76 protein-coding genes, 3 tRNA genes and 1 pseudogene (1 of these 80 cut by a window edge) are annotated in these 85,764 nt (G+C 73.4%); 46 read left to right on the top strand and 34 right to left on the bottom strand.

Features of this window, described 5'->3' with window-relative positions; all coding sequences use genetic code 11:
- A pseudogene (locus ACFYZY_RS17890) lies at positions 1-85 on the bottom strand (IS5/IS1182 family transposase); the annotation flags it as partial.
- A gap of 185 nt (positions 86-270) precedes the next feature.
- Between ACFYZY_RS17890 and ACFYZY_RS17885 the strand changes: the two are divergent.
- The 10 genes from ACFYZY_RS17885 to era all read left to right on the top strand — a co-directional run bounded on the left by ACFYZY_RS17885 (position 271) and on the right by era (position 8,687).
- A complete protein-coding gene (locus tag ACFYZY_RS17885) occupies positions 271-630 on the top strand; it encodes a histidine triad nucleotide-binding protein (RefSeq protein ID WP_388694775.1) in 360 nt (119 codons plus the stop codon).
- 3 nt (positions 631-633) lie between these two features.
- Positions 634-1,539: a ribonuclease Z gene (locus ACFYZY_RS17880; protein ID WP_388694773.1), complete on the top strand. Its 906-nt coding sequence runs from the start codon at positions 634-636 to the stop codon at positions 1,537-1,539.
- 2 nt (positions 1,540-1,541) lie between these two features.
- Positions 1,542-2,549 (top strand): adenosine deaminase, encoded by a 1,008-nt coding sequence (locus ACFYZY_RS17875; RefSeq protein WP_388694797.1) that lies wholly within the window; start codon positions 1,542-1,544, stop codon positions 2,547-2,549.
- A gap of 219 nt (positions 2,550-2,768) precedes the next feature.
- A complete protein-coding gene (locus tag ACFYZY_RS17870; protein WP_388694772.1) occupies positions 2,769-3,887 on the top strand; it encodes a carbohydrate kinase family protein in 1,119 nt (372 codons plus the stop codon).
- 121 nt (positions 3,888-4,008) lie between these two features.
- A complete protein-coding gene (locus ACFYZY_RS17865; RefSeq protein ID WP_388694769.1) occupies positions 4,009-5,055 on the top strand; it encodes a PhoH family protein in 1,047 nt (348 codons plus the stop codon).
- Positions 5,056-5,084: 29 nt separating this feature from the next.
- Complete coding sequence (ybeY, locus tag ACFYZY_RS17860; protein WP_388694767.1) at positions 5,085-5,582, top strand: rRNA maturation RNase YbeY; 498 nt, start codon at positions 5,085-5,087, stop codon at positions 5,580-5,582.
- Positions 5,583-5,587: 5 nt separating this feature from the next.
- A complete protein-coding gene (locus ACFYZY_RS17855; RefSeq protein ID WP_388694764.1) occupies positions 5,588-6,892 on the top strand; it encodes a hemolysin family protein in 1,305 nt (434 codons plus the stop codon).
- Positions 6,889-7,242 carry an MmcQ/YjbR family DNA-binding protein gene (locus ACFYZY_RS17850; RefSeq protein ID WP_388694762.1) on the top strand — a complete coding sequence of 118 codons (354 nt, stop codon included), beginning with the start codon at positions 6,889-6,891 and terminating at the stop codon, positions 7,240-7,242. The genes ACFYZY_RS17855 and ACFYZY_RS17850 overlap by 4 nt, the downstream gene beginning before the upstream one ends.
- A 71-nt stretch (positions 7,243-7,313) precedes the next feature.
- Entirely contained in the window at positions 7,314-7,676 is a 363-nt protein-coding gene (locus tag ACFYZY_RS17845; protein WP_388694760.1) for a cytidine deaminase, read from the top strand.
- Positions 7,677-7,736: 60 nt separating this feature from the next.
- Complete coding sequence (era, locus tag ACFYZY_RS17840; RefSeq protein WP_388694758.1) at positions 7,737-8,687, top strand: GTPase Era; 951 nt, start codon at positions 7,737-7,739, stop codon at positions 8,685-8,687.
- An 83-nt stretch (positions 8,688-8,770) separates the two neighbouring features.
- Here era and ACFYZY_RS17835 read toward each other — a convergent pair whose 3' ends face one another.
- The 3 genes from ACFYZY_RS17835 to ACFYZY_RS17825 form a co-directional block, all read right to left on the bottom strand.
- Positions 8,771-9,943: a teichoic acid biosynthesis protein C gene (locus tag ACFYZY_RS17835; protein WP_388694756.1), complete on the bottom strand. Its 1,173-nt coding sequence runs from the start codon at positions 9,941-9,943 to the stop codon at positions 8,771-8,773.
- Between the two features lie 108 nt (positions 9,944-10,051).
- Positions 10,052-10,324, bottom strand: a complete 273-nt coding sequence (locus ACFYZY_RS17830) for a protealysin inhibitor emfourin (RefSeq protein WP_388694753.1) — start codon at positions 10,322-10,324, stop codon at positions 10,052-10,054.
- Positions 10,325-10,343: 19 nt separating this feature from the next.
- Complete coding sequence (locus ACFYZY_RS17825; RefSeq protein ID WP_388694750.1) at positions 10,344-11,396, bottom strand: M4 family metallopeptidase; 1,053 nt, start codon at positions 11,394-11,396, stop codon at positions 10,344-10,346.
- Between the two features lie 291 nt (positions 11,397-11,687).
- On the opposite strand from ACFYZY_RS17825, the gene leuA reads away from it, so the two are divergent.
- Together leuA and ACFYZY_RS17815 are read left to right on the top strand one after the other, a co-directional pair.
- A complete protein-coding gene (gene leuA / locus ACFYZY_RS17820) occupies positions 11,688-13,460 on the top strand; it encodes a 2-isopropylmalate synthase (RefSeq protein WP_388694749.1) in 1,773 nt (590 codons plus the stop codon).
- A gap of 300 nt (positions 13,461-13,760) precedes the next feature.
- Complete coding sequence (locus tag ACFYZY_RS17815; protein ID WP_388694747.1) at positions 13,761-14,453, top strand: TerB family tellurite resistance protein; 693 nt, start codon at positions 13,761-13,763, stop codon at positions 14,451-14,453.
- Positions 14,454-14,523: 70 nt separating this feature from the next.
- Here the strand turns inward: ACFYZY_RS17815 and ACFYZY_RS17810 are convergent, their stop codons facing one another.
- Positions 14,524-15,894, bottom strand: coding sequence for an FAD-dependent oxidoreductase (locus ACFYZY_RS17810; protein WP_388694744.1), 1,371 nt, complete (start codon positions 15,892-15,894; stop codon positions 14,524-14,526).
- A 923-nt stretch (positions 15,895-16,817) separates the two neighbouring features.
- Between ACFYZY_RS17810 and ACFYZY_RS17805 the strand changes: the two genes are divergently transcribed.
- The 3 genes from ACFYZY_RS17805 to ACFYZY_RS17795 all read left to right on the top strand — a co-directional run bounded on the left by ACFYZY_RS17805 (position 16,818) and on the right by ACFYZY_RS17795 (position 18,757).
- The gene (locus tag ACFYZY_RS17805; protein WP_388694743.1) at positions 16,818-17,033 is read left to right on the top strand and encodes a hypothetical protein; all 216 of its coding nucleotides are present in this window, start codon (positions 16,818-16,820) and stop codon (positions 17,031-17,033) included.
- A 130-nt stretch (positions 17,034-17,163) separates the two neighbouring features.
- Complete coding sequence (recO, locus tag ACFYZY_RS17800) at positions 17,164-17,913, top strand: DNA repair protein RecO (protein WP_388694740.1); 750 nt, start codon at positions 17,164-17,166, stop codon at positions 17,911-17,913.
- 19 nt (positions 17,914-17,932) lie between these two features.
- Positions 17,933-18,757: an isoprenyl transferase gene (locus tag ACFYZY_RS17795; RefSeq protein WP_388694794.1), complete on the top strand. Its 825-nt coding sequence runs from the start codon at positions 17,933-17,935 to the stop codon at positions 18,755-18,757.
- Positions 18,758-18,833: 76 nt separating this feature from the next.
- On the opposite strand, the gene ACFYZY_RS17790 is transcribed toward ACFYZY_RS17795, so the two are convergent.
- From ACFYZY_RS17790 to ACFYZY_RS17775, 4 genes are all read right to left on the bottom strand, one after another.
- Positions 18,834-19,244, bottom strand: coding sequence for a Fur family transcriptional regulator (locus ACFYZY_RS17790; protein WP_388694738.1), 411 nt, complete (start codon positions 19,242-19,244; stop codon positions 18,834-18,836).
- 74 nt (positions 19,245-19,318) lie between these two features.
- Positions 19,319-20,212, bottom strand: a complete 894-nt coding sequence (locus tag ACFYZY_RS17785; RefSeq protein WP_388694735.1) for a metal ABC transporter permease — start codon at positions 20,210-20,212, stop codon at positions 19,319-19,321.
- A 2-nt stretch (positions 20,213-20,214) separates the two neighbouring features.
- The gene (locus ACFYZY_RS17780; RefSeq protein WP_388694733.1) at positions 20,215-20,988 is read right to left on the bottom strand and encodes a metal ABC transporter ATP-binding protein; all 774 of its coding nucleotides are present in this window, start codon (positions 20,986-20,988) and stop codon (positions 20,215-20,217) included.
- Between the two features lie 26 nt (positions 20,989-21,014).
- Complete coding sequence (locus ACFYZY_RS17775; protein WP_388694730.1) at positions 21,015-21,998, bottom strand: metal ABC transporter substrate-binding protein; 984 nt, start codon at positions 21,996-21,998, stop codon at positions 21,015-21,017.
- A 176-nt stretch (positions 21,999-22,174) separates the two neighbouring features.
- Between ACFYZY_RS17775 and ACFYZY_RS17770 the strand changes: the two genes are divergently transcribed.
- On the top strand, positions 22,175-23,557 hold the full coding sequence (locus ACFYZY_RS17770; RefSeq protein WP_388694729.1) for a glycine--tRNA ligase: 1,383 nt from the start codon (positions 22,175-22,177) through the stop codon (positions 23,555-23,557).
- A gap of 76 nt (positions 23,558-23,633) precedes the next feature.
- Here the strand turns inward: ACFYZY_RS17770 and ACFYZY_RS17765 are convergent, their stop codons facing one another.
- Complete coding sequence (locus ACFYZY_RS17765) at positions 23,634-24,377, bottom strand: VC0807 family protein (protein WP_388694728.1); 744 nt, start codon at positions 24,375-24,377, stop codon at positions 23,634-23,636.
- Between the two features lie 564 nt (positions 24,378-24,941).
- Between ACFYZY_RS17765 and ACFYZY_RS17760 the strand changes: the two genes are divergently transcribed.
- The 4 genes from ACFYZY_RS17760 (at position 24,942) to ACFYZY_RS17745 (ending at position 31,157) form a co-directional block, all read left to right on the top strand.
- The gene (locus ACFYZY_RS17760; protein ID WP_388694727.1) at positions 24,942-25,166 is read left to right on the top strand and encodes a DUF6243 family protein; all 225 of its coding nucleotides are present in this window, start codon (positions 24,942-24,944) and stop codon (positions 25,164-25,166) included.
- A gap of 197 nt (positions 25,167-25,363) precedes the next feature.
- Positions 25,364-26,500, top strand: a complete 1,137-nt coding sequence (dusB, locus tag ACFYZY_RS17755; RefSeq protein ID WP_388694726.1) for a tRNA dihydrouridine synthase DusB — start codon at positions 25,364-25,366, stop codon at positions 26,498-26,500.
- A gap of 356 nt (positions 26,501-26,856) precedes the next feature.
- Positions 26,857-29,568: a pyruvate, phosphate dikinase gene (gene ppdK, locus ACFYZY_RS17750; RefSeq protein ID WP_388694724.1), complete on the top strand. Its 2,712-nt coding sequence runs from the start codon at positions 26,857-26,859 to the stop codon at positions 29,566-29,568.
- 563 nt (positions 29,569-30,131) lie between these two features.
- Entirely contained in the window at positions 30,132-31,157 is a 1,026-nt protein-coding gene (locus ACFYZY_RS17745) for a helix-turn-helix domain-containing protein (protein ID WP_388694721.1), read from the top strand.
- Here ACFYZY_RS17745 and ACFYZY_RS17740 read toward each other — a convergent pair.
- A complete protein-coding gene (locus ACFYZY_RS17740; protein WP_388694718.1) occupies positions 31,127-32,281 on the bottom strand; it encodes an alkaline phosphatase PhoX in 1,155 nt (384 codons plus the stop codon). The genes ACFYZY_RS17745 and ACFYZY_RS17740 overlap by 31 nt on opposite strands.
- A 399-nt stretch (positions 32,282-32,680) precedes the next feature.
- On the opposite strand from ACFYZY_RS17740, the gene ACFYZY_RS17735 reads away from it, so the two are divergent.
- The gene (locus ACFYZY_RS17735) at positions 32,681-33,130 is read left to right on the top strand and encodes a group III truncated hemoglobin (protein ID WP_388694716.1); all 450 of its coding nucleotides are present in this window, start codon (positions 32,681-32,683) and stop codon (positions 33,128-33,130) included.
- Positions 33,131-33,261: 131 nt separating this feature from the next.
- Entirely contained in the window at positions 33,262-33,675 is a 414-nt protein-coding gene (locus tag ACFYZY_RS17730; protein WP_388694714.1) for a VOC family protein, read from the top strand.
- A gap of 118 nt (positions 33,676-33,793) precedes the next feature.
- Here ACFYZY_RS17730 and nirD read toward each other — a convergent pair whose 3' ends face one another.
- From nirD to ACFYZY_RS17715, 3 genes are read right to left on the bottom strand one after another with little or no spacing between them, the layout of a single operon-like run.
- A complete protein-coding gene (gene nirD, locus ACFYZY_RS17725; protein ID WP_388694713.1) occupies positions 33,794-34,135 on the bottom strand; it encodes a nitrite reductase small subunit NirD in 342 nt (113 codons plus the stop codon).
- Entirely contained in the window at positions 34,132-36,690 is a 2,559-nt protein-coding gene (gene nirB, locus ACFYZY_RS17720) for a nitrite reductase large subunit NirB (protein WP_388694710.1), read from the bottom strand. The genes nirD and nirB overlap by 4 nt, the downstream gene beginning before the upstream one ends.
- Positions 36,680-37,999 (bottom strand): NAD(P)/FAD-dependent oxidoreductase, encoded by a 1,320-nt coding sequence (locus ACFYZY_RS17715; protein ID WP_388694708.1) that lies wholly within the window; start codon positions 37,997-37,999, stop codon positions 36,680-36,682. The genes nirB and ACFYZY_RS17715 overlap by 11 nt, the downstream gene beginning before the upstream one ends.
- A 589-nt stretch (positions 38,000-38,588) precedes the next feature.
- Here ACFYZY_RS17715 and ACFYZY_RS17710 point away from each other — a divergent pair.
- The 3 genes from ACFYZY_RS17710 to ACFYZY_RS17700 are packed head-to-tail and all read left to right on the top strand — an operon-like array spanning position 38,589 to position 40,977.
- Positions 38,589-39,905, top strand: coding sequence for a ferric reductase-like transmembrane domain-containing protein (locus tag ACFYZY_RS17710; RefSeq protein WP_388694792.1), 1,317 nt, complete (start codon positions 38,589-38,591; stop codon positions 39,903-39,905).
- A complete protein-coding gene (locus tag ACFYZY_RS17705) occupies positions 39,898-40,155 on the top strand; it encodes a hypothetical protein (protein WP_388694705.1) in 258 nt (85 codons plus the stop codon). The genes ACFYZY_RS17710 and ACFYZY_RS17705 overlap by 8 nt, the downstream gene beginning before the upstream one ends.
- Before the next feature lie 36 nt (positions 40,156-40,191).
- Positions 40,192-40,977 carry a sulfite exporter TauE/SafE family protein gene (locus ACFYZY_RS17700; RefSeq protein ID WP_388694703.1) on the top strand — a complete coding sequence of 262 codons (786 nt, stop codon included), beginning with the start codon at positions 40,192-40,194 and terminating at the stop codon, positions 40,975-40,977.
- Positions 40,978-40,992: 15 nt separating this feature from the next.
- Here the strand turns inward: ACFYZY_RS17700 and ACFYZY_RS17695 are convergent, their stop codons facing one another.
- The 3 genes from ACFYZY_RS17695 to ACFYZY_RS17685 form a co-directional block, all read right to left on the bottom strand.
- Positions 40,993-41,610 carry a class F sortase gene (locus tag ACFYZY_RS17695; protein WP_388694700.1) on the bottom strand — a complete coding sequence of 206 codons (618 nt, stop codon included), beginning with the start codon at positions 41,608-41,610 and terminating at the stop codon, positions 40,993-40,995.
- A 118-nt stretch (positions 41,611-41,728) separates the two neighbouring features.
- The gene (locus ACFYZY_RS17690) at positions 41,729-42,259 is read right to left on the bottom strand and encodes a hypothetical protein (protein WP_388694698.1); all 531 of its coding nucleotides are present in this window, start codon (positions 42,257-42,259) and stop codon (positions 41,729-41,731) included.
- A 253-nt stretch (positions 42,260-42,512) separates the two neighbouring features.
- Positions 42,513-43,301, bottom strand: a complete 789-nt coding sequence (locus ACFYZY_RS17685) for an aminotransferase class IV (RefSeq protein WP_388694695.1) — start codon at positions 43,299-43,301, stop codon at positions 42,513-42,515.
- 92 nt (positions 43,302-43,393) lie between these two features.
- Here ACFYZY_RS17685 and ACFYZY_RS17680 point away from each other — a divergent pair, with 92 nt between their 5' ends.
- Together ACFYZY_RS17680 and cutA are read left to right on the top strand one after the other, a co-directional pair.
- Positions 43,394-44,035, top strand: a complete 642-nt coding sequence (locus tag ACFYZY_RS17680; RefSeq protein ID WP_388694693.1) for an NADPH-dependent FMN reductase — start codon at positions 43,394-43,396, stop codon at positions 44,033-44,035.
- A 149-nt stretch (positions 44,036-44,184) separates the two neighbouring features.
- Complete coding sequence (gene cutA / locus ACFYZY_RS17675; protein WP_388694691.1) at positions 44,185-44,520, top strand: divalent-cation tolerance protein CutA; 336 nt, start codon at positions 44,185-44,187, stop codon at positions 44,518-44,520.
- A gap of 103 nt (positions 44,521-44,623) precedes the next feature.
- Here cutA and ACFYZY_RS17670 read toward each other — a convergent pair whose 3' ends face one another.
- The 3 genes from ACFYZY_RS17670 to ACFYZY_RS17660 all read right to left on the bottom strand — a co-directional run bounded on the left by ACFYZY_RS17670 (position 44,624) and on the right by ACFYZY_RS17660 (position 48,324).
- The gene (locus ACFYZY_RS17670; protein WP_388694688.1) at positions 44,624-46,705 is read right to left on the bottom strand and encodes a molybdopterin oxidoreductase family protein; all 2,082 of its coding nucleotides are present in this window, start codon (positions 46,703-46,705) and stop codon (positions 44,624-44,626) included.
- A 178-nt stretch (positions 46,706-46,883) separates the two neighbouring features.
- On the bottom strand, positions 46,884-47,570 hold the full coding sequence (locus tag ACFYZY_RS17665) for a vancomycin high temperature exclusion protein (protein ID WP_388694685.1): 687 nt from the start codon (positions 47,568-47,570) through the stop codon (positions 46,884-46,886).
- 31 nt (positions 47,571-47,601) lie between these two features.
- A complete protein-coding gene (locus tag ACFYZY_RS17660) occupies positions 47,602-48,324 on the bottom strand; it encodes an aquaporin (protein ID WP_388694683.1) in 723 nt (240 codons plus the stop codon).
- Positions 48,325-48,473: 149 nt separating this feature from the next.
- Between ACFYZY_RS17660 and ACFYZY_RS17655 the strand changes: the two genes are divergently transcribed.
- From ACFYZY_RS17655 to ACFYZY_RS17630, 6 genes are all read left to right on the top strand, one after another.
- The gene (locus tag ACFYZY_RS17655) at positions 48,474-49,118 is read left to right on the top strand and encodes a hypothetical protein (RefSeq protein WP_388694790.1); all 645 of its coding nucleotides are present in this window, start codon (positions 48,474-48,476) and stop codon (positions 49,116-49,118) included.
- Positions 49,119-49,368: 250 nt separating this feature from the next.
- Positions 49,369-50,187, top strand: coding sequence for a sirohydrochlorin chelatase (locus ACFYZY_RS17650; protein WP_388694682.1), 819 nt, complete (start codon positions 49,369-49,371; stop codon positions 50,185-50,187).
- Between the two features lie 35 nt (positions 50,188-50,222).
- A complete protein-coding gene (locus tag ACFYZY_RS17645; RefSeq protein WP_388694680.1) occupies positions 50,223-51,608 on the top strand; it encodes a deoxyguanosinetriphosphate triphosphohydrolase in 1,386 nt (461 codons plus the stop codon).
- Positions 51,609-51,738: 130 nt separating this feature from the next.
- Positions 51,739-52,998: an NAD(P)/FAD-dependent oxidoreductase gene (locus ACFYZY_RS17640; protein ID WP_388694678.1), complete on the top strand. Its 1,260-nt coding sequence runs from the start codon at positions 51,739-51,741 to the stop codon at positions 52,996-52,998.
- 69 nt (positions 52,999-53,067) lie between these two features.
- Complete coding sequence (gene dnaG / locus ACFYZY_RS17635) at positions 53,068-54,954, top strand: DNA primase (RefSeq protein ID WP_388694676.1); 1,887 nt, start codon at positions 53,068-53,070, stop codon at positions 54,952-54,954.
- A 113-nt stretch (positions 54,955-55,067) separates the two neighbouring features.
- Positions 55,068-56,156, top strand: coding sequence for an RNA polymerase sigma factor (locus ACFYZY_RS17630; RefSeq protein ID WP_388694673.1), 1,089 nt, complete (start codon positions 55,068-55,070; stop codon positions 56,154-56,156).
- A 74-nt stretch (positions 56,157-56,230) separates the two neighbouring features.
- Here ACFYZY_RS17630 and ACFYZY_RS17625 read toward each other — a convergent pair whose 3' ends face one another.
- From ACFYZY_RS17625 to ACFYZY_RS17610, 4 genes are all read right to left on the bottom strand, one after another.
- The gene (locus ACFYZY_RS17625; protein WP_388694670.1) at positions 56,231-58,159 is read right to left on the bottom strand and encodes an ABC transporter ATP-binding protein; all 1,929 of its coding nucleotides are present in this window, start codon (positions 58,157-58,159) and stop codon (positions 56,231-56,233) included.
- Positions 58,159-59,892: an ABC transporter ATP-binding protein gene (locus ACFYZY_RS17620; RefSeq protein WP_388694666.1), complete on the bottom strand. Its 1,734-nt coding sequence runs from the start codon at positions 59,890-59,892 to the stop codon at positions 58,159-58,161. Before ACFYZY_RS17620 ends, ACFYZY_RS17625 begins: the two co-directional genes overlap by 1 nt.
- A 145-nt stretch (positions 59,893-60,037) precedes the next feature.
- Entirely contained in the window at positions 60,038-61,477 is a 1,440-nt protein-coding gene (locus tag ACFYZY_RS17615; RefSeq protein WP_388694663.1) for an FGGY family carbohydrate kinase, read from the bottom strand.
- 28 nt (positions 61,478-61,505) lie between these two features.
- The gene (locus ACFYZY_RS17610) at positions 61,506-61,817 is read right to left on the bottom strand and encodes a YtxH domain-containing protein (RefSeq protein WP_388694660.1); all 312 of its coding nucleotides are present in this window, start codon (positions 61,815-61,817) and stop codon (positions 61,506-61,508) included.
- Positions 61,818-61,998: 181 nt separating this feature from the next.
- Between ACFYZY_RS17610 and ACFYZY_RS17605 the strand changes: the two genes are divergently transcribed.
- The 3 genes from ACFYZY_RS17605 to ACFYZY_RS17595 all read left to right on the top strand — a co-directional run bounded on the left by ACFYZY_RS17605 (position 61,999) and on the right by ACFYZY_RS17595 (position 62,392).
- A tRNA-Asn gene (locus ACFYZY_RS17605) sits at positions 61,999-62,071 on the top strand.
- Between the two features lie 5 nt (positions 62,072-62,076).
- Positions 62,077-62,149: transfer RNA gene (locus tag ACFYZY_RS17600), tRNA-Asn, on the top strand.
- A gap of 166 nt (positions 62,150-62,315) precedes the next feature.
- Positions 62,316-62,392, top strand: a tRNA-Ile gene (locus ACFYZY_RS17595).
- Positions 62,393-62,728: 336 nt separating this feature from the next.
- Here ACFYZY_RS17595 and ACFYZY_RS17590 read toward each other — a convergent pair.
- Positions 62,729-63,145, bottom strand: a complete 417-nt coding sequence (locus ACFYZY_RS17590) for an organic hydroperoxide resistance protein (protein ID WP_388694657.1) — start codon at positions 63,143-63,145, stop codon at positions 62,729-62,731.
- Between the two features lie 106 nt (positions 63,146-63,251).
- On the opposite strand from ACFYZY_RS17590, the gene ACFYZY_RS17585 reads away from it, so the two are divergent.
- Positions 63,252-63,761, top strand: a complete 510-nt coding sequence (locus ACFYZY_RS17585; protein ID WP_388694655.1) for a MarR family winged helix-turn-helix transcriptional regulator — start codon at positions 63,252-63,254, stop codon at positions 63,759-63,761.
- A gap of 54 nt (positions 63,762-63,815) precedes the next feature.
- On the opposite strand, the gene ACFYZY_RS17580 is transcribed toward ACFYZY_RS17585, so the two are convergent.
- Positions 63,816-65,399 carry a prenyltransferase/squalene oxidase repeat-containing protein gene (locus ACFYZY_RS17580; protein ID WP_388694653.1) on the bottom strand — a complete coding sequence of 528 codons (1,584 nt, stop codon included), beginning with the start codon at positions 65,397-65,399 and terminating at the stop codon, positions 63,816-63,818.
- Between the two features lie 834 nt (positions 65,400-66,233).
- Here ACFYZY_RS17580 and ACFYZY_RS17575 point away from each other — a divergent pair.
- Both ACFYZY_RS17575 and ACFYZY_RS17570 read left to right on the top strand, forming a co-directional pair.
- Positions 66,234-66,686, top strand: coding sequence for a GNAT family N-acetyltransferase (locus ACFYZY_RS17575; RefSeq protein ID WP_388694651.1), 453 nt, complete (start codon positions 66,234-66,236; stop codon positions 66,684-66,686).
- The gene (locus tag ACFYZY_RS17570; RefSeq protein ID WP_388694649.1) at positions 66,683-67,945 is read left to right on the top strand and encodes an MFS transporter; all 1,263 of its coding nucleotides are present in this window, start codon (positions 66,683-66,685) and stop codon (positions 67,943-67,945) included. The genes ACFYZY_RS17575 and ACFYZY_RS17570 overlap by 4 nt, the downstream gene beginning before the upstream one ends.
- A 46-nt stretch (positions 67,946-67,991) precedes the next feature.
- Here the strand turns inward: ACFYZY_RS17570 and ACFYZY_RS17565 are convergent, their stop codons facing one another.
- The 3 genes from ACFYZY_RS17565 to ACFYZY_RS17555 all read right to left on the bottom strand — a co-directional run bounded on the left by ACFYZY_RS17565 (position 67,992) and on the right by ACFYZY_RS17555 (position 72,356).
- Entirely contained in the window at positions 67,992-69,473 is a 1,482-nt protein-coding gene (locus ACFYZY_RS17565) for an acyl-CoA synthetase (protein WP_388694646.1), read from the bottom strand.
- Positions 69,474-69,605: 132 nt separating this feature from the next.
- The gene (locus tag ACFYZY_RS17560) at positions 69,606-71,108 is read right to left on the bottom strand and encodes a GAF domain-containing protein (protein ID WP_388694644.1); all 1,503 of its coding nucleotides are present in this window, start codon (positions 71,106-71,108) and stop codon (positions 69,606-69,608) included.
- A gap of 168 nt (positions 71,109-71,276) precedes the next feature.
- Entirely contained in the window at positions 71,277-72,356 is a 1,080-nt protein-coding gene (locus ACFYZY_RS17555) for a rod shape-determining protein (protein ID WP_388694642.1), read from the bottom strand.
- A 513-nt stretch (positions 72,357-72,869) separates the two neighbouring features.
- Here ACFYZY_RS17555 and ACFYZY_RS17550 point away from each other — a divergent pair.
- Positions 72,870-73,718, top strand: a complete 849-nt coding sequence (locus tag ACFYZY_RS17550; RefSeq protein ID WP_388694639.1) for a hypothetical protein — start codon at positions 72,870-72,872, stop codon at positions 73,716-73,718.
- 39 nt (positions 73,719-73,757) lie between these two features.
- Here ACFYZY_RS17550 and ACFYZY_RS17545 read toward each other — a convergent pair whose 3' ends face one another.
- Positions 73,758-74,192, bottom strand: coding sequence for a MarR family winged helix-turn-helix transcriptional regulator (locus ACFYZY_RS17545; RefSeq protein WP_388694636.1), 435 nt, complete (start codon positions 74,190-74,192; stop codon positions 73,758-73,760).
- Positions 74,193-74,294: 102 nt separating this feature from the next.
- Between ACFYZY_RS17545 and ACFYZY_RS17540 the strand changes: the two genes are divergently transcribed.
- The 3 genes from ACFYZY_RS17540 (at position 74,295) to ACFYZY_RS17530 (ending at position 76,812) form a co-directional block, all read left to right on the top strand.
- Positions 74,295-75,308, top strand: coding sequence for an NADP-dependent oxidoreductase (locus tag ACFYZY_RS17540; RefSeq protein WP_388694634.1), 1,014 nt, complete (start codon positions 74,295-74,297; stop codon positions 75,306-75,308).
- Between the two features lie 81 nt (positions 75,309-75,389).
- On the top strand, positions 75,390-75,812 hold the full coding sequence (locus ACFYZY_RS17535) for an organic hydroperoxide resistance protein (RefSeq protein WP_388694632.1): 423 nt from the start codon (positions 75,390-75,392) through the stop codon (positions 75,810-75,812).
- Positions 75,813-75,996: 184 nt separating this feature from the next.
- On the top strand, positions 75,997-76,812 hold the full coding sequence (locus ACFYZY_RS17530; protein WP_388694630.1) for an EI24 domain-containing protein: 816 nt from the start codon (positions 75,997-75,999) through the stop codon (positions 76,810-76,812).
- Positions 76,813-76,982: 170 nt separating this feature from the next.
- Here ACFYZY_RS17530 and ACFYZY_RS17525 read toward each other — a convergent pair whose 3' ends face one another.
- Positions 76,983-77,957: a LysR family transcriptional regulator gene (locus ACFYZY_RS17525; RefSeq protein ID WP_388694629.1), complete on the bottom strand. Its 975-nt coding sequence runs from the start codon at positions 77,955-77,957 to the stop codon at positions 76,983-76,985.
- A 135-nt stretch (positions 77,958-78,092) separates the two neighbouring features.
- Between ACFYZY_RS17525 and ACFYZY_RS17520 the strand changes: the two genes are divergently transcribed.
- Positions 78,093-80,285 carry a M4 family metallopeptidase gene (locus tag ACFYZY_RS17520; RefSeq protein WP_388694627.1) on the top strand — a complete coding sequence of 731 codons (2,193 nt, stop codon included), beginning with the start codon at positions 78,093-78,095 and terminating at the stop codon, positions 80,283-80,285.
- A gap of 90 nt (positions 80,286-80,375) precedes the next feature.
- On the opposite strand, the gene ACFYZY_RS17515 is transcribed toward ACFYZY_RS17520, so the two are convergent.
- Both ACFYZY_RS17515 and ACFYZY_RS17510 read right to left on the bottom strand, forming a co-directional pair.
- Positions 80,376-81,089: a carbon-nitrogen hydrolase family protein gene (locus tag ACFYZY_RS17515; RefSeq protein WP_388694624.1), complete on the bottom strand. Its 714-nt coding sequence runs from the start codon at positions 81,087-81,089 to the stop codon at positions 80,376-80,378.
- Between the two features lie 42 nt (positions 81,090-81,131).
- The gene (locus ACFYZY_RS17510) at positions 81,132-81,707 is read right to left on the bottom strand and encodes a TetR/AcrR family transcriptional regulator (protein ID WP_388694622.1); all 576 of its coding nucleotides are present in this window, start codon (positions 81,705-81,707) and stop codon (positions 81,132-81,134) included.
- Positions 81,708-81,862: 155 nt separating this feature from the next.
- Between ACFYZY_RS17510 and ACFYZY_RS17505 the strand changes: the two genes are divergently transcribed.
- Complete coding sequence (locus ACFYZY_RS17505) at positions 81,863-84,301, top strand: glycoside hydrolase family 3 protein (RefSeq protein WP_388694619.1); 2,439 nt, start codon at positions 81,863-81,865, stop codon at positions 84,299-84,301.
- Positions 84,302-84,360: 59 nt separating this feature from the next.
- Here the strand turns inward: ACFYZY_RS17505 and ACFYZY_RS17500 are convergent, their stop codons facing one another.
- Positions 84,361-85,254 (bottom strand): SGNH/GDSL hydrolase family protein, encoded by an 894-nt coding sequence (locus ACFYZY_RS17500; RefSeq protein ID WP_388694616.1) that lies wholly within the window; start codon positions 85,252-85,254, stop codon positions 84,361-84,363.
- A gap of 258 nt (positions 85,255-85,512) precedes the next feature.
- Between ACFYZY_RS17500 and ACFYZY_RS17495 the strand changes: the two genes are divergently transcribed.
- Positions 85,513-85,764, top strand: the 5' portion of a protein-coding gene (locus ACFYZY_RS17495) for a DUF3145 domain-containing protein (RefSeq protein ID WP_388694613.1). The gene runs 243 nt beyond the window's last position; only the first 252 of its 495 coding nucleotides appear in the window; it begins with the start codon at positions 85,513-85,515; its stop codon lies beyond the right edge, outside the window.

Here is an 85,764-nt window from a genome sequence, read left to right as displayed (position 1 = left end):
CCCTCAGCAGCCGCTCGAACTGCCGCATCCGCAGACCCGTGAACGTCTCCACCCACAACGGCTCAGCCCTCAACACCCCACGCATACAAGGAAAATGCCCGCCTCAAAGCCTTCTGCAACACGCTTTAGCCGGTCTTCCGGAACGCACGGGCCGCTGGAGCCGGCCTGCCTTCCGGAACCCTCCGGAAGGCAGGCCGGGAGAACGGGCCCGTCAGTGGCGGCCGATAGCATGCGCGTGTACTGACCGACGGAGGCGAGGAGGCCCGGACCATGGCCGGAGAGCCGCAGAGCGACTGCCTGTTCTGCAAGATCGTGGCGGGGGAGGTGCCCGCGACGATCGTCCGCGAGACGGAGACGACCGTCGCGTTCCGCGACATCAACCCGCAGGCGCCCACCCACGTCCTGGTGATCCCGCGCCTCCACTACCCGGACGCCGCCTCCCTCGCCGCCGCCGAACCGGCCGTCGCCGCCGACCTGCTGCGCGAGGCCGGAGAGGTCGCCGCCCAGGAGAAGACCGACGACAGCGGCTACCGGATCGTCCTCAACACCGGCGCGGGCGCGGGACAGACCGTCTTCCACACCCACGCGCACGTCCTCGGCGGCCGCGGCCTCACCTGGCCCCCCGGATAAGCCGTGTCCGTACGCGAACTGGTCGTCCTCGGGACCGCCAGCCAGGTCCCGACCCGGCACCGCAACCACAACGGCTACCTGCTGCGCTGGGACGGCCGGGGCATCATGTTCGACCCCGGCGAGGGCACCCAGCGCCAGATGCTGCGGGCCGGGGTCGCCGCGCACGACCTCGACCGGATCTGCGTCACGCACTTCCACGGAGACCACTCGCTCGGCCTGGCCGGGGTGATCCAGCGGATCAACCTCGACCAGGTCCCGCACCCCGTCACCGCCCACTACCCGGCGAGCGGACAGCACTTCTTCGAGCGGCTGCGGTACGCCACGGCCTACCGCGAGACCGCGCGGCTGGTCGAGGCGCCCGTCACCGCCGACGGGCCGCTCGCCGTCACCGACGCCTACACCCTGGAGGCGCGCCGGCTCTCGCACCCCGTCGAGTCGTACGGCTACCGCCTCACCGAGCCCGACGGGCGCCGCCTGCTGCCGGAGAAGCTGGCCGCCCGCGGCATCGCGGGCCCCGACGTGGGACGGCTCCAGCGCGAAGGGGTCCTGGACGGCGTCGCCCTGGACGAGGTCAGCGAGGTCCGGCGCGGGCAGCGCTTCGCCTTCGTCATGGACACCCGCCTCTGCGACGGCGCCCACGCCCTCGCGGAGGGCGCCGACATGCTCGTCATCGAGTCCACCTTCCTCGACGAGGACGTCCGCCTCGCCACCGACCACGGCCACCTGACGGCCGGACAGGCCGCCGCGGTCGCCCGGGACGCGGGCGTGCGGCACCTCGTCCTCACCCACTTCTCGCAGCGTTACCACGACCCCGCCGCGTTCGAACGACAGGCGCGGGAGGCCGGGTTCGACGGCGAGCTGAGCATCGCCCGGGACCTCATGCGGGTCCCCGTACCGAAACGAACGTGACCATGCCCCTCCCCACCGGCCTCCCCAAGGCCGAACTGCACCTCCACATCGAGGGCACCCTCGAACCCGAACTGGCCTTCGCGCTCGCCGCGCGCAACGGCGTCACCCTGCCGTACGCGGACACCGACGCCCTGCGCGCGGCGTACCGGTTCGACGACCTCCAGTCCTTCCTGGACCTGTACTACGGCCTGATGGCGGTCCTGCGCACCGCGGAGGACTTCACCGAACTCGCCGACGCCTACCTGGAGCGGGCCGCCGCCCAGGGCGTCCGGCACGCCGAGATCTTCTTCGACCCGCAGGCGCACACCGCCCGGGGCGTCCCGATCGGCACCGTGATCGAGGGCCTGACGGCCTCCCTCGACCGGGCCGAGGAACGGTACGGGATCTCCACCCGGCTCATCATGTGCTTCCTGCGCGACGAGTCCGCCGAGTCGGCCCTCGCCACCCTGGAGGCCGCCAAGCCGTACCTCGGCCGGATCACCGGCGTCGGCCTCGACTCGGCCGAGGCCGGCCACCCGCCGGCCACGTTCCGCGAGGTGTACGAGGAGGCCGCCCGGCTCGGTCTGCGCCGCGTCGCCCACGCGGGCGAGGAGGGCCCGGCGGCCTACGTCCGCGAAGCCCTGGACGTCCTCGGCGTGGAGCGGATCGACCACGGCCTGCGCTGCATGGAGGACCCGGACCTGGTCGCCCGGCTGGCCCGCGAGCGGATCCCGCTCACCCTCTGTCCCCTCTCGAACGTCCGGCTCCGCGTCGTCGGCACCCTCGCCGACCACCCGCTCCGCGCGATGATGGCGGCGGGCCTGCTCGTGACCGTCAACTCCGACGACCCTGCGTACTTCGGCGGCTACGTCGGCGACAACTTCACCGGCGTCCGCGACGCCCTCGGCCTCACCGAGGACCAGCTCCGGGAACTCGCCCGCAACTCCTTCCGGGCGTCGTTCCTGGAGGACGACGAGGAGCGGCGGGCGCGGTACCTGGCCGAGGTGGAGGCGTACGAGTTCGGCGGGTAGCGGCCGGGAGGGCGCCGCCGCGCGGGACGCCGCTCCCCGCCCCACCGCGACCGAGCCGGGAGGGCGGCGCCCACCGGCCCCGGGCGTGGTCCCGGCCGCTCGCGGCCCGGAGGGAAGCCGTTTCCGGGTGCGGGGCGCGCCCTCCTCCGCGCACCCCGCCCGCCGCCGTCCCCCGTCGGGCACACTGGGCTGATCCGCACCACGACCGGGGAGCCCGCCGTGACCACACCCAGGGGAGAGCAGCCGCGACACGACGCCGGGGTCGACCCGCTGGAGCGCCTGCGCGAGCCCACCGATCCCGCCTGCGACGTCTTCCTGACCGGCACGGTCTTCCTCGACATCGTCTTCACCGGCCTCGACAGCGCCCCCGTCCGCGGCACCGAGTCCTGGGCCCGCGGCATGGGCTCCAGCCCCGGTGGCGTCGCCAACATGGCCACCGCCCTCGCCCGCCTCGGCCTGCGCACCTCCCTCGCCGCCGCCTTCGGCGACGACCACTACGGCGAGTACTGCTGGGACGCCCTGGAACAGGGGGAGGGCATCGACCTCTCCCTCTCCCGCACGGTCCCCGGCTGGCACTCCCCGGTCACCGTCTCGATGGCCTACGAGGGCGAGCGCACGATGGTCTCCCACGGCCACGAGGCCCCGCCGACGGACGACACCCCGCCCGCCTGCCCGCCGCACGCCCGCGCCGCCGTCGCCTCCCTCGTCCCCGGCCGCCCCGAGGAGTGGGTCGCCCGGGCCGCCCGCGACGGCGCCAAGGTCTTCGCCGACGTCGGCTGGGACGACACCGGCCGCTGGGACCTGGCGGAACTCCCCGACCTGGAGCACTGCGAGGCGTTCCTCCCCAACGCCGCCGAGGCGATGCGCTACACCCGCACCGACTGCCCCCGGGCCGCCGCCCACGCCCTCGCCGACAAGGTCCGTCACGCCGTGGTCACCCTCGGTTCCGAGGGCGCCTACGCCGTCGACGGCGCCACCGGCGAGACCGCCGAGGTCCCCGCCATCCAGGTCTCCGCCCTCGACCCGACCGGCGCCGGGGACGTCTTCGTCGCCGGGTTCGTCACCGGCACCCTCGCCGACTGGCCCCTCGCCGACCGGCTCGCCTTCGCCGGCCTCACCGCCGCCCTCTCCGTCCAGGAGTTCGGCGGCTCCCTCTCCGCCCCCACCTGGGAGGAGATCGCCGCCTGGTGGCAGCGCGTCCAGGGCGACGCCCGGCAGGACCCCGAGGCACTGCGCGACCGCTACGCCTTCCTGGAACGGCTCCTGCCCGCCCCCGCCCGCCCCTGGCCGCTGCGCCGGGCGGTCCCGACGATCGGTTTCCGCGCCGCGGGGGCGTGAGCGGCCGCTCCGTAAACCGCTTCGGCCTTGTCGCCGGCACGTCGTAGGCTTGGTGGCCCAGAGGTTGTCGAGCAGCGAGAACCCCGGGACAGGAGGTATGCGCAGGCCCCAGTGCCGGCCCATGACCCAGACACCCACAGCCCACGACGGAGCGTCCCGTGACGAGGGACGCGGACAGGCCCGCGCCCACTTCGCCGTCCCCGCCAAACACCCGATGGTGTCCCTGCTGGGCTCCGGCGACGCCCTGCTCCGCGTCATCGAGCGCTCGTTCCCCGGCACCGACATCCACGTCCGGGGAAACCAGGTCAGCGCGGTCGGCGACGCGGCGGAAGTCGCTCTGATCCAGCGCCTGTTCGACGAGATGATGCTGGTGCTCCGCACCGGTCAGCCGATGACGGAGGACGCAGTGGAACGCTCGATCGCCATGCTCAGGGCGAGCGGGGACGGAACGGCGGAGGGCGGCGAGGAGACTCCCGCCGAGGTGCTCACCCAGAACATCCTCTCCAGCCGGGGACGCACGATCCGTCCCAAGACGCTCAACCAGAAGCGGTACGTCGACGCCATCGACAAGCACACGATCGTCTTCGGCATCGGCCCCGCCGGTACCGGCAAGACCTATCTCGCCATGGCCAAGGCGGTCCAGGCCCTGCAGTCCAAGCAGGTCAACCGGATCATCCTGACCAGGCCCGCCGTCGAGGCGGGCGAGCGGCTCGGCTTCCTGCCGGGCACGCTCTACGAGAAGATCGACCCGTACCTGCGCCCGCTCTACGACGCCCTGCACGACATGCTCGACCCGGACTCGATCCCCAAGCTCATGGCGAGCGGGACGATCGAGGTCGCGCCTCTGGCGTACATGCGGGGCCGCACCCTCAATGACGCGTTCATCATCCTGGACGAGGCCCAGAACACGAACCCCGAGCAGATGAAGATGTTCCTCACCCGCCTCGGCTTCGACTCGAAGATCGTCATCACCGGTGACATCACCCAGGTCGACCTGCCGAACGGGACGAAGAGCGGTCTGCGACAGGTCCGCGACATCCTGGACGGCGTCCGGGACGTCCACTTCTCGACGCTCACGTCGCAGGATGTCGTACGGCACAAGCTCGTCGGCCGTATCGTCGACGCGTACGAGCAGTACGACAGCCGCAACGGCCGCAACGGCCTGTGACGATTTAACGAGAGAAGTCCAGAAGCACCATGTCGATCGACGTCAACAACGAGTCCGGAACCGAGGTCGACGAGCAGGCGATCCTCGACATCGCCCGCTACGCGCTCGCGCGCATGCGCATCCACCCCCTCTCCGAACTCTCGGTGATCGTCGTGGACGCGGAGGCGATGGAGCAGCTCCACATCCAGTGGATGGACCTGCCCGGCCCCACGGACGTCATGTCCTTCCCGATGGACGAGCTGCGTCCGCCGGCGAAGGACGACGCGGAGCCCCCGCAGGGGCTCCTCGGCGACATCGTGCTCTGCCCCGAGGTCGCCACCCAGCAGGGCAAGGACGCGCCGACGCGGCACTCCATGGACGAGGAGCTCCAGCTCCTCACCGTCCACGGGGTGCTGCACCTCCTCGGGTACGACCACGAGGAGCCCGACGAGAAGGCCGAGATGTTCGGCCTCCAGGCGGCGATCGTCGACGGCTGGCGCGCGGAGAAGGGCCTGACCGGCCCGTCCCCGGCGCCGACCGTCTCCTGACCCCGATGGACGTGTCACTGGTCCTCGGGGCGGTCGCCCTGGTCGTCGTGGCCTGGCTCGCCGCCTGCGCCGAGGCCGGCCTCGCCCGCGTCTCCGCCTTCGGTGCCGCCGAGGCCCTGCGGACCGGGCGGCGCGGGGCGGAGAAGCTGGCCCAGGTCGCCTCCGACCCGACCCGCTACCTCAACGTGGCGCTGCTCGTCCGCGTCGCCTGCGAGACGGCGGCCGGCGTCCTCGTCACGTACGCCTGCCTGGAGGCGTTCCCGGAGACCTGGGAGGCCCTCCTCGTCGCCATCGCCGTCATGGTCCTCGTCTCGTACGTGGCCGTCGGGGTGTCGCCGCGCACCATCGGCCGCCAGCACCCGCTGAACACGGCGACCGCCGCCGCGTACGTCCTGCTGCCGCTGGACCGGATCATGGGTCCGATCCCGCAGCTCCTGATCCTCATCGGCAACGCGCTCACCCCCGGCAAGGGCTTCCGCAAGGGCCCCTTCGCCTCCGAGGCCGAGCTGCGGGCCATGGTCGACCTCGCCGAGCGGGAGTCGCTGATCGAGGACGAGGAGCGCCGCATGGTGCACTCCGTCTTCGAGCTGGGCGACACCCTCGTGCGCGAGGTGATGGTGCCCCGCACCGACCTGGTCAGCATCGAGCGCTACAAGACCATCCGGCAGGCCCTCACCCTCGCGCTGCGCTCCGGCTTCTCCCGGATTCCGGTCACCGGCGAGAACGAGGACGACATCGCCGGCATCGTGTACCTGAAGGACCTGGTCCGCCGGACGCACGTCAACCGGGAGTCCGAGGCCGACCCGGTGTCGACCGCGATGCGGCCCGCCACCTTCGTCCCCGACACCAAGAACGCCGGCGACCTGCTGCGCGAGATGCAGCAGGAGCGCAACCACGTCGCCGTCGTCGTCGACGAGTACGGCGGCACGGCGGGCATCGTCACCATCGAGGACATCCTGGAGGAGATCGTCGGCGAGATCACCGACGAGTACGACCGGGAGCTGCCGCCCGTCCAGGACCTCGGCGGGGACCGGTACCGGGTCACCGCCCGCCTCGACATCGGGGACCTCGGCGAGCTCTACGGCCTGGGCCCCGACGAGTACGACGACGAGGACGTGGAGACCGTCGGCGGCCTCCTCGCCAAGGCCCTCGGCCGCGTCCCGATCGCGGGGGCCGAGGCCGTGGTGGAGCTGCCCGACGGGCGGGGACTGCGGCTGACCGCCGAGTCCCCGGCCGGCCGGCGGAACAAGATCGTCACCGTGCTCGTGGAGCCGCTGGAGCCGGCCGGGTCAGAGGAGGAAGCGGCATGACGCCCGAGGAACTGCGCGCCTTCTGCCTGGACTTCGGCGACGCGACGGAGGAGTTCCCGTTCTCCCCGGAGACCTCCGTCTTCAAGGTCGCCGGAAAGGTGTTCGCGCTGTCGGCGCTCGACTCCGAGCCGCTGCGGATCAACCTCAAGTGCGACCCGGACGAGGCGGTACGGCTCCGGGGGGAGCACCCGGCGATCGTCCCGGGCTACCACATGAACAAGCGGCACTGGAACACGGTGACCGTCGGAGAGCTCCCGGCCGGCCTGGTCCGGGAGCTGATCGAGGACTCGTACGACCTCGTCGTCGCCGGCCTGCCGAAGGCGGTACGGCTCCGCCTCGACCGACCCTGAACGGGTCCGGCCCCCGGAAGCGGGGGCCGGGGCCCGCCGGGGACGCGCGGGGCCCGGCCTATGCTCGGTCCATGACACTCAGCAGCGAGCACGGCGACCTCGGCGCCGAGGACCTCAAGATCATCACCCTCGCGCGGAGCGCGCGGGCCCGCAACGGTGTGGCCGAGGGCGCGGCCGTACGCGACGAGACCGGCCGGACCTACGTGGCGGGGACCGTGGCCCTCGACTCGCTCCGGCTGAGCGCGCTGCGCACGGCGGTCGCGATGGCGGTGGCCAGCGGCGCCGAGTCCCTGGAGGCGGCGGCCGTCGTGACGACCGCGGAGACCGCCTCGGACGAGGACCGCGCGGCCGTCCGGGACCTCGGCGGCCCGGAGACTCCCGTGCTGCTGGCGGGTCCGGACGGGCGGCTCCGCCGGGCCGTCACGGCGGGCTGAGACGCGACGCCGGGCACTCCGTACCCACGGAGTGCGTGACGCGGGCGCTCATCGGGGACAATGGCCCCCATGAGCGCTCGCAACCAAGAAACCGAAGCCGTCCACCGGGCCGGCTTCGCCTGCTTCGTCGGCCGCCCCAACGCGGGCAAGTCCACCCTCACGAACGCTCTGGTCGGCCAGAAGGTGGCCATCACCTCGAACCGGCCGCAGACCACCCGGCACACCGTCCGGGGCATCGTGCACCGACCCGAGGCGCAGCTGATCCTGGTCGACACCCCCGGCCTCCACAAGCCGCGCACCCTCCTCGGCGAGCGGCTCAACGACGTCGTGCGCACCACCTGGGCCGAGGTCGACGTGATCGGCTTCTGTCTGCCCGCCGACCAGAAGCTCGGCCCCGGCGACCGGTTCATCGCCAAGGAGCTGGCGGAGATCAGGAAGACCCCCAAGGTCGCGATCATCACCAAGACCGACCTGGTCGACTCCAAGACCCTCGCCGAACAGCTCATCGCCGTCGACCAGCTCGGCAAGGAGCTGGGCTTCGAGTGGCAGCAGATCGTCCCGGTCTCGGCCGTCGGCAACAAGCAGGTCCAGCTCGTCGCGGACCTGCTCATCCCGCTGCTTCCGGAGTCCCCGCCGCTCTACCCTGAGGGCGACCTGACGGACGAGCCCGAGCAGGTCATGGTCGCGGAGCTGATCCGCGAGGCCGCGCTCGAAGGCGTACGGGACGAACTGCCGCACTCCATCGCGGTGGTCGTGGAGGAGATGATCCCCCGCGAGAACCGTCCGGCGGACCGGCCGCTGCTCGACATCCACGCCAACGTGTACATCGAGCGTCCCAGCCAGAAGGGCATCATCATCGGCCCCAAGGGCAGCCGCCTGAAGGAGGTCGGCATGAAGTCCCGCAAGCACATCGAGGCCCTGCTCGGCACCCCGGTCTACCTCGACCTCCACGTGAAGGTCGCCAAGGACTGGCAGCGGGACCCCAAGCAGCTCAGGAAGCTGGGCTTCTAGGAGGAAGACGACGAGGGCCGCGCCCGGGAACCTCCCCGGACGCGGCCCTTTCCCGTGCGGTCACGCGGTCACGACGCCGTGCCTCACGGCTGGATCAGCGAGTCCTTGTAGTAGACCGACGCCGTGCGCCCGCCCGGGGTGTCCCCCGAGGCGAAGCCCACGCAGAGGCGGAACACGTCGGGCTCGGACGCCTTCGGGATCTGGATGGCCAGGCCCTCCGGCTCGCGGAACGGCAGGGTGTAGCCGGCCTTCGAGTGGAAGGTCCGGATGATCTGCCCGGTGTTCAGGTCCACCGAGGTGAGGTGGGTGTTGCCCTCGCCCGGCGGGGAGATGACGATCTTGGGCGTCGACGCGTCGCCGTCGTGGTCCTGCGTGTAGCCGTACGAGTTGCCGTGCAGCATGTACAGGTACTGGCCCGCCACCGCGTACCCCTGGAACGAGGGCTTTCCGTAGCGGTCGCGGTCGATCGAGATCGCGGGCTCGGCGATCTCGGCCAGCGGCGTGCTGAAGTCGCCCGCGCGCGCCGCGGCCAGGTCGAAGATCCGGTAGTGCATCCCGTTGAGGCTGTACCGGACCACCAGGCGGTTGTTCAGCGGGTCGATGCCCGCCGTGTTGTTCACGCTGCCGGGGACGGGGGTGAACTTCTGCAGCGAGGTGCTGGTGGCGTCCAGCGGCGTGCTGGAGCTCGCGAACTTGAAGCGGCAGAGGCGGCGGCCCCGGCTCGTCCCCTCCTTGGTGTCCTGGACGGCGTCGACCTCGGTCCACAGGTAGGTGCTGCTGCCCGAGGGCTCGACGCCGATGCCGACGCCGTGGCCGAAGCCCCGCAGGTACATGTAGCCCGTGATCTTCGCGCTTCCGGCGCCCTCCGCCGTGTCGGCGCCGAGGGTCCACTCGGTGATCGCCAGGTCGCCGTGGAGGTCGCGGACGTCGGCGGAGACCGGCGCGGTCTCGCCCTTGAGCTGGAGGCCGCCGCCGATGAGCTGGGCGAAGTAGAGACGGCGGTTGACGTTGTCGAAGCCGAGGGACTGGATGACCGTCCCCCGGTGCACGGCCTTCTCGCGGAAGTAGGCCGGACCGGTGTTGCCCTCGACCCGGATCAGCTTCGACGGCGGCAGCGCCAGGGCCGTGGCCGCCGTCCCGGCGCCCGTGCCCGCGGCGCTCGCGGTCCCCGCCGCCGTTCCGAGCCCGGCGACGGCCAGGGCGGCGACGCCGCTCAGGGAGAGGAAGTCGCGCCGGTTGAGCTGACTGTCATTCATGTGCGGTTCACTTTCGCGAGATGGACGAGGTCGCGCCATCTTTTCAAGTCATGGCGCGGATCTCGAACACCAGGGCGAAATCAAGAGAAGGGGAAGGGAGTCGTCCGGTTACGCGCCCTCCTTCAGGATCCGTGTGATCAGGGCCCGCTGCTCCTTCGTGACCGCCGGATCGCCGCACCGGACGGTCCGGCCGTCGATCGTGATCTCGTACGAGAAACCGTCCGGGACGCCTCCCCGGTCGCCTTCCCGGCCGTCGCCGCCGGCGAGGACCGCCCCGGCCAGGGCGGTCCACTCCCCGGCGTCGGGCCGGCCGGAGGTGTCCACCTCCGCCGACCGCTCGATGCCCGCGAAACCGCCCGTGCGCCGTACTCGAATCCGCATGGGCCCTGTCTACCCCGGCTCAGTCCGTCGGCACGCCCACCGCCGCCCAGGACTTCAGTACGGCCTGGATCTCCGGCCCCTCGCCGTACCGGTCCTTCGCCGCCTTCGCCGTCGCCGCCGCGAACTCGGCGAAGCGGGTCTCCGGGGTGAGGGTGCCGCCGGTCATCACGTCGTACCAGATCTGTCCGGCCCGCTCCCAGGCGTTGCCGCCCAGCTCGGTCGCCGTCAGGTAGAAGGCGTGGTTGGGGATGCCGGAGTTGATGTGCACCCCGCCGTTGTCGCTGCCCGTGCGGACGTAGTCGTCCATGTGGGCGGGCTGCGGGTCCTTGCCGAGGACGTCGTCGTCGTACGCCGTGCCCGGGGCCTTCATCGAACGCAGCGCCCTGCCCTGCACGTTCGGGTGGAAGAGCCCCTCGCCGACGAGCCAGTCCGCCTGCTCGGCGCTCTGCCCCAGCGTGTACTGCTTCACGAGGGAGCCGAAGACGTCCGAGACGGACTCGTTGAGGGCGCCGGACTGGCTGAAGTACTCCAGGTTCGCCGTGTACTGGGTGAAGCCGTGGGCCAGTTCGTGGCCGATGACGTCCACGGGCAGGGTGAAGTCGAGGAAGATCTCCCCGTCCCCGTCCCCGAACACCATCTGCTCGCCGTTCCAGAAGGCGTTGCCGTAGTTCTCGTCGTAGTGCACGGAGGCGACCAGGGGCAGCCCCGAGCCGTCGATCGAGTCGCGCCCGAAGGCGTTCAGGAAGAGGTCGAAGGTGGCGCCGAGCCCCGCGTAGGCCCGGTTGACGGTCGCGTCGCCCGTCGCCTCCTGGCCCTCGTCGCGGACCTTCCTGCCCGGCAGGTCGGTGCCGTGCCGGCAGTCGTGGACGGTGCGGTGCGGCCGGGCGGCGTCGCGCGGGGCGGCCGTCCGCGCGGTGCCGGGCAGCGGCCGTGCCCGGAACGCGCGGGCCGCGGCGTCCGCCGCCAGGGTGCGGCGGGCGGCGGCGGCGACGGCCTCGTCGGAGGAGCGTGCCAGGTGCTCCAGGAGGTGCGGCGGCACGATCGGACAGAACACGGGTGTGCGGTGAGTCATGACAGCAATGTGGCAGTGCGTGACGGAACTGTCACGAGGAGATACGGGGATTGGCGAAATGGAGTGATCCGTCACTGTTCGAGTTTGACGGCGCGACCGTCCCGCATACTGGAACGAGACGTCCGCCTCCGCGTCCCTGGGCTAAGCTGCGGCACATCATGCGTTTCGGGCTGCTTCTCCTTAGCTGCCGCGGCGAGGGCCTGTAGTCGTAGGCCGACCCCCTCCCCGCGGGACCTGGCGTTGCGTTCGACAGTCGGCCGTCCCGTTGCTGGACCCGAGGAGCCCCGCGCCATGACCCAGTCCCCCTTCGTCGGCCGCCCCACGCCCGTCACCAACGCGACGCACACCCAGAAGCCGTCCGGGATGCCGATCCACAAGTACGGCCGGTACGAGGCGGTGGAGATCCCCGACCGCACCTGGCCCGAGAAGCGGATCACCAAGGCCCCGCGGTGGCTGTCCACCGATCTGCGCGACGGCAACCAGGCACTGATCGACCCGATGTCCCCGGCCCGCAAGCGCGAGATGTTCGATCTGCTCGTACGCATGGGCTACAAGGAGATCGAGGTCGGCTTCCCGTCCTCCGGCGAGACCGACTTCGCGTTCGTGCGCTCCATCATCGAAGAGGGCGCGATCCCGGACGACGTCACCATCTCCGTCCTGACCCAGGCCCGCGAGGACCTGATCGAGCGGACGGTGGAGTCCCTGGTCGGCGCCAGGCGCGCCACCGTCCACCTGTACAACGCCACCGCGCCGACCTTCCGCCGGGTCGTCTTCCGCGGCTCGAAGGAGCAGATCAAGCAGATCGCCGTGGACGGCACGCGGCTGGTGATGGAGTACGCCGAGAAGCTGCTGGGCCCGGAGACCGCCTTCGGCTACCAGTACAGCCCCGAGATCTTCACCGACACCGAGCTGGACTTCGCCCTGGAGGTCTGCGAGGCCGTCTGCGACGTGTGGCAGCCCGGCCCGGACCGCGAGATCATCCTCAACCTGCCCGCCACCGTGGAGCGTTCGACGCCGTCCACGCACGCGGACCGGTTCGAGTGGATGTCCCGGAACCTGACCCGCCGCGCGCACGTCTGCCTCTCCGTCCACCCGCACAACGACCGCGGCACGGCCGTGGCGGCGGCGGAGCTGGCGCTCATGGCGGGCGCCGACCGCGTCGAGGGCTGCCTGTTCGGGCAGGGCGAGCGCACCGGCAACGTCGATCTGGTCACCCTGGGCATGAACCTCTTCAGCCAGGGCGTCGACCCGCAGATCGACTTCTCCCAGATCGACGAGATCCGCCGCACCAGCGAGTACTGCAACCAGATGGAGGTCCACCCGCGCCATCCCTACGCGGGCGACCTGGTCTACACCGCCTTCTCCGGCTCCCACCAGGACGCCATCAAGAAGGGCTTCGACGCCATGGAGGCCGACGCGGCCGCGCGGGGCAAGACCGTGGACGACATCGAGTGGGCCGTCCCGTACCTGCCGATCGACCCGAAGGACGTCGGCCGCTCCTACGAGGCCGTCATCCGGGTCAACTCGCAGTCCGGCAAGGGCGGCATCGCGTACGTCCTGAAGAACGACCACAAGCTGGACCTGCCGCGCCGGATGCAGATCGAGTTCTCGAAGATCATCCAGCAGAAGACCGACACCGAGGGCGGCGAGGTCACGCCGGCCGCGATCTGGTCCGTCTTCCAGGACGAGTACCTGCCCAACCCGGGTGACACCGCGGCTCGTTGGGGTCGCATCCAGCTGCGCTCCGGCCAGACGACGTCCGACACGGACGGCACGGACACGCTGACCGTCGAGGCGGTCGTGGACGGCGTCGACACCGTCCTGACCGGCTCCGGGAACGGCCCGATCTCGGCCTTCTTCGACGCCCTCCAGGCCGTCGGCGTGGACGCCCGGCTGCTGGACTACCAGGAGCACACGATGAGCGAGGGCGCCTCCGCGCAGGCCGCCTCGTACATCGAGTGCGCCATCGACGGCAAGGTCCTGTGGGGCATCGGCATCGACGCCAACACCACCCGCGCCTCCCTGAAGGCGGTCGTCTCGGCGGTCAACCGCGCCGCCCGCTGACCCCGCCCGCCCGGCCGCGGCCCCGTTCCCTCCCGGAGGGCGCGGGGCCGCGGCGCACCCGGTCCGGGCGGTTCCGGGACCACCCCGGAGGGTGATCCCGCGCCGTCCGGCCTCCCGCCGGCCGGGGCGGCCCTCCGGAGGCGGGGGAACACCGCCACCGGCCTTCCGGGGCCCGCCGGGCGGTGACGTGTCTCGGCCATCTCCGGGTGGAAGTGGTTCCGGGGTGCTGACGGCGCGTCGAGGATGTGGTTAACATCACGCCCACGCCGGCAGTGCAGCCGGGCCGTCGAGGAGGTGCGTATGCGGTCTGCCCGGAATTCGCGGGACGGAAAGGCGGGCGTCTGCGGGATCCGCACCTCCTGGAACACCGTGGGGGACGGCGAGTTCTTCTGCGAGGAGTGCGGAGGCGACCGCAACTACCGGCGCCGCACCGGCCGCCGCAGGTTCGCCGTCCTGGGCGTCCCGGTCCTGCCCCGGGGACGCACGGGCCCCGTGGTCGAGTGCGCGGCCTGTCACACGCGCTTCGGTACGGAGGTGCTCGGCCGCCCGACGACCGGCCGCTTCTCCGCGATGCTGCGGGACGGCGTGCACACCGCCGCCCTGGCCGTACTCGTGGCCGGGGGCACCGGATCCCGCGCCACCCTGGAACAGGCCGTCAGCGCCGTGCGGTCCGCCGGCTTCACCGAGTGCACGGCCGTCCAGCTCGTCGACCTCGTGGAGGCCCTGGAGGCGGACACCGGGCGCTTCATGCCCGAGGTGAGCCCCGAGGGCGCGCTCCTCACGATCGAACTCCACGAGGCCCTGGGGCCGCTCGCCCCGCACCTGGAGCCCTCCGGGCGGGAGTCGATCCTGCTCCAGGCCGCCCGGATCGCCCTGGCCGACGGCGCCTACACCCCGGCCGAGACGGAAGTGCTCGGTACCGTCGGCGACGCGCTGGCGCTCGCCCCCGGCGACGTCGCCCGTCTCCTGGCCTCCGCGCGGACCGTTCCGTAGAAGGCCGCGGGAGGCCCGTGAGGGGACACGGCCCCGCGGGGCCCGGGCCCCGCGACCGCAGCCCCGCCCCTTACTGGATCGCGCCGCTGGCGCGCAGCATGTCCTCGCGCTCCACGATCTTCACGCGCTCGCGGCCCTGCGGCTCGCCGAGCGCCTTCTCGGCGGCGTCCAGGGCGTACCAGCCCTCCCACGTCGTGTACGTGACGCCCTTGTCCTCCAGGAAGGACACGACGGCGTCCGTCTCCGGGGCGGACGGGGACAGCAGGCGTCCGTTCGCGAAGTCGTCCAGGAGGTTGGCCACGGTCTCGTTGGCGTCGCCCTTGGTGTGGCCGATGAGGCCGACGGGGCCGCGCCGGATCCAGCCGGTGACGTAAGTGGACGCCAGGTGCTCGCCGTTCTCCTGGAGGACCCGGCCGCCCTCGTCCGGGACGGTGCCGGTGGCGGTGTCCCAGGGGAGCTTGGGCAGCTCGTCGGAGAGGTAGCCGACCGCGCGGTAGACGGCCTGGACGTCCCAGTCGGTGGTCCGCCCGGTCCCCCTGACGTTGCCGGTGCCGTCCAGCTCGGTGCGCTCGGTGCGCAGGCCGACGACCCTGCCGTCCTCGCCGAGGATCTCGACGGGGGACTCGAAGAAGTGCAGGAAGAGCTTGTGCGGGCGGTCGCCGGTGTCGCGGATCGCCCAGTTCTCCAGGGTCTTCGCGACCATGTCGGTCTGCTTGTTCTTGCGCCGGTCCGCGATCGAACCCTCGTCGTAGTCGATGTCCTCGGGGTTGACGACGACCTCGATGGTGGGGGAGTGGTCCAGCTCGCGCAGCTCCATGGGGCTGAACTTGGCCTGCGCCGGGCCGCGGCGGCCGAAGACGTGGATCTCCACGGCCTTGTTGGCCTTGAGGCCGTCGTAGACGTTGGCCGGGATCTCGGTCGGCAGCAGCTCGTCCGCCGTCTTCGCCAGGATGCGGGCGATGTCGAGGGCCACGTTGCCGACGCCGAGGACGGCGACCTTCTCCGCGGAGAGGTCCCAGGTGCGCGGGACGTCCGGGTGGCCGTCGTACCAGGAGGCGAAGTCGGCGGCGCCGAGGGAGCCGTCCAGCTCCACGCCGGGGATCCGCAGCTCGCGGTCGGCCATGGCGCCGGTCGAGAAGACCACGGCGTCGTAGAAGGCGCGCAGGTCGTCCAGGTGGACGTCGGTGCCGTAGTCGACGTTGCCGAAGAGGCGGACCTGCGGCTTGTCGAGGACCTGGTGGAGCGCGGTGATGATGCCCTTGATGCGCGGGTGGTCGGGGGCCACGCCGTAGCGGATGAGGCCGAAGGGGGCCGGCATCCGCTCGAAGATGTCGATCGACACGCCCGGCTCGGCGGCGGCCTCGGACTTCAGCAGCGCATCGGCGGCGTAGATCCCGGCGGGGCCGGCGCCGACGATCGCGACCCGGAGGGGGCGGGGCATGACTGGGTTCCCTTCGCAAGCGACGTGGCGGCGAAGCCGCCGACACTTAGGCCACCCTAAATAACATCCCGGGAAAAGTGGTACCCGGGCCCATTCTATGGACTCATAAGGTGAACTTATGACTTCTCCAAGGGGTGCCCGGGGTACCTGGGGTGGCCTTCCGGGGGTCGCTTCCGGGGCGTCGGCGGGCGTGTGGGATGTCCGTGTCGGTGGGCGTTCGTCCGTGTGTGTGTCGCGCGGGGAGCCGCTCTTGCCCCGTGGTGGTCGGCACGGTTCCGGGGGCGGGTGCGGAGGGGGCGCGGGCCGCCGTTCGCGTCGGCCCGGGGGCGAGGTGCGGAGCGGACGAGGCGAATCGCCGCTCGACGCGCTCCCTCTTTGTTCGAGAATTCCTCCGGTCCGCAAGGAGAGGCGGACCGCTTTTCCACGCTCTGTCACTTTTTTCGAAACGTCGCGCCCGGCGGGATCGCACGGATTCCCGAGACGAACACCCGTCCGGCCGGATCGCCCCGGAGGGGGCCGCGTTCCCCTTCCTCGTTCCTCCGGGAATTCCCCGAAAGCTTCCGGGCGTTCTGCGACCTGCCTCTGGCCATGGGTTAACTCCCTCGCGGTGTCGCGCAGTTGTACGCCCGTGTGCGCGCCGGTTCCACGGACGAGGGGCCGTTCTGGAGAGGCGGAGCCGGAAATGGATTCAGAAAGGCATACGTTGGTGGAGGAAGACACCACGAAGGCGTCCACGAAGACGATCGGAACCGCCCGACAGGCGGTGGAGGAATGGCGCGAGATGCCCGCGAGGGCCGGAATCCCGCTTTTCCACCAGGTTGTGCCGCCGATCGCCCGGGGCCGCTCGTGGAATCGGGATGCCGCACGGCGGAAACGGCCCGGCTCCTCGCCGCCGCCGTACCGCAGAGGGAGGAGAGTCGGTCGTGGCGCTGCCCATCGGGTCGTACGTCGTCGAGATCCGCACCGGACGGGTCGGGAAGGTCATGGGGAACGAGGGGGCCCGCGTCCAGGTCCGCCCGCTGGGCGGCGGGCGCGTGTGGGACGTGGAGCACGAGGGGGTGCGGGAGGCCACCACGGCCGAGCGGCTGAGCGCGGCCACCGCGCACGTCAACGCCCGCAGCCGGGGAGAGGTGCCCTGAGGGGGCCGTACGGCGCCTCCCCGGCCGGAGGTGCCCCCCCGGCCCCGTACGGCGCCGGGCGCCCCCGGTCCGTCCGTACGGCTCCCGGCCCCGGGCCCGGGTGTCCGAGCCGTACGGGAGAATGGACCGCATGAGTCTGTTCCGCGACGACGGCATCGTGCTGCGCACCCAGAAGCTGGGGGAGGCGGACCGCATCATCACCCTCCTCACGCGCGGTCACGGGCGCGTACGCGCCGTCGCGCGGGGCGTGCGGCGCACCAAGTCGAAGTTCGGGGCCCGGCTCGAACCCTTCTCCCACGTCGACGTCCAGTTCTTCGCCCGGGGGAGCGAACTGATCGGGCGCGGCCTGCCGCTCTGCACCCAGAGCGAGACCATCGCCCCCTACGGCGGCGGGATCGTCACCGACTACGCCCGCTACACCGCCGGCACGGCCATGCTGGAGACGGCCGAGCGGTTCACCGACCACGAGGGCGAGCCCGCCGTCCAGCAGTACCTGCTCCTCGTCGGCGGCCTGCGGACCCTCGCCCGGGGCGAGCACGCCCCCCACCTCATCCTGGACGCCTTCCTGCTCCGCTCCCTGGCCGTGAACGGCTACGCGCCGAGCTTCGACGACTGCGCCCGGTGCGGGCTCCCCGGACCGAACCGTTTCTTCTCGGTCGCGGCGGGCGGTGTGGTCTGCGGCGACTGCCGGGTGCCCGGAAGCGTCGTACCCTCTGCGGAGGCCATCGGCCTGCTCAGCGCGCTGCTCACCGGCGACTGGGCGACGGCGGACGCGTGCGAGCCGCGTCACGTCAGGGAGGGCGGCGGACTCGTCTCCGCCTATCTGCACTGGCACCTGGAGCGCGGCCTGCGCTCGCTGCGGTACGTAGAGAAGAGCTAGGAGACCCATCGCCATGGCCATCGCACGACGCGGAATCCTCGGGCGGCAGCGCCGGGAGTACAAGACTCCCGAGCCGCACCCGTCCGGTGCCCACCCGCCGAAGCTTCCGCCCGAGCTGGTGCCGAACCACGTGGCCTGCGTGATGGACGGGAACGGCCGCTGGGCCAAGGAGCGCGGCCTGCCCCGCACCGAGGGGCACAAGGTCGGCGAGGGCGTCGTCCTCGACGTGCTCAAGGGCTGCCTGGAGATGGGCGTCAAGAACCTCTCCCTCTACGCCTTCTCCACCGAGAACTGGAAGCGCTCGCCCGACGAGGTCCGCTTCCTCATGAACTTCAACCGGGACGTCATCCGCCGCCGCCGCGACGAGATGGACGAGCTGGGCATCCGCATCCGCTGGGTCGGCCGCATGCCCAAGATGTGGAAGTCGGTCGTCCAGGAGCTCCAGGTCGCCCAGGAGCAGACCGTGGGCAACGACGCCATGACCCTCTACTTCTGCGTCAACTACGGCGGCCGCGCGGAGATCGCGGACGCGGCGCAGGCCGTCGCCCGGGACGTGGCGGCCGGCAGGCTGGACCCGGCGAAGGTCAACGAGAAGACCTTCCAGAAGTACCTGTACTACCCGGACATGCCGGACGTGGACCTCTTCCTCCGCCCGAGCGGCGAGCAGCGCACGTCCAACTACCTGCTCTGGCAGAGCAGCTACGCCGAGATGGTCTTCCAGGACGTGCTGTGGCCGGACTTCGACCGCCGCGACCTGTGGCGGGCCTGCGTCGAGTACGCCTCGCGCGACCGGCGCTTCGGCGGCGTCGACCCGGCCGACATGGCCGTCCTCGACAAGGCCTGACCGGACGGAACACGCCGAGGGCCCGCGCCGGAACCGTCCGGCGCGGGCCCTCGCGCGCGTCCCGGCGCGCGCCGGGTCACTTCGCGGCGCACTCCGCGCACGTGCCGAAGATCTCCACGGTGTGGGCCACGTTCACGAAGCCGTGCTCCGAGGCGACGGCCTCGGCCCACTGCTCCACCATCGGGCCCTCCACCTCCACGGCCTTGCCGCAGACGCGGCAGACCAGGTGGTGGTGGTGGTCGCCGGTCGAGCAGCGCCGGTAGACCGTCTCGCCGTCGCTGGTGCGCAGCGCGTCGACCTCGCCCGCGTCCGCGAGGGACTGGAGGGTGCGGTAGACGGTGGTGAGGCCGACCGAATCGCCGCGGTGCTTGAGCATGTCGTGCAGCTCCTGAGCGCTGCGGAACTCGTCCACCTCGTTCAGTGCCGCCGACACGGCGGCCCTCTGCTTGGTCGAACGGCCGCGTACGGGGGGTCCTGCCGTCACCACGGGGGCCTCCTTGGATGCTTGTCTGCCCCCGTCATTCTGCCAGTCCCCCGTACGCCCCCGGGGCCGGTCGCGGTTCAGACCCTCACGTCGTCACCGGGCCGCCGGCTCGCCGGGACCGGCGCGTCGCAGGCCGCCGTCCCCGTCTCGGCCGCACGGGCCCGCCGCTTCGCGAGCGGGGTGGCGAGCACCGTGAGCAGGACGAAGACCCCGATCGCGTACAGCACGATCGTCGCGCCGGGCGGGGCCTCCACGTAGTACGTGGTGACCGTGCCCGAGAGGGAGACGACGACCCCGATGAGGACCGCGCCGGCGAACGTCGTCCGGAAGGAGCGGGACAGCTGCTGGGCCGCCGCGACCGGCACCACCATGAGCGCGCTCACCAGGAGCAGGCCCACGACCCGCATGGCGACCGTGACGGTCACCGCGGCCGTGACGGCGATCAGCAGGTTCAGGGCGCGCACCGGCAGACCGGTGACCCGGGCGAACTCCTCGTCCTGGCTGACGGCGAACAGCCGGCGGCGCAGGCCGACCGTGACCAGGACCACGAAGGCGGCCAGGACCGAGATCGCGGTGATGTCCTCGGGCGAGACGGTGGTGAGCGAGCCGAAGAGGTACGAGGTGAGGTTGGCGTTGGAGCCGGTCGGCGAGAGGTTGATCAGGAGGACGCCGCCCGCCATGCCGCCGTAGAAGAGCAGCGCGAGCGCCAGGTCGCCGCGGGTCTTGCCGTACGCCCGGATCAGCTCCATCGCGACCGAGCCCGCGACGGCGACGAGGGTCGCCATCCAGACCGGGCTGGAGTTCAGCAGGAAGCCCAGGCCGACGCCGGTCATGGCGACGTGGCCGATGCCGTCGCCCATCAGGGCCTGGCGGCGCTGGACGAGGTAGACGCCGACGGAGGGGGCGGTGACGCCGACGAGGAGGGCGGCGATCAGCGCCCTCTGCATGAAGGCGGGTTCGAGGAAGTCCATGGTCAGGTCAGCAGTCCCGTGCGGAGCGGCTCGCCGGCCGCGTGCGGATGTACGTGGTCGTGGCCGGGCAGGGCGTGCTGGCCGACGGCCTCGGGCGGCGGGCCGTCGTGGACGACGCAGCCGTCGCGGAGGACGACGGCCCGGTCGATCAGCGGCTCCAGGGGGCCCAGCTCGTGCAGGACGAGGAGGACGGAGGTGCCGTCCGCCACCTGCTCGCGCAGGGTCGTGGCCAGGATCTCCTGGCTGGCGAGGTCCACGCCCGCCATCGGCTCGTCCATGATCAGGAGTTCGGGCCCGGAGGCGAGCGCGCGGGCGATCAGGACCCGCTGGTGCTGGCCCCCGGAGAGGGCGCCCACCGGGTCCCCGGCGCGGTCGGCGAGGCCGACGAGGGCGATGGCCCGCTCGACGGCGGCCCGGTCCTCCCGGGACAGCCGGCCGAACCTGCGGCGGGAGAGCCGGCCCGAGGTGACGACCTCGCGGACGGTCGCGGGGACACCGCTCGCGGCGGTGGTGCGCTGCGGTACGTAGCCGATGCGGGCCCAGTCGCGGAACCGCTTCCGCTCGGTGCCGAACAGCTCGATCGTGCCGCCGGTCAGCGGCACCTGGCCGATGACGGAGCGGACGGCGGTGGACTTGCCGGAGCCGTTGGCGCCGAGCAGGGCGACGACCTCGCCGCGGCGGACGGTGAGGTCGACGCCCCGGAGGACGGGCCGGGCACCGAGGGCGGCCGTGGCGCCGCGGACGGAAATGACGGGTGCGACGGGTTCCTGGGCCATGGGCCGTACCTCCTGCTGTGCGGTGGTCACTTGGCGCCGAGGGCCTTCTTCAGCGCGGCGAGGTTGGAGCGCATGACCTCGAGGTAGTCAGCGCCCCGGGACTTGTCCGTGATTCCCTCCAGCGGGTCGAGCACGTCGGTCTTCAGACCGGTGTCGCCGGCGAGGGTCTTCGCGGTCCTGTCGCTCGCGAGGGTCTCGAAGAAGACGGTGGAGACCTTGTCCCTGGCCGCGACGGACTGGAGCTCCTTGATGCGGGCGGGGCTCGGCTCGGAGTCGGGGTCGACGCCGGAGATGCCCTCCTGCTCCAGGTGGTACCGCTCGGCGAGGTAGCCGAAGGCGGAGTGGGTGGTGATGAAGGTGCGGGTGGCGGTGTTCTTCAGGCCCGTCTCGAACTCGGTGTGCAGGCCGTCGAGCTTCTTCACCAGGGCGTCGGTGTTCTTCGCGTAGTCGGCGGCGTGGTCCGGGTCCGCCTTCGCCAGGGCGGCGCCGACGCCCTTGGCGACCTCGGCGTACTTCACGGGGTCGAGCCAGACGTGCGGGTCGGAGTCGGCGCCGGAACCGTGGTCGTGGCCCTCTTCCCCGGCGTGTTCGTCGCCGTGCTCGTGTCCGTGTTCGTGGCCGGCCCCGGTGCCGTGCGCCTCGAGCTTCGTGAGGGTGGCGGCGTCCACCGTGTTCTTGGCGTCGGCCTGGGCGATGGCGTCGTCGACGGCGGGCTGGATGCCCTTGAGGTAGAGGATGACGTCGGCCTTGCCGAGCGCGCCGATCTGCTTCGGCTTCAGCTCCAGGTCGTGGGGCTCGACGCCGGGCTTGGTGAGCGTGTCGACGGCGACGTGGCCGCCGCCTATCTGCTCGGCCAGGTACTGCAGGGGATAGAACGACGCCACGACGTCCAGCCTGTCGTCGCTCCCCTTCCCGGCGGCGTCCGAGGTACCGCAGGCGGAGAGGGAGACGAGGCCGAGGGCGACGGCTCCGCCGAGGGCGGTGGCGGGTATGAGGCGGCGTACGTTCATGACACTCATTTTCAACAAAGATGGAAACGGTTGTCAATTGCCTTCCGTGTGGTCCGTCCCACGGAGACCCGGGAGGGTCCGCCCGCGCGTGAACGCCGGAACCGATTTGATGCGGGGGGTACGGGCGCCGGTAACCTGTGGCATTCGCACTTCGTCGTCGTAATGAAGAGAGCACCGTGGCCGCCGACAAGATCGACACCATCGTCAGCCTGAGCAAGCGCCGTGGCTTCGTCTATCCCTGCAGCGAGATCTACGGCGGTCAGAAGGCCGCCTGGGACTACGGGCCGCTGGGTGTCGAACTCAAGGAGAACATCAAGCGCCAGTGGTGGCGTTACATGGTCACCGCGCGCGAGGACGTCGTCGGCATCGACTCGTCGGTCATCCTGGCCACCGAGGTCTGGGAGGCGTCCGGTCACGTCGCCACCTTCAGCGACCCGCTGACCGAGTGCACCTCCTGCCACAAGCGCTACCGCGCCGACCACCTGGAAGAGGCGTACGAGGAGAAGCACGGCCGCCTCCCCGAGAACGGCCTGACCGACCTCAACTGCCCGAACTGCGGCAACAAGGGCACCTTCACCGAGCCCAAGCAGTTCTCCGGCCTGCTCTCCACGCACCTGGGCCCGACCCAGGACACCGGCTCGGTCGCCTACCTGCGCCCCGAGACCGCCCAGGGCATCTTCACCAACTTCGCCCAGGTCCAGCAGACCTCGCGCAAGAAGCCCCCGTTCGGCATCGCCCAGATGGGCAAGTCCTTCCGGAACGAGATCACTCCGGGCAACTTCATCTTCCGCACCCGCGAGTTCGAGCAGATGGAGATGGAGTTCTTCGTCAAGCCGGGCGAGGACGAGCAGTGGCAGGAGTACTGGATGGAGCAGCGCTGGAACTGGTACACGTCGCTGGGTCTCCGTGAGGAGAACATGCGCTGGTTCGAGCACCCGCAGGAGAAGCTCTCCCACTACTCGAAGCGCACCGCCGACATCGAGTACCGCTTCCAGTTCGGCGGCAGCGAGTGGGGCGAGCTGGAGGGCGTCGCCAACCGCACCGACTACGACCTGAGCGCGCACTCCAAGGCTTCCGGCGCCAACCTGACCTACCTGGACCAGGAGACCGGCGAGCGCTGGACGCCGTACGTCATCGAGCCCGCCGCCGGTGTCGGCCGCACCATGCTGGCCTTCCTCCTCGACGCGTACGTCGAGGACGAGGCCCCGAACGCCAAGGGCGTCATGGAGAAGCGCACCGTCCTGCGCCTCGACCCGCGCCTGGCCCCGGTCAAGGTCGCGGTCCTGCCGCTCTCCCGCAACCCGCAGCTCTCCCCGAAGGCCAAGGGCCTCGCGGCCGACCTGCGGCAGAACTGGAACATCGAGTTCGACGACGCCGGCGCCATCGGCCGCCGCTACCGCCGTCAGGACGAGATCGGCACCCCGTTCTGCGTCACCGTCGACTTCGACACCCTCGAGGACAACGCGGTGACCGTGCGCGAGCGCGACACCATGAAGCAGGAGCGCGTCTCCCTCGACCAGATCCAGTCCTACCTGGGCAGCCGTCTCCTCGGCTGCTGATCTCCGCCCGCCCTGCGGGAAGGCCCCCGGTTCCGTCTCCAGGAACCGGGGGCCTTCCCCTTGCGGCGCGGTCCCGTCAGGCCGGGGCCGCCGCGCCGTCCGCCGCCTCGGCCGCGGCAGCCGCCTGCCGGCGGGCCCCCTCGGCCGCCCGGCGCTTGCTGAACCACGCCGTCCAGAGGGCGAGCGTCCCGAGCACGCCGTAGATCATCACCGGGCTGAGCACGACCATGACCGAGGTGTCCAGGACGTACGCCAGGGCGATGCGGACCAGGGCCTCGACCAGGTAGGCCACGCCCCAGACCAGCGTGATCGTGCGCATGGTCGAGCGGAAGCCGTCGAACTGCCAGAGCCCGTTCCACCAGGCGGCGGACTCCGGGGTGCCGTCGGTCGCGAACTTGCGCCCGAAGTAGAACATCAGCGGCCGGGGCGCGAGCAGGGTCCCCAGGCAGAGCAGCCCGAAGAGGCCGGTCACGCCCGAGTCCTTGATCAGCAGGGCACGGGCGGTGTGCGCGCCGATCAGCGAGACCAGGGCCGTGATCACCAGGAAGACGAGGGTGACGACCGCGAACTCGTCGAGCTTGCGCCGCCAGGCGACCATGAGGGCACTGTCGAGCAGTGGCCAGACGCCGCTGACGAGCAGGGCTCCGAACTCGCTCCAGCCCCGGTCCTCGGTCAGGGCGTTGTACGTGAGGATCGGCGCGACGACGTTCAGTCCGATGGTCAGGAACCAGCCGATCGCCGCCGAGGCCCCTGAGCGTGCCGGTGGTCCGGGCCGGCCGGCCGGGGCGGCGGCGGTGGCCGTCCGCTCGTGCGCTGACATGGTTCCCCCTGTGAGTGGTGCTCGTGGTGCGGTGCTCGCCGCTGCGGCGCGGTCACGGTGCGGGGGAACGCTAGTCGGCGGCCGGGTACGGAACGGGAAAGTCCGCTCAAAGTGATCGCCAAGTCGGGGGCGCGCGGCGCTCCCCGTACGAGGGCGGCGGGTCAGGCGCCCGGACCGCGCGGGAGCAGCCCCACCACGGCCTCGAACCCGGTCCCGATCGTGGGGCGCCGCCGCTCCGGGGCGTAGGCCGGGTCGTGGAAGCGGGCGGTCGCGTCGAAGAGGGCGCCGAGCGCCTCCGCCGTCCGGTCGCGGCGCCGGGCGCCGGTTCCCGGCCCCGGGTGGAGTGGCCGCTGATCAGGACGCGCGACAGCACCCCGTGCGCCGTGATCCCCGTGCCCGGCCCGCGGGCGGCGGGGCGGGGCGGTGCGGGAAAAATCGGGTGCCGGCGGGTTGCGGCGGGGGTAGCGTCCCCGGCATGTACGCGTTCTTCCAGATCTACGAGTGAGCGTCCGGCTCCGGCCGATCCGATCCGACCACCGCCCACCCCACTGACGGGAGAACCCCGTGGCGAAGAGCCGCAACAACCTCCTCGGCGTCGGTGGACAGCGCAAGAAGCTGTCCCGCGCCGACCGGCAGGGCGCCGGCCAGGGCCGCGCCGCCGCCCGGCCCACGGCCGACGACCACAAGCAGGAGCTGCTGAGGAAGATGCGCGCACGCGCGCAGGGAACCGCGCGGGCCGAAGGCACCGCGAGCCCGGAGGACACCGGCACCGGCGCCGCCCGGCAGTAAGACGTTCCGCGACGGGGGCCGGGGCGTCCGCACGCCTCGGCCCCCGCCGTTCGTCCCGTACTCCCCACTCTCCCGCCTCTCACCGCCCGCTCCCGTCCGGGGTTCCGGGAGTGCGCGCGTGCCGTGGAGATGTGAACTCCGACATGTCCGGACGGCGCGGCCGACGTGCGGCCGCCGTCGTGCGCGACAATGGGCGGATGACCGCGTTCACCCCTCTCGCCATCGGGCCGCACATCGTGCAGCCCCCGGTGGTGCTCGCCCCGATGGCCGGCATCACCAACGCCCCCTTCCGCACCCTCTGCCGCGAGTACTCCGGCGGCAAGGGCCTGTTCGTGAGCGAGATGATCACGACGAGGGCGCTGGTCGAGCGCAACGAGAAGACGATGCAGCTCATCCGCTTCGACGAGACCGAGAAGCCGCGCTCGATCCAGCTCTACGGGGTGGACCCGGTGACGGTCGGCAAGGCCGTGCGGATGATCGTGGACGAGGACCTGGCCGACCACATCGACCTGAACTTCGGCTGCCCCGTCCCCAAGGTGACGCGCAAGGGCGGCGGCTCGGCCCTGCCGTACAAGCGGCCGCTGCTGCGGGCGATCCTGCACGAGGCCGTGACCAACGCGGGCGACCTGCCGGTGACGATGAAGATGCGCAAGGGCATCGACGACGACCACATCACCTTCCTGGACGCGGGCCGGATCGCGGTCGAGGAGGGCGTCACGGCGATCGCCCTGCATGGGCGGACGGCGGCCCAGCACTACGGCGGTACGGCCGACTGGGACGCCATCGCGCGCCTCAAGGAGCACGTGCCGGAGATCCCGGTCCTCGGCAACGGCGACATCTGGTCGGCCGACGACGCCCTGCGGATGATGCGCGAGACCGGCTGCGACGGCGTGGTCGTCGGGCGCGGCTGCCTGGGCCGCCCGTGGCTCTTCGGGGACCTGGTGGCGGGCTTCGAGGGCACGGGCGCGTACGCGCGGCCGGAGCTGCGGGAGGTCGCGGACGCGATGGTGCGGCACGCGCGGCTGCTCGGGGAGTGGCTGGGGGACGAGGCACGCGGTGTCATCGACTTCCGCAAGCACGTGGCCTGGTACCTCAAGGGCTTCGCGGTCGGTTCCGAGATGCGCAAGAAGCTGGCGGTCACCTCCTCCCTGGACGAGCTGCGTGCTCAGTTGAGCGAACTCGACCTGGACCAGCCGTGGCCGGTCGGCGCGGACGGGCCCCGGGGGCGTACGTCCGGAAACAACCGGGTTGTCCTGCCGGACGGCTGGTTGAAGGACCCCTACGACTGCTCGGGCGTGAGCGAGGACGCGGAGCTGGACACGTCCGGCGGCTGAGATCATGCCTTTCTCGGGGAGTGATCCTCGCCACCCTTGAGGGGTGATGCGCTCACATGAGCACATGAGGGTCGGTTGCGGGACCTGAAGGGTGGCACTGGGTGCCACCCTTTTTGTGTTCACAAGTTGAACGCAAGTGCTCGTGCGTCTGCTCGCATGAGCGTTGATCTTCCGGTTTTCCCATGGGGAGCCTTCGGAGCCTGAAGTCGGGAGCTACCCATTGGTTACTTTCGAAGTGCTGGCGGACGAGTGGTTAAGACCATATGACCGCTAGGCGTACCTCCCTAGAAGCCTTCGATCTGGGTATGTTCCTCGCCGTCAGGGCAGCCAACCGAGTCGTCGAGGAGTCGTGGCCCGTGTCGGAAAACAATGATCAGAAGTTCGTGTACGACTTCACCGAGGGCAACAGGGACCTGAAGGACCTCCTCGGCGGCAAGGGCGCGAACCTGGCCGAGATGACCAACCTCGGTCTGCCGGTCCCCCCCGGCTTCACGATCACCACCGAAGCGTGCAAGGTCTACCTCGAGAGCGGCTCCGAGCCGGCCGAGCTCCGCGACGAGGTGAGCGCCCACCTCGACGCCCTGGAGCGGAAGATGGGCAAGAAGCTCGGCCAGGCCGACGACCCGCTGCTGGTCTCCGTCCGCTCCGGCGCCAAGTTCTCCATGCCGGGCATGATGGACACCGTCCTCAACATCGGCCTCTCGGACGAGTCCGTCGTCGGCCTCGCGCGCCAGGCCGACAACGAGCGCTTCGCGTGGGACTCGTACCGCCGGCTCATCCAGATGTTCGGCAAGACCGTCCTCGACGTGGACGGCGAACTCTTCGAGGACGCCCTCGACGAGGTCAAGGCCGCGAAGAAGGTCGTCAGCGACACCGAGCTCGACGCCGCCGACCTCCAGGAGGTCGTCCGGCGGTTCAAGGAGATCGTGAGGACCGGGACCGGCCGCGACTTCCCGCAGGACCCGCGCGAGCAGATGGACCTCGCCATCGAGGCCGTCTTCAACTCCTGGAACACGGACCGCGCCAAGCTGTACCGCCGCCAGGAGCGCATCCCGCACGACCTCGGCACCGCCGTCAACGTCTGCTCGATGGTCTTCGGCAACCTCGGCCCGGACTCCGGCACCGGCGTCGCCTTCACCCGGGACCCCGCCTCCGGCCACCAGGGCGTCTACGGCGACTACCTCCAGAACGCGCAGGGCGAGGACGTCGTCGCCGGCATCCGCAACACGGTGCCGCTGGCCGACCTGGAGTCGATCGACAAGACGTCGTACGACCGGCTCATGCACATCATGGAGACCCTGGAGACCCACTACAAGGATCTCTGCGACATCGAGTTCACCATCGAGCGCGGCCAGCTCTGGATGCTCCAGACCCGCGTCGGCAAGCGCACCGCCGGTGCCGCCTTCCGCATCGCGACCCAGCTCGTGGACCAGGGCCTGATCGACGAGGCCGAGGCGCTCCAGCGGGTCACCGGCGCCCAGCTCGCCCAGCTGATGTTCCCCAAGTTCGACGAGGGCGCGAAGGTCGAGCAGATCGGGCGCGGCATCGCCGCCTCCCCGGGCGCCGCCGTCGGCAAGGCCGTCTTCGACTCGTACACGGCCGTCAAGTGGTCCCGTTCCGGCGAGAAGGTCATCCTGATCCGCCGCGAGACCAACCCGGACGACCTGGACGGCATGATCGCCGCCGAGGGCATCCTCACCTCCCGCGGCGGCAAGACCTCGCACGCCGCCGTCGTCGCCCGCGGCATGGGCAAGACCTGCGTCTGCGGTGCCGAGGAGCTGGAGGTCGACACCAAGCGCCGCCGCATGACCACCTCCGGCGGCCAGGTGGTCGAGGAGGGCGACGTCGTCTCCATCGACGGCTCCACCGGCAAGGTCTACCTCGGTGAGGTGCCCGTCGTGCCGTCCCCGGTCGTCGAGTACTTCGAGGGCCGAATGCACGCCGGGGCCGACGACGCGGACGAGCTGGTCGCCGCCGTCCACCGGATCATGGCCTACGCCGACCGCGTCCGCCGCCTGCGGGTCCGCGCCAACGCCGACAACGCCGAGGACGCCTCGCGCGCCCGCCGCTTCGGCGCCCAGGGCATCGGCCTGTGCCGCACCGAGCACATGTTCCTCGGCGAGCGCCGCCAGTACGTCGAGCGCCTGATCCTCGCGGACACGGACGCCGAGCGCGAGGACGCCCTCAAGGCCCTCCTGCCGCTCCAGAAGCAGGACTTCGTGGAGCTCTTCGAGGCCATGGACGGGCTGCCCGTCACGGTCCGGCTGCTCGACCCGCCGCTGCACGAGTTCCTGCCCGACATCACCGAGCTGTCGGTCCGCGTCGCCCTCGCCGAGTCCCGCAAGGAGCCGCACGAGAACGACCTGCGCCTGCTCCAGGCCGTGCACCGGCTGCACGAGCAGAACCCGATGCTGGGTCTGCGCGGCGTCCGCCTCGGCCTGGTCATCCCCGGCCTGTTCACCATGCAGGTCCGCGCCATCGCGGAGGCCGCGGCCCAGCGGATCGACGCCAAGGGCGACCCGCGCGCCGAGATCATGATCCCGCTCGTCGGCACCGTCCAGGAGCTGGAGATCGTCCGCGAGGAGGCCGAGCAGGTCATCGAGGAGGTCCGCGCGCAGACCGGCGTCGACCTGAGGCTCGCGCTCGGCACCATGATCGAGCTGCCGCGCGCCGCCGTCACCGCCGGCCAGATCGCCGAGGCCGCCGAGTTCTTCTCCTTCGGCACCAACGACCTGACGCAGACGGTGTGGGGCTTCTCCCGCGACGACGTGGAGGCGAGCTTCTTCACGGCGTACCTGGAGAAGGGCATCTTCGGCGTCAGCCCCTTCGAGACCATCGACAAGGACGGCGTGGGCGCCCTGGTGCGCAGCGCCGTCGAGGCCGGCCGCGCCACCCGCCCCGACATCAAGCTCGGCGTCTGCGGCGAGCACGGCGGCGACCCGGAGTCGGTGCACTTCTTCCACGAGGTGGGTCTCGACTACGTCTCCTGCTCGCCCTTCCGGATTCCGGTGGCGCGCCTGGAGGCGGGCCGCGCGGCGGCCGGGTCGAAGGGCAGCGACAGCCGCTGAGCCGGGCCTTCCGCGGCGGGATCCTCGTCGCGGAAGCCCCGCCACCGGGCCCCGGGGCCGCCGTCGGCCCGCTTTCCCACCCTCACCGGCGGGCGGCGCGGCCCCGGAACCGCGGGACGGGACGGACACCTTTGTGCGGAGGTGTCCGTCCCGTCGTTCTCCTCCCGGACGCCGGCCGTTCATTTCACCCGGCCGTGGGCCGGACGCGGGCTCGCGTTCAATCGGAGCGGATTGAATTATCGGGAATTGAACTTTTCTGTTTCCGTGCCGCAAAGAGCGGGGCGGGCGCGGCCTCCGGATCCCCACCCGGAGGCCGCTCCCTTTACCGGTGCCGGGCGGGTGAGCCGTCACCCTCGCCGACCGCCGCCGGACGCGCGAAGCCCCCCACGGTCTTCATCGCGTCACCTCGGTCCTGAAGGTTTCCCGCCCGACCCGTACAGCTTTTCGGTTCCACCCGGTTTGCCGCGATGCTTTTCAACTGTGGCTGAAACACCCTGGTAACGTGCAGTGATGCTGTGCATACTCGACAACGGGGTGGTTGCGAGTGCACAGGTGGGGACGTCATGCTGCGAATTCATTTCACCGGAAACGACTTGGCGGGGGTGCGAACGGCCGCCCGGCCGGACGTTCTGTGGGAAACGATTCTGAGCTTTCACCGGTTAAGGGACCGGCGGGGGCCCGTCGTCTACGGGGAATGGCGCTCCGAAGTCCGGACGCGGCTCGGCGGTGAGACCCGCCTCCTCGCCGCCCTCATTCCCAGCCGGGGCTATTTCCCCGACTTCCTGACGCCCGCGGAGGGCCTCCACGGCCTCGACGAGGGACTCCAGGCGATCCGCGCGACCGACCCTGGCCGGCTGCGCGGCGAACTCTCGCTGCTCGCCGCCGACCGCTCCGGCGGACGGACCGTGCCCCACTCGCTGCGCGCCCTCGCGGACGGGGGAGCGGAGCCCTTCGACCGGCTCGTGGGGGCGCTGCGCGGCTACCACCGGGCCGTCGTCGAACCGTACTGGCCGCACGTCCGGGCCCGCGTCGAAGCCGACCGGGCCCGCCGCGGCCGGGCCCTCCTGGACGGCGGCGCCGACGAACTCCTCGCCTCGCTGCCGCCGACGCTGCGCTGGCGCGCGCCCGTCCTCGAGGCCGACTACCCCGTGGACCGGGACGTCCACCTCGACGGGCGGGGACTGCTGCTCCAGCCCTCGTACTTCTGCCGGGGGACCCCCGTCGTCCTGCGCGACCCCGCGTTGCCGCCGGTCCTCGTCTACCCCGTCACCCACGGCGAGGCGCCGACCGTCCGCGCGCCGGGCGGCTCCTCGCTCGCCAAGCTCGTCGGCCAGACCCGGTCCGCCGTGCTGCACGCCATCGGGGACGGCGGGACGACCAGTGAACTCGCCCGCCGCGCCGGGGTGTCGATGGCCTCGGCCAGCCAGCACGCCGGCGTCCTGCGCGAGGCCGGGCTCATCGCGACCCTGCGCCACGGCAACGCGGTCCTGCACACCCTGACGCCGCTGGGCGCCGCCCTCCTCGGCGGCGCCCGGCAGAAGAAGGTGGACCTGCGCTGCTACGCGCGGAACGGGCCGGTCACCTCGTAGGTGATGCCGCCCGAGGAGCTGCCGCTCGTGCCCCGCTGGCTGGAGAAGTACAGCCGCCTGCCGTCGGGGGAGAAGGCCGGTCCGGTGATCTCCGATCCGGACTGGCCGTTGATCCGCAGGAACGGCGCGACGACGTCGTCCGGGGTGATGAGGCAGATCTCCATGTTCCCGCCGTCCTCGGCGACGTACAGGTCCCCGGAGGAGGTGCCGGTGACGTTGTCGACACCGGTGAGCGGGGCGCCGCCGGAGACCAGGGAGTCGTCGTAGGCCAGCTCGTACGTGCCGGCGGCGAGGTTGACCTGCCAGACCCGGTTGTCGCCCTTGGTGGTGAACCAGACGGTGTCGTTCGCGTAGTAGCAGCCCTCGCCGCCGTTGAAGCGCTTGGCACCGGAGACCTGGTTGCGGGTGGTGGTCGGGGAGCCGTCGGGGTCCGGCACGTTCTGCCAGGTGAAGGTGCCGGAGGTGGCGGTGGACGCCTTGAAGACCTGGAGGGTGCCGGAGGAGAGGTCGCCCCAGGTGGTGGGCAGGAAGCGGTAGAAGCAGCCGTCCGTCTCGTCCTCGGTCAGGTAGATCGCCCTGCGGACCGGGTCGGCCGCCGCCGCCTCGTGCTTGAAGCGGCCCATCGCGTCGCGGCGGTGGGCCGTGCCGCCCCACGGGTTCGACTCGTAGACGTAGCCCAGGGACACCTCCTCGCAGGACAGCCAGGTGTTCCACGGGGTGGCGCCGCCCGCGCAGTTCTGCCGGGTGCCGGAGAGGATGCGGTACGCGCCGGTGATCGTGCCCGCCGCGTCGAACCTGACGGCGCTCGCGCCGCCGCCCGGGTTGATCTCCGAGTTCGAGACGTAGATCCAGCCGGTGCCGTCGGCGAAGCAGGCACCGCCGTCGGGCGCGTTGTGCCAGGTGTACGAGGTGCCGGCGACCGTCTGCCCGGACCGGGCGATCACCCGGCTGGTGAATCCGGCCGGCAGCTGGATGCCGTTCGCGTTCGCCGGACCGAGGGCCCCGTAGGGGCCGGCGCCGGGCTGGGCGGGGGCGGCGAAGGCCGCGCCGTGCCAGAGGCTGCCGCCGAAGGCGGCGACCGAGGTGCCGAGGACCGCTCCACGCAGAAAACCGCGTCGCTCCACGTCTCACTCCCGAGAAGGATGGTGAACCGCCCCGCCGCACCGGTCGGCGGCGGGGTCGCGCGTTCCGGAACCTAGGGGTACGGAATTGACGGGGCGTCAACGAGCGGTGAAGGGGAGGCGGCGGACACGGGGAGGCTTTCGAGGGCGCGAGGGCGCGAGGACGGGAGGACGGGAGGACGGGAGGACGGGAACGGGTGCGCGTACGGGCGCGGGCATGGGTACGAGCACGGGTGCGGGCACGATCCCGGTGATCCCGGTGATCCCGGTGATCCCGGCGTCTCCTTCCCCGGGGCACCCCGGCGCCCTTCCCCCGGCTCCCGTCCCCCGGGGCCCCGGGAAGCCGGTCCGCCGGGACCTTCGGCACTGGAGAAGGGGACGGAGGGAGGGGACACTGGGGACATGCGTGCCACCCGGGACATCAGCGACCGCGCCGACCTCGACGTACTGCTGCGCCGCTTCTACACCGCGGCCTTCGCCGACCCGCTCATCGGGCCCTTCTTCACCGAGATCGCCGGTACGGACCTGGAGGCCCACCTGCCGAGGATCGGCGACTTCTGGGAGCGTGCCCTCTTCCGCACCGCCGACTACGGGCGGGACGCCTTCGCCCCGCACGCCGCGATCCACTCCGCGCGTCCCCTCACCGCCGCCCACTTCGGCCGGTGGGTGCAGCTCTGGCACGCCTCCGTCGACGGCCTGCACCGGGGACCGAGGGCCGACCGGGCCAAGGCGCAGGGGGAACGGGTCGCCCTCGCGCTGCTGCGGCGGCTCGCCGGACCCGACGCCTCCACCGGGGGCACGGGCGGCGGGTTCGTACCGCTGTCGGCGCTCCGGCTGAGGACCGCGGCCTGAGCGGATCCCGGGCCGGGGCGGGCGGAAGATTTCCTCCCGGAGAGCGATGAGTTCCGGGTCCGGCCCCCGTCCTACCTCCTGAGAACGCCGGAACGCACAGGGCGGACCGGACGACCCGAGGAGAGAGCGCCATGGCCCCGCAGATGATCTTCGTGAACCTTCCCGTGAAGGACCTCGGCGCCAGCAGGGCGTTCTTCGAGAAGCTCGGCTACTCCTTCAACCCGAAGTTCAGCGACGACACCGCCGCCTGCCTCGTGATCAGCGACACCATCTTCGCGATGCTGCTGACCGAGGAGAAGTTCAGGGACTTCACCGCCCCCGGCAAGGAGATCTCCGACGCGACGAAGGCCACCGAGGTGCTGATCGCGCTGAGCGCCGAGAGCCGCGAGAAGGCCGACGAGCTGGCCGACGCGGCCCTCGCCGCGGGCGGCACCCCGGCGAAGGAGCCGATGGACATGGGCTTCATGTACGAGCGCTCCTTCACCGACCTGGACGGCCACCACTGGGAGGTCTTCTGGATGGACCCGGCCGCCGCCCAGGGCTGAGCCGGGCCGGAGCCGCGCCGGATCACGACGCCGCCGCCGGGCACCCGGCCCGGACGGCGGCGCCGGCCACAGGCGGGCGCGCTCCGGGCCCCCTACGGGAGGGGCCGGACCGGGCCCCCTACGGGAGGGGCCGGACCGTTCGCACCGGGTACACCGCCACCGCGACCTCCTCGTCGTCCAGGCAGCGGCCCGTCTCCAGGTCGAACCGCTGCTTCAGGAGCGGCGAGGCCACGAACGGCCGCCCGTCCGCCGAGCCGAGCAGCCCCCGGGAGAGCACCTGCGCCCCCGTGAACGGGTCGCGGTTGTCGATCGCGTACGTCCGGCCCGACCGGTCCCGGAAGAGCGCCGCCTGCCGGCCGTCCGGCAGCAGTGCCGCCACGCCGCGGCCCGGGGTCAGCCGGGACTCCTCGCAGACGGCCATCCAGGAGGCGGGGGACGGGGAGAGTTCGAGCGTCGTCATCGGGAGAAGGCCCCTTCCGGAGTGAGAAGCGTGAGGTCGGGCTTGATCTGGTCGCGCTCCGGGACGAACCGGACCGAGGGGTCCGGCGCCTCCGGGGCGTTCACGAAGGAGACGAAGCGCCGCAGCCGCTCCGGGTCGCCGAGGGTCTGCGCCCACTCGTCCCGGTAGCCCGCGACGTGCGCCGCCATCAGCGCCTCCAGCTCGTCGCAGAGCCCGAGCGAGTCGTGCACCACCACGTCCCTGAGGTGGCCGAGCCCGCCCTCCAGGCGCTCCAGCCAGGCCGACGTCCGCTCCAGGCGGTCCGCCGTCCGGATGTAGAACATCAGGAACCGGTCGATCAGCCGCACCAGTTCGGCGTCCGACAGGTCCTGGGCGAGGAGGTCCGCGTGGCGCGGGGTCGCGCCGCCGTTCCCGCCGACGTACAGGTTCCAGCCGTTGGCCGTGGCGATGACCCCGAAGTCCTTCGACTGGGCCTCGGCGCACTCGCGCGCGCAGCCCGACACCGCCGACTTCAGCTTGTGCGGGGCGCGCAGGCCCCGGTAGCGCAGTTCGAGCCGGATCGCCATCCGCACCGAGTCCTGGACGCCGTAGCGGCACCAGGTCTGCCCGACGCAGGACTTCACCGTGCGCAGCGACTTGCCGTACGCGTGCCCCGACTCGAAGCCCGCGTCCACCAGACGGGACCAGATCGCCGGGAGCTGGTCCACCCGGGCGCCGAAGAGGTCGATCCGCTGACCGCCCGTGATCTTCGTGTAGAGCCCGAAGTCCCGGGCCACCTCACCGATCACGATCAGCTTGTCGGGGGTGATCTCGCCGCCGGGGACGCGCGGCACCACCGAGTAGGAGCCGTTGCGCTGGAGGTTGGCGAGGAAGTGGTCGTTGGTGTCCTGCAGGGCGGCCTGTTCGCCGTCCAGGATGTAGCCGTCCAGGCCGATCGCCGGCGCGAGCGAGGCCAGGATCGAGCCGACGGCCGGCTTGCAGACCTCGCACCCCTCGCCGCCCCGTGCCTCCGGCCGCCCGTGCGAGTCGAGCAGCGCGGCGAACGAGGTCACGCGCAGGGCGCGGGCGATCTCGTACAGCTCGCTCCTGCTGTGCGGGAAGCAGCCGCAGAGCCCCTGGTCGGCGGCGGCCGGCAGCAGCTTCTCGATCGTCTTCACACAGCCGCCGCAGCCCGTGCCGGCCCTGGTGCACCTCTTCACCTCGGCGAGGGACGCGCACTGGCCGATCGCGTGCTTCGTGACGTTGTGGCACGAGCAGATCACCGCGTCGTCCGGGAGCGCCGAGGGCCCGAGCGCCACCGGCGCGCCCGCGCCCGCCGGGAGGACCAACTGCTCGGGCGAGACCGGCGGAACGCTGCCGGTGAGCGGCTTCAGCAGCCCGTACGCGTCGGCGTCGCCGACCAGGACGCCGCCGAGCAGCACCCCCTCGCCGTCCACCACCAGCTTCTTGTAGACGCCCGAGCGGGAGTCGGAGTACACGACGTCCAGGCAGCCCTCGGCGGTGCCGTGCGCGTCGCCGAACGAGGCCACGTCCACGCCGAGCAGCTTCAGCCTGGTCGACGTGTCGGCGCCCCTGAAGCCCCGGTGCTCCTCCTCCGCGAGGACCGCCGCCACCGTCTGCGCCATCTCGTACCCCGGCGCCACCAGGCCGTAGACCCGCCCGTCGGCGGCGAGCGCGCACTCCCCGATCGCGAAGACCGCCGGGTCCGAGGTCCGGCACCGCTCGTCCACGGCGATGCCGCCGCGCTCGCCCACGGCGAGTCCGCAGTCCCGGGCGAGCTGGTCCCGGGGCCGCACCCCGGCGGAGAAGACCACCAGGTCCACGGCCAGCTCGGAGTCGTCCGAGAGGCGCATCCCGGTCACGGCGCCGTCCGCCGTCACGACCTCCCGCGTGCCCTTCCCCGTGTGGACGGTCAGCCCCATCCGCTCGATCGTGCGCAGCAGGGCCGCGCCGCCGCCCTCGTCCACCTGCACCGGCATCAGGCGCGGCGCGAACTCCACCACGTGGGTGTCGAGCCCGAGCCCCTTGAGCGCGCCCGCCGCCTCCAGGCCGAGCAGCCCGCCGCCGACCACCGCGCCGGCCGTCGCCGTCCCCGCGTACTCCTCGATCGCCAGCAGGTCCTCGATCGTGCGGTAGACGAAGCAGCCCCGGGCGTCCCTGCCGGGCACCGGCGGGACGAAGGGGTACGAGCCGGTGGCGAGGACCAGGGTGTCGTACGCGAAGACCCGCCCGGAGCGGGCGGTGACCGTCCGGGCCTCCCGGTCCACCGACTCGGCGGCCTCGCCCACGTACAGCTCGATGCCGTGCTCCTCCAGGAAGCCCTCCCCGACCATCGACAGGTCGTCGAGGCTCCTGCCGGAGAAGTACGAGGTGAGCTGCACGCGGTCGTAGGCGGGGCGCGGCTCCTCGCAGAGGACCACGATCCGGGCCCGCCCGGTGACGCCACGGTCGGCGAGCGCCTCCAGGAACCGCTGGCCGACCATTCCGTGGCCGACCAGGACGATCGTCGGGGTGCGCGCGGCCGTGCGGGCACTCGTGTCGGTGTCAGCGCTCATGTCGGGAGCCTCCGTCGTGGGTGAGCAGATGGAGCAGGGGGGCCTCGGGGAGGGCCTCGTCGCCCTCCCAGGCCCGGGCGAGCGCGCCGACCGCCGCGAGGTCGTTGAGGAGGACGCCGCCGACGAGGCGGTCCCCCCGGACGACGACCTTGCGGTAGGCGTTGCGGGTGGCGTCGGTGAGCTGGACGGTGTCGTCGCCCGGCCGGGCGGTCACCTCGCCGAACGCGGCCAGGTCGAGCGGCCGCGGGCCGGCGAGGGTCAGGCGGGTCAGGGCGCGGGTGCCGGTGTAGGCGGGCGGGGAAGGGGACGCGGAAGGAGACGCGGGGCCGGCGGACGGAGCGGGAATCCCGGCTCCCGGCGCCGCGGCTTCCGGGGCCTCCGTCCCCGGTGCCTCCGCCTCCGCCGCCCCGGCTCCCCGGGCCTCCCGCTCCAGCACCTCCGCCAGCGCGTCCGCCTGTTCGAGGGCCGGGCCCGCCAGGCCGTACACCCGCCCCCTGTGTTCCGCGCAGTCGCCCACCGCGTGGACGTACGGGTCCGAGGTGCGCAGCTCGTCGTCGACCACGATCCCGGTGGCGACGGCGAGACCCGCCTCCCGGGCCAGGGCCACCCGGGGACGGACCCCGCAGGCCAGGACCACCACCTGGGCGTCGAGGACGAAGCCGTCGGCGAGTTCGACGGCCGTCACCGCGCCGTCCCGCTGCCGCAGACCGCTCACCCGGCACTCGGTGTGTACCTCGGCCCCGAGGGACTCGACGTGCTCGCGCAGCAGGGCCGAGGCCGGGGCGTCGAGCTGTCGCTCCATCAGGCGCTCGCCCTGCTGGGCCAGGACCACGTCCGCGCCGAGCGCCGCGAGCGCCCGCGAGGCCGACACGCCGAGCAGTCCGCCGCCGACGACCACCGCCCGCACCCCGGGCCGTACCGCCGCGCGGAGTGCCAGACAGTCGTCGAGGGTGCGGAAGGAGTGGACGCCCCGGGGCAGCGCGCCCCCGGGCAGTCCGCGCAGCGGCGGCAGCACCGGATTGGAGCCCGTCGCCAGGACCAGCCGGTCGTAGCCCACGAGCGAACCGTCCGCGCACTCCACCGTCCGCGCCGCCCGGTCGATCCGCACCGCCCGCACCCCGAGCCGCGCCGGCTCCCGGATCCCGGGCAGCGTGATCACCTCGGGGCCGTACCGCCCGGCGAGGACGTCCGCGAGCAGCACCCTGTTGTACGGGGCGTGCGGTTCCTCGCCGACGAGGGTGACCGGCAGGCGCCGGGCGAGCCGGGCACCCGCCGGTCCGCCCCCGATCACCACGATGCGTGTCCTCATGACGGGAAGCGTGCGCGACCGGTGTTACCCGGCGGCATCCCGGCTGTTTCCCGCACGGAACGCCGGTCTCAGGTCCCGGGCCCGCGCGCTGTGAGGTCCCGGGCCCGCGCGCTGAGGGGCCATGGTTCCGTGGGGCCCGTGGCTCCGTGGGTCCGTGGGTCCCGTGCCTCCGTCGCCCGGCCGAAGCCCGCCCCGGCCCGCCCCCGCCCCTCCCCGGCCCGCCCCCGCTCCGGCCGTCCCGCCCCGGCAGGCCGGCCCCCTCCGGGCCGCCCGGCGTCCGCCGCCGTCCCGCCCGGCCGCCCCAGGATTAATCCGTGGTCAGCCTTGCCTCAAGCCCGCCTTAAGGATCGGGGCGGCGCGGCCGGAGCACGGTTTCCCGCGCACCGGCGGACCTAGGGTGCCGGATGTGACCACCGAGGCCAGCCACCCTCTCTACGTATCCCTCACCGTGCCGCAGGCCCCCGCCGCGCCCCACCGTCCGCCCGCGCCCCGCCGCCGTCGTCGCCCACCCGCGCCCCGCCGCCGTCCGGCCGAGCGCCGCCGTCCGGCCGAGCGCCGTCGTCCGGCCGAGCGGCACCCGGCCACGCCCGTGCCCGCGCTGCGACTCGCTCCCGAGCGCCTGCGCACCGGGATCGTCGCCGGTGCCGGCGCCGTGGCCCTCCTCTGGGGCCTCCAGGCCCGGCCCTCCGCGCGGCTCGACGCCTTCTTCGCCAGTGGCGCCCACCTCACCGGTCTCCTCGCCGGGTACGGCGTCCTCGTCCTCCTGCTGCTCATGGCCCGCGTCCCGGCCGTCGAGCACGGCGTCGGCGCCGACCGGCTCGCCCGCTGGCACGCCCTCGGCGGCCGGTACGTCCTCGTCCTGATCGCCGCCCACGCCGTCCTCGCCCTCTGCGGCTACGCGGTGCACACCCACACCGACCTGCTCACCGCGACCGGGGGCCTCCTCTCGTACGGGGCGATCGCCGCCGCGGCCGCCGGCACCGTCCTCCTCGCCGCCGTCGGCGTCACCTCCGCCCGGAGCGTGCGCCGCCGGCTCCGGCACGAGACCTGGCGGGCGGTCCACCTCGGCGCGCTGCTCGCCGCCGCGCTCGGCTTCGTCCACCAGCTCGCGGGCCCGGACATCGCCGGCGGCCTTCTCACCCGCTGGCTCTGGTCCATGGCCCACGGCACCGTCGCCGTCCTCCTCGTCTGGTACCGGGCCGTCGTTCCCGTCCGCGCCGCCCTCCGCCACGACCTGCGGGTGGCCGAGGTCCGCGACGAGGGCCCGGGGGTCGTCTCGGTCCTCGTCCGGGGTCGGGGGGTGGCCCGGCTGCGCGCCGAACCCGGCCAGTTCTTCCGCTGGCGGTTCCTGCGGCGCGGGCTCTGGGCGACGGCCCTGCCCTTCTCCCTCTCCGCGCCGGTCCGCGACGACACCCTGCGCATCACCGTCAAGGCCCTCGGCGACCACACCCGCCGCGTCCGGCGCCTCCGCCCCGGCACCCGGGTCCTGGCCTCGGGCCCCTTCGGGGCGCTCACCGCCCACCGCCGCACCCGCCGCAAGGTCCTGCTGGTCGCGGGCGGGGTCGGCATCACCCCGCTGCGGGCCCTCTTCGAGACGCTGCCCGGCGGGCCCGGCGACGTGACCCTCCTCTACCGCGCCTCGAACGCGTCCGCCGTCGTCCTGCGCGAGGAACTGGAGGCCATCGCCCGCGAACGGCAGGCCGCCCTGCACTTCCTCCTCGGCCCCTCGGACGGCTCCTTCGACCCGCTCGCCCCCCGCGCGCTGCGCGACCTCGTGCCCGGACTCGCCGCCCACGACGTGTACCTGTGCGGCCCGCCCGCGATGGCCCGGGCCGCGTTCGCCTCCCTGCGCCGGGCCGGAGTGCCCGCCTCCCGCATCCACAGCGAGGACTTCGACCATGCCTAGACACGGAGCGCCGTCCGCGCCGCCCCTCCCCGGCCCCCGGCGTCCGTACGCCCCCGGCTCCCGCCGGGCCCGGCACCGGCCCGCCCCCGACTTCCGGCGGACCCGGCGCCTGTTCGCCGCCGGGGTCCTCGGGGCCGGGGCGCTCGCCGCGACCCTGCTGGCCTCCTCCGTCACCCCGGCCGCCCCGCCCGCGCCCGACCGCGCGCCGGGCACGGCAAGCTCAGACGTAGCTCAACTCTCCCGGGACTGATGGACGGGACGACGAGCCCGTCCCTAGGCTCACGGGGTGCCCGACATATCGCTGACCACGCTCGTCCTGCTCTGTCTCGCCGCCCTCGTGGCGGGCTGGATCGACGCCGTGGTCGGCGGCGGCGGACTGCTCCTGTTGCCCGCGCTGCTGCTCGGGCTCCCGCACGCCCCTGCCGCCCAGGTCCTCGGCACCAACAAGGCCGTCGCCGTCGTCGGCACCACCGGGGCAGCCGTCACTTACGCCCGCAAGGCACCGGTGGACGTCCGGACGGCGGTGAGGATCGGGCTCGCGGCCCTCGCCGGCTCCATGGGCGGCGCCTTCTTCGCCGCCGGGATCGGCAGCGAGGTCCTGCGCCCGCTGATCATGGTGGTCCTGCTCGGGGTGGCGGCCTTCGTGATGCTGCGGCCCTCCTTCGGCGCGCGGGCCGAGGGGGAGGAGCGGGTGCCGCCGACCCGGGCCCGGATCGTGACCGCGATCGTGGTCGTCGGCGGCGGGATCGGCTTCTACGACGGCCTGTTCGGGCCCGGCACCGGCACCTTCCTGGTCCTCGCCCTGACCGCCGTGCTCCACCTGGACCTGGTGACCGCCTCCGCCACCGCCAAGATCGTCAACGTCTGCACCAACGTGGGCGCCCTCGCGATGTTCGCGTACCAGGGCACCGTGTACGGGCAGCTCGCCGCCGTCATGGCGGTCTTCAACCTGGTCGGCGGGACGGCCGGGGCCCGGATGGCGCTGAGCAGGGGCACCGGGTTCGTCCGCGGGGTGCTGCTGGTCGTCGTCCTCTCCCTGATCGCGAAGCTCGCCTTCGACCAGTGGGCGTGAGCCGCCGGGACCGGTCTACCGCACGCCGATGAGGTGCCCGAAGGCGACCACGTTCCCCTGGTAGCCGTTCTTCTTCGAGAAGCCGCCGCCACAGGTGATCACCCGGATCTCGGCACGGTCCGCCTCGTCGTACACCTTGGCGTCGGGGAAGGCGTCGTTCTCGTACACCTCGACCGCGTCGACCGTGAACACGGCGGTGCGCCCGTCCTCCCGGTCCACCTCGATCCGGTGGCCCTTCTTCAGGGCGCCGAGGGTGTAGAAGACGGCGGGTCCGTCCGCGTTGTCGACGTGGCCCGCGACGATCGCGGTGCCCTTCGCGCCGGGCGCGGGCCCGCCCCCGTACCAGCCGGCCAGATTGCGGTCCTTGGCGGGCGGCACGTCGAGCGAGCCGTCCGCCGCCAGGCCGAGCCGTGTCACGGGGGCGTCCACGTCGGTCTCGGGGATGCGCAGCCGTACGGGCACCGAGGGCGGCAGCGGATCGGCGGCGGCGTCGGTATGCACGCTCGGCCCGGCGGCGAACGCCTGGGCGGCGGACGGCACGGGCGGGGTGACGTTCTCCGACCCGTTCTGGACGAGCCAGAGCCCGGCGCAGGCGGCCGCCGCGATGCCCCAGCCCTTGAACCTGTTGCTCACCTGGATCCCCTCGGTCTCTCCGGTCCACGGCCCCGCCGGACCCGCGGCCCCGCCGGGAAGCGGTCCCGCCCCCGCCGGGCCCCTGTGCGGGCGCGCGGCGGGGCGGGAAGGCGGTGCCTCAGTGCCCCCGCGCGCCGCTCGCCCGGCGGCGCAGGAGCCAGACACCGCCGACGGCGGCCGCGGCCAGCACCGCCACGCCCGCCGTGACCTGGGCGGTGTCGGGGCCGACGCTGCCGCCGACACCGGTCTGGACGTGGCCGCTCGGCCGCCGGTGGGTGACGCTCAGGTCGCCCCGGGCCCTCTTCCCGTTGTCGCAGACGACGCCGATGCGGTACGTGCCGGGCCTGGCGTGTTCCGGCACGGTGAACTGCCCGACCACGACCTCCTTGTGCGTGCTCGGGCTCAGCCGGAACTCGCCCGCGCCGAGGCCGTCCGTGTTCCCCACGCCGTGTCCGTGCTTGCCGCAGGCGGCGGTGTTCACGGTGACCGTGGTGCCGGGCGCGGCGGCGGCCGGGTAGATCTCGAGGGGTTCGTGCCGTCCCCCGGACTCGTTCCACTCCTCGCCGGCGTGCGCCGCCGGGACGGCGAACGCCCCGATCGCGGCGATCGTCAGCGCGGTGGCGGTGAACAGACGGGCGGTGGTGCGCATGGGGTCCTCCGGAGCGCGCGTACGGTCATGCCGGGGCGGCCCTCCCGGGAGGGACTTCCCGGAGAAGGACCTGCTGTGACCGACATAAAGCCCGGCGCGCCCCCCCCGCCTCCTGAGAAGTCGTCAGAAAGGGGCCGTCCGATACGGCGTGTCGCCTGGATCTCGGACATTTCCGCAGGTCGGATCCGTTTTCGCCGCGCCGGGACACGGATCGTGCCGATCGGGTGACCGGGACCTCCGCCCGCCGCGCCCCTCAGGGGCGGACCTCCTCCGGCGGCACGCTCCCGTACGCCGCGTACACCCGCCCCATCAGCTCCTCGTCCACCGCGAACGTCACCCCGTCGATCGCCGTCACGGGCGCGATCGTCCGCGCGCTGGTCACGAACGCGGCCCGGTGGTCCCGGAGGCCGGCCAGGGTGACCGGCCGGCGGACCGACTCCAGGCGCGGTTCCAGGAGGGCCATGGTGACGCCGCGCAGACAGGGGGCCGACGGCCAGACCACCGAGGTCCCGTCCCAGAAGGCGATGTTGGCGACGGCGCCCTCGGCGATCTCGCCCGACGGGGAGGTCAGCAGGGCCTCGTCGTAGCCCGCGCGCCGGGCCGCCTCGCCGTGGTACCGCTGTCCGAAGCCGCCCAGGTGCTTGATGTGCGGCGCGGGCCGTCCGTACGCGACGCTCGCCAGGCGCTGCGGGGCGCCGGGCCCGTCCGGGGCCGGGGCGCGGACGGTCACGACCGTGCGGACGCCCTCGTACGCGTACACCCGGACCGAGGCGTCCCGCCGTCCGGCGGCCTCCAGGGCCCCGGCGACCAGCCTCCGGACCCGTCCGCCGTCCAGACCCCGGCCGAAGAGTTCGCGGGTCGAGCGGTCGAGCCGTTCGAGGTGCGGTCCGAGCCCCCTCACGGCCCCGTCCCGCACCTGCATCGCCGTGAAGTGGCCGTAGCCGCTCATCAGGGCGCCGAGGAGCCCCGGATCGGTCACCGGGACGCCGTCGGCCTCGACGTGGGCGCGGTCGCCGGCGGGGGACGGGGGAGGGAGCGTCATGCCCCCACGGTAGGGGGCTCCGTCGCGTCCGCGCCGTACGGCCCGGGGAACCGCTTGACCTCAACCAAACATGAGGTACCACGATCACCGTCATGGACCTCACGAACTCCTCGCAGCCCGTCGCCCCCTCCGCCCTTTCCGCCCCTCCCGCGCTTCCCGCCCCCCTCTCCCTCGCCCTCGTGGTCGCCAGCGACCGGGAGGGCCGCTTCGCCCCCGTCCTCGCCGACTGGTTCCTCTCCCGCCTCGCCGGGCGCGAGGACTTCGCCGTCACCGTCGTGGACCTCGCCGGGGTGAACCTCCCCACCTCCCTCTCGCACAGCCCCTCCCCGGCCGTCCGCGCCGAACTCGCCCGGGTCACCCCCGTCCTCGCCGCCGCCGACGCCTTCGTCGTCCTCACCCCCGAGTACAACCACTCCTTCCCGGCGTCCCTCAAGAACCTGATCGACCGCCACTACACCGAGTGGCGGGCCAAACCCGTCGGCTTCGTCTCCTACGGCGGGATCTCGGGCGGTCTGCGGGCCGTCGAGCAGCTCCGCCAGGTCTTCGCCGAGCTGCACGCCGTCACCGTCCGGGACACCGTCTCCTTCTCCCACGTCCACGGCCTGTTCGACGAGGACGGGCAGCACAAGGACCCCACGGAGGCCGAGGGTGCGGCCAAGGTCCTCCTCGACCAGCTCGCCTGGTGGGGACACGCGCTCAAGGACGCCAGGTCCGTCCGTCCGTACGCCGGGTGAGGGGGCGGAGCCGCGTCGTTCCGGCTCCTCCTTCCCCGCCTCCGCGTCGTTCCGGCTCCTCCTCGTCCCGCCGGGGGCGCCCGCGCCCGGCGCCGGGACGCGGTCCGCGGGCGCGCGAACGACGCGGCCCGGTTCAGTACGGTGAGGGCGTGACCACCCCCGAACCCCTCGCCCTCACCGTCCTGACCACCACCGACAGCCGCGAGAAGGCCGAGGCGCTCGCCCGTGGCGCCGTCGAGGCCCGGCTCGCCGCCTGCGCCCAGGTCTCCGGGCCCGTGACCTCCGTCTACCACTGGAAGCGGGCCGTCGAGACCGCCGAGGAGTGGCAGGTCGTCCTCAAGACCACCGGGGCCCGCTACGAGGCCCTGGAGGCCCATCTGCTCGCCGCCCACGACTACGAGACCCCCGAGGTCCTGGCGACCCCGGTCGTCCGCGCCTCCGCCGCCTACCTGGCCTGGCTGGAGGAGGAGGTCTCCGCCGGGTGACCCCGGCGCCCTCCGCGTACGGGACGCCCGGTCCGGGCGCGCGACCACGGCCGGACCCTGCCCGGGGCGGACGGCCGGTGCGGGCGGAGGGCCGGGGAACGGGTCAGGCGCGCTCCAGCCGCACCGCGCACACCTTGAACTCGGGCATCCGCGACACCGGGTCGAGCGCCGGGTTCACCAGGGTGTTGGCCCGTCCCTCACCCGCCCAGTGGAACGGCATGAAGACGGTGTCCGGCCGGATCGACGGGGTGATCCGGGCCGGGGCCACGGCCCGCCCGCGCCGCGAGACCACCGCGACCCGCTCGCCCTCGCCCACCCCCAGCCGCTCCGCGAGCCGGGGGTGCAGCTCCACGAAGGGGCCGGGCGCCGCCGCGTTCAGTTCGTCGACCCGCCGGGTCTGCGCCCCCGACTGGTACTGGGACACGACCCGCCCGGTGGTCAGGACGACCGGGTACGCGGCGTCCGTCTCCTCGGCCGCCGGCCGGTGCGTCACCGGTACGAACCGGGCCCGCCCGTCCGCCGTGGCGAACCGGTCGAGGAACAGCCGGGGCGTCCCCGGGTGTTCGGGGGAGGGGCAGGGCCAGAAGACCCCCTTCTCCTCCTCGACGCGGCGGTAGTCGATGCCCGCGTAGTCGGCGGGGCCGCCCGCCGAGGCCCGGCGCAGCTCCTCGAAGACCTCCTCGGGATCGGTCGGGAACCCCTTCCCGTCCCCGAGGAGTTCCGCCAGTCCGTGCAGCACCTCCAGGTCACTGCGCACCCCGGGGGGCGGGTCGAGGGCGCGGCGGCGCAGCAGGACGCGCCCCTCCAGGCTGGTCATGGTCCCGGTCTCCTCCGCCCACTGGGTCACGGGCAGCACCACGTCGGCGAGCGCGGCGGTCTCGGAGAGCACCACGTCCGCGACGGCGAGGAAGTCCAGCGACCGCAGCCGTTCCTCGACGTGCGCGGCGCGCGGCGCGGAGACCACCGGGTTGGAGCCCATCAGCAGCAGGGCCCTCACCTCCCCGCCGAGCGCGTCCAGGAGTTCGTACGCGCTCCTGCCCGGCCCCGGCAGCGACTCCGGATCGACCCCCCACACCCCGGCCACGTGCGCCCGCGCGGCCGGGTCGTCCAGCCGGCGGTAGCCGGGCAACTGGTCGGCCTTCTGGCCGTGTTCGCGGCCCCCCTGCCCGTTCCCCTGACCGGTGAGGCAGCCGTACCCGCTCAGCGGCCGGCCGGCCTTCCCGGTGGCCAGGCACAGGTTGATCCAGGCGCTCACGGTGTCGGTGCCCTTGGACTGCTGCTCGGGGCCGCGCGCGGTCAGGACCATGCCGGCGGGCGCGTCGCAGAACATCGCGACCGCCTCGCGCAGCAGCGGCACGGGCACACCGGTGATCCGCTCGACCTGCTCGGGCCAGTGGGACATGGCCCCGGCCCGCGCCGCCTCCCAGCCGGTGGTGCGCCCGGCGACGAACTCCTCGTCCACCCGCCCCCCGGCCACCACCAGGTGGAGCATGCCGAGGGCGAGCGCGAGGTCGGTACCGGGGCGCGGCGCCAGGTGCAGGTCGGCCTGCTCGGCGGTACGGGTGCGGCGCGGGTCCACGACGATCAGCCTCCCGCCGTTCTCCCGCAGTTCGGTGAGGTAACGCAGGGCGGGCGGCATGGTCTCGGCGAGGTTGGAGCCGACGAGGATCACGCACCCCGTCCTCGGGACGTCCTCCAGCGGGAAGGGGAGGCCCCGGTCGAGGCCGAAGGCCCGCTGGTGCGCGGCGGCCGCCGACGACATGCAGAAGCGCCCGTTGTAGTCGATCTGCGAGGTGCCGAGGACGACCCGGGCGAACTTGCCGAGGCTGTACGCCTTCTCGTTGGTGAGGCCGCCGCCGCCGAAGGCCCCCACGGCGTCGGGGCCGTGGCCGGCGCGGGCCCGGCGCAGCCCGTCGGCGACGGCGGCGAGCGCCTCCTCCCAGGACGCGGGCGTCAGCGCCCCCGTGCCGGGGTCCCGGACCAGGGGCTCGGTGAGCCGGACCCGGGAGGAGAGCACGGCGGGGGCGGTGCGGCCCTTGCCGCACAGGGCGCCCCGGTTGACGGGGAAGTCCGTCCGCTCGACCACCTCGACAAGCGGCTCCGGGAGGCCGGTGGGACGCAGCGACATCCCGCACTGGAGGGCGCAGTAGGGGCAGTGGGTGGGGACGGCGGTGGCGTCGGACATGCGGCCAGGGTGCGGCGGGAGTGTTACGGGGAGCGGCGCGGCGCGTTACGGGAGCGGTGCCGTGCCCTCCGCCGGGCGGGCGGCGGAGGGTGAGGGCGTCCGCCCGGTCCCGCTGCCCGTGGGCGGTGGGGGCGTCCGCCCGGCCCCACCGCTCGCGGGTGAGGGTGCCCGCCCGGCCTCATCGTCCGCGGGGCGACGCGAGGGCCTCCGTGACGCCCTTCTCCTCCGGGCCGAGGAAGCGCGGCGCGGGCCGCAGCCCCGCGTCGAGGGCGGCCTTGCCCGCCGCGAACAGCTCCCGGGTGGTGCCGTAGTACCAGGTGCGGTCGCGGGGCTCGGCGACCCCGACCCCGTACGCGTCGACGCCCGCCCGTCCGCACAGGGCGACGGCCCGCTCGATGTGGAAGTCCTGGGTGACGAGGACGGCCCGGTCGACGCCGAAGACCTCCTTGGCCCTGACGCAGGAGTCCCAGGTGTCGAAGCCCGCGTGGTCGCTGACGATCCGTTCGTCCGGCACCCCGCGCCCGGTGAGGTACGCGCGCATGGCGCCGGGCTCGTCGTACGCGGTCCGGCCGTTGTCGCCGGTGACGAGCAGGACCCGCACCTTGCCCGTGCGGTACAGCTCGGCGGCGGTGTCGAGGCGGTGCGCGAGGTACGGGGTCGGGCGCCCCCGCCACAGGCCGGCGCCGAAGACGAGGGCGACGTCCCGGGCGGGCACGTCCGCGGTGGTGCGGAGCCTCCCGGCGGCGGCCGCGTGCGTCCAGGTGACCGGCAGGAGGGCGAGGACGACCCCCGCCATCACGGCCTGGACGGCGCGGCGGCGGGCCCGGACGGTGCGGGGGAGCCACCGGGTGAACCGTGCCGGCATGCGGGAACCTCCGTGGATCGGCGTCGTGCTGTCACCCGGTCCGACGCGCTCCGGCCGGGTTCGGTTCGCCGGGCGTCCGGTCCGTTCCGTAGAGCACCCCGGTCAGGACCAGGCCGAGCAGCATGCCGAGGAGCTGGGCGGCGGCGAAGGCGGGCACCGAGGCGGGGGCGATGCCGGTGAAGGAGTCGGAGAGGGAACGGCCCAGGGTGGCCGCCGGGTTGGCGAAGGAACCGGAGGAGGTGAACCAGATCGCCGCGCCGACGTACCCCGCCACCGCGACCGGCGCGAGGGCCGTCCGGCCGGTGTGGCGCAGGCCCTGGACGACGAGGACGAGCCCGGCGGTGGCGACGGTCTCGCCGAGCAGCAGGTGGGGCGCCGAGTACGGCTCGGTGGCCCAGGAGCCGGGCGCGCGCCCGAACATCGCCTCCGCGAGCAGGGCGCCCGCGACGGCCCCGGCGAACTGGGCGCCGAGGTAGGCGAGGGCCTCGCGGCCACCCCGTTCGGGGCGCCGGGACCACCACTCGGAGAGGGTCACGACGGGGTTGAAGTGGGCCCCGGAGAGCGGGCCGACCAGGGCGATGAGCAGTCCCAGGCCGAGGGCGGAGGCGGCTGCGTTGGCGAGCAGCCGCACGCCGGCGTCCTGGCTGAGGGCGTCGGCCCGGATGCCGGAGCCGACGACGACGGCGACCAGGGCGGCGGTGCCGATGAACTCGGCGGCGGCGCGCCGGGGAAGCGACGCGGAGGACATTCTCATGTCGGAAAAGATATTCCGTCACGCGGAATGAAAAAAGGGAGGAAGAGAGACGGACGAGTCCGTACGATCCGTTCGTGATCACCGACGCCGCCGCCCGCGCGGACCTCCTCGACGCGACCGTCCGCAACAACGCCGAGTGGTGCCGGGCCATGTGCCGCGCCCACGGGCACCCCGGCACCTTCGGATCCCGCGCCTGGACCAGCGACCGGCGCACCCCGCTCTACTACCCGGACGCCGTGACCCTGACGGAGGACGCGGACGCGCGGGACGTCCTCGGCGCCATCGACCGCTCCGCCCCCGGTGCCTCCGTCAAGGACTCCTTCGCCCGCCTCGACCTGGCCGCCGAGGGCTTCCGGCTCCTCTTCGAGGCGCGCTGGATCCACCGGCCCGCCGGCCTCCCCGCCCCCGTCCCCGCCGCCGGTGACTGGCGGCCCGTCCGCACCCCGGAGCAGCTCGCCGCCTGGGCCCTGGCCTGGAGCGGCGGCGACGCCGGGGAGGCCGCGCTCTTCCACCCCCGCCTCCTCGACGACCCGGACACCACCGTCGTCGGCGGACACGCGCCCGACGGCCGTCTCGTCGGTGGCGCCGTGCTGAGCGCGAGCGCCCGCGTCACCGGCGTCTCCAACCTCTTCGCGGTGGACGGCACCGACCCCGCCCGCGTCTGGGCGGGCGTCCTCGCCGCCGCCCCCGCCGGCCTCCCCGTCGTCGGCTACGAGTCCGGCGACGCCCTCACCGACGCCCTCGCCGCCGGCTTCGAGGAGACCGGCCCGCTCCGGGTCTGGCTGGACGCCTGACAGCGCCCCGGGGCCGGACGTGAGGTCGCGGCAACCGGCTGTGACCCCGGCGCAACGGGCGCGCAACGCGCCTCCGTCAGGATCGGTCCGTGACGGACCCGCGCCGCGCGTCCGTCCGACCGCCGGGCGCCGGCGGGGCCGGGTGGGCGCGTCCGCGCGGACACCGGAGCGGCCGCCCGCTCGCCGGAGCAACCGGACGAGGTGCGTCCGTACGGCCGTCCACGAGGGAAGCCGGACGAGGAGGTCCCCCATGCCCGGTCCCACCGCCCGCCCACCGGCCGTCCGTCCACCGGCCGTCCGTCCACCGGCCGGCCGCCCGCCCCGTCCGGACGCGCCCGCCCCCGTCCTCGTCGCCGTCGGTCACGGCAGCCGCGACCCCCGTGCCCGCGCCACCCTGGCCCGGCTCCTCGACCGCGTCCGCGCCCTGCGCCCCGGACTCGACGTCCGCCTCGCCCACCTCGGCCTGAACGCCCCGCTCCTGGACGAGGCCCTCGCCGCCCTCGCCGCCGAGGGCCGGGAGGCGGTCCTCGTCCCCCTCCTCCTCGCCCCCGGCCACCACGTCACCCACGACCTGCCCGCCGCCGTCGCCGCCGTGCCCGGCCTCCGGGCCCGTGTCGCCGGTCCCCTCGGCGCCCACCCCCTCCTCGCCGAAGCCCTCGCCGGGCGGCTCGCCGAGGCCGGCCGGGGCGCCCCGACCGCCACCGGGGTCGTCCTCGCCGCCGCCGGCTCCCGCGACCCCCGGTCCGCCGCCGAGACCCGCCGCACCGCCGCCCTCCTCGGCGAACGCCTCGGCGGCGTGCCCGTCCTGCCCGCCTACGCCTCCGCCGCCGCGCCCACCGTCCCCGACGCCGTCGCCGCCCTCGCCGCCCGGGGCCACCACCGGATCGCGGTCGCCTCCTGCTTCACCGCCCCCGGCCTCTTCGCCGCCCGCGCCGCCGCCCACGCCCCCTGGACCGCCGCCGAACCGCTCGGCGACCACCCGGCCCTCGCCCGCCTGGTCCTCCACCGCCACGACCGCGCGTCGGGACCCCGGGCCGCCGCCCCCGTACGGGAACCCACCGCCGTCTGAGGGCTTCTGTCGGTCCTTCCGGTTACCTTCGAGACATGGAAGGCATCGCAGACACCAGGGACAGCGCAGACACCACGGACACCACGGGCATCACCGGCACGGGCATCACCGGCACCGGCGGCGTCCCCGGCTACGATCCCGCCGACACCGAGCGCTGGGACGCGGAGCCCGACAAGCGGCCCGGACGCACCGCCTTCCAGCGCGACCGCGCCCGCGTGCTGCACTCCGCCGCGCTCCGCCGGCTCGCGGGCAAGACCCAGGTCGTCACCCCCGGCACGCGGAGCCACGCCTGGGACGCCAGCCCCCGCACCCGGCTCACCCACTCCCTGGAGTGCGCCCAGGTCGGCCGCGAGCTGGGCGCCGCCCTGGGCTGCGACCCCGACCTGGTCGAGGCCGCCTGCCTCGCCCACGACATGGGCCACCCGCCCTTCGGGCACAACGGCGAGCAGGCCCTCAACGAAGTCGCCGGGGACTGCGGCGGGTTCGAGGGCAACGCCCAGTCGCTCCGCCTCCTCACCCGCATCGAGCCCAAGCGCTTCGTCCAGGACGCGGGCGGCGGCCTCGTCAGCGTCGGCCTCAACCTCACCCGGGCCACCCTCGACGCCGCCACCAAGTACCCCTGGGGGCGCGGCGGCCACCCCACGGACCCCGGCTCGCCCAAGTTCGGCGTGTACGAGGACGACCTCCCCGTCTTCGAGTGGATCAGGCGGGGCGCCCCCGCCCACCGCAAGTGCTTCGAGGCCCAGGTCATGGACTGGGCCGACGACGTGGCCTACTCGGTCCACGACTTCGAGGACGGGCTGCACGCCGGGCACATCGACCCCAACCTCCTCCTCGCCGAACCCGAACGCGCCGACATCTGGCGGGTCGCGATCGGCCGTTACGTCCCGGAGGACACCGACCCGCAGGAGCTGGCCGACGCCCTGGACCGGCTGCTCGACCAGGAGTGGTGGCCGCACGGCTACGACGGATCGGCCGTCGCCCAGGCCCGCCTCAAGGACGCCACCAGCCAGCTCATCGGCCGCTTCTGCCTCGCCGCCGAGCACGCCACCCGCCGGACGTGGGGGTACGGCCCGGACGCCGGGGGAGGCCCCGGCCGCCTCACCCGCTACCGCGCCGAGCTGGTCGTCCCCCGCGAGACCCGCAACGAGTGCGCCGTCCTCAAGGCCGTCGCCGACCGGTACGTGATGCAGCGCGCCGAGCAGGAGGCCCTCCGTGCCGACCAGCGGATCGTCGTCGCCGAACTGGCCGAGGCCCTCGTCGCCCGCGCCCCCGACGGGCTGGAGCCGCAGTTCCGCGCCGCGTACGACACGGCCTCCGACGACCGGGCCCGCAAGCGCGTGATCGTGGACCAGATCGCCTCCCTCACCGACGCCTCGGCCCGTGCCCTCCACGCCCGCCTCCGCCCCGGACGGCGGTAGGGGAGGGGCCCGCGGCCCTCTTCCGCCGCCCTCCTCCGTGCGGGACGCTCGCATGCGGCCCCGGGGAGATACGGCCCGAAGAACGTCCGGGGGCGTAGGTTGGAAACGGTCGCAACGAGGAGGAAACGACGTGGTCGACGCAGATCAGACCTTTGTCATCGCCGGCGGGGGCCTGGCAGGGGCCAAAGCGGCGGAGACCCTGCGCGCCGAGGGGTTCAACGGCCGGGTGATCCTCATCGGGGACGAACGCGACCACCCCTACGAGCGCCCGCCCCTCTCCAAGGGGTACCTCACCGGCGCCGGGGAACGCGACGACGTCTTCGTCCACGACGCCGCCTGGTACGCGGCCAACGACATCGAGCTGCACCTCGGGCAGGCCGTCACCGCGATCGACCGCGAGGCCCGCACCGTCCGCCTCGGCGACGGCACCGTCATCCGCTACGACAAGCTGCTCCTGGCCACCGGCTCCGAGCCGCGCCGCCTCGACGTCCCCGGCACCGACCTCACCGGCGTCCACCACCTGCGCCGGCTCGCCCACGCCGACCGGCTCCGCCAGGTCCTCGCCGGCCTCGGCCGGGACAACGGCCACCTGGTGATCGCCGGCGCCGGCTGGATCGGCCTGGAGGTCGCCGCCGCCGCCCGCGGCTACGGCGCCGAGGTCACCGTGGTCGAGTCCGACCCCACCCCGCTCCACCGGGTCCTCGGCCCCGAGCTGGGCCAGCTCTTCGCCGACCTGCACAGCGACCACGGCGTCCGCTTCCACTTCGGCGCCCGGCTCACCGAGATCGTCGGCCAGGACGGCCTGGTCCTCGCCGTCCGCACCGACGACGGCGAGGAGCACCCGGCGCACGCCGTCCTCGCCGCGATCGGCGCCGCCCCCCGCACCGCCCTCGCCGAGAACTCCGGGCTCGCCCTGGTGGACCGGGCCGACGGCGGCGGCGTCGCCGTGGACGAGTCCCTGCGCACCTCCGACCCCGACATCTTCGCCGCGGGCGACGTGGCCGCCGCCCACCACCCGCTGCTGCGCACCCGCCTCCGCGTCGAGCACTGGGCCAACGCCCTCAACGGCGGCCCCGCCGCCGCCCGCGCCATGCTCGGCAAGCCGGTCTCCTACGACCGGCTGCCCTACTTCTTCTCCGACCAGTACGACCTGGGCATGGAGTACACGGGCTGGGCGCCCCCCGGCTCGTACGACCAGGTCGTGGTCCGCGGCGACACCGGGAAGCGCGAGTTCATCGCCTTCTGGCTCAAGGAGGGCCGGGTCCTCGCCGGCATGAACGTGAACGTGTGGGACGTCACAGAGCCGATCCGGCGGCTCGTCCGCTCCCGGGCCCGCGTGGACCCCGACGCCCTCGCCGACCCCTCCGTCCCCCTGGAGAGCCTGGTCTGAGGCTCCCCGGACCCCCCGGCCGCGCGCATTCCCGGAAGAAGGCCCCCCGCACCCCCGTAGAATTCACGCGTGGCAGGCAGGATCAACGATGACGACGTGAAGGCGGTACGGGACGCGGTCCCGATCGACGCCGTCGTGTCCGAGTACCTCCAGCTGCGCAACGCGGGCGGCGGGAACCTCAAGGGGCTCTGCCCCTTCCACGACGAGAAGTCGCCCTCCTTCCAGGTCAGCCCGAGCAAGGGACTCTTCCACTGCTTCGGCTGCCAGGAGGGCGGCGACACCATCGCCTTCGTGATGAAGATCGACCACCTCTCCTTCTCGGAGACGGTCGAGCGCCTCGCCGCCAAGGCGGGCATCACCCTGCGGTACGAGGAGGGCGGCTACAACCCCGGCCACCAGCGCGGGGAGCGCATCCGCCTGATCGAGGCCCACCAGGCCGCCGCCCGGTTCTACGCCGACCAGCTCGGCTCCGCCGAGGCCGAGACCGGCCGGAAGTTCCTCGCCGAGCGCGGCTTCGACCAGGCCGCCGCCGAGCACTTCGGCGTCGGCTACTCCCCGGCCGGCTGGGACCACCTCACCCGCTTCCTGCGCGGCAAGGGCTTCTCCGACCGGGAGCTGGTCCTCTCCGGGCTCTCCCAGGACGGCCGCCGCGGCCCCATCGACCGCTTCCGCGGCCGGCTCATGTGGCCGATCAAGGACGTCGGCGGCGAGATCGTCGGCTTCGGCGCGCGCAAGCTCCGCGACGACGACAACGGCCCCAAGTACCTCAACACGCCCGAGACGCCGATCTACAAGAAGTCCCAGGTCCTGTACGGCATCGACCTCGCCAAGAAGGACATCGCCAAGGCCAGCCGGGCCGTCGTGGTCGAGGGCTACACCGACGTCATGGCCTGCCACCTCGCCGGGGTCACCACCGCCATCGCCACCTGCGGGACCGCCTTCGGCGGCGACCACATCAAGATCCTCCGCCGCCTCCTCATGGACAACGGCTCGGCCCGCGTCATCTTCACCTTCGACGGCGACGCCGCCGGCCAGAAGGCCGCCCTGCGCGCCTTCGAGGACGACCAGAAGTTCGCCGCCGAGACGTACATCGCCATCGCCCCCGACGGCATGGACCCCTGCGACCTCCGGCTCGCCAAGGGCGACGAGGCCGTCGCGGACCTGGTCGAACCCCGCACCCCGCTCTTCGAGTTCGCCCTCCGCCAGATCGTGCGGCGGTACGACCTGGAGACCCCGGCGGGCCGGGCCGCCGCCCTGGACGAGGCCGCCCCCGTCGTCGCCCGCATCAAGAACGTCGCCTCCCAGCACGAGGTCGCCGTCCAGCTCGCCGGCATGCTCGGCATCCTCGACACCCAGTTCGTCGTCCGCCGGGTCGCCCAGATCGCCCGCTGGCAGCGGCAGGGCGGCAAGGGCCCCGCCCAGCAGCCCTCCCGGCGCGCCCACGACGCCCCGGCCCCGGCCGCCGCCCCCTCGGGCCCCGCGCTCAACCTGCGCAGCCCCGCCCACCGCACCGAGCGCGAACTCCTCAAACTCGCCCTCCAGCGGCCCGAACTGGTCTCCCCCGCCTTCGACGCGTACGGCGCGGACGAGTTCACCGCCCCGCCCTACGCGGCCGTCCGGCAGTGCATCCAGGACGCGGGCGGCGCCACCGGCGCTCCCGCCGACTACCTCGACGCCGTCCGCGAGGCGGCCCCCGACGACACCGTCCGCGCCCTCGTGACCGAACTCGCCGTCGAGACGATCTTCGCCAGGACCGTGGACGAGGCGTACGCCGGCGACCAGCTCGTCACGGTCCGCCTCCGGGCCGTCGACCGCCGCATCCGCGACGTCCAGGGCACCCTGGCCCGCCTCGGCCCGAACGGCGACCCGGAACGGACCGCGGCCGTGCAGAACGAACTGTGGGTGCTCACCCAGTACGGGCAGTCCCTCAGGAACAACGGCGCCGCCGCCCTCTGACGCTCGGTCACCCGGCGGACCCAAAAAGTCACCGCACGCCCCTCGTGGCGGCGATGTGTCGTACCCCACACTGGACGACGGTGCCGTTCCGCCCTTCCTGGAGGTCGCCCGCCGTGCAGACCCAGACCGTGCCGCAGGACCGGGCGGAACCCGGCGGGGACCGGGCAGAACCCGACGAGAACCAGCCGGAGGCCGGTGAGGCCCCGGACGAGGTCACGGAGGGCCCCGGCGAGGACCCGGAGGAGGCCGCGGTCCCGCCCCGGCGGCAGCGCCCCGGCCCCGGCGACAACGGCCTCTCCTCCGACCTCTTCCGGCAGTACCTGCGCGAGATCGGCCGCATCCCGCTCCTCACCGCCGAGGAGGAGGTCGAACTGGCCCGCCGCGTCGAGGCCGGCCTCTTCGCCGAGGAGAAGCTCGCCGGCACCCCGGACCTGGACACCCGCCTCGCGGACGACCTGGACCGGCTGGTCGTCCTGGGCCGGATCGCCAAGCGCAGGCTCATCGAGGCCAACCTCCGCCTCGTCGTCTCCGTCGCCAAGCGGTACGTGGGCCGCGGCCTCACCATGCTCGACCTCGTCCAGGAGGGCAACCTCGGCCTCATCCGGGCCGTCGAGAAGTTCGACTACGCGCGCGGCTTCAAGTTCTCCACCTACGCCACCTGGTGGATACGCCAGGCCATGTCCCGGGCCCTCGCCGACCAGGCCCGCACCATCCGCGTCCCCGTCCACGTGGTGGAGCTCATCAACCGGGTCGTCCGCGTCCAGCGCCGCATGCTCCAGGAACGCGGCTACGAACCCACCCCCGAGGAGGTCGCCGCCCAGCTGGACCTGTCCCCCGAACGGATCGGGGAGGTGCTCCGCCTCGCCCAGGAGCCGGTCTCCCTGCACGCCCCCGTCGGCGAGGAGGACGAGGTGGCCCTCGGCGACCTCATCGAGGACGGCGACGCCGCCTCCCCGGTGGAGTCCGCCGCCTTCCTGCTGCTCCGCCGCCACCTGGAGGACGTGCTCTCCACCCTCGGCGAACGCGAACGGAAGGTCGTCCGGCTCCGCTACGGCCTGGACGACGGCCGTCCCCGCACCCTGGAGGAGATAGGACAGCTCTTCGGCGTGACGCGCGAACGCATCCGGCAGATCGAGTCCAAGACCCTCGCCAAACTCCGCGCCCACACCTACGCGGACCAGCTCAGGGGATACCTGGACTGAGGGAGCGGACCGCGACGGAAGCGGAAAGGGGCCCGTGCCGGACGCGGCACGGACCCCCCCGGAGCGGTCGCCGGTCAGTCGACCTCCGCCACCGCCTGCGCGAACTGCGCCGCGTACAGCCGCGCGTAGGCCCCGCCGGACGACAGCAGGTCCTCGTGCGTGCCCTGCTCCACGATCGAGCCGTTCTCCATCACCAGGATCACGTCCGCGTCCCGGATCGTGGAGAGCCGGTGCGCGATCACGAACGAGGTGCGCCCGTGGGCCAGGCGGGCCATCGCCTTCTGGATCAGCACCTCGGTACGGGTGTCGACCGAACTGGTCGCCTCGTCCAGGACGAGGATCACCGGGTCCGACAGGAACGCGCGCGCGATGGTGATCAGCTGCTTCTCGCCCGCGCTGACCCCCGTGCCCTCGTCGTCGATGACGGTGTCGTACCCGTCGGGCAGCGTCCGGACGAACCGGTCGGCGTGGGCCGCCCGCGCCGCCTCCTCGATCTCCTCCCGGGTCACCGGACGCGTCGCGCCGTACGCGATGTTGTCCGCGATGGTGCCGCCGAAGAGCCAGGTGTCCTGGAGGACCATCCCGAGCGCGGCCCGCAGCCGCTCGCGGGAGAGCGTCGAGACGTCCACCCCGTCCAGGGCGATCCGGCCGCCCGTCACCTCGTAGAACCGCATCAGCAGGTTCACCAGGGTCGTCTTGCCGGCGCCCGTCGGGCCGACGATCGCGACCGTCTGGCCCGGTTCCACGGTGAGCGACAGGTCCTCGATGAGCGGCTTGTCCTCCTCGTAGCGGAAGGAGACGTGCTCCAGGGCGACCTTCCCCCTGAGCTCCAGCGGCTTTTCGTCCGCCGGGGCGTCCGGCTCCTGCTCCTCCGCGTCGAGCAGCTCGAAGACCCGCTCGGCCGAGGCGACGCCCGACTGCACCAGGTTCGCCATCGACGCCACCTGCGTCAGCGGCATCGAGAACTGGCGCGAGTACTGGATGAACGCCTGCACGTCACCGATGGAGAGCGTGCCGCTCGCCACCCGCAGACCGCCGACCACGGCCACCAGGACGTAGTTGATGTTCGAGAGGAAGAACATCACCGGCTGCATCACGCCGGAGTTGAACTGCGCCCTGAACCCGGCCTCGTACAGCGCCTCGTTCTGCTCGCGGAAGTCCCGCGCGGACTCCTCCTGCCGCCCGAAGACCTTCACCAGGGCGTGCCCGCTGTACATCTCCTCGACGTGCGCGTTGAGCGTGCCCGTGGACTTCCACTGCTGCACGAAGTGCGGCTGCGAGCGCTTGCCGATCCGCGCCGCGACGAACACCGACAGCGGCACCGTCACCAGGGCCACCAGGGCGAGCAGCGGCGAGATCCAGAACATCATCGCGAGCACGCCGACGATCGTGAGCAGCGAGTTGATCAGCTGGCCCATCGACTGCTGGAGCGTCTGGGAGATGTTGTCGATGTCGTTGGTCGCCCGGGACAGCACCTCGCCGCGCTTGGCCCTGTCGAAGTACGACAACGGCAGCCGCGCCAGCTTCGTCTGGACGTCCTCCCGCATCCGGTAGACCGTCCGGTTGATCACCTTGATCGACAGGCGGGTGGAGACCAGCATCAGCAGGCCCGCCGCCACGTACACCGCCAGGACCAGGAGCAGCACCCCGCCCACGGCGGAGAAGTCGATCCCCCGCCCCGGCGTGAAGTCGACCCCGGACAGCATGTCCGCCATGCCGCCCTGGCCCCGGGCGCGCAGCCCCTCCAGGGTCTGTTCCTTCGTGGCGCCCGCGGGCGTCTGCCGCCCGACCACGCCGGCGAAGATCAGGTCCGTCGCCCGGCCGAGGATCTTCGGCCCGACCACGGAGGCCGCCACCGAGAGCACGCCGGCGGCCAGCATCGCCCAGAGCGCGCCGCGTTCGGGCGCGAGCTGCCGCAGCAGCCGTTTCCCCGACCCCTTGAAGTCCATCGACCGCTGGTCGGGGCCGCCACCGGCCATCATGCGTCCGCCAGGACCGGCCATCAGGCTGCCTCCGCCTCGGTCAGCTGGGAGAGCACGATCTCCCGGTACGTCTCGTTGTCCGCCATCAGTTCGTGGTGCCGTCCGGTGCCCACGACCCGGCCCTCGTCGAGGACCACGATCCGGTCGGCGTCCCGGATGGTCGACACCCGCTGGGCGACGATCACCACGGTCGAGTCCGCCGTCTCCTCGGCCAGCGCGGCCCGCAGCAGGGCGTCCGTCTCGTAGTCGAGCGCGGAGAACGAGTCGTCGAAGAGGTAGATCTCCGGCCGCTGCACCAGCGTCCGCGCGATCGCGAGCCGCTGCCGCTGCCCGCCGGAGACGTTGGTGCCGCCCTGCGCGATCGGGGAGTCCAGGCCGTTCTCCAGCTTCCGCACGAAGTCGGCGGCCTGGGCGACCTCCAGGGCGTGCCACAGCTCCTCGTCGGTCGCGTCGGGCTTCCCGTACCGCAGGTTCGTCGCCACCGTCCCCGAGAAGAGGTACGGCTTCTGCGGCACCAGGCCCACCGTCCGCGCCATCAGGGCGGGGTCGAGCCTCCGCACGTCCACGCCGTCGACCAGGACCTCGCCGCCGGTCGCGTCGAAGAGCCGGGGCACGAGCCCGAGCAGGGTCGACTTGCCGCTGCCCGTCGAGCCGATGATCGCGGTGGTCTCGCCGGGCCGGGCCACGAGTCCGACGTCCTTGAGGACGGACTCCTCCGCGCCCGGGTACCGGAAGTCCGCGTTCCTGATCTCCAGGTGCCCCCGCCGGTCGAGCGTCGTCACCGGCTCGGTCGGCGGCACCACGCTGGAGTCGGTCGCGAGGACCTCCTCGATCCGCTCCGCGCACACCTCGGCGCGCGGCACCATCATGAACATGAAGGTGGCCATCATGACGGCCATCACGATCTGCATCAGATAGGCGAGGAAGGCGGTCAGCGCGCCGATCTCCATCCCGCCGCTGTCGATGCGGTGGGCGCCGAACCAGACCACGGCCACGCTGGACACGTTCACGACGGTCATCACCGTCGGGAACATCAGCGCCATCAGCCGGCCGGTCGCCAGCGACACGTCGGTCAGCTCGCGGTTGGCACCCCGGAAGCGCTCCTCCTCGTACGCGTCCTTCACGAACGCCCGGATGACCCGGTTGCCGGTGATCTGCTCGCGCAGCACCCGGTTCACCGTGTCGAGGCGCGTCTGCATGGTCCGGAAGAGCGGCCGCATCCTCCGCACGATCAGCGAGACGGCGACGCCGAGCACCGGCACCACCGCGAGCAGCACGCCCGACAGGGGCACGTCCTGGCCGAGCGCCATCACGATGCCGCCGACGCACATGATGGGCGCGGAGACCATGAGCGTGAACGCCATCAGGACCAGCATCTGGACCTGCTGCACGTCGTTGGTCGTCCGGGTGATCAGCGAGGGCGCGCCGAAGTGCCCCAGCTCGCGGGCGGAGAAGGACTGCACCCGGTCGAAGACGGCGCCGCGCACGTCACGGCCGAGGGCGGACGCGGTCCGCGCGCCGTAGTACACGGCCCCGACGTTGCAGACGACCTGGACGACGGAGACGCCGACCATCAGGGCGCCGAACCGGAGGATGTAGCCGGTGTCCCCCCGGACGACACCGTTGTCGATGATGTCGGCGTTCAGGGTCGGCAGGTAGAGGCTCGCGCAGGTCTGCAGGAACTGGAGGAGGACGAGCAGCGCGATGGGTTTTCGGTAGGGCCGGAGGTGGGTTCGGAGAAGTCTTATGAGCACGGGACTTACTATCGCCCGCGACCCCGCGCCGTTACGACTGGTTTCCGGGGCGCGCGGAAGCCTGGCGAAGACTTTGCGAAAGGGCCGGCCCCGGGGGCTCGCGGGCCCCGGCCTCCGGCCCCGCGAGCCCCCGGCCGGAACCCGCCTACCCGCCGAACGCGCCCGGGTGGATCTGCTCCCGCGTCGCCGTGTACTGCTGCCGCACGGCCTGTCCCGCCGCCAGCTCCTCGCCCGGCTCCAGGACCTGCGTGGCGGCGCCCTGCCAGGCCGGGGGAGCCGTGGGGGAGAGCGTGCCCCGCGCGACCCCGAGGGCCCAGGCGGCCTGCCGGGCCGCGCCGAGCGCCGCGTAGTCGGCGGGCTGCGGGACGACGACCTGGGCGCCGAAGACCGCCGGCGCGAGCGCCTGCACCGACGCCAGCGCGGCGGCCGCGCCGAGCAGGAAGACCCGCCGCACCTCGACGCCCCGCCCCCGCAGCACGTCCATGGCGTCGGCGAGCGAGCAGAGCATCCCCTCGAACGCCGCCCGCGCCAGGTGCTCGGGCTTCATCGCCTCGCGCCGGAGGCCGCTGAGCGTGCCCGCGGCGTTCGGCAGGTTCGGGGTCCGCTCACCCTCCAGGTAGGGCAGCAGGACGAGGCCGGAGGCGCCCGGCGTCGACTTCAGGGCGAGCGTCGAGAGTTCTTCGAGGGAGTCGAGGCCCAGCATCTCGGCGGTGCCGCGCAGCGCCCGCACCGCGTTGGAGGTCGAGACGACCGGCAGGTGCATGCCGGTGGCGTCGGCGAAGGAGGTGATCATGCCGCTGGGGTCGGCGAGGGCCTCGTGGTGCACGGCCATCACGGAGCCCGAGGCGCCGAACGAGACCACCGCGTCACCGGGACCGAGCCCGAGCCCGAGCGCGGCGGCCATGGTCTCGCCGGTGCCGGCGGAGATCAGCAGCCCCTCGGGGGTGGTGCCGGCGGCCTCGGCGGGGCCGAGGACCTCCGGCAGCACGGCCTGGTGGCCGAGGGCGAGCTCCACGAGGTCGGGGCGGTACGCGCCGGTGCGGGCCGACCAGTAGCCGGTGCCGGAGGCCGCGCCCCGGTCGGTGGTGCGGCGGACGGGACGGCCCAGGAGCTGCCAGACCAGCCAGTCGTGCGGCTGGAGGATCATGGCCACCCGCCGGGCGTGCTCGGGCTCGGTCCTGGCCAGCCAGCGCAGCTTGGCGACCGGCCGGCCCGATCCGGGCACGCTGCCGACGGCCTCGGCCCACGCCTGCCGCCCGCCCAGCGACTCCACCAGGTCGGCGGCGGCCACCTGCGCCCGTTTGTCGTTGCGGACGAGCGCGGGCCGCACGAGGCCGCCCTGCGCGTCGAGCGGTACGAGCCCGTGCTGCTGCGCGGAGACCCCGATGGCCTCCACGCCCTCCAGGAGGCCGCCGGTGGCGGCCTCCCCGAGCGAGAGCAGCCAGGTCTGCGGATCGACGTCCACCGCCTTCGGCTCACCGGGGTGCGGAGCGTACCCCTGGCGCAGTACGGCACCCGTGTCCGTGTCGCAGACGACGATGCGTGTGAACTCAGCAGAGCTGTCCAGTCCGGCGACTATCCCCATGCCGACCGATTCTGCCGCACGCGGGGCCTCACGTGTTGCTGGTGCCCCACTCGTCGTTCCCGACCTTGCCGTCGCTCCGGCCGCGCTCGCGCAGCGCCTGGACCTTGTCGGCCACGGCGGGCGGCAGGCGGTCGCCCACCTTGTCGCCCACCACGTGCGCGGCCTTGCCGGCGACCTGCCGCCCGGTCTGGGCGGCGGACTCGGCGGCGTTCCGCACGGCCGGGTTCTCGGTGAGGTCCTTGGCGGACCTCTTCAACTGCTCGTAGCGCTCGCGTCCGGCTCGTGTGCCGATGACGTAACCGAGGGCGAGTCCCATGACGAACGTCAGCTTGTATCGCATGGCCACCACCTTCCCTGGAGAGCTTCACTGATGCATGGCCGGTGCGTACCGGTGGCTTCGCCGGTGCCCGCGGTGATACCGATTGGCGGAGCACCCCCCTGCTTGCGCTAATGTATGTGTCGCAGCGAGCGCACGCCGCCCGGGAAGGCCCGAGGTGCAACCGTTCGGTGCAACGCAGCAATCCCCTGTAGCTCAATTGGCAGAGCAGCCGGCTGTTAACCGGCAGGTTACTGGTTCGAGTCCAGTCGGGGGAGCGCGGTCCCCTGTAGCTCAATTGGCAGAGCATTCGGCTGTTAACCGGAGGGTTGCTGGTTCGAGTCCAGCCGGGGGAGCGGAACGGAGAAGGACCCTTCGGGGTCCTTTTTCGCGTCTCCGGGAACCGCGCGGAGCCCCCCGGGGTCTTCATGGTCGAGCGGAGCCGATCATCCGGAGCAGGAGATCGTATGAGCGGCTATGCTGCGGCAGACGGCGCGCACACATGTACGCGTCTCGCCGTACGGGGCGGTAGCTCAGCCGGTTAGAGCAGCGGACTCATAATCCGTCGGCCGTGGGTTCGAGTCCCACCCGCCCCACCAAGGAAACTCTCCTGACCTGCGAAAACGGCCCCGAAGGGGCCACTTCGCACGCGGCGGTCGCCTTTCGTCGGCGGGCGGAAGGGGCATCCCCGGCCGGCTTCGCCGGACCCGCCCTCTTCGGTCCGCGGCATTGACCGGATCGTCGATGTGGAGCGACACCGATGATCCCACGGCGACCCCGCGGCTCCCGCGTGTGACACGCCGCACTTCACCGCCGGGCGCCGGGCCGCACGTCCGCCGGCGTGCGCGGTCTCCCCGGTGCCGTGCGTACGGCGCGAAGCCCCGGTGCGCGGGGCGGCACCGGGGCTTCCGCACGACTCGTGCGAGGGGGTGTGGTCACTCCACGACCAGTTCGACCTCGATGTTGCCGCGGGTGGCCTTGGAGTACGGGCAGAAGGCGTGGGTCTTCTTCAGGAGGGCCAGGCCCGCCTCGCCCTGGAGGTGGTCCGGGAACTCGGCGCGCATGACGACCGAGAGGCCGAAGCCGTCGTCTGCGGGGTCCTTGCCGAGGGAGACCTCGGCGGTGATCGAGGCGTCCGAGATGTCGATCTTCTCCCGCCGGGCGATCACGCCCATCGCGCTGGCGAAACAGGCCGCGTACCCGGCGGCGAAGAGCTGCTCGGGGTTGGTGCCCTCTCCGTTGCCGCCGAGGGCCTGGGGGTGGGCGAGCGCGAGGTCGAGCCGGCCGTCGGAGCTGATGGCCCGGCCCTCGCGGCCGTTGGCGGTGGCGACGGCGGTGTAGATCGCGTCCATGGTTCTTCCGTCCTGTCCTGGGGTGTGGTGGCCCTTTATTTGTAGCGCGTCATTAAGTTGTGCGCAACTCAATCGCGCGTCAGGAGGCCCGGCGTATCCTGGAGCCATGGAGACTCCCGACCCCCTCCCTGCTTCCCCTGCTCTTCCCGGTCTCCCCGACGGGGACTTCCTCCGCCTCGACCGGCAGATCTGCTTCTCCCTGCACGCGGCGGCCCGCGCCTTCAACGGCGTCTACCGCGACGCCCTCAGGGAGCTCGGCCTCACCTATCCCCAGTACCTCGTGATGCTCGTGCTCTGGGAGCACCGCGAGCTCTCCGTGAAGGGGATAGGCGAGCGGGTGCGGCTCGACTCCGGGACCCTGTCGCCGCTGCTCAAGCGGCTCGAAGCCGCCGGGTACGTCGAGCGGCGGCGCAGCGCCGAGGACGAGCGGTCCGTCACCGTGCGCCTCACGGAGGCCGGTGCCGGGCTGCGGGAGAAGGCCCTCGGCGTGCCGCGCCGGATCGCCGCCGCCACCGGCCTGGATCTCGGGGAACTCCACGACCTGCGCGAACGGCTCGACGCGCTGACCGTCCGGCTCGCCGCCGTCGACCCCGGGGACCTTTCCGGCTGCGCCTGAGCCCCCCGAGCTTTCCCGCCGGGTCCCGCGCCCCGGACGCCACGCCGGCCGTGTTCAGCGGCGCCGGGCCGACCTCGCCCGCGCGTGGTTCAGGCCGAGGAGCACGCAGACGTCCGTCAGGAGCGGTACGTGGTAGGCGAGCGGTCGGGGACCCGCCTGGTCCGGGCGCGAGCTGAAGCCGCCGTCCGGCCGCTGCCGTTCCAGGAGGTGCCGCGCCGCCCGCGCGGTGGCACGCCGGGCGCCGGGCGCCCGCGCCACGGCGATCAGCGCGTACGCCGTGCTGATCGGGTCGGACGGGTCCGGGGGCACGTGCCCCCACCCGCCGTCCCCGTTCTGGGTGTCGAGCAGCCGCGCCACCGCCCGCTCCCGGGCCCGCGCGGACCCGGGGGCCAGGGGATGGCCGGGCGCCACGGCCCGGAAGGAGTCGTGGGCGAGGACGGTGCGGAAGAGGGCGTTGCTCTCGTTGAGGCTCCAGCTCCGCTCGCACGGCCCGGCGGCCTCCTCGCGGGCCGCGAGGAACCGGACGGCGGACCCGACCGCCGCGCGGTGCGCGGGCTCGGGGGCCAGCGCGTTCACCGCCGCCGCCGTTATGGCCACCTCCGACGCCGTGCCGCGCTCGAAGGTCGGGAAGCCGCCGTCCTCGCCCTGCCGGGCCAGCAGGTACCGCTCGCCGGCCGCCACCCCGGCCCCGTACCGCCCCGCCGCCCGCAGGAACTCCACGCAGTACGCCGTGTCGTCCACGTCGCTCTGCCCGACGCCCCGCTCGAAACCCCAGCCGCCGTCCGGGTTCTGGTGCCGCGACAGGGACGCCGCGAGCCTCCGCAGGACGGGGGCGGGCGCTCCCGCTCCGGCCAGGGCGAGGCCGCCGGTCGCCGTCGCGAACACGTCCATGCCCGTGAGGAACGGCAGCCCGCCGTCCTCGGCCAGCGCCTCCCGCACCTCCCCCGCCCGCGCCCGGACGGCCGCCGCGTACCGGGGCCGCAACCGCAGCGCGAGCAGGGCGAGGAGCCGGGCGAGGTGGTTGCCGTACGGGGGAGGGCCGGGCAGCGCGCAGGGTTCGAGGGTCCGCCAGTCGTCCTCGGTGACGAGCCGGGGGGAGTGCGTGCCGAAGGCGTACAGGACCTTCAGGGCGGCCATCTCCGTGATCAGCCAGCGCTGTTGGCCGCGCGCCTCGAAGAGGGAGGCGGGGGAGGGGAGCGCGGGGAAGGAGTGGGCGCCCAGCTCTGCCAGGACCGTGCGGAACATCAGGTGCTTGCGTCCGGCGGTGAAGTGGACGAAGCCGCCGAGCAGCCGGGCCAGCGCCTCCCGCCCGTCCGCGTACTCGCCGAGGGCCGCGCGGGCCGCCGCCTCCTGCACGGGGTCGGGGGCGCCCTCGTCCAGGGCGGTCTTCAGGCGGCGCCGGAGCCGTTCCTGGGCGTCCGGGTCCACGTCCGTCACCGTGAGCAGCCGCAGGGCCAGGGCCGACTCCAGGACCCGGCTGTCGCACGGGGCGCGCAGCAGTCCGTGCGGCCCGGCGGCGGCGAGCAGGCGGGCGGCGAGCCGGGTCCGGGCGCGGTCGAGCCGGTCCGCCCCGGCGGGCGGCGGGGGACCGGGAACGGCGAGGGAGGCACCGGGTAAGGGGGGCGCGCAGTGCGTCATGGAGGGATGTCCTTGGGGGAGGTCGTGCGGAAGGAAGGGAGGGGTGGTGCGGAGGAGGGGTGCGGGACGGGCGCCGTACGGACCGGGCGCGCCCCGGTGGGGCCGGGCCTCCCCGGCCGGTCCGGCTTCTGTCGCGGTTCCCGGGGCGCCGTCGCGCGGGACGCCTCCCCCGGCCGGACCGCGCCGCCGCCGGGACGTCGTGGTGGTCCGGGCGGACCGGCGCGCAAGGGCCGTGCCGGGGGAGGCGTACCCGTCCGGGCGCGGCCGGGCCGCCCGGACCGGCCGCCGCGTACCGCCGCGACGGCCCGCCCGGGGTCGCGGCCGGCCCGCCCGGGGGCGTGGCCCGTCCGTCCCGAACCGTCAGCCGTTGCCGGAGGTCCGCTCGGTCGCCCCGCTCGCAGGGGTGTGCGAGAGGGGGCGTGCGGGGACGGAACGCGCGCCGGGGGCGTGCGGATCCTGGGCGTGCGCGCTCTTGTCCGCCGGTGGAAACGCGTCACCCTCGTTCCCGTGGTCGGCGTTCCGTCGCCGGGCAGGGGTGTCGCCCGCGAGGAGAGGCCGTTCGGAGGTGTTCCGGGAGCCCGCGCGGCCCTCCCGTGAAGGGGAGCCGGAGGCACGCCGAGGGTGACGCGTCGTGCTTGCATGATGACGAATCGTAAACCCCGTACCGATCTTCACCCTCCACGCGTGCCTCTGACGGGTCATCCCTCGAACTCCTCGGCGAATCGAGCGTTCGATTTCAGTCGGGCGTGTCCGGCCCCGGTGTTCCACCCCTCCCGCCCTCCCGGCCGGAAAACTGTAAGGAGCCAGCTCCTTCTCCGCCCCTATACTCGCTCCATGTCCGACATCACCGTCCGGCGCGCCACCGCCGACGACTCACGGCGTCTCACCCGGCTGGTACGGGGCTCCCGGGCCTATCGGGGGGACTACGCCGCCATGGTCGAGGGGTACCGGGTCGGCGGTTCGTACATCGAGCACCACGCCGTCTTCGTCGCCGCCGACGGGGGCGGAGAGGGGCGCGTCCTCGGGTTCTACGCGCTGCTGGTCGACGAGGCCGAACTGGACCTCGCGTTCGTCGCCGACGAGGCCCAGGGGCTCGGCATCGGGCGCCTCCTCATGGAGCACATGACCGCACGGGCCAGGGCCGCCGGACTCGGCTCCGTGAAGGTCGTCGCGCACCCGCCCGCCGAGGAGTTCTACCTGCGCACCGGCGCCGTCCGCACCGGCACCGTCCCGCCCTCCGGCCGCGTCCACTGGGAGCGTCCCGAACTGCGGTACGACGTCGCGTGACCGCCACCGACGAACGCGAGCGCGAGCGGGGACGGCGGCGGGTCCTCGCCGACCTCACCCCGCTGCGCACCTCCGCGCACTTCCGCCGCCTCTGGTTCGGGAACACCGTCTCCTGGGTCGGGCAGGGCATGACCGCCCTCGCCGTCTCCCTCCAGGTGTACGACCTCACCCGCTCGCCCTTCTCCGTCGGGCTCGTCGGGCTGTTCTCCCTCGTCCCGCTCGTCGTCTTCGGCCTGTACGGCGGCGCCGTCGCCGACACCGTCGACCGCCGCAGGCTCGGCCTCGTGGCCGCCGCGGGCTCCGCCGCGCTCTCCGTGTCCCTGGCCGCCGCCGCGTTCGCCGGCTTCCACCGGGTCGGGTTCCTGTACGGGGTCGTCGCCCTCCAGGCCGTGTGCGCCGCGCTCAACGCGCCCGCCCGCAACGCGATGATCCCCCGGCTCCTGCCGCCCGAACAGCTGCCCGCCGCCAACGCGCTGAACTCGATGGTCACCACCTTCGGCACCCTCGTCGGCCCCAGCCTCGGCGGGCTGATCGTCGGATTCTCCGGCTACCAGACCGCCTACCTGGTCGACGCCGTCGCCTTCACCGCGAGCCTGTACGCGATGTGGCGGCTGCCGCCGATGCTCCCGGACCGCCGGAAGGGCCGGCGCGCCTCGGTCCTCGACGGGCTGCGCTTCCTCGCCACCCGCCCCAACCTGCGCATGACGTTCTTCTCGGACTTCTGCGCGATGATCCTCGCCCACCCCCGCGCCCTGTTCCCGGCCGTCGCCGTGCTCTGGTACGGGGGCGACGCGAAGACCACCGGACTCCTCGTCGCCGCACCCGCGTGCGGGGCGCTCCTCGGCGGGGTCCTGTCCGGCTGGCAGGGCCGCGTCCGGCACCACGGGCGGGCGATCCTGCTCGCGGTCGCCTGCTGGGGCACCGCCATCGCCGTCTTCGGGCTGACCCGGAACCTCTGGCTCGGGCTGCTGTTCCTGGCCCTCGCCGGATACTCCGACACCGTCTCGATGATCTTCCGGAACACGATGATGCAGGTCGCGGCCCCGGACGAGATGCGCGGCCGGCTCCAGGGCGTCTTCATCGCGGTCGTCGCGGGAGGGCCCCGCCTCGGGGACTTCCTCGCGGGGTCGGTGGCGGACCTGACCTCCCCGGCCGTCGCCGTCACCGGCGGCGGGATCGCCTGTGTCGTCGCCGTCGGACTGCTCGCCCTGTACGGGCGCGGATTCCGCCGCTACGACGCCCTCGCCCCGACGCCGTGACCGGCCGCCGGGCCCGCTCCCGGCGTCCCGTCGGCCGGCCGTGCGCTCAACCGGCCGGCGGCAGCGCCTTCTTCAGGACCTTGCCCAGGTCGTTGCGGGGGAGGGCGTCCAGGTAGCGCACCGTCCGGGGCCGTTTGTGCGGGGCGAGGAGCCCGGCCACGTGGTCCGCCAGCTCCGCCCCGCCCGGCGGCCGCGCCGCGTCGGCGGGCACCACCCAGGCCACGATCCGCTCGCCCAGGTCCGGGTCGGGCTCGCCGGTGACGGCCGCCTCCCGCACCCCCGGGTGGTCGAGGAGCGCGTTCTCGATCTCGCCCGCTCCGATCTTGTGACCGCCGCTCTTGATCAGGTCGGTCGCCTTCCGGCCCACCAGGCGGACCGTCCCGTCGGACTCCCGCACGGCCATGTCGCCGGTGCGGAACCAGTCGCCGTCGAAGGCCGCCGCCGTCGCCTCCGGCCGGTTCAGGTAGCCGGAGAAGAGGTTCGGGCCGCGCACCTGCACCTCGCCCACCGTCTCCCCGTCGTACGCGCCGAGCACCGAACCGTCCTCGTCCACGAGGCGCAGGTCCACACCGGGCAGCGGGGTCCCGACCGTCCCCGGCCGGGGCCTCCCGCCCGGCCGGACGCTGGTGTTCATGAGCGTCTCGGTCATCCCGTACCGCTCCACGACCGTCCGCCCCGTCGCCGCGGCGATCCGCTCGTGGTCGTGGACCGGGAGCGCCGCCGAGCCCGACACGAGGAGCCGCGCCCCGGCGAGCGCCCGGACCAGTGCCCCGTCGCCGGAGAGCGCGTCCGCGAGCCGGTGGTACATGGTCGGCACGCCGAACAGCATCGTGCCCCCGGCCTCCAGCCCCCGTGCCACGCCCTCCACCGAGAACGCGCCCAGGTGCCGGACCTCACCGCCCCGCCGCAGCGGGCCCAGGACGCCGAGGACGAGTCCGTGGACGTGGAACAGCGGCAGCGCGTGCACCAGGACGTCGTCGGCCGTCCACGCCCAGGCCCCGGCCAGCGCGTCGAGGGAGGCGGCGACCGCCCGGCGGGAGAGCAGGACCCCCTTCGGCGGGCCCGTGGTGCCGGAGGTGTAGACGATCAGGGCCGGGGACTCGGGGTCGATCCCGCCGTCACCGGGTACGGACGCCTCCGGGGCCGGGACGATGGATCCCCCCTCCGTCTCCACGTCGAGCCGGGGCAGCCCCGCGAGCGCCGCCGGCGGCTCGTCCTCCGCGCCCGCGAGGAGCAGGGCGGGCTCGCTGTCCGCGAGGATGTGCGCCAGCTCCCGCTCCCCGACGCGCGGGTTGAGCGGTACGACGGGCACGCCCGCGAGCAGCGCCGCCACCACCGCCACCGCCGTCCGCGCGGTCGGCGTGGCCCAGACGGCGACCCGCCGGGCCCCCGCGATCCGGGCGGCCAGGGAGGCGGCGGTCCGGGCCAGCTCCCCGTACGTCAGCGTCCCGGCCGTCGCGGGGGCCGCGCCGAAGCGCAGCGCGGGCCGGGCGGAACCGTCTCTCAGGGCGGGGAAGAACGCACTCACCGGCGGTACTCCTCGGGTCGCGGTCGGGGTCGGGGCTGCCGGGAGGCATTCTGCCGGGACCGGAACCGGGCCCGGGGCGGGGGGCGGGACCGGGAACGGGAGCGGAAGGGGACGGGCATCCGCACGGGCTGCTCAGGGCCAGGTCACCACGGTCGGCGGGGTCCCGTCGTCCTCGGTCCGCAGCCGTACGCCCCCGTCCCCGGCCGTCACCTCGACGGTGATCGCGCCGGTCCCGGACCGCCGGTGCGCCGCCGCGAGCGCGCCGCGCAGGGCGGCGAGGAGCTTCCCGGCGGTCTCGTCGTCCACGAGGGCGTCCACCGCGCCGGAGAAGCGCACGGACGGCTGGAAACCGAGCAGGGCCGCGGCCCCGCCGGTCTCGCGGAGCACCCGCCCCCGGAAGGTCGTCGGAGCGTCCGCCGGCGGCTGCTGGAGCGCGAAGATGGCCGTACGGACCTCCCGGATCGTGGAGTCCAGCTCGTCCACCGCCCGGCTCAGCAACGCGTCCTCCTCGGAGGAGCCCGCCGCCCGCCGCCGGGTCGACTCCAGCATCATCTCCGTGGCGAACAGCCGCTGGACGACCAGGTCGTGCAGGTCCCGGGCGATCCGGTCCCGGTCCTCGTACACCGCGAGGCGCTCCCGGTCGTGCCGCGCGTCCGCGAGGACGAGCGCGAGCGCCGCCTGCGAGGCGAACTGCGAGGCGAGGAGCCGGTCCGCCGCCGAGTACGGCGGATCGCCGCGCCGCCGGGGGAGGGCGAGGGTGCCGATGAGCTCCCCGCCGCTCCGCAGCGGCAGCATCATCGACGGGCCGAACCGGGACCGGACGGGGGTGGTCATCCGCGGGTCGGTCGCCGAGTCCTCGACGAAGACGGGTTCGCCGCCGAGCAACTGGACGAGGACGGGGGAGCCGGGTTCGATCGTCGTGCCGATCAGGTCGCCCGGGTCGTCCGGGGTCGAGGCGGCGACGATCTCCATCCCGCCCTCCGGGGTGGGCTGGAGCACGACCCCGGCCGAGGCGCCGGCCAGGACGCGGGCCTGCTCGGCGACGGTGGTCAGGGCGTTCTCGGCGGACGCGCCGGTGAGCAGGGCCGTGGTCACCGCGGCCGCGCCCTCGATCCAGCGCTCCCGCTGCCGGGCCGTCTCGTACAGACGGGCGTTGCCGATGGCGATCCCGGCCTGTGACGCGAGGACCCGGAGCAGGGCCCGGTCCTCCTCGGTGAAGCGGCCCGCGTGCTTCTCGACGAGGTACAGGTGGCCGAAGACCTGCGAGTGGACCCGGATCGGAATGCTCAGGGAGGCGCCCCCCTCCGGGGTCCGGTCGGGTCCGGAGAGCCCGGCGGGTCCGTCGGGTCCGGAAGGGAGGCGGTCGACGCGGCGCCGTTCCTCCTCCGTCATGCCGGTGGTGAAGAGTTCGGCGAGCCGGTGGCGTTCGGGGTCGAGGACCACGAGCGCCCCCCGGCGGGCGCCGGTCAGCCCGGTGGCGGCGTCGACGATGTGCTGGAGCGTGGCGCCCAGTTCGAGGTCCGTGCCGATGCCGAGGACCGCTTCGAGCAGCATGGGCAGACGGGGCGGACGGAGCGCGTCCTCGTCCGGGCCCGCGGGGGGACCCTCGCCCCGGCCCTCATCCATGAGCGTCATGGCCTCATTGTCGTACGCGTCGGTCGCTTCCGGCGGCTCGTGTACACCCGTACCGGTGGACGCCCGTACCGGTGGACGCCCGGGGCGGCGGGCGTCCGGGGCGGTGGACGTCCGTACCGGTGGCCACCCGTGCCGGTGGACGTCCCCGGGCCGTGCGCGCCCGGGGGCTCACTCCGCGTCGGCGGTGGCCTCGTCGAAGTCGAAGGTGTCCCGGACCACCAGCGGGTCCAGGACCATCGGCTGGACCTTGCCCTCCAGCATGGCGCCCAGTCCCAGGACCGCGCACACGTCGGGCTGCTCGGCGATCCGCACCGGCATCCCGGTCGCCTCGTGCACCATCTGGTTGAGCCCCGGCAGCAGGGCGGAGCCGCCGACCATCGTGATCCCGCAGTCCGCGAGGTCCGCCACCAGGTCCGGCGGGCAGTCCCGCAGCACCTTGCCGATGGCGTCGAGGACCGCCGTCAGCGGGGCGTGGAGGGCCTCCCGCACGGCGGCGGTCTCCACCGTCACCGAACGGGCCAGGCCGGTGGCGACGTCCCGGCCGTGGATCTCGGTACGGCTGGGGCCGTCGTCCGTCAGGCCGTTGCCGCTCAGGGCCAGCTGCAGCGGGCGCACCGACTGGCTCGGCAGCATCAGCTCGTGGTGGTGGCGCAGGTGCTGGACGACGGCGCGGTCGATGGCGTCACCGCCGATCGGGATGCGCTCCGCCGTGACGATCGAGCCCAGCGAGAGCACCGCGATCTGGGTGGTCGCCGCCCCGCAGACCATGATCATGGTCGCGGTCGGCTGCTCGACGGGCAGCCCGCAGCCCACGGCCGCCGCGATCAGGGTGTCCACCAGCTCGACCCGGCGCGCCCCCAGACCGACCAGGGTCTCCACGGTGGCGCGCTGCGCCAGCGGGTCGCTGTCGTGCGGGGTGGACGCGGCCGCGCGCAGCCGGGGCTTGCGGCGCAGCTGCCGGCGCAGCTTCTCGCCGAGGAGGTGACGGAGCATCCGCTGTGCCATCTCGATGTCGACGACCGTGCCGCCGGAGACCGGGCGCACGACCCGGATGTAGTCGGGGGTGCGGCCGGTCATCTTCTCGGCGAGCGTGCCGACGGCGATCAGCGCGCCGGTACGGGTGTTGACGGCGGCGACGCTCGGCTCGTCGACGACGAGCCCGGCGCCCTTGACGAAGACCCGGGTGCGGGCGGCACCCAGGTCGACGGCGACATGGCAACGACGCAGCTGCTCCAGGCTGACGGTCATGGCGGATCCTCCGGAGTGCGGTGCTGGCACGGGCGGGGTGGTGCACGGTCCTGTTCGCATCGTCCGGCCGGCCGGGCCGCGGCGCGCGCTGGGATGCGCCGCCCGGGGCTCGGGGGCTCCCGGAACCCTGGTGCTCCCGGAGACGGGGAGGTGCCCGGAGGCCGGCCCCTCCGAAGCGGCGCGGGTTTCCGTGGCGTTCCTTCCGGGGACGGCGGGGACGGCGGGGACGTTCGGGGTGTTCCTCCCCGGGACGCCGGGGACGCCGGGGACGCCGGGGACGGCGGGGATGTCCGGGGTGTTCCCCCCCCGGGGCGGCGGGAGTCTCCGGGGTGCTCCTGCCCGGGGCGGCGGAGCGTTCCCGGAGTCGGTCCTCCGGCGGGAGAATGTTCCGGAGGTGATCCTTCCCGAAGCGGGAGAATCGCAACGCACCGCCTCCGACCTGCGGGTTCCTCACAGAATCCTCACCTCCGTGCCTACCTGGCGCCGTGCCGGGCCGCATAGCCTGCGGACTCCATGGACTACTGCCACGCGTGCCGACGGCATCTCAACGGGGCCCTCGCCTGCGCCGGGTGCGGGACTCCCGTCGAGGAACTGCGGCACGGGACCCCCCGCGCTCCCGTCCACCCGGGGACTCCGGCCGCCGAACCCGAGCACGTCTACGAACTGGACCTGGTCGAGCCGCCGCGTCCGGCCGCAGGGGGGCGCCGCGCCGCGCGCCGGCGGTCGAGGTCGCGGGGGCGTGCCGCTCTGGTGGGGGCGACGGGGCTGGTGCTCGCGGCCGGGGCGATGGGCCTGGCCCGGCCGGCCCTGGAGGGGTCGCCGTCCGGCGGTGCCGCCACGGCCGTCGAGGAGCTGGAGGTCACCGAAACCCCGCTGCCGAGCGAGCCCGCCGAGAGCTCCGGGCCACCGGACGGTTCGCGCCCGGCGCCGGTCACGGGCGCGCCGGGTTCCGCGCCCACCCGCTCCCGCCCGGCCGGCGCGAACGCCGGGACGGGACCGGTGGCGGGTACGGCGCCGGCCACCGGCAGCGGCTCGGGCGGCGGTTCGGACAGCCACGGCGCGGACGGCGGCAGCGGCCCGGGCGGCTCCGGAGCCGGACGGGGCTCCGGAACCGGTCCGGGGCGGGGGAGCGAACGCACCCCCACGCGTTCCCCGGCGGACGCCGCCCCGTCCTCTCCGCCCGCCACCGCCCCGCCCGCGACGCCGGGCGACCCGACGCCCTCCCTCACGGGAGCACCCGGCGCGCCCTCGGCCCCGGCCACCGGTCCCGCGCCGAGCGTCCCCCCGGCCTCGACGCCGACGCCCGCACCGACCCCGAGTCCGACGCCGACCTGTACCCGTTTCCTCTGGTGGTGCGTGTAGCCGGAATCTCCGGCCGGACGGGCGCGGAGCGCGCCCCGGTTACGCCGGGCCCTCGCCCAGCATCCGTCTCAGCAGGTCCCGCAGCAGGGTCCGCTCGACATCGGTCAGCTCGCCGAGCGGCTCGCGCGCGAAGTCGAGCGACTCGCGCAACCGGCGGGCGGTGGCCCGGCCCTCGTCCGTGGGGGCGGCCAGCTTGACCCGCCGGTCGTCCGGGGCGGCCCGGCGCTCCACGAGGCCGCGCGCCTCCAGGCGGTCGACTATCCCGGTGACGTTGGACGGCTCGCACTTCAGTTTCTGGGCGATGCGGCGCATCGGCAGCGGTTCGAGGGAGAGCAGGCCGAGGACACGGGCCTGGGCGCCGGTCAGCGAGTGCTCCGCGGCCACCTGCTCGTACTCCTCGTGGTAACGCGCCACGACCGTGCCGATCAGCTCGACGACTTCGAGGGTGAGGGGGTCCGTGCGTGAGGTGGCCATGGGGACATCCTACCCGGATGCTTGACAACATGAAATATCAAGAGGCATGGTTGTTTCAGGCAGTGAATCTTTTTCGACCTGAAGCTTCCTGGAGGCCGCACCATGACCGATCTTCCCGCTTCCAGCCGTGAGTGGCACCTCGTCGCCCGTCCGCACGGCTGGCCCGCTCCCGCGGACTTCGCCCTGCGCGAGACCCCGGTGACCGAGCCCGCCGAGGGGCGCATCCTCGTGCGCAACCTGCACTTCTCCGTCGATCCGTACATGCGCGGCCGGATGAACGACGTGAAGTCGTACGTCCCGCCCTTCAAGCTCGACCACCCCATGGACGGCGGTGCGGTCGGTGAGGTCGTCGCCTCCAACGCCGAGGGCTTCGCCGTCGGCGACCACGTGCTGCACGGCCTCGGCTGGCGCGAGTACGCCGACGTGCCCGCCCGGCACGCGACCAAGGTCGACCCGGACCTCGCCCCCCTCTCCGCCTACCTCGGCGTGCTCGGCATGACCGGCCTCACCGCCTACGCCGGTCTCTTCGAGGTCGCCTCCTTCAAGGAGGGCGACGCCGTCTTCGTCTCCGGCGCGGCCGGTGCCGTGGGCAGCCAGGTCGGCCAGATGGCCCGCCTCAAGGGCGCCTCCCGGGTCATCGGCTCGGCCGGTTCCGAGGAGAAGGTCAAGTGGCTGGTCGAGGAGCTGGGCTTCGACGCCGCCTTCAACTACAAGGACGGTCCGGTCAAGGACCAGCTCCGCGAGGCCGCCCCGGACGGCATCGACGTGTACTTCGACAACGTCGGCGGGGACCACCTCGAAGCCGCGATCTCCTCGTTCAACGTGCACGGCCGCGCCACCATCTGCGGCATGATCGCCCAGTACAACGACACCGAGCCGACCCCCGGCCCGCGCAACATGGCGCTGATCATCGGCAAGCGCCTGCGCCTCCAGGGCATGCTGGTCGGCGACCACTACGACCTCCAGGAGCAGTTCGTCCAGGAGGTCGGCGGCTGGCTCGCCGCCGGTGAGCTGAAGCACCGCGAGACCTTCGTCGAGGGCATCGAGAAGGGCGTGGACGCCTTCCTCGGACTGCTGCGCGGCGACAACACCGGAAAGATGATCGTCTCGGTGTGACCGGCGCGACCCGCTAGGCTTCCCCCAGCCGTCGCGATCGTGGGCGCGAGTCGCGGCGAACCGCAGAAGGAAGTACCCGGCATGTCCATCCAGCAGTCAGACGTCCTCTACACCGCGATCGCCACCGCCGAGAACGGCCGTGACGGACGCGTCGCCACCGATGACGGCAAGCTCGACGTCGTCGTCAACCCGCCCAAGGCCATGGGCGGGTCCGGCGAGGGAACCAACCCGGAACAGCTCTTCGCGGCCGGCTACAGCGCCTGCTTCCAGGGTGCTCTCGGAGTGGTCGCCCGCAACGAGAACGTCGACGTCTCCGGCTCGACGGTCACCGCCGAGGTCGGCATCGGCAAGAACGACGACGGCTTCGGCATCATCGTCAGGATCTCGGCCACCCTCCCGAACGTGGACGCCGAGACCGCCAAGAGCCTGATCGAGAAGGCCCACCAGGTCTGCCCGTACTCCAAGGCGACCCGGGGCAACATCACGGTCGAACTCGCCGTCTGATCCCGGACGCGCGACGGCACACGAGGGCCGCACCCCGACCGGGGTGCGGCCTCCGCCGTCCCCGCCGTCCCAGGCCTCCGCCGTGCCCGTCCCCGTCCCTGGCCTCCGCCCCGTCTTTGGTCTCCGCCTTCCCGGTCGCGCGCACGGGCAGGGCCGGGCCGGGGTGGGCCGATAGGGTGAACCCATGCGTGATCTCGGGGTGGGTTTCGGGTACCTGGTACAGGGCCAGAAGTGGGTCGGCAAGCACGGACGGTGGTTCGGGTTCGGGCTGTTGCCCGGACTCGTGACCCTCGTCCTCTACGCCGGCGCGCTCGTCGGGCTCGGCTACGGAGCCGACGACCTGGCCGCCTGGGCGACCCCGTTCGCCGACGACTGGTCCTCCCCCTGGATCGATGTCCTCCGGGGCACCCTGACGGGGCTGGTCTTCGTCTTCGGGCTCTTCCTCGCCGTCATCACCTTCACCGCCGTCACCCTCCTCGTCGGCCAGCCCTTCTACGAATCGCTCTCCGAGGAGGTCGACCGCAGCGAAGGCGGCGAGGTGCCCGAGTCCGGGCTCCCGCTCTGGCGCGAACTGTGGATCTCGGCCCGGGACAGCCTGCGGATCCTGGTGCGGGTCGCGTTCTACGGAATCCTGCTCTTCGCCTGCGGATTCATCCCCGTGGCCGGCCAGACCGTCGTCCCCGTCATCGGCTTCTGCGTCTCCGGCTTCTTCCTCGCCGAGGAGCTGACCTCCGTCGCGCTCCAGCGCCGCGGTGTCGAATTCAAGGAGCGGCTGGGGCTGCTGCGCGGCCGCCGGACGGCCGCGCTCGGCTTCGGCGTCCCCCTGACCCTCGCCTTCCTCGTGCCCTTCGTCGCCGTCCTCCTGATGCCCGGAGCCGTCGCCGGTGCCACCCTGATGGCCCGTGACCTGAGGGGGGAGATCCCGGCAGGGGAGCGGGACGGCGAGGACGGGAGGGAGAGCGGCCGCGAAGCCGGCCACCCGGTCCCGGGCCAGGGGTGACCGGACGGTCGCCACGACCGCCGAGGCCGTGAGCGCCGATGCCCCGACCGTCGATGCCAGGAGCGTGGACGACGGCGGGTCCGGGCGCGTCCACGGCGCCGTCTGCCGCTACCGACCGGGGCCCCTCCCCCGAGTCACCCCGGGGCGCCGTACGGCCGCGCCCGGCCCCCTCAGTCCTCGCGGAAGGCCCCGAGGACCGGGTGCAGTTCGGGCCGGGCGTCCCACCACTCCCGGTGGAAGGCGTTGGTGCCGACGCCCGCCAGGTACGCCTCCGCCGCCGCCCGGTACAGCAGCTCCGCGTGCCGGGCGGGCACCGCCGCCCGGTTCCACGCGAGCCGGATCCGTCCGCTGACCGGATCGCCCTCCAGCGGCCGCAGTACCGTCCCCTCGGCCGGCGGCGCCGTCGGCTGGCTCAGCGAGACCGCCCGGCCCGCCGCGATCAGGTCGTAGTGCATCTTGCGGTCGGCCACCCGGTGCCGCAGCAGGGGGGCGAACCCGGCCCGCGCGCAGGCCGCGGCCAGCGCCTCCGGACCGCCGTCGTCGTCCTCCACCAGCGTCATCCAGGACTCGCCCGCCAGCTCGGCGAGCGAGATCCGCTCCTTGCCGGCCAGCCGGTGACCGGCCGAGAGCCGCACGCAGAACGGCTCCCTGGGGACCAGCGTCCGGGCCGTGACGCCCTCCGGCAGCGCCACCTCGTGGTCGTTGACCTCCCCGTACAGCACGGCGTCGTACCGGCCCGCGCCCAGCTGCCGGGTCAGCGTGGTCGCCGAGTGCTCCACGGTCACCGCGATCTCCCGCCCCGCCAGGACCTCTTCGAGCCGTTCCATCAGCCGGTCCACCAGGACGAGCAGGATGCAGCCGAGCCGCAGCGGGGCGTCCGGCGCGACGGCCCGCGCCCCGGCCGCGAGCGCGTCCATCTCGCCGAGCACCAGACGCGCCTTGGCCAGGACGAACTCGCCCAGCGGCGTGGGCTCCACCCCGGTGTGCCCGCGCAGGAACAACGCACCGCCCGCCACCCGCTCGATCCGCCGCAGCTGCGCCGAGAGCGCCGGCTGCGAGACCCCGAGCCGCACCGCCGCACGCCCCAGGCTGCCCGCTTCCGCTATCCGGCAGACGGCTTCGAGATGCCTCAACTCCAGCTGCATTCCGGCAGCGTACGCAGCGCCGCACGGGCGCACCATAACCCGCGTCTTATGCCGTGTGGGATGTCCCGGGCCGGTCGCGCACGCCCCCATACTCGGCGCGACGATCCGTCTCCCCCACCTCCGAACGGAGCAGGCGTGCATCCCTCAAGACTCACGGCGGCCGTGGCCGCGCTGGCGCTCTCGGCGAGCCTCGCGACCGCCCTCGCCGGGACCGCCGGCGCGGCCACGCAGGCCCTGCCCGCACCGCCCGGCCAGGGCCGGTCCCTCGCCCTGGCCGCCGCCGACAACGCGGCGTCCGGCGGTCTGGACGAACTGCGGCACGGCGCCGACGAAGACCTCGTCCGCACCTCCGTCACCCCCTGGGCGAACGGCCTGTACTACGCCGCCTACGAGCGCACCTACAAGGGCCTCCCGGTCGCCGGCGGCGGCGACGCGGTCGTCCTCACCGACTCCACGGGCGCGGTCCGCGAGATCACCGGCGACAGGGTCCCCGCGATCTCCCTCGCCACCACCACGGCCCGGGTCCCCGCCGCCGCGGCCCTCGCCACCGCCCGGAAGCAGCTCGCCTCCGTCGAGTCCGCCGGCGCCCCCGAACTCACCGTGCTCCTCAAGGACGGCAAGGCCGTCCTGACCTGGCACACCCTGGTCGTCGGCCGGACCGCGAAGGGCGCGCCCAGCTCCCTCGACACGTACGTCGACGCCCGCACCGGGGCCGTCGCGCGGTCCACCGAGAAGATCCTGCACGCCGAAGGACGCGGCTACCACAACGGCAACGTCACCATCGACACCGCCGCCGGCTCCATGACCGACACCACCCGCGGCTCCTTCAAGTGCGGCGGCCAGGGCGGCAGCGCCTACACCGGCACCCCGCCGTGGGGCAACAACGGCGCCAACGACCTGGTGACCGCCTGCGTCGACATCATGTACGCGGCGCAGAAGGAACACTCCATGCTCAAGGAGTGGTTCGGCTACAACGGCCAGAACGGACAGGGCGGCATGGTGCCGGCCCGCGCCGGGCTGAGCGAGGTCAACGCGTACTACGACGGCACGAAGACCACCTACGGCCGCAACCAGAACGGCACCAACCAGCTCACCGGCATCGACGTCGTGGCCCACGAGTACGGCCACGAGATATTCGACCGGACCCCGGGAAGCGCCGGCTCCTCCAACGAGAACGGCGGCCTCAACGAGTCCACCGGCGACATCTTCGGCGCGCTCACCGAGCACTACGCCGACAACCCGAACGACACCCCGGACTACACGGTCGGCGAGAAGCTGAACTTCACCGGCAACAACAAGCCGATCCGGTACATGTACAACCCCTCCCTGAACAACAACGACCCCAACTGCTACCCCCAGCTCTCCTCCGGGACCGAGGTGCACGCGGCGGCCGGCCCGCAGAACCACTGGTTCTACCTGCTCGCCGAGGGCTCCAACCCGGGCGGCGGCAAGCCCAGCAGCCCCATATGTTCCGGCGGCCCCTCCTCGGTGACCGGCATCGGCGTCCAGAAGGCCGGCAAGATCTTCATGGGCGCCCTGCTCCTGAAGACCTCGTCCTGGAACCACCTCGCCGCCCGCAGGGCGACCCTGACCAGTGCCAAGAACACCTACGGCAGCGCCGAGTGCAACGCCGTGAAGGCCGCCTGGAACGCGATCGGCGTCCCCGCCCAGTCCGGTGAGACCGACTGCGGCGGCACCACCAACCCCGACTTCACGCTCTCCCTCGACCCGTCCTCGGGCTCGGTCCAGCCGGGCGGCGCCGTCAGCTCCACGGTCGGCACGAGCACGACCGGGGGCACCGCGCAGACCGTCCAGCTCTCCGCGAGCGGCGCCCCGAGCGGCGTCACCGTCTCCTTCAGCCCCTCCTCGGTCACCTCCGGCGAGTCCGCCAAGATGTCCGTGGAGGTCGCGGCGGGCACGCCCAACGGCACGTACCCGATCACCGTCACCGGCACGGGTTCCACCACGCACACCGTCACCTACCGGCTGACGGTCGGCACGACGACCCCGCCCACCGGCTGCGACGGCGCCCAGCGCACGTACCGGGGCAGCCTGGCCTCGGGGCAGACCGCCGTCCAGCCCGACGGTTCGTACTACTACGCGGCGACCGCGGGCACCCACACGGGCTGCCTGCGCGGACCGGCCGGCCAGGACTACGACCTGTACCTGCAGAAGTGGAACGGATACGGCTGGACCGACGTGGCGGTCGGCGGCACGGAGACCGCCGACGAGGACACCAGCTACTACGGCACCGCGGGCTACTACCGGTACGTGGTCCACGCCTACAGCGGCTCCGGCGCGTACACGCTGGGCCTGAGCGCCCCGTAGCGGGCCGGGGTCCCGCCCCACGGGGACCCGCGCCGGGCGGCCGACCCGACGGCCGCCCGGCGTCCGCGCGCCCGGTCCCGCGCCGGGGGATCAGCCGACCTCGGCGAGGACGAACCCCGGCCGGTCCGGTCCCGCGTCCGCGAGCCGTTCCCCGTCCGGCCCCCAGACCCCGGCGCGGCCCAGCCCCACCCCGTCCTCGTTGGACCCCAGGACGTTGCCGACCACCACGTACAGGCCGAACTCCCGGGCCCGTACCGGGTAGACCTCGGTGAACGAGTCGTTGCCGGCGGTCAGCACCGAACTCGCCAGGTACACCGCGCAGCCGTCGGCGGCGGCCCGCCCGGCGACTTCGGGGAAACGGTTGTCGTAGCAGGTGGCCGTCGCGAACCGGACCCCGTCGAGCGCGAACCGCCCGTCCGCCGTCCCCGGCGCGAAGACCTCCCGTTCGATCCCGTACAGGTGCCGCTTGTCGTAGCGGGCGAGGAGGCCGCCGTCCGGGCCGATCACCAGCGTGGTGACGCCGGGCCGCCCGTCCGCCGTCCGCACCGGCCCGTTGGCCACGGCCGCCGCCGACACCGCCCGGCACGCCTCCCGCACGGGCGCGAGCCGGGGGTCGTCCTCGGTGAGGACCAGGCCGGGGGAGTCCCGTACCAGGGTGGGCTCGTACCCGCCGAGGCAGAGTTCGGCGAAGACGACGACACGGGCCCCCGCCTCCCCGGCCGCCCGGACCAGGCCGGCGACGGTCCGCGCGTTGGCGTCGATGTCCCCGGCGACCGGGGCGAACTGGGTGGCTGCGACGATCATGGACCCCATCATCCCGCCCGGCGGGCCGCACGGGCCACGGGGTTACGAGGGGGCCCCGCCGCCGTGCAGCAGCCGTACGAAGTCCCGGAAGGCGCCCGGCATGTCGACCGCCGACGGGTCCAGGAGCCACTGGTACTGGAGGCCGTCCATCACGGCGGTGAGCAGCGGCGCCGCGCGCTCGGGGGTCAGACCGTCGGGCAGCCGGTCGCCGAACTCCAGGCGCAGCACCTCCGCCATGTGCGCCCGCACCTGGGCGTACCGCCCGGTGAAGAACTCCCGCGCCGGATGCCCGTCGGTGACGCTCTCGCCGAGCAGCGCGGAGAAGGTCTGCACGATCCCGGGGCGCACGGCGTTGTACTCCACGAGGGCGTCGAGCAGGTCGAGCCGCCAGCCCTCGCGGCCGGGTCCGCCGCTCGTGTCCCAGCGGTCCCGCTCCTCCAGGACCGCGACGAGCAGGGCCTCCTTCGTCGGGAAGTGGTGCAGGAGGCCCTGCTGGGTCAGCCCGACGCGTTCGGCGACGGAGCCGAGCGAGGCGCCCCGGTAACCGCGCTCGGCGATCACTTCCAGGGCGGCGCGCACGATGTCCGCGCGCCGCTCCTCGCTCCTGGTCCGCGCCATCGCGGGGCCTCCTTCCGCGGGTCCGTCCGGACAGGACCGTACCCCTCCGGCGTCCGCGTCCCCATTGTTGATAACAGAACGGTAACTTCACCTACCTCGCTACAGGTGAAGGGGTGCACGATGGGGCCCCGGTGCGTCGACGAGGAGGTACGGCCGTGACGGAGACCCGTGCGGAGTCCGTGAGGGAGGCGGCCGTCGAGGCGGCGCTCGGCAGGCTCGGCCTGGACGCCAAGGCCCGATTGCTCTCCGGCCGGGACATGTGGTCCCTGCCCGCCCTGCCGGAGATCGGCCTGGCCTCCCTGGTCATGTCGGACGGACCGGTCGGCGTGCGGGGCGTCCGCTGGACCGCCGACGACCCCTCCGTGGCCCTGCCCTCCCCGACCGCGCTGGCCGCCGCCTGGGACCCCGCGCTCGCCCGCCGGGCCGGCCGGCTCCTCGCCCAGGAGGCCCGCCGCAAGGGCGTCCACGTCCTCCTCGCCCCCACCGTCAACCTGCACCGCAGCCCCCTCGGCGGACGCCACTTCGAGGCGTACAGCGAGGACCCCCTCCTCACCGGCGCCATCGGCACCGGCTACGTCCTGGGCGTCCAGGACGGCGGCGTCGGCACCACCGTCAAGCACTTCGTCGCCAACGACGCCGAGACCGACCGCTTCACCGTGGACAACCGGGTCGGCCCGCGCCCGCTCCGCGAGCTCTACCTCGCCCCCTTCGAGGCCATCGTCGCGAACGCCCGTCCCTGGGGCGTCATGACCGCCTACAACCGGGTCAACGGCGTGACCATGACCGAGCACCACCGGCTGGTGAACGAGGTCCTGCGCGGCGAGTGGGGCTTCGACGGCCTCAACGTCTCCGACTGGATGGCCGCCCGCTCCACCGCCGCCTGCCTGCGGGGCGGCCTCGACGTCGCCATGCCCGGCCCGGTCACCGTCTACGGCGAGGCCCTGGCCGCCGCCGTCCGCGCCGGCGAGGTCGAGGAGTCCGCCGTCGACGCCGCCGTGCGCAACGTCCTGCGCCTCGCCGCCCGCGTCGGCGCCCTCGAAGGCGCCCCGCCCGCCGTGACCACGCCCCCCGCCCCGGTCGACGGCGACGCCCTCGCCCGCGAGATCGCCCACCGCGGCGCCGTCCTCGTGCGGAACGAGAACGGCGCCCTGCCCCTCGCCGCCGGGACCACCGTCGCCCTCTCCGGCGCGGCCGCCCGCGACGCCCGCGTCCTCGGCGGCGGCTCCGCCCAGGTCTTCCCCGACCACGTGGTCTCCCCGCTCGACGGACTCGCCGCCGCCCTCCCCGAGGGGGCCCTGACCTACGCGGTCGGCGCCGACCCCAGTGACGAACCCGCCCCCGCCGGGCAGGGCTTCACCCTCCGCGCCCGCTGCCGGGACGCCGCCGGGAACGTGTTGGGCGAGAGCGCCCTGCCGCACGGGCAGGTCCAGTGGATCGGCGGCGACCTGCCCGACGGCGTCACCCACGAGGCCCTGGCCTCCGTCGAGATCACCGGCACCTTCACCCCGCGCGAGACCGGCGAGCACGCCTTCGGCACCCGGGGGCTCGGCGCCTTCACCCTCACCGTCGCCGGCGAGACCGTCTTCGACGGCGTCCAGGCCATGGGCGACGAGACCGACCCCTTCGAGGCGTTCTTCGGCTCCCCGGTCGAGCGCGGCCGGGTCGCGCTCACCGCGGGCGAGACCGTCGGGGTCTCCCTGCGCCACACCCCCGACAAGGAGTTCGCGGCCCCGCTGCCGGCCGTCGCGTTCTCCCTCGTCCACCTCGGTCCGCGCCGTGACCCGGACGAACTGATCGCCGAAGCCGTCGGGGCCGCCCGTGCCGCCGACACCGCCGTCGTGGTCGTCGCCACCACCGAACGCGTCGAGTCCGAGGGCTTCGACCGCAAGGACCTCGCCCTCCCGGGCCGTCAGGACGACCTCGTCCGGGCCGTCGCCGCCGCCAACCCGAACACCGTGGTCGTCGTCAACGCCGGCTCCCCGGTCGAAATGCCCTGGCGCGAGGACGTGGCGGCGATCCTGCTGAGCTGGTTCCCCGGCCAGGAGGGCGGCGCCGCCCTCGCGGACGTCCTCACCGGCGCCGAAGAGCCCGGCGGCCGCCTCCCCACCACCTGGCCCGCCGCCCTCGCCGACGCCCCCGTCACCACGACCACCCCCACCGACGGCGCGCTCGACTACGGCGAGGGCGTCTTCATCGGCTACCGCGCCTGGGACCGGACCGGCGCCGTCCCCGCGTACCCCTTCGGCCACGGCCTCGGCTACACCGACTGGTCGTACGACTCCCTGGTCGCGGGCCCCGGCACCGCCACCGTCCGGCTCACCAACACCGGCGGCCGGCCCGGCCGCGAGACCGTCCAGATCTACCTGGCGCCGCGCCACGACACCGCCGCCCGCCCCCGCCGCTGGCTCGCCGGCTTCGCGAGCGTCACGGCGGCCCCCGGCGAGACCGTGGAGACCACGATCACGCTGCCCCGCCGCGCCTTCGAGGTCTGGGACGAGGAGAAGCACGACTGGATCCCCGTCCCCGGGGCATACGAAGTGGGAGCGGCGCGCTCCCTCGCCGACGTGCGTCTGACCGCCACCCTGGAGATCTGACCCCGGCGGGGCCCCGGACGGGCCCCGGAGCGGAACCTGACACCCGCTCCGGGGCCCCCTCAGCGCTCCGTGATCCGCCGGTACGCCAGCTCCGCGAGCCGCGCCTGGCCGTCCCGGCTCGGATGGAACCGGTCCCAGGGGCTCAGCTGCCCGGCGCCGAAGCGGAAGCCGTGCACCGCCCCGCCGTCGTACCGGCAGCGCTCGTCCCCGGCGCACACCTCCGCCAGGGCCCCGTTGTACGCCACCACCCGCTCCGACACCGTCGCGCGACGCCGTTCCGCCGCGGGCCCCAGGTCCGCCGCGTCCGCCAGCATCGAGCCGCAGACCCCCAGCTCCCAGATCCGCAGCCCGGCCGCGTCGAGCCGGCCCGTCGCCCACAGCCGCTTCAGGTCCGGCACGCTCGCCACGTACACCTGGGCCTTCGGCGCCCCCGCCCGCAGCCGGGCGAGCGCCGAGGCGAAGGAGGCGCGGAAGTCCGCGACCGGCGTCATCAGGTCCGGCGTGGGCCGGCAGGCGTCGTTGGCACCCATCAGCACGGTCACCAGCTCCGGCTTCCGGGCCGCCGCGGCGGCCATCTGCTCCGGGAGCTCCGCCATCCGCGCGCCCGTCCGCGCCAGGTTCCAGCTGTGTCCGGCCACCCGCTCCGGGCCCAGGAGGCGCAGCGCCAGGCTGTTGACGCCGGGGTCCGTCCCGGTCGCCCAGGACGCCTCGGGGCAGTCCGCGAGGAGCGAGCAGGCGTCGAAGGCGCGGGTGAGGGAGTCGCCCACGGCCGCGACGGAGGCGGGGGAGGTGTCCCACAGGGACGTGGGCGTGGGGACGGGCGCGGGTGTCGCCGTCCGGCTCGGGGCCGCCCTCTCCGGCGCCCCGGACGAACACCCGGCCGACGCTCCCGCGCACAGCAGCGCCGCCGTCGCGGCGGCGACGGCGGTACGGAAACGGCGTCGCCCGCGCATCCCCGGCCCCTCCTTCGGCGTCCTGGCGGGTGAAAGCTTCGTGTGCACCCGCTCAGGACCGACCGTACGTCACCCCGGCGACGGCGCGGCACGGTAGCTTTTCCCCCGTCGAACCAGAGGCGCCCTCCCCGACCGGTTCCGGTAAATTACGTCACGTCACAAACTGTCCTCTTTCAGGCGATTTGTGAAGATCCACTCCTGATGATGTTTACTGAGGCCGCTGGGAAAGGCGAACCTCGTCCCACACTGGAGGTCCCGGTGACGACACGTGGAGTCCTGTACGTTCACTCCGCACCGCGCGCGCTCTGCCCGCACGTCGAATGGGCGGTGGCGGGCGTCCTCGGTGCGAGGGTCCAGCTCGACTGGGTCCGCCAGCCGGCGTCCCCCGGCACCTGGAGAACCGAGCTCTCCTGGCAGGGCCGGACCGGCACCGCCTCCAGCCTGGCCTCCGCCCTCCGCGGCTGGCGGATGCTCCGCTTCGAGGTCACCGCGGAGCCCTGCCCCACCGCC

The sequence above is a fragment of the Streptomyces sp. NPDC001744 genome, assembly GCF_042892575.1.
Lineage (GTDB): Bacteria > Actinomycetota > Actinomycetes > Streptomycetales > Streptomycetaceae > Streptomyces.
This window is presented reverse-complemented; position numbering and strand designations above follow the sequence as displayed.

Excerpts from the sequence above, each read along its gene's own strand:
- ACFYZY_RS17815 (WP_388694747.1), top strand. The coding sequence starts at position 13,761 with ATGCGGTCTGCCCGGAATTCGCGGGACGGAAAGGCGGGCGTCTGCGGG.
- ACFYZY_RS17835 (WP_388694756.1), bottom strand. The coding sequence starts at position 9,943 with ATGAATGACAGTCAGCTCAACCGGCGCGACTTCCTCTCCCTGAGCGGC.
- ACFYZY_RS17610 (WP_388694660.1), bottom strand. The coding sequence starts at position 61,817 with ATGCGATACAAGCTGACGTTCGTCATGGGACTCGCCCTCGGTTACGTC.
- ACFYZY_RS17580 (WP_388694653.1), bottom strand. The coding sequence starts at position 65,399 with ATGACGCACTGCGCGCCCCCCTTACCCGGTGCCTCCCTCGCCGTTCCC.
- ACFYZY_RS17525 (WP_388694629.1), bottom strand. The coding sequence starts at position 77,957 with ATGCAGCTGGAGTTGAGGCATCTCGAAGCCGTCTGCCGGATAGCGGAA.
- ACFYZY_RS17780 (WP_388694733.1), bottom strand. The coding sequence starts at position 20,988 with ATGGCCCAGGAACCCGTCGCACCCGTCATTTCCGTCCGCGGCGCCACG.
- ACFYZY_RS17590 (WP_388694657.1), bottom strand. The coding sequence starts at position 63,145 with ATGGACGCGATCTACACCGCCGTCGCCACCGCCAACGGCCGCGAGGGC.
- ACFYZY_RS17865 (WP_388694769.1), top strand. The coding sequence starts at position 4,009 with ATGACCCAGACACCCACAGCCCACGACGGAGCGTCCCGTGACGAGGGA.
- ACFYZY_RS17690 (WP_388694698.1), bottom strand. The coding sequence starts at position 42,259 with ATGCGCACCACCGCCCGTCTGTTCACCGCCACCGCGCTGACGATCGCC.
- ACFYZY_RS17685 (WP_388694695.1), bottom strand. The coding sequence starts at position 43,301 with ATGACGCTCCCTCCCCCGTCCCCCGCCGGCGACCGCGCCCACGTCGAG.
- ACFYZY_RS17645 (WP_388694680.1), top strand. The coding sequence starts at position 50,223 with ATGGAAGGCATCGCAGACACCAGGGACAGCGCAGACACCACGGACACC.
- ACFYZY_RS17765 (WP_388694728.1), bottom strand. The coding sequence starts at position 24,377 with ATGTCAGCGCACGAGCGGACGGCCACCGCCGCCGCCCCGGCCGGCCGG.
- ACFYZY_RS17510 (WP_388694622.1), bottom strand. The coding sequence starts at position 81,707 with ATGGCGCGGACCAGGAGCGAGGAGCGGCGCGCGGACATCGTGCGCGCC.
- ACFYZY_RS17550 (WP_388694639.1), top strand. The coding sequence starts at position 72,870 with ATGGACTACTGCCACGCGTGCCGACGGCATCTCAACGGGGCCCTCGCC.
- ACFYZY_RS17545 (WP_388694636.1), bottom strand. The coding sequence starts at position 74,192 with ATGGCCACCTCACGCACGGACCCCCTCACCCTCGAAGTCGTCGAGCTG.
- ACFYZY_RS17855 (WP_388694764.1), top strand. The coding sequence starts at position 5,588 with ATGGACGTGTCACTGGTCCTCGGGGCGGTCGCCCTGGTCGTCGTGGCC.
- ACFYZY_RS17830 (WP_388694753.1), bottom strand. The coding sequence starts at position 10,324 with ATGCGGATTCGAGTACGGCGCACGGGCGGTTTCGCGGGCATCGAGCGG.
- leuA (WP_388694749.1), top strand. The coding sequence starts at position 11,688 with ATGACCCAGTCCCCCTTCGTCGGCCGCCCCACGCCCGTCACCAACGCG.
- era (WP_388694758.1), top strand. The coding sequence starts at position 7,737 with ATGGCCCCCATGAGCGCTCGCAACCAAGAAACCGAAGCCGTCCACCGG.
- ACFYZY_RS17500 (WP_388694616.1), bottom strand. The coding sequence starts at position 85,254 with ATGCGCGGGCGACGCCGTTTCCGTACCGCCGTCGCCGCCGCGACGGCG.
- recO (WP_388694740.1), top strand. The coding sequence starts at position 17,164 with ATGAGTCTGTTCCGCGACGACGGCATCGTGCTGCGCACCCAGAAGCTG.
- ACFYZY_RS17730 (WP_388694714.1), top strand. The coding sequence starts at position 33,262 with ATGGCCCCGCAGATGATCTTCGTGAACCTTCCCGTGAAGGACCTCGGC.
- ACFYZY_RS17515 (WP_388694624.1), bottom strand. The coding sequence starts at position 81,089 with ATGATCGTCGCAGCCACCCAGTTCGCCCCGGTCGCCGGGGACATCGAC.
- ACFYZY_RS17875 (WP_388694797.1), top strand. The coding sequence starts at position 1,542 with ATGCCCCTCCCCACCGGCCTCCCCAAGGCCGAACTGCACCTCCACATC.
- ACFYZY_RS17650 (WP_388694682.1), top strand. The coding sequence starts at position 49,369 with ATGCCCGGTCCCACCGCCCGCCCACCGGCCGTCCGTCCACCGGCCGTC.
- ACFYZY_RS17825 (WP_388694750.1), bottom strand. The coding sequence starts at position 11,396 with ATGACTCACCGCACACCCGTGTTCTGTCCGATCGTGCCGCCGCACCTC.
- ACFYZY_RS17850 (WP_388694762.1), top strand. The coding sequence starts at position 6,889 with ATGACGCCCGAGGAACTGCGCGCCTTCTGCCTGGACTTCGGCGACGCG.
- ACFYZY_RS17885 (WP_388694775.1), top strand. The coding sequence starts at position 271 with ATGGCCGGAGAGCCGCAGAGCGACTGCCTGTTCTGCAAGATCGTGGCG.
- ACFYZY_RS17665 (WP_388694685.1), bottom strand. The coding sequence starts at position 47,570 with ATGCCGGCACGGTTCACCCGGTGGCTCCCCCGCACCGTCCGGGCCCGC.
- ACFYZY_RS17845 (WP_388694760.1), top strand. The coding sequence starts at position 7,314 with ATGACACTCAGCAGCGAGCACGGCGACCTCGGCGCCGAGGACCTCAAG.
- ACFYZY_RS17625 (WP_388694670.1), bottom strand. The coding sequence starts at position 58,159 with ATGGCCGGTCCTGGCGGACGCATGATGGCCGGTGGCGGCCCCGACCAG.
- ACFYZY_RS17585 (WP_388694655.1), top strand. The coding sequence starts at position 63,252 with ATGGAGACTCCCGACCCCCTCCCTGCTTCCCCTGCTCTTCCCGGTCTC.
- ACFYZY_RS17535 (WP_388694632.1), top strand. The coding sequence starts at position 75,390 with ATGTCCATCCAGCAGTCAGACGTCCTCTACACCGCGATCGCCACCGCC.
- ACFYZY_RS17715 (WP_388694708.1), bottom strand. The coding sequence starts at position 37,999 with ATGAGGACACGCATCGTGGTGATCGGGGGCGGACCGGCGGGTGCCCGG.
- ACFYZY_RS17655 (WP_388694790.1), top strand. The coding sequence starts at position 48,474 with ATGTGCCGCGCCCACGGGCACCCCGGCACCTTCGGATCCCGCGCCTGG.
- ACFYZY_RS17670 (WP_388694688.1), bottom strand. The coding sequence starts at position 46,705 with ATGTCCGACGCCACCGCCGTCCCCACCCACTGCCCCTACTGCGCCCTC.
- ACFYZY_RS17745 (WP_388694721.1), top strand. The coding sequence starts at position 30,132 with ATGCTGCGAATTCATTTCACCGGAAACGACTTGGCGGGGGTGCGAACG.
- ACFYZY_RS17660 (WP_388694683.1), bottom strand. The coding sequence starts at position 48,324 with ATGAGAATGTCCTCCGCGTCGCTTCCCCGGCGCGCCGCCGCCGAGTTC.
- ACFYZY_RS17785 (WP_388694735.1), bottom strand. The coding sequence starts at position 20,212 with ATGGACTTCCTCGAACCCGCCTTCATGCAGAGGGCGCTGATCGCCGCC.
- nirD (WP_388694713.1), bottom strand. The coding sequence starts at position 34,135 with ATGACGACGCTCGAACTCTCCCCGTCCCCCGCCTCCTGGATGGCCGTC.
- ACFYZY_RS17680 (WP_388694693.1), top strand. The coding sequence starts at position 43,394 with ATGGACCTCACGAACTCCTCGCAGCCCGTCGCCCCCTCCGCCCTTTCC.
- ACFYZY_RS17575 (WP_388694651.1), top strand. The coding sequence starts at position 66,234 with ATGTCCGACATCACCGTCCGGCGCGCCACCGCCGACGACTCACGGCGT.
- ybeY (WP_388694767.1), top strand. The coding sequence starts at position 5,085 with ATGTCGATCGACGTCAACAACGAGTCCGGAACCGAGGTCGACGAGCAG.
- ACFYZY_RS17560 (WP_388694644.1), bottom strand. The coding sequence starts at position 71,108 with ATGACGCTCATGGATGAGGGCCGGGGCGAGGGTCCCCCCGCGGGCCCG.
- ACFYZY_RS17555 (WP_388694642.1), bottom strand. The coding sequence starts at position 72,356 with ATGACCGTCAGCCTGGAGCAGCTGCGTCGTTGCCATGTCGCCGTCGAC.
- ACFYZY_RS17775 (WP_388694730.1), bottom strand. The coding sequence starts at position 21,998 with ATGAACGTACGCCGCCTCATACCCGCCACCGCCCTCGGCGGAGCCGTC.
- ACFYZY_RS17615 (WP_388694663.1), bottom strand. The coding sequence starts at position 61,477 with ATGGGGATAGTCGCCGGACTGGACAGCTCTGCTGAGTTCACACGCATC.
- ACFYZY_RS17810 (WP_388694744.1), bottom strand. The coding sequence starts at position 15,894 with ATGCCCCGCCCCCTCCGGGTCGCGATCGTCGGCGCCGGCCCCGCCGGG.
- ACFYZY_RS17705 (WP_388694705.1), top strand. The coding sequence starts at position 39,898 with ATGCCTAGACACGGAGCGCCGTCCGCGCCGCCCCTCCCCGGCCCCCGG.
- dusB (WP_388694726.1), top strand. The coding sequence starts at position 25,364 with ATGACCGCGTTCACCCCTCTCGCCATCGGGCCGCACATCGTGCAGCCC.
- ACFYZY_RS17540 (WP_388694634.1), top strand. The coding sequence starts at position 74,295 with ATGACCGATCTTCCCGCTTCCAGCCGTGAGTGGCACCTCGTCGCCCGT.
- ACFYZY_RS17735 (WP_388694716.1), top strand. The coding sequence starts at position 32,681 with ATGCGTGCCACCCGGGACATCAGCGACCGCGCCGACCTCGACGTACTG.
- ACFYZY_RS17530 (WP_388694630.1), top strand. The coding sequence starts at position 75,997 with ATGCGTGATCTCGGGGTGGGTTTCGGGTACCTGGTACAGGGCCAGAAG.
- nirB (WP_388694710.1), bottom strand. The coding sequence starts at position 36,690 with ATGAGCGCTGACACCGACACGAGTGCCCGCACGGCCGCGCGCACCCCG.